General features: G+C 39.8%; 99 protein-coding genes. 50 read left to right on the top strand and 49 right to left on the bottom strand.

Features of this window, described 5'->3' with window-relative positions; genetic code table 11:
* Positions 1-106: 106 nt before the first annotated feature.
* Positions 107-1375, bottom strand: a complete 1269-nt coding sequence (locus J8M01_RS15325; RefSeq protein WP_210994921.1) for a sugar MFS transporter — start codon at positions 1373-1375, stop codon at positions 107-109.
* A gap of 134 nt (positions 1376-1509) precedes the next feature.
* Between J8M01_RS15325 and J8M01_RS15320 the strand changes: the two genes are divergently transcribed.
* The 6 genes from J8M01_RS15320 (at position 1510) to J8M01_RS24000 (ending at position 10455) form a co-directional block, all read left to right on the top strand.
* Positions 1510-2700, top strand: a complete 1191-nt coding sequence (locus J8M01_RS15320; RefSeq protein ID WP_211058579.1) for an AGE family epimerase/isomerase — start codon at positions 1510-1512, stop codon at positions 2698-2700.
* The gene (locus J8M01_RS15315) at positions 2700-3644 is read left to right on the top strand and encodes a carbohydrate kinase (RefSeq protein WP_211058578.1); all 945 of its coding nucleotides are present in this window, start codon (positions 2700-2702) and stop codon (positions 3642-3644) included. Before J8M01_RS15320 ends, J8M01_RS15315 begins: the two co-directional genes overlap by 1 nt.
* A gap of 136 nt (positions 3645-3780) precedes the next feature.
* Positions 3781-5949 (top strand): tetratricopeptide repeat-containing sensor histidine kinase, encoded by a 2169-nt coding sequence (locus tag J8M01_RS15310; RefSeq protein ID WP_211058577.1) that lies wholly within the window; start codon positions 3781-3783, stop codon positions 5947-5949.
* 190 nt (positions 5950-6139) lie between these two features.
* Positions 6140-6472, top strand: a complete 333-nt coding sequence (locus J8M01_RS15305; protein ID WP_211058576.1) for a hypothetical protein — start codon at positions 6140-6142, stop codon at positions 6470-6472.
* 86 nt (positions 6473-6558) lie between these two features.
* Complete coding sequence (locus tag J8M01_RS15300; RefSeq protein WP_211058575.1) at positions 6559-9441, top strand: VCBS repeat-containing protein; 2883 nt, start codon at positions 6559-6561, stop codon at positions 9439-9441.
* An 870-nt stretch (positions 9442-10311) separates the two neighbouring features.
* Complete coding sequence (locus J8M01_RS24000; protein WP_247671158.1) at positions 10312-10455, top strand: YdeI/OmpD-associated family protein; 144 nt, start codon at positions 10312-10314, stop codon at positions 10453-10455.
* Between the two features lie 159 nt (positions 10456-10614).
* On the opposite strand, the gene J8M01_RS15290 is transcribed toward J8M01_RS24000, so the two are convergent.
* From J8M01_RS15290 to J8M01_RS15275, 4 genes are all read right to left on the bottom strand, one after another.
* Positions 10615-11931: a leucine-rich repeat-containing protein kinase family protein gene (locus J8M01_RS15290; protein WP_211058574.1), complete on the bottom strand. Its 1317-nt coding sequence runs from the start codon at positions 11929-11931 to the stop codon at positions 10615-10617.
* Positions 11932-11992: 61 nt separating this feature from the next.
* Entirely contained in the window at positions 11993-12493 is a 501-nt protein-coding gene (locus J8M01_RS15285; RefSeq protein WP_211058573.1) for a YcgN family cysteine cluster protein, read from the bottom strand.
* 113 nt (positions 12494-12606) lie between these two features.
* A complete protein-coding gene (locus J8M01_RS15280; RefSeq protein ID WP_247671157.1) occupies positions 12607-14415 on the bottom strand; it encodes a DUF885 domain-containing protein in 1809 nt (602 codons plus the stop codon).
* Positions 14416-14699: 284 nt separating this feature from the next.
* On the bottom strand, positions 14700-16649 hold the full coding sequence (locus tag J8M01_RS15275; protein WP_247671156.1) for a sensor histidine kinase: 1950 nt from the start codon (positions 16647-16649) through the stop codon (positions 14700-14702).
* A 374-nt stretch (positions 16650-17023) separates the two neighbouring features.
* On the opposite strand from J8M01_RS15275, the gene J8M01_RS15270 reads away from it, so the two are divergent.
* The 5 genes from J8M01_RS15270 to cydB all read left to right on the top strand — a co-directional run bounded on the left by J8M01_RS15270 (position 17024) and on the right by cydB (position 23357).
* Positions 17024-18163: a Na/Pi symporter gene (locus J8M01_RS15270; protein WP_192509275.1), complete on the top strand. Its 1140-nt coding sequence runs from the start codon at positions 17024-17026 to the stop codon at positions 18161-18163.
* Positions 18164-18352: 189 nt separating this feature from the next.
* Complete coding sequence (locus J8M01_RS15265; protein ID WP_211058570.1) at positions 18353-20020, top strand: asparagine synthase-related protein; 1668 nt, start codon at positions 18353-18355, stop codon at positions 20018-20020.
* 440 nt (positions 20021-20460) lie between these two features.
* The gene (locus tag J8M01_RS15260) at positions 20461-21006 is read left to right on the top strand and encodes a MarR family transcriptional regulator (RefSeq protein WP_192509273.1); all 546 of its coding nucleotides are present in this window, start codon (positions 20461-20463) and stop codon (positions 21004-21006) included.
* Between the two features lie 16 nt (positions 21007-21022).
* Positions 21023-22366 (top strand): cytochrome ubiquinol oxidase subunit I, encoded by a 1344-nt coding sequence (locus J8M01_RS15255; RefSeq protein WP_211058569.1) that lies wholly within the window; start codon positions 21023-21025, stop codon positions 22364-22366.
* Positions 22359-23357, top strand: coding sequence for a cytochrome d ubiquinol oxidase subunit II (gene cydB / locus J8M01_RS15250; protein WP_211058568.1), 999 nt, complete (start codon positions 22359-22361; stop codon positions 23355-23357). The genes J8M01_RS15255 and cydB overlap by 8 nt, the downstream gene beginning before the upstream one ends.
* Positions 23358-23434: 77 nt before the next feature.
* Here the strand turns inward: cydB and J8M01_RS15245 are convergent, their stop codons facing one another.
* Both J8M01_RS15245 and J8M01_RS15240 read right to left on the bottom strand, forming a co-directional pair.
* Positions 23435-24451, bottom strand: coding sequence for a lytic murein transglycosylase (locus J8M01_RS15245; RefSeq protein WP_211058567.1), 1017 nt, complete (start codon positions 24449-24451; stop codon positions 23435-23437).
* Positions 24444-24725, bottom strand: a complete 282-nt coding sequence (locus J8M01_RS15240) for a YcgL domain-containing protein (RefSeq protein ID WP_192509269.1) — start codon at positions 24723-24725, stop codon at positions 24444-24446. The genes J8M01_RS15245 and J8M01_RS15240 overlap by 8 nt, the downstream gene beginning before the upstream one ends.
* 214 nt (positions 24726-24939) lie before the next feature.
* Between J8M01_RS15240 and minC the strand changes: the two genes are divergently transcribed.
* The 3 genes from minC to minE are packed head-to-tail and all read left to right on the top strand — an operon-like array spanning position 24940 to position 26727.
* A complete protein-coding gene (minC, locus tag J8M01_RS15235) occupies positions 24940-25641 on the top strand; it encodes a septum site-determining protein MinC (protein WP_192509268.1) in 702 nt (233 codons plus the stop codon).
* A gap of 5 nt (positions 25642-25646) precedes the next feature.
* Positions 25647-26456 carry a septum site-determining protein MinD gene (gene minD, locus J8M01_RS15230; RefSeq protein WP_192509267.1) on the top strand — a complete coding sequence of 270 codons (810 nt, stop codon included), beginning with the start codon at positions 25647-25649 and terminating at the stop codon, positions 26454-26456.
* A gap of 1 nt (position 26457) precedes the next feature.
* A complete protein-coding gene (gene minE, locus J8M01_RS15225) occupies positions 26458-26727 on the top strand; it encodes a cell division topological specificity factor MinE (protein WP_192509266.1) in 270 nt (89 codons plus the stop codon).
* A gap of 67 nt (positions 26728-26794) precedes the next feature.
* On the opposite strand, the gene rnd is transcribed toward minE, so the two are convergent.
* The 3 genes from rnd to J8M01_RS15210 form a co-directional block, all read right to left on the bottom strand.
* Positions 26795-27925, bottom strand: coding sequence for a ribonuclease D (gene rnd, locus J8M01_RS15220; protein ID WP_211058566.1), 1131 nt, complete (start codon positions 27923-27925; stop codon positions 26795-26797).
* Between the two features lie 55 nt (positions 27926-27980).
* Positions 27981-29633 (bottom strand): AMP-binding protein, encoded by a 1653-nt coding sequence (locus tag J8M01_RS15215; protein ID WP_211058565.1) that lies wholly within the window; start codon positions 29631-29633, stop codon positions 27981-27983.
* A gap of 120 nt (positions 29634-29753) precedes the next feature.
* Positions 29754-30617: an alpha/beta hydrolase gene (locus tag J8M01_RS15210; RefSeq protein WP_211058564.1), complete on the bottom strand. Its 864-nt coding sequence runs from the start codon at positions 30615-30617 to the stop codon at positions 29754-29756.
* Positions 30618-30750: 133 nt separating this feature from the next.
* Here J8M01_RS15210 and J8M01_RS15205 point away from each other — a divergent pair, with 133 nt between their 5' ends.
* Positions 30751-32040 carry an alkaline phosphatase gene (locus J8M01_RS15205; protein ID WP_211058563.1) on the top strand — a complete coding sequence of 430 codons (1290 nt, stop codon included), beginning with the start codon at positions 30751-30753 and terminating at the stop codon, positions 32038-32040.
* Between the two features lie 19 nt (positions 32041-32059).
* Here J8M01_RS15205 and J8M01_RS15200 read toward each other — a convergent pair whose 3' ends face one another.
* From J8M01_RS15200 to J8M01_RS15175, 6 genes are all read right to left on the bottom strand, one after another.
* Complete coding sequence (locus J8M01_RS15200; protein WP_247671155.1) at positions 32060-34075, bottom strand: EAL domain-containing protein; 2016 nt, start codon at positions 34073-34075, stop codon at positions 32060-32062.
* A gap of 91 nt (positions 34076-34166) precedes the next feature.
* On the bottom strand, positions 34167-34463 hold the full coding sequence (locus J8M01_RS15195) for a hypothetical protein (RefSeq protein WP_210994902.1): 297 nt from the start codon (positions 34461-34463) through the stop codon (positions 34167-34169).
* 44 nt (positions 34464-34507) lie between these two features.
* Positions 34508-35194, bottom strand: coding sequence for a tRNA (adenosine(37)-N6)-threonylcarbamoyltransferase complex dimerization subunit type 1 TsaB (gene tsaB, locus J8M01_RS15190; RefSeq protein ID WP_211058562.1), 687 nt, complete (start codon positions 35192-35194; stop codon positions 34508-34510).
* A gap of 1 nt (position 35195) precedes the next feature.
* A complete protein-coding gene (locus J8M01_RS15185) occupies positions 35196-37022 on the bottom strand; it encodes an ATP-dependent DNA helicase (protein ID WP_247671161.1) in 1827 nt (608 codons plus the stop codon).
* Between the two features lie 170 nt (positions 37023-37192).
* Entirely contained in the window at positions 37193-38797 is a 1605-nt protein-coding gene (locus J8M01_RS15180) for a methyl-accepting chemotaxis protein (protein WP_211058560.1), read from the bottom strand.
* A gap of 145 nt (positions 38798-38942) precedes the next feature.
* Entirely contained in the window at positions 38943-39170 is a 228-nt protein-coding gene (locus tag J8M01_RS15175) for a hypothetical protein (protein ID WP_210994898.1), read from the bottom strand.
* A gap of 316 nt (positions 39171-39486) precedes the next feature.
* On the opposite strand from J8M01_RS15175, the gene hisG reads away from it, so the two are divergent.
* From hisG to J8M01_RS15130, 9 genes are all read left to right on the top strand, one after another.
* A complete protein-coding gene (gene hisG / locus J8M01_RS15170) occupies positions 39487-40386 on the top strand; it encodes an ATP phosphoribosyltransferase (RefSeq protein WP_192509256.1) in 900 nt (299 codons plus the stop codon).
* Between the two features lie 4 nt (positions 40387-40390).
* Positions 40391-41692: a histidinol dehydrogenase gene (hisD, locus tag J8M01_RS15165; RefSeq protein ID WP_211058559.1), complete on the top strand. Its 1302-nt coding sequence runs from the start codon at positions 40391-40393 to the stop codon at positions 41690-41692.
* On the top strand, positions 41682-42755 hold the full coding sequence (hisC, locus tag J8M01_RS15160; protein ID WP_211058558.1) for a histidinol-phosphate transaminase: 1074 nt from the start codon (positions 41682-41684) through the stop codon (positions 42753-42755). The genes hisD and hisC overlap by 11 nt, the downstream gene beginning before the upstream one ends.
* 10 nt (positions 42756-42765) lie before the next feature.
* A complete protein-coding gene (hisB, locus tag J8M01_RS15155; RefSeq protein WP_211058557.1) occupies positions 42766-43827 on the top strand; it encodes a bifunctional histidinol-phosphatase/imidazoleglycerol-phosphate dehydratase HisB in 1062 nt (353 codons plus the stop codon).
* A complete protein-coding gene (hisH, locus tag J8M01_RS15150; RefSeq protein ID WP_192509252.1) occupies positions 43824-44414 on the top strand; it encodes an imidazole glycerol phosphate synthase subunit HisH in 591 nt (196 codons plus the stop codon). Before hisB ends, hisH begins: the two co-directional genes overlap by 4 nt.
* A gap of 11 nt (positions 44415-44425) precedes the next feature.
* Positions 44426-45160, top strand: coding sequence for a 1-(5-phosphoribosyl)-5-[(5-phosphoribosylamino)methylideneamino]imidazole-4-carboxamide isomerase (hisA, locus tag J8M01_RS15145; protein ID WP_192510141.1), 735 nt, complete (start codon positions 44426-44428; stop codon positions 45158-45160).
* Positions 45142-45921 (top strand): imidazole glycerol phosphate synthase subunit HisF, encoded by a 780-nt coding sequence (hisF, locus tag J8M01_RS15140; RefSeq protein WP_192509251.1) that lies wholly within the window; start codon positions 45142-45144, stop codon positions 45919-45921. Before hisA ends, hisF begins: the two co-directional genes overlap by 19 nt.
* On the top strand, positions 45912-46523 hold the full coding sequence (hisIE, locus tag J8M01_RS15135; RefSeq protein ID WP_211058556.1) for a bifunctional phosphoribosyl-AMP cyclohydrolase/phosphoribosyl-ATP diphosphatase HisIE: 612 nt from the start codon (positions 45912-45914) through the stop codon (positions 46521-46523). The genes hisF and hisIE overlap by 10 nt, the downstream gene beginning before the upstream one ends.
* A 192-nt stretch (positions 46524-46715) precedes the next feature.
* Positions 46716-47483 (top strand): glycosyltransferase family 25 protein, encoded by a 768-nt coding sequence (locus J8M01_RS15130; protein ID WP_211048867.1) that lies wholly within the window; start codon positions 46716-46718, stop codon positions 47481-47483.
* A gap of 199 nt (positions 47484-47682) precedes the next feature.
* Here J8M01_RS15130 and J8M01_RS15125 read toward each other — a convergent pair whose 3' ends face one another.
* On the bottom strand, positions 47683-48207 hold the full coding sequence (locus tag J8M01_RS15125) for an RICIN domain-containing protein (protein WP_210994890.1): 525 nt from the start codon (positions 48205-48207) through the stop codon (positions 47683-47685).
* A gap of 662 nt (positions 48208-48869) precedes the next feature.
* Positions 48870-50648, bottom strand: coding sequence for a PDZ domain-containing protein (locus J8M01_RS15120; RefSeq protein ID WP_211058555.1), 1779 nt, complete (start codon positions 50646-50648; stop codon positions 48870-48872).
* A gap of 185 nt (positions 50649-50833) precedes the next feature.
* Between J8M01_RS15120 and J8M01_RS15115 the strand changes: the two genes are divergently transcribed.
* The 8 genes from J8M01_RS15115 to ilvN all read left to right on the top strand — a co-directional run bounded on the left by J8M01_RS15115 (position 50834) and on the right by ilvN (position 60641).
* Positions 50834-52378 carry a GGDEF domain-containing protein gene (locus tag J8M01_RS15115; RefSeq protein ID WP_192509245.1) on the top strand — a complete coding sequence of 515 codons (1545 nt, stop codon included), beginning with the start codon at positions 50834-50836 and terminating at the stop codon, positions 52376-52378.
* A gap of 14 nt (positions 52379-52392) precedes the next feature.
* A complete protein-coding gene (gene ppnN, locus J8M01_RS15110; RefSeq protein ID WP_211058554.1) occupies positions 52393-53736 on the top strand; it encodes a nucleotide 5'-monophosphate nucleosidase PpnN in 1344 nt (447 codons plus the stop codon).
* Positions 53733-54515, top strand: coding sequence for a flap endonuclease Xni (gene xni / locus J8M01_RS15105; protein ID WP_211058553.1), 783 nt, complete (start codon positions 53733-53735; stop codon positions 54513-54515). The genes ppnN and xni overlap by 4 nt, the downstream gene beginning before the upstream one ends.
* A 66-nt stretch (positions 54516-54581) precedes the next feature.
* Positions 54582-54968: a DUF3192 domain-containing protein gene (locus tag J8M01_RS15100; RefSeq protein WP_192509242.1), complete on the top strand. Its 387-nt coding sequence runs from the start codon at positions 54582-54584 to the stop codon at positions 54966-54968.
* Positions 54968-56659, top strand: coding sequence for a hypothetical protein (locus tag J8M01_RS15095; RefSeq protein ID WP_211058552.1), 1692 nt, complete (start codon positions 54968-54970; stop codon positions 56657-56659). Before J8M01_RS15100 ends, J8M01_RS15095 begins: the two co-directional genes overlap by 1 nt.
* Before the next feature lie 257 nt (positions 56660-56916).
* The gene (locus J8M01_RS15090) at positions 56917-57924 is read left to right on the top strand and encodes an isocitrate dehydrogenase (protein WP_192509240.1); all 1008 of its coding nucleotides are present in this window, start codon (positions 56917-56919) and stop codon (positions 57922-57924) included.
* Positions 57925-58419: 495 nt separating this feature from the next.
* Positions 58420-60144: an acetolactate synthase 3 large subunit gene (locus J8M01_RS15085; RefSeq protein ID WP_210994884.1), complete on the top strand. Its 1725-nt coding sequence runs from the start codon at positions 58420-58422 to the stop codon at positions 60142-60144.
* The gene (gene ilvN, locus J8M01_RS15080; RefSeq protein ID WP_211058551.1) at positions 60144-60641 is read left to right on the top strand and encodes an acetolactate synthase small subunit; all 498 of its coding nucleotides are present in this window, start codon (positions 60144-60146) and stop codon (positions 60639-60641) included. The genes J8M01_RS15085 and ilvN overlap by 1 nt, the downstream gene beginning before the upstream one ends.
* Positions 60642-60705: 64 nt before the next feature.
* Here the strand turns inward: ilvN and J8M01_RS15075 are convergent, their stop codons facing one another.
* From J8M01_RS15075 to J8M01_RS15010, 14 genes are all read right to left on the bottom strand, one after another.
* Positions 60706-60981 carry an HU family DNA-binding protein gene (locus J8M01_RS15075; RefSeq protein ID WP_192509237.1) on the bottom strand — a complete coding sequence of 92 codons (276 nt, stop codon included), beginning with the start codon at positions 60979-60981 and terminating at the stop codon, positions 60706-60708.
* A 211-nt stretch (positions 60982-61192) separates the two neighbouring features.
* Complete coding sequence (locus J8M01_RS15070) at positions 61193-61702, bottom strand: DUF2878 domain-containing protein (protein ID WP_211058550.1); 510 nt, start codon at positions 61700-61702, stop codon at positions 61193-61195.
* Positions 61665-62927 (bottom strand): cyclopropane-fatty-acyl-phospholipid synthase family protein, encoded by a 1263-nt coding sequence (locus tag J8M01_RS15065; RefSeq protein ID WP_211058549.1) that lies wholly within the window; start codon positions 62925-62927, stop codon positions 61665-61667. The genes J8M01_RS15070 and J8M01_RS15065 overlap by 38 nt, the downstream gene beginning before the upstream one ends.
* Position 62928: 1 nt before the next feature.
* Positions 62929-63657 (bottom strand): DUF1365 domain-containing protein, encoded by a 729-nt coding sequence (locus J8M01_RS15060; protein WP_211058548.1) that lies wholly within the window; start codon positions 63655-63657, stop codon positions 62929-62931.
* Positions 63658-64917, bottom strand: a complete 1260-nt coding sequence (locus tag J8M01_RS15055) for an FAD-dependent oxidoreductase (RefSeq protein ID WP_211058547.1) — start codon at positions 64915-64917, stop codon at positions 63658-63660.
* A complete protein-coding gene (locus J8M01_RS15050; protein WP_211058546.1) occupies positions 64914-65624 on the bottom strand; it encodes an SDR family NAD(P)-dependent oxidoreductase in 711 nt (236 codons plus the stop codon). The genes J8M01_RS15055 and J8M01_RS15050 overlap by 4 nt, the downstream gene beginning before the upstream one ends.
* The gene (locus tag J8M01_RS15045; protein ID WP_211058545.1) at positions 65621-66049 is read right to left on the bottom strand and encodes a nuclear transport factor 2 family protein; all 429 of its coding nucleotides are present in this window, start codon (positions 66047-66049) and stop codon (positions 65621-65623) included. The genes J8M01_RS15050 and J8M01_RS15045 overlap by 4 nt, the downstream gene beginning before the upstream one ends.
* 1 nt (position 66050) lies before the next feature.
* Complete coding sequence (gene phrB, locus J8M01_RS15040; protein ID WP_211058544.1) at positions 66051-67439, bottom strand: deoxyribodipyrimidine photo-lyase; 1389 nt, start codon at positions 67437-67439, stop codon at positions 66051-66053.
* A complete protein-coding gene (locus J8M01_RS15035; RefSeq protein WP_211058543.1) occupies positions 67439-68398 on the bottom strand; it encodes a DUF523 and DUF1722 domain-containing protein in 960 nt (319 codons plus the stop codon). The genes phrB and J8M01_RS15035 overlap by 1 nt, the downstream gene beginning before the upstream one ends.
* A 9-nt stretch (positions 68399-68407) precedes the next feature.
* Positions 68408-69073 (bottom strand): ChrR family anti-sigma-E factor, encoded by a 666-nt coding sequence (locus J8M01_RS15030; protein WP_211058542.1) that lies wholly within the window; start codon positions 69071-69073, stop codon positions 68408-68410.
* Positions 69066-69689, bottom strand: a complete 624-nt coding sequence (locus tag J8M01_RS15025; RefSeq protein WP_210994875.1) for a sigma-70 family RNA polymerase sigma factor — start codon at positions 69687-69689, stop codon at positions 69066-69068. The genes J8M01_RS15030 and J8M01_RS15025 overlap by 8 nt, the downstream gene beginning before the upstream one ends.
* Positions 69690-69746: 57 nt before the next feature.
* A complete protein-coding gene (locus tag J8M01_RS15020; RefSeq protein ID WP_211058541.1) occupies positions 69747-70322 on the bottom strand; it encodes an LON peptidase substrate-binding domain-containing protein in 576 nt (191 codons plus the stop codon).
* An 86-nt stretch (positions 70323-70408) separates the two neighbouring features.
* A complete protein-coding gene (locus J8M01_RS15015) occupies positions 70409-70714 on the bottom strand; it encodes an MGMT family protein (RefSeq protein WP_211058540.1) in 306 nt (101 codons plus the stop codon).
* Entirely contained in the window at positions 70704-71594 is an 891-nt protein-coding gene (locus tag J8M01_RS15010) for a LysR family transcriptional regulator (protein ID WP_210994873.1), read from the bottom strand. Before J8M01_RS15010 ends, J8M01_RS15015 begins: the two co-directional genes overlap by 11 nt.
* Before the next feature lie 108 nt (positions 71595-71702).
* Between J8M01_RS15010 and J8M01_RS15005 the strand changes: the two genes are divergently transcribed.
* Entirely contained in the window at positions 71703-72782 is a 1080-nt protein-coding gene (locus tag J8M01_RS15005) for an efflux RND transporter periplasmic adaptor subunit (RefSeq protein WP_211058539.1), read from the top strand.
* Positions 72783-72784: 2 nt separating this feature from the next.
* Positions 72785-75856, top strand: coding sequence for an efflux RND transporter permease subunit (locus J8M01_RS15000; protein ID WP_211058538.1), 3072 nt, complete (start codon positions 72785-72787; stop codon positions 75854-75856).
* A 41-nt stretch (positions 75857-75897) separates the two neighbouring features.
* Here the strand turns inward: J8M01_RS15000 and rluF are convergent, their stop codons facing one another.
* From rluF to J8M01_RS14945, 11 genes are all read right to left on the bottom strand, one after another.
* Positions 75898-76863, bottom strand: coding sequence for a 23S rRNA pseudouridine(2604) synthase RluF (gene rluF, locus J8M01_RS14995; RefSeq protein ID WP_211058537.1), 966 nt, complete (start codon positions 76861-76863; stop codon positions 75898-75900).
* A 56-nt stretch (positions 76864-76919) separates the two neighbouring features.
* Positions 76920-78002 carry an ABC transporter substrate-binding protein gene (locus tag J8M01_RS14990; protein WP_247671154.1) on the bottom strand — a complete coding sequence of 361 codons (1083 nt, stop codon included), beginning with the start codon at positions 78000-78002 and terminating at the stop codon, positions 76920-76922.
* A complete protein-coding gene (locus tag J8M01_RS14985) occupies positions 77995-79098 on the bottom strand; it encodes a DUF418 domain-containing protein (RefSeq protein ID WP_211058536.1) in 1104 nt (367 codons plus the stop codon). Before J8M01_RS14985 ends, J8M01_RS14990 begins: the two co-directional genes overlap by 8 nt.
* Before the next feature lie 2 nt (positions 79099-79100).
* Entirely contained in the window at positions 79101-80315 is a 1215-nt protein-coding gene (locus J8M01_RS14980) for an HDOD domain-containing protein (protein ID WP_210994867.1), read from the bottom strand.
* Between the two features lie 191 nt (positions 80316-80506).
* On the bottom strand, positions 80507-82048 hold the full coding sequence (locus J8M01_RS14975; RefSeq protein ID WP_211058535.1) for a glycogen/starch synthase: 1542 nt from the start codon (positions 82046-82048) through the stop codon (positions 80507-80509).
* A gap of 11 nt (positions 82049-82059) precedes the next feature.
* Positions 82060-83358 carry a glucose-1-phosphate adenylyltransferase gene (gene glgC, locus J8M01_RS14970; protein WP_211058534.1) on the bottom strand — a complete coding sequence of 433 codons (1299 nt, stop codon included), beginning with the start codon at positions 83356-83358 and terminating at the stop codon, positions 82060-82062.
* A gap of 27 nt (positions 83359-83385) precedes the next feature.
* Positions 83386-85869 carry a glycogen/starch/alpha-glucan phosphorylase gene (locus J8M01_RS14965; protein WP_211058533.1) on the bottom strand — a complete coding sequence of 828 codons (2484 nt, stop codon included), beginning with the start codon at positions 85867-85869 and terminating at the stop codon, positions 83386-83388.
* Positions 85862-87913, bottom strand: coding sequence for a glycogen debranching protein GlgX (gene glgX / locus J8M01_RS14960; RefSeq protein ID WP_211058532.1), 2052 nt, complete (start codon positions 87911-87913; stop codon positions 85862-85864). The genes J8M01_RS14965 and glgX overlap by 8 nt, the downstream gene beginning before the upstream one ends.
* Before the next feature lie 3 nt (positions 87914-87916).
* Positions 87917-90145, bottom strand: coding sequence for a 1,4-alpha-glucan branching protein GlgB (gene glgB / locus J8M01_RS14955; protein ID WP_211058531.1), 2229 nt, complete (start codon positions 90143-90145; stop codon positions 87917-87919).
* The gene (gene malQ, locus J8M01_RS14950) at positions 90138-92126 is read right to left on the bottom strand and encodes a 4-alpha-glucanotransferase (protein ID WP_211058530.1); all 1989 of its coding nucleotides are present in this window, start codon (positions 92124-92126) and stop codon (positions 90138-90140) included. The genes glgB and malQ overlap by 8 nt, the downstream gene beginning before the upstream one ends.
* Positions 92127-92132: 6 nt before the next feature.
* Positions 92133-92438: an isoamylase early set domain-containing protein gene (locus tag J8M01_RS14945; RefSeq protein ID WP_192510128.1), complete on the bottom strand. Its 306-nt coding sequence runs from the start codon at positions 92436-92438 to the stop codon at positions 92133-92135.
* 466 nt (positions 92439-92904) lie between these two features.
* Between J8M01_RS14945 and J8M01_RS14940 the strand changes: the two genes are divergently transcribed.
* Positions 92905-94821 carry a bifunctional diguanylate cyclase/phosphodiesterase gene (locus J8M01_RS14940; protein WP_192510127.1) on the top strand — a complete coding sequence of 639 codons (1917 nt, stop codon included), beginning with the start codon at positions 92905-92907 and terminating at the stop codon, positions 94819-94821.
* Positions 94822-94828: 7 nt separating this feature from the next.
* Here the strand turns inward: J8M01_RS14940 and J8M01_RS14935 are convergent, their stop codons facing one another.
* Complete coding sequence (locus J8M01_RS14935; RefSeq protein ID WP_192510126.1) at positions 94829-95257, bottom strand: Lrp/AsnC family transcriptional regulator; 429 nt, start codon at positions 95255-95257, stop codon at positions 94829-94831.
* 232 nt (positions 95258-95489) lie between these two features.
* Here J8M01_RS14935 and J8M01_RS14930 point away from each other — a divergent pair, with 232 nt between their 5' ends.
* The 7 genes from J8M01_RS14930 (at position 95490) to J8M01_RS23995 (ending at position 102860) form a co-directional block, all read left to right on the top strand.
* A complete protein-coding gene (locus J8M01_RS14930; RefSeq protein WP_211058529.1) occupies positions 95490-96695 on the top strand; it encodes an aspartate aminotransferase family protein in 1206 nt (401 codons plus the stop codon).
* Positions 96696-96736: 41 nt separating this feature from the next.
* Complete coding sequence (astA, locus tag J8M01_RS14925) at positions 96737-97756, top strand: arginine N-succinyltransferase (RefSeq protein ID WP_211058528.1); 1020 nt, start codon at positions 96737-96739, stop codon at positions 97754-97756.
* 69 nt (positions 97757-97825) lie between these two features.
* The gene (locus J8M01_RS14920; RefSeq protein WP_211058527.1) at positions 97826-98629 is read left to right on the top strand and encodes a DUF1338 domain-containing protein; all 804 of its coding nucleotides are present in this window, start codon (positions 97826-97828) and stop codon (positions 98627-98629) included.
* 409 nt (positions 98630-99038) lie between these two features.
* Complete coding sequence (locus J8M01_RS14915; RefSeq protein WP_210994857.1) at positions 99039-99395, top strand: adenosine deaminase; 357 nt, start codon at positions 99039-99041, stop codon at positions 99393-99395.
* Between the two features lie 4 nt (positions 99396-99399).
* Positions 99400-101193 carry a DUF4105 domain-containing protein gene (locus J8M01_RS14910; RefSeq protein WP_211058526.1) on the top strand — a complete coding sequence of 598 codons (1794 nt, stop codon included), beginning with the start codon at positions 99400-99402 and terminating at the stop codon, positions 101191-101193.
* A gap of 334 nt (positions 101194-101527) precedes the next feature.
* Positions 101528-102514 carry a DUF2252 family protein gene (locus J8M01_RS14905; RefSeq protein WP_247671153.1) on the top strand — a complete coding sequence of 329 codons (987 nt, stop codon included), beginning with the start codon at positions 101528-101530 and terminating at the stop codon, positions 102512-102514.
* Between the two features lies 1 nt (position 102515).
* Positions 102516-102860: a DUF2252 family protein gene (locus J8M01_RS23995; protein WP_247671152.1), complete on the top strand. Its 345-nt coding sequence runs from the start codon at positions 102516-102518 to the stop codon at positions 102858-102860.
* On the opposite strand, the gene J8M01_RS14900 is transcribed toward J8M01_RS23995, so the two are convergent.
* Positions 102825-103766, bottom strand: a complete 942-nt coding sequence (locus J8M01_RS14900) for a ribonuclease Z (RefSeq protein ID WP_211058525.1) — start codon at positions 103764-103766, stop codon at positions 102825-102827. The genes J8M01_RS23995 and J8M01_RS14900 overlap by 36 nt on opposite strands.
* Positions 103767-103841: 75 nt before the next feature.
* On the opposite strand from J8M01_RS14900, the gene J8M01_RS14895 reads away from it, so the two are divergent.
* From J8M01_RS14895 to J8M01_RS14885, 4 genes are all read left to right on the top strand, one after another.
* On the top strand, positions 103842-104105 hold the full coding sequence (locus tag J8M01_RS14895) for a DUF3081 family protein (protein WP_211058524.1): 264 nt from the start codon (positions 103842-103844) through the stop codon (positions 104103-104105).
* A gap of 14 nt (positions 104106-104119) precedes the next feature.
* Positions 104120-104443 carry a hypothetical protein gene (locus J8M01_RS23990; protein ID WP_247671151.1) on the top strand — a complete coding sequence of 108 codons (324 nt, stop codon included), beginning with the start codon at positions 104120-104122 and terminating at the stop codon, positions 104441-104443.
* 217 nt (positions 104444-104660) lie between these two features.
* On the top strand, positions 104661-106265 hold the full coding sequence (locus J8M01_RS14890) for an AbgT family transporter (RefSeq protein ID WP_192510117.1): 1605 nt from the start codon (positions 104661-104663) through the stop codon (positions 106263-106265).
* Positions 106266-106651: 386 nt separating this feature from the next.
* On the top strand, positions 106652-107287 hold the full coding sequence (locus J8M01_RS14885; protein WP_211058523.1) for a glutathione S-transferase family protein: 636 nt from the start codon (positions 106652-106654) through the stop codon (positions 107285-107287).
* On the opposite strand, the gene J8M01_RS14880 is transcribed toward J8M01_RS14885, so the two are convergent.
* The 4 genes from J8M01_RS14880 to J8M01_RS14865 all read right to left on the bottom strand — a co-directional run bounded on the left by J8M01_RS14880 (position 107278) and on the right by J8M01_RS14865 (position 109726).
* Entirely contained in the window at positions 107278-107961 is a 684-nt protein-coding gene (locus J8M01_RS14880) for a GNAT family N-acetyltransferase (RefSeq protein ID WP_211058522.1), read from the bottom strand. The two genes, J8M01_RS14885 and J8M01_RS14880, sit on opposite strands and share 10 nt — an antisense overlap.
* Positions 107954-108406, bottom strand: coding sequence for a DMT family transporter (locus tag J8M01_RS14875; protein WP_211058521.1), 453 nt, complete (start codon positions 108404-108406; stop codon positions 107954-107956). The genes J8M01_RS14880 and J8M01_RS14875 overlap by 8 nt, the downstream gene beginning before the upstream one ends.
* On the bottom strand, positions 108403-109047 hold the full coding sequence (locus tag J8M01_RS14870; protein ID WP_211058520.1) for an NAD(P)H-dependent oxidoreductase: 645 nt from the start codon (positions 109045-109047) through the stop codon (positions 108403-108405). Before J8M01_RS14870 ends, J8M01_RS14875 begins: the two co-directional genes overlap by 4 nt.
* Positions 109048-109129: 82 nt before the next feature.
* The gene (locus tag J8M01_RS14865; RefSeq protein WP_211058519.1) at positions 109130-109726 is read right to left on the bottom strand and encodes a Crp/Fnr family transcriptional regulator; all 597 of its coding nucleotides are present in this window, start codon (positions 109724-109726) and stop codon (positions 109130-109132) included.
* A gap of 93 nt (positions 109727-109819) precedes the next feature.
* Here J8M01_RS14865 and zapE point away from each other — a divergent pair, with 93 nt between their 5' ends.
* The 4 genes from zapE (at position 109820) to J8M01_RS14845 (ending at position 114620) form a co-directional block, all read left to right on the top strand.
* Positions 109820-110917 carry a cell division protein ZapE gene (gene zapE, locus J8M01_RS14860; RefSeq protein ID WP_211058518.1) on the top strand — a complete coding sequence of 366 codons (1098 nt, stop codon included), beginning with the start codon at positions 109820-109822 and terminating at the stop codon, positions 110915-110917.
* Positions 110918-111220: 303 nt separating this feature from the next.
* Positions 111221-111637, top strand: coding sequence for a hypothetical protein (locus J8M01_RS14855; RefSeq protein ID WP_211058517.1), 417 nt, complete (start codon positions 111221-111223; stop codon positions 111635-111637).
* Between the two features lie 561 nt (positions 111638-112198).
* Positions 112199-113833: a methyl-accepting chemotaxis protein gene (locus tag J8M01_RS14850; protein ID WP_211058516.1), complete on the top strand. Its 1635-nt coding sequence runs from the start codon at positions 112199-112201 to the stop codon at positions 113831-113833.
* 307 nt (positions 113834-114140) lie between these two features.
* A complete protein-coding gene (locus J8M01_RS14845) occupies positions 114141-114620 on the top strand; it encodes an NYN domain-containing protein (RefSeq protein ID WP_192510108.1) in 480 nt (159 codons plus the stop codon).
* Positions 114621-115343: the final 723 nt, after the last annotated feature.

Below are 115343 nucleotides of genomic sequence, written 5' to 3'. Positions count from 1 at the left end.
ACTACACCGATTATGAATACGTATTCAATACAATTGCGATAGAATTTTGTTAACAGATATAAAAAAGGCAAGCGAATGCTTGCCTGATCACGATAAGTCAGTGATCTTAGCTTACCTTACGCGTCCAGCGTTCTGATAATTTAACCACGTTAATGGCATACCAAGCAATATAAACATAACATATCGCAGGGATAATAAAGCTAAGCTGGATGTTAACAAAGTCCGCAAATAAACCTTGCAGTAACGGTACGATTGCACCACCAACTATCGCTAAACATAACCAACCTGAGCCTTTACTTGTTAACGATCCTAGCCCTTCAATCGCAATTGAAAATATCGTCGGAAACATAATAGAGTTGAATAAGCCGATGGCAAGTACAGACCACATAGCAACAGTACCATCCGTTAATATCGTCACAGCGAGCAAAATGACAATACATATAGTATTAAATAACAATGCTTTAGAAGGAGCAACCTTTTGTAAGGCAGCAGAACCGATAAAGCGACCAATCATTGCCCCGCCCCAATAATAACTGATGTATTTAGCTGCCTCATGCTCAGCAAGACCTGCAATGTGCCCTTCAGAAAAATAATTCACTAAAAAGCTACCAATTGCGACTTCAGCACCCACATAACAAAAGATCGCAACGACACCCATCACTAAGTGGGGGGCTTCTAACAAGTTATGCTCTTTCACTTTACAGTCTTGTTCTTCAGTATGAGCGGTGATCTCTGGTAATTTCAAAAAGGCAAACACAACTGCGATAGTCAATAGCGCAGCTGCTAACATTAAATACGGCACTTTAACTGCGTCCGCACCAGCTTCAGCGGCCAATGCTCCGGCCCCACCAAATAACAAAAACCCACCAACTGCTGGCCCTATTGTTGTACCTAATGAATTAAGTGCCTGTGCGAGATTGAGCCTACTCGAAGCCGTTTTTTCTGGTCCAAGTGCCGCGACATATGGGTTCGCAGACACTTGCAAAACAGTGATCCCAGCAGCTAACACAAATAACGCACTTAAAAAGAGCCAATATTCGTGCACCACAACAGCGGGGTAAAACAATAAACACCCTATTGATGCGACAATAAGGCCGCTCAACACGCCATTTTTATAACCAAACCGCTTTACTAACATACCAGCAGGCAATGAAACGATGAAATATGCACTGAAGAAACAAAATTGAATCATCATCGCTTCTGTGTAACTAAGGTCAAATACATCTTTTAGACGCGGTATAAGCACATCATTTAAAACCGTAATAAAACCCCATAGAAAAAATAAGGTCGTCATAGCGGTTAAAGGCAACGCATAGTTTTGGTTTTGTGCGCTTCCACCAGCGATAAAGCTTTGGTTAGTATTAATTTCACTCACAAGAGATACTCCATTAAAAGGGATAGCCAGATTCTACACACTGTTACAAGAAAATCACAAATGTTTTATTGGATCGTTCCATATTTTTTTAAATAATGATAAAGTAAATTATCATTATATTTTTGGAGCGCCGGATGCCACAAGACTTTAGAAGTGCCGATTTTTTGCGTGAGCACATCAATACTACCATGAAATTCTATCACCCAAATTGTATTGACCAGCAAGGTGGGTTTTATCAATTCTTTAATGACGATGGTCATGTGTATGACAAACACACGCGTCACTTGGTATCGAGCACACGTTTCGTATTTAATTATGCAATGGCTCACATAGACCAGCCAAATGAGTGTTACTTCGAACAAATAGTTAGAGGGATAGCGTATTTAGAGGACATTCACAAGCAAAGTAATGGAGGTTATGCCTGGTTGATTGAGCACGGCGTAGCCAAAGATACGACCAACCATTGTTATGGATTAGCATTTGTTTTATTGGCTAATGCGGTCGCACTTAAAGCGGGTTTAAATAGTGCACTCACAACAATCGAGCGCGTATGGCAGCTGCTTGAAGAAAAATACTTTTTGCCAGAACACAAATTGTACCTCGACGAATACGATGGTGCTTTTCACAATGCTCACCCTTATCGTGGACAAAATGCTAATATGCATATGTGCGAAGCGTTACTTATGTGCTTTGAAGCCACAAATAATAACAAGTTTTTAACTCGCGCCTATGACCTTGCATACACAATGACGGTCGAAAAAGCCGCACTAGCCAATGGCCTCGTCTGGGAACATTACAATGCAAACTGGCAAATCGACTGGAACTACAACAAAGACGATCCAAAACATCTATTTAGACCTTGGGGGTTTCAGCCAGGTCACCAAACTGAATGGACCAAGCTATTACTGATCTTGCACCGCCATAAAAGTGAGCCTTGGATGGTTTCGACAGCAAAATCATTGTTTGATTCAGCTTTAGAGCATGCCTGGGATAAAGAGCATGGCGGAATCTGTTACGGTTTTGCCCCTGATAATAGCGTTTGTGATGGAGACAAGTATTTCTGGGTACAAGCAGAGAGCTTTGCAGCCGCTGCCCTGTTAGCTTTAGAAACAGGTGAGAATAAGTATTGGCAATGGTACGACAAAATTTGGCAATACAGCTGGGAACATATGATCGACCATACTCATGGTGCATGGTATCGTATCTTAACGCAAGACAACCGCGCATATAGCGATGAAAAAAGTCCTGCTGGAAAAACGGACTATCATACTATGGGGGCCTGTTATGAGGTCTTACGCGCCTATACATTAAAAGAGCAAGTATAATGAGTGTTGTATGTTTTGGGGAAGCCCTTATCGATTTTTTGTCTAACGGTCAAACCCCTGAGTCATTTACCAAGTTCGCAGGTGGTGCTCCGGCAAACGTAGCAGTAGCCGTTGCAAAACAAGGCATTAGTACAAGCTTTTGTGGCATGTTAGGTAATGACATGTTTGGGGAATTCCTTAACCAAGAATTACAATCCCATCAAGTAAATACTAAATATTGTTTATTTACTGATAAAGCCAAGACCGCCCTCGCCTTTGTCTCTTTGGATCAAGATGGTGAGCGTAGCTTTAATTTCTATCGTCCGCCCGCAGCAGATTTATTATTTAGAATCGATGATTTTAATCCTGAGATGTTTCATGAGCATAAGTTAATACATGTTTGCAGTAATAGTTTAACAGAGTCAAATATATATAAATCAACAATCTATGCCCTTACTCAAGCCAAAAAGCATGGCTTAACGACCAGTTTCGATATGAACTTGCGAGTCAACCTGTGGTCGTCTTTAAATCATACTATCGAGCGTCTATGGCATGTTATTTCATTAAGTGATGTTGTGAAACTAGCAAGAGAGGAGCTTGAGTTTTTAAATCAGCATAGCCATGCAGGCCATCCAAAAACCACCACAATTGATGCTATCATGAAAGCAAATGTAAAGTGCCTAATTATCACAGATGGTGGCAACGACATTCAGTATTTCACTAAAAATGGACATGGCCGAGTGACACCACCCGCCGTGCAAGCAATTGATACAACAGCAGCCGGTGATGCTTTTATGGGTGGGCTTATTGCGCAACTTATGGCTAAACACGAGCATAAAACGGCTATTACCGACCCTAAGTTATTAGCGCAATTTATCAAGCATGCAAGTCGTTGCGGCGCATTTGCAGTGACTCGAAAAGGCGCATTTTCAGCCTTGCCGTCACGGGACGATATTAAAACATAAACACGCACAGCGTAATTAAGCTAACTCAACTAAGAGTTAGCTTCGACCTATTTCTAACTGAGCTCCTTGTTTTCTAGCCACACAGCTGAATTTAATATATTCTAACTTGTCTATCGACGATTAATGAGTTTCAAATTTGGCAAGGGTTATATTCTGTTTATTATTTTGGGTAAATGCAAGCTTAGCCATAGAACAGAGTACGCTTAGTACGCAGTTACTCCACGCCCACACCTTGCATAATCACCTTGATCGCATTGAATTTCTAAATTCGATAAATACACATATTAGCGAGTCCAAGAACTTAGAGCTGAAAGTTGACTTTACTATATTGTTGGCTAAATCGCTGGACAACACCGGGCAAGGGAATCAAGCACTACACATTCTTGAGCAAATGCTGTTACAGTCGCAAGAAAATACCTTACAGCATGCAAAGACAAGGCTTGCATTGGGTAAGATACTCTATAACAACCACGATTATGCAGCCAGCGAAACCCACTTTAACAATGCACTCATCACGGTCAAAAAATCAGCCGATTTTACTCTACATACCAAAGCAATTAACGATATAGCGAATTTGTACCACAACACTGGTCGCTATTACGAGGGAATAAATTTAATAAACCGCCATCTAAGTAATTTTGAAGCACAACTCACCCCTGATTTACTCCCAGAGCTATATCACAGTATTGCAAGATTACTTGAGCAAGTCGATCAGATAAAGTTGGCGCTCATGTATAAGCTAAAGAAATTCGAAATTGAAACGTCACTTGAGCTAAATGACAATGAAAAGGCCGGTACCCTGTATGCTATAGCTGTATCGTATTCTGACATCGGCCAATATGAAAAAGCGGTAAATTACTTTAAACAAACGTATGAAATAGACAAAAAATCAGGGGATTTATCTCACATGGGGCATAGCCTGACCCAACTCAGTTTCAACATCCACAAATTAGGTGATCAAGACACAGCGAAACGCTATGCTTTAAAAGCAATTGATGCATTTAAAGCAAGTAAAAGTGAGCGCAATGTCGCGTGGGCACAGCATAATTTATCACTCATACTCACCGCACAAAATAAGTTAAAAGATGCACTCAAACTTCAAACTGATGTTGTCAACGTTGCAAATAAAGCCGAAGGTGACTACCACCTTAAAAATAGAAGTTTACTTCAACTAAGTCGCATACATTATTTACTTGATAATACACAACAGGCAAAACACCTTGCCAAACAGGTATTAATACAAGCACAAAAGCATGATTTTAACCTGACCCAAATTGCTGTGGTTAAAATGTTAAGTGAATTATCAGCGAAAGAGCATAACTACATAACTGCGTATCAATGGCAAAAACAGCTCTCGGAGCTCGAAAAGCGATACGCAAGTACAAACCTTGATAAAGAATTGGCTTATGTACAAAACTCGTTAGAGTCTCTAAATAAAGACATCTTAATCAAAAATAGTCAATTAGCCCACTCTAGCACACAAGCTAAGCTAACGAACTCTCAGAATCATGCGCTGATGATATTGCTGGCACTGGTTCTAATCAGTATGATTTTTGTCATTTTCTTTTTGCGAAGTCACAGTAACAAAACATTACTCAGCCAAAAAAACGCCTATTTAGACCAAATTCTTTTACAAAGAAACAAATTATTTTCTCAAATCGCTCATGACTTAAGCACCCCTATCACCGCTGCGAAACTGCAACTAGAAGCCATGCAATATAATATCTCTCCAAGAGATGATGAAAACTTAGAGCGGCTTGATAATAAATTGGGTGACATCAACTGTTTAGTGAATGACTTAGCTGGTATTGCATTACTTGAAGAAGCGACCTTTAAAGTAGCATTAGAAAAACAGTGTTTGTCAGAATTTTCAGCGCAACTTGAAACAGAGTTGCCTATGCTAATCACACAACATACATTCGAATATCGTTTCACTAATTTAGTTAATATTGACGCAGTATACATTGACCCTGTACGGATCCGTCAGGTTATTTCTAACTTACTCAATAACGCCATTAAATATACCCATCAACCCGGCACTATTGCGGTAAAGCTAAATGTAACTAAAAAATCATTCGAGCTAATTGTTGAAGACTCTGCACCTACAATCAGTAAACAACATTTGCCTCATATTTTTGACCACCTCTATAGAGCACCGAACTTAGCGACGACCAACACTTCAGGTCACGGGATCGGATTGGCGATAGTCAAACAAATTGTCGCTCTTCACAAAGGTGACATTAGCGCAGAACAAAGCTCGATGGGAGGGGTCAAAATAACAATCTGTCTACCCCACACGCCATAAACTAGCACTAGATCTCTTTTATCCAGTTATAGACTAATAGGACGAATACTTAGTGTGTTTACATAGATTGCGGTTGTGTTTCCGGAATGTATTTTATTCCAAGTATGCTATTATTGCGGGCTGTTCAGTAAAGACTTAAGGGACTCTTACTTTTTAAGCTAACGAGCCCAAAAACATAAAAATGTTTACAATGAAACTATTTATACTTGCCTCTATTACCTTATTGCTTAGTGTTCAGGCGTTTGCCTCAGTAAAGTCATCAAGTTCTAGTACGGTAAAAACGGTGATTACATATTCACAACATGGTGGTAGAGATGTCGTTTTTAAAATTAGTAACTCGGAAATCAGTTGTGCTGATGGCTATTGGCTTAAAAAACCAGCCCCTGGCTTTGAGGCTAATTTAAGTGTACTTTTATCTGCTTACCATTCAAAATCACCCGTGATCGCTCGTGGCCATGATGATCAGATCTGGAAGGGTTCTACGGGTAAATACTGTTTACTTTATTCAATTGAGCTCATATAACTGGACTTACCAAACCATTGACTTAACACATGAAAAAAGGTACTTTCTCACCAGTTTTTTTTTGGATAAATAAATGGAACTTAAAGATGTTTTCAATTAAAAATAAACTTCAGCTGGTGTTTTCCGGTAAAACAATAAAAGTTATATTGAATTTACCTATTAAGGTATCAAACTCTATATTTATTCTTTTTTTCTCTTTTTATTCTTTTGCGAGTCAAAGTTTGACTGGCGAACAACATAATCCAACAGCTGAACAAATTAATTTAAATTCGAATGTGCGAAACCTAGACTGTGACATCCAAACATTCGAAAAATTGCGCAATGTACCACACGGTCAAGACATGATCGTTCAAAACGATACGCTGCGTGAATGCCGAGCGTTATCTGCCCTAAAAAGAATGACAAAGCTCGACAATAAAACGCTGCCAGCTACAGAGGGAATGACATATTTATTGCAAGCCAATTCAGTCGATATCACCCCCCCTGAATTCAAAGGGATTGAATTTTCCACAAATAACGTGGATGTAACCACTGGCGAGCAAACAATTACAATTAAAGTCTATGTATATGAAGCTCAATCACAGCCAGGACGACTCAGTATTGAACTACAGGCGCCAACAGGAACCCCTAGCAGTCACCAAAAATTAATCAGATTCGATTCTTACTCAAATGCAGACTGGCAGCCAACTGATACCGCGGGTGTATACAGTCTAGAACGCACGGCAAGATTCGATAATTCATATGTTTCGGGTACATGGAATGTTAGTATCGGTACAATTTCAGATGCTCAAAACAACTACTCCTATGAAGGCATCTCAACGGCTCAACTCTCTAAGTTGGGTTACAACCCTTACATTCATATTACTAACCCTCATGCGGTCGACGTTACGCCCCCAGAGTTTAGAGGGATTGAATTTTCTAATCATGAGATAGACGTATCATCCGGCAAACAAACAGTGACTATTAAAGCTTATGTCTACGACGAACAGTCTAAACCAAGGCTGTTATGGGCATCCTTGTACCCGCCTGAAGGAGTTAACTATGTAAAGCAAAGAAGCTTAAACTTCCATGAATATTGGGGGACTGGTTGGATAGCCACTGAGTTGAAAGGGGTATATAGTCATGAACTCACAGTGACATTTGATGAGTCAGATGGCGCCGGAATATGGTATATGAATATTACATCAGCTTATGATGCTAACGGCAATATCAACGACCTTGCTTTATCCGAGTCAGATTTAGTCAAGTTGGGCCACAACCCCTATATTAAAATTATTAATTCCAACCAGATTGATAACACAGCACCAGAATTTAGAAGTATTGAGTTTTCAACAAATGAAATCGACTTATCTAGGGGCCAAAGTACCATTTCAGTCAAAATAGCTGTCTATGACGCACATTCCCAACCAGCTGATATGGGTGTTAATCTTATTCCCCCATCAGGTGTCCCTGATTCTCATAGAAAGGGAGTTAGATTCAGTCGGAACTCGTGGCAACCTACTGACACTGACGGGCTATTTACCAATGAAGGAACGGCCACATTCAGTCACCTAGACGCAAATGGGGCCTGGAGTACAGAAATCACATATATTATGGATATCAATGAGAACTTTATGCCCGGTGTTTCTACGTCACAACTCGCAAACCTTGGCTTCGACCCCCTTATAAAAGTAAACATCTCCGAAAAGGATGTTAACGACCTAATGTTATCAGTAGAAAACAATACTAACGATCCCATAACCCATTCAAATAGCGCTATTTTTAAAGTAGCAAACAAAAATTTCCTATCAGTTCCTACTAGAATTGTTTTTAATTTTAACTTATCTGAAGGTTTGAGAGATACTTCGTTATCTATATCTGGGGTGTCAGTTTCGACACAAGCATGCTCTATTCGTGATCAAATCGGTAAATGTGATATTGTGTTGCCAACTGACTGGGAAACTGCTTTTTTAACCCTAACTTATGCAAGCGAATCCAATCAAGAATTATCTATATCGGGTACTGTTGAATCTCGCTTTGCTGAATCCAATTTCGATAATAATAAAGCGGTATATCGAATTGCGGCGGGTATTAACAATGACATAAACGGCGATGGTACCGCCGATGTGTTATGGCGTAATTCTCAACAAAGTCGTAATCTATTGTGGGTTATGGACGGCACTTCAGTATTACAAAACAAAGAACTCAGCGCGGTAGACGATGCTTGGGATATTGCCGGCCAAGGGGATTTTAATGCCGATGGTACATCAGACATTTTATGGCGTAATAATAAAACCGGGCGTAATTACATTTGGCTAATGGAAGGTGGAGCTTTATCTAAACATCAAGCAGTGAATACTCTCGCCGACTTAAGTTGGCAAGTCAAAGCTGTCGCCGATTTTAATGGTGACAACCGAAGCGATATTCTTTGGCACCATCAGCAAACCGGGTTAACTGCCATTTATTTGATGGATGGCTGGCACATTCAAGCCCGTGAAACAGTTAAACTCGTTGATGATTTGAACTGGAGTGTTGGTGCCGCTGCTGATGTGAATGCGGATGGTAAAACGGATCTGATATGGCGAAACTCTGCCACTGGCGAAAACCATATCTGGCTAATGAACGGCACCAATATTGAAAATGAACATGTCTTAAATATCGTATCAACTGAATGGGAACTCGCTGGGACCGGTGATTTAAACTCAGACGGTACTGATGACATTATTTGGCGAAACTCCCTAAATGGTAGAAATTGGGCGTACTTAATGCTTGATAGCAAAATTGAAACTAGCGCTTTAATCAATACCGTCAATAGCCTTGACTGGAAAATTAAGTCCATTGCTGATTTTAACGGCGATAAAAAAGCGGACATATTTTGGCATAATCAACATACCAACCAAACCTATATTTACTTTATGGACGGTACTCAAGTTGCCACTAGCATAGAATTAGACCGAATGAACAGTGCTTGGCAAGCTGTTGGTAAGTAATTAGTCGTCATTAATAGCAATTAATGACTATTTCAGGGGGTTGTATAAAGTGTGGTTTATCATTTACTTTGTTCGCAATTGCATTGTTATATTTTGTAAGTAATATCAACATAAGTAACAACGCAACTGTTTCAGTAATCGAAACCACTCTCCCCCTGCAAAGCCTCGTGTCTGTATCACTGCACGCACCGGACGGTCATGCGATCGACGTCATAATATTGCCATCATAGATAAATAAAATGACCTCAAAAAAACAGCCAAAAGCAGCTGATGCGACCAGCAAGTATTCTGGTAGCACTAAGCAAAAGGTTGAACGACATACATGATAATAATGCTCAATCTTCCAAGATACTAACTTGACGCAAAACAGTAGCACCATTCTCTTAAAAAATGTCCTCTGATAATTTATGGCGTTTTTTAGAATTTTGCTGTATTTCCAGACCTAGTAGCCATCAACTATAATTTGTAAAAAAGCGGCTTATTTTTACTCCAGCTCCACTAAATACTCAGACATTCGTAACATTAAAAGAGCTTATGATATAGCTTGGAAAAAACCATGGTTCTAAGCATGAACTCTGGGGGAAAGTATACAAAAAACATAGACGTATCAATAGTGTTACATTGAATAATGTTGTCATGGAGATACTATGTTGGGGTTGGATCAACGGTGTAAAGAGATCACTTGGTAACCAAGCTCACCTTCAGCGCACAACATCCAGAATGCCAAAAAGCCGATGGTCGAAACGTCATGTAGAGCATACACAACGTTTGATAGCTGATGGCAAAATATAAGATTTAGGGCTTGAACACCTGCAGGGAGCTAAGACCGATGGTCGTTGGGATAACGCTTATACAATAAGCGACATACAAATGACCGCCGACTTTCTAGCTAAAGTAGAAAAGCGGCAGACTGTTAGACAAGTTTATAATACATTGAATAATTCTAGCCGCAATATCATCGCGCATGGGCTAATAAGCGCAAAAAAGGCAGAAACCAAGCTAAGATGGTTTTAGAAATTCATGAATATGCTAGTCAATAAACAGAAGCCTATACAAACTGCTCTTAATTTAACACACCAAAAACTTATTATTTTTAAGCTTTCGGTCAGTATAGCAAGCGACTATCAAAGTTTATTCTCTAAAAAATCATCGCTTTTTATCAAATACAAACTGTTATTCTGAACCCAAAATACCCACTAGATCTAAAAATTTTGGTCTGTCTTTCAACACATTTGAAGTACATGACGCAACGATTTTCGCCAACTTTAAATAAGTCTCTTTGTACTTTTCATCGTTATCGCTACAAACCTGTAGTAAATCCTCAACAAAATATCCAAATGCTCTTACCTCTATTGCTTGCACTGTATCTCGTTGGTACTCACTTAAATGGTGTAACTGGCTCGCAGCACCAAAATCACCAAACAATAAGTGATACTGACCGTTTATGAGAGAATTATGCGCATAAATATCTCCATGACTCACGTTATTCTCATGTAAATGCGCTAAGACCGACGCCATTTGTTGTGCTAATTTATATATGTTACTAATATGGTGTGCGGTTTCTGAAGTAAATGTATCTCTCGTACAAGAACTTAAACTCGGGGGTAGCCCAAGGTTCCGATATGAGGAAGGGATTAATTCCATAACCATACCAAGTGAAGGTACTGCGTTAATTTGCGCTAACGTTTTAACAAGATTCGAATGTACCCCGGCATTCAAGCAGCAATCTAATTCATCTTGAGGGTAACCATCACTGGTAATATCGCCTTTAAACAATTTTATTGCTACGGTGCTTTTACCTTCCACCTGAGGTTTAGCTAAAAAGATTTCGCCCGACGCACCTTCACCTAACTTTTCTTTAAGCTCGAATTCCGCCAGTTTGTTTTTAGGAAATAAAGTAAGTGCTTCACTTCGAGGCCCACAAACCGGGTTACCCGAAAATGCGAGCCAGGCAAGTTTAGGTAAGTTAAATAGCCAATTGGGCAAGGTATTTAACTTATTTGCTGATAAACGAACCAGTTCTAACTCGTTACAATTCGCCATTTTAGCAGGTAACTTCGTCAAGCGGTTTCCAGCCAAAGCCAGCTTCCTAAGCTGTGTCAGCTGCCCCATTGAATCGGGTAATTCAGTTATTTCGTTGTCTGTCAAAATTAACCAACGTACGCTAGGAGGTAAACTATATTCTGCTACTTTCGAAATTTTATTCCCTTTGAACGCGATCATCTCAAGGTTTTTACACTGCCCAAGTACCTCTGGTAGCTCTGTGAATTTATTATTTGACAAAAAAACGATTTTCAAATTATCTAACTGCTTAAATTCAGGTGGCAGTGATGATAATGCATTATTTGATAGATCAAGTATCTCTAAAGACGCTTTTAAGTCTAAAATCTCATGTGGAAATTCAGTTAAATCTTCCACTATTTTCAGTCGTTTCACGGGTCCAATTTCGTTGTTTTTTAGGGTATTTAAGCTGTATTGTGCTGAAAGCATGGGTCTGTATTCTTTTACTGTTTAATTATTTGTTAAATCAACTTCATTTCATGAAGCACGCCTAGTCACAATCAAATTGTGGCCAATCTGCTATGTAATCTTCGAAATCTGACTCTATGTTCACGATATTATCTTTCGTGACTCTGCCCTTGGCGCTGATCCCCGCTTGGTGCATTTTGGTTTTATCTCCTTCATTAAGCAGAGGATGCCAACTTGCAAGACCTCTACCTTCATACAAACGGCGATAGCTGCAGCTTTGTGGCATAAAAAATATGTCTTTGAGGTTTTCTTTTGTCAACTTTACACAAGATGGCACAAGCTGCTGTCTTTGTTCGTAGCGTGTGCAACCACAAGTATGCTCATCAATATACTGACACACTAAGCTCGTATAAATAAGCTCTTCACCTTCTCTTAGAAAGTCAGTACTTTCAAATTCTTCATCTTCATCACTATCAATGAAAGAGTGTAAACAACATTTCCCACACCCATCACAGATAGATTCCCATTGCTGCTGTGTCATATTTTCAAGGCTTGTTGAAAGCCAAAACGGTCTTTTAGTCACGTATACATACACTACTTCTGATTGCCCCAAGCCGCGATTTTACGCAACATCAGCCGTTTAAGCAAAAGTTCAAAATAATATTTTTGAACTTTTGCTTTTTAAGTAGCTAGTCGCTATTTTTGATTCGTAACCCATGCCTTGATTTTTTTCTCAAGTAACACCATAGGCAACGCGCCATCGATCAATAACTGACGATGAAATGCTTTAATATCAAACCGTTCACCTAATTCTTTCTGAGCGTGTGCTCGAAGCTCCTGAATTTTAAATTGCCCTATTTTATAGGATACAGCTTGGCCAGGCCACGCGATATAACGCTCCACTTCAGCAATAACATCACTTTTTGCCATCGATGAGTTATTAATCATAAATTCGATTGCTTGTTCACGGGTCCATTTTTTGGCATGTAAGCCGGTATCAACAACTAAGCGCATCGCTCTTAATTGTTCATCAACTAACCGGCCATACCACATTAAAGGATCAGTAAATAACCCGAGTTCTTTCCCTAAGCTTTCAGCATATAATGCCCACCCTTCAGAAAAAACAGTATATCCCCCAAACTTTCTAAATAACGGTAAGTCTTTGATCTCTTGTTGTAAGGCAATTTGAAAATGATGCCCTGGTGCGGCTTCATGAATTGACAATGTTTCAACTAAAAACTTAGGTTGAGCCTTTAAATTGTGTGTATTTATATAAAAGACACCGGGTCGGGAGCCATCAGGAGCAGGGCTTGCGTATGAAGCGCCAGCGGCTGATTGTGCTCTATATGCTTCAACAGCTTTTACGACATAATCTGCTTTAGGCTGTACATCAAATAACAAGGGAACTTTGGCGTCTATTCTACGTTTCGCATCTTCATAAGCTGCGATTAAGTCTTGCGAAGAATCAAAATAAAATTCGTCGCTCTCCCTTAAATGAATGAAAAATTCTTGCAAATCTCCCTGAAACTGTACTTGTTCTTTAACCCAGTTCATTTCATTACGAATTCGTTGAACTTCGTTTAGACCTGTTTGGTGTATTTCATCCGCACTTAATGAAAGTGTCGTATGTCGTTCTATTTGATATTCATACCATGCATTGCCATTTGGTATAGCGCTTATCCCAACAGAGCTGCGACTATTCGGTATATACTCTTCTTCTAAAAAGCGTGCCATTTTTGTGTACGCAGGTATAAGTGATCGCTCAATCATAATCCGATAGCTTGAACGTAAATTTGCAACTTCTGCTTCTTTAAAGGATTCTGGTAACTTTTTGATTGGTTTCCAAAAAATAGAGTCTTCTGCTTTATTTACGATATGTGCTTTGAATTGCGGCAACAGCTTTTCACTTAACACTTGCGGTAATACAACATCATTTTTAATACCTAACCGCATATTATCAACGATGCCATCAAGCCAAATAAAATACTGTTCAGCTCTAGAAAGAAAATTCATATAATCACTGACTGTATTAAAAGGCTGTGCACTCGCACCTGAACCCAAACTCGCAAACGTATTATGCGCACCCGTCATTTGGTTAATTGGCATCATATGAGAAGGAAATTCAGTTCCCCTTAGTGAAAAGGCCAAATCACGTGACAATACATCATAACTCAGCAGGCTTTGCCCAGATAACTGGCTCTTATCAATCATTGACAGTTGTGTTTGATATTTTTTTAAGAATTCGATATATGCTTGTCGAGTATCTTCCGTACTCGGCTTGTTAAACTGACCATTGTATTGGGTATAGCCAATAAATGTACCGCTTACAGGTCTTAGTGATATTGATTCATCAAAGTAACTTTTGGCAATCAATGCCATACTCTCATTTGCAGAGCGAAGCTTTTGAATTTTAGTTGTGCTTTCTACTGAGTTACTAGACTCAAGTAACTGGCAACCGCTTGCCATAAGTCCAATAGTTATTGCAATTGAAACGTTTTTTAACATTACTATCATTACCTTATCACTTTATTAGAAGTGTCCGATTCTGACAGAGAACATCTAACTAAACCATAACTTATCGGAATTCAGTCATGAAACACATTAAAGTCATCACATACAAACCAAATACCAAGTCATTCCCCCCATAAATAAAGCACCCGATGTAAGTGGTCAATAAAGTAGGGATCTCGCTAAGTAATGAATGCTGTATTTGATGTACGAGTACGTGGAGTTTTACCCTGTAAAAGAAACCGACTTATACATTATGATCGGTTAATATGACTTATAGGTTACGCTGCTGAAGCGACTCTACGTGGTAATATCAGTTCAATGCACAAGCCACCTAGTAAGCTATTGTGAGAACCGATTTTACCATGATGCGCTTCTATTATTTTTTTACACATTGCCAAGCCCATCCCCTTACCTCCAAGCATCGCACTGCGAGATGTTTCTTGGCGATAAAGCGGTTGGAAAAGCTGTTGGTGAGCTTCATAGGTCAACGGTGTTCCTGAGTCCTCTATTCTGATGATAATACCTTCAACCTGTTCAACAAAGCTCAATTCCACTTCGACATTTTTACCACCAAAACGTAATGCGTTTTTTACCACCTCAATAATGACTTTTTTTAATGCTGAGGAGTCAAAGTTCAAGCTGTCGATAGAATTAAGGTGATTATGCAACGTCAAACTTTGATGACGCATATCAACTAAATGCTGACACTCTTGATGGACTTCATTAATAAAAGGCCCTAAGGAAACCGACTCAACCTTCAATAACTTATGCATATCCCCCTTACTTGTGACAAGCATCAATGAATTTATAAATTGATTTAGCTCATCAATTTTATCCATCAGTTTAGTATATGAATCATGCACGTTATCAACAATATTGTGCTGCAATGACTCCACCTGAATTTTCATAACCGTAAGAGGTGTTCTTAATTCGTGAGATAGATCCGTAAACAGTTGCGCTTCATGTTTCTTGATGTCTTGTTTTTGCTGCTCAGATGTACGCTTTTCAAATGCAACAGTCTGATTGAGCGAATTAACTTGGTTTTGTAACTGAAATACAAGCTGCTTTTGAACTGACTTATGCTGAATTGCCATGGCAACCGTAAACAAACAAACCTCAACTAAATAGCCTATTTTAATGTAACTGGCAATTTCAAAGACATCGAATACGTTGCCATAGCTCGCACCCATTATCGTTAATACATTAAGAAACAATACATGATTGAATAGGCTCAATGAAAAAACGCGGATCCCTGGGGCTTGTTGCTTTAGCGCCCAAATACATGTGTACACAAACAATGGAATAATAAATGTACTTGTTAACAAGTTGTAGTACACCGTTTCAATATAGAGCGCTACGGGCACCAGCAGGCAATACACAGTAATAGCAATGATATATATACTGTTCAGTAATGAATGGTGATGCTGTAACTGTAAAAAGCCGCGTACGAATAACAAATGGAATATTGGCACAATGGCCATTAACGCAATTGAAAATTGACCTGCAAAGAGTCCATTTTGAGGCCAAAGATATTGATATGAAAACCCTGCCATATCGACTACGATGGCTAAAAACAATAGAGTCCAAATAGCATAAAATACATTTGTCATATTCAAATTAAATGACAAATTAACAACAACAATCAGTAAAATTGCTGCAATCACCCCAACTAATGCTGCGTTAGTCAACAAACTCGATTGTGATGTATTCAAGTAATGTTCAGCGCTATGAATACGGATATTGGCTGGTGCATTAGCAAATGTTTGGTAACTGACATATAGCGTTTTGGTTTCCCCTGAGGTCAGTTCTATGGGGATATAGGTTTGTGGGTCTAACACTGGCCGTTCATAAAAAGAACTACTTTCAGTCAGCTTATATAAAGGCGCATCATCCGGTGTATCTTCCCAATACACCATAAGTCTTGGTAAGCGTGCAAATCCAAATGAGAGATACCATAATGCCGTATCTGAATCATTGACTATTGTGACTTTAAGCCACCGATCGTACTGCTGGTTATGGGGCTTTTTTTGTTCTAAATTGAAAGGAGATAACAACTGCGGTTGATCAATAAATTGTTGTTTCGACGTAATGATCTCAGAAAAATCGTTATAATGAAGCGCACTGGGTTTTACAGAATAGACTACTTGTTTATTGGTGAGTGTTAATTTAACATCCTGAGCAAACAAATTTGTACACATTAGCAACAGGAGTAGATTTACTAGCTTCATTGTAGTCACAATTCTCTCTTTGATTAACAATAGCTTAATCTTAAAAAATGTAGAGAATATGGAGAAGCATTCTCATTTAACGCACTTGCAATTTCCGGCTCCCCTCCTTTGCAGCTTTGTAAAGTAATGTAAATAGGTGTAGTGTATCCTCTGTAACCAAACTGTATATTAAGGTATTTAATATCAATACCTTAAATTTAGAACTCGCACTTTCATTAGAGTTATCGTAATGAATTTATCAGTACTTTTTGCCATTCGCCGAATTTCTAATCACACTGAAATATTTCTGTAATATTTCAATGTTCTAATCACCTCGAAATAAAAACGTCATATTAGCCTAATTAATGAGCTAGACATACACTTGAGACTATACAATGAGTGAATCAAACCAAAATTCGTTATTTTCAAAAGCTACCAATTGGGCAGCAATCGCATTTCTAGTCTATTTAGTACTCGTTGCGGTAGGAACAGTCAGTGGTGGATTTAAACTTGCTTCAGGCGGTAGCGCTGGTGCAAAAGAAATATTTGAATTTGCAACTAACCCATTTGTTGCTTTGCTCCTTGGCGCATTAGCCACCGCACTTGTGCAATCATCCTCTACGGTAACATCCGTAATTGTTGGCTTGGTAGCCGGTGGTTTACCAATTAGTATCGCTATACCTATGGTAATGGGTGCAAACATTGGCACAACCATAACAAACACACTAGTTTCAATCGGCCATATTCGCTCAAAAGAAGAGTTTCAGCGCGCCTTTGCTGCCTCCACGGTACACGACTTTTTTAACTTACTGGCAGTCGCTATATTCCTACCTTTAGAAATTATGTTTGGCATGTTACAAAAACTTGCTGAAAGTCTATCTCATTTATTTGTCGGCGATGCTGATTTATCCCTTAAAAGTTATAACTTTATAAAACCTCTTGTTAAACCTGCGGTTAATGTAATTAAAGACGCCGTGAGCTTTCTCGATGGTAAAGCCATTGGTATTGCAATGGTCGTCATTGGTATTGCCCTGATCCTATTTGCCGTAACCACGTTAGGGAAGTTGCTTAAAAAAGCGTTAGTTGGCACTGCAAAAGAATTACTACACAGTGCGATTGGTCGCGGTCCTGTCGCGGGTATCACCTCAGGTGCAGCGGTGACTATTATGGTTCAATCATCTTCTACAACAACGAGTTTAATGATCCCATTAGCTGGCAGTGGCGTGTTTAATACACGACAAATCTATCCTTTCACATTAGGTGCCAATATAGGAACAACCATCACTGCATTGCTTGCTGCAACCTCTATTTCGGGAGCTGCTGCCGAGGTTGCCTTAACTATTGCCCTAGTACACGTGATGTTTAATATATTTGCGGTAGCGCTAATATATGGGATCCCAACCTTACGTGAGTTACCACTGATTATGGCAGAAAAGCTCGCTAAAATAGGCGCTAACAACAAACCAGCCGCGCTTGGATACGTTTTAGGTTCCTTCTTTATCGTACCTGGACTCATTATGATGGCAGTTCGCTAAAACAATCAATTGTTAATAAGCCAGCATTATGCTGGCTTTTTCATATTGGTTTGCACATTGCAAACTTAACCGCGTCTCCCTGTTATACATAAACCTAACCTTCTAATTAATATAAGCTTTATTTTGATCATTTGTTGGTATATTAACTGCTTTCAAAACATATCACTCTTGTTTCTGTAGGCCCCTGATATGTCACAATTAAGCGTTAAGTTTAACCTAGAACATGCAAAAGCGACTCTGTCAGAGTCATTTTATGATATTGACGTGACATGCAATGGCGACGCTCATGCTGTTGTTCAAATGAAAAATGAGTGTGGTCACTTATTGATTTGGGGCGATGTCGCACAGCAGGCGCGCGACCGAGAAATTTGGCATGGCGTTCAACATAATCAACAACCGACCGTCGCCGGCAGAAGTTGGCTATTTATAAATTTACTGAGTCGAACTATTTACGCTGGTGCTGATCTATACGGCCTATTTCCAGTGTTTCTTTATCAAGATACTGACAACATTATCGTTTCATCAAGCCGTCAAGCCTTAGTGGAAATGTTAGGTCGCCCCATTGCTTTAAATTCTAATGCGATGCGATGTATGCTGACCTTTGGTCAACTCTTTAATGAAATGAGCATTTTGGAAAATACTCACCACATCAGCGCAAGTTCAACATTTTCCTTATCGTTATCTTCTGAGCGACTGTTCAAGCTTAAAACAGCGACTTTAAGTGAAGCAGCTAGTCGCACGACAAACTTTAGTGACGCTGTAGAAGCCGTTGTAGAATCTGTCAGAGCAAGCATTAACAACTGTCAAAACCCAATGCTTTCCCTTTCTGGCGGTCTTGACTCTCGGCTAATTCTTGCTTGTTGCGAAGCTTTGAATATGAAACTACCTGCTTTATGCTACGGTAATAAGCACAGTGCAGATGCAAAAATTGCTGCTGAACTTGCAAGTGTTTGTAATATAGAACTTTTTACCAGCTCAGAACTGGCGGGAAATGTCACAATTGAAAATAGTAAACGGATTGCGCTGGCCGGGCAAGGAGAAGTGCCAATCCATCATGCACACGCATTAATTGATGCATCTCTTGTCGCCGCCACAAAAAACCACACGTTACTGACGGGTACAGGTGCAGAAACATATCGAGCTTTTTACTATGACCGAGGAATGCCTGGTTTTTCAGCTTTCGGTCTTAAATGCCTAAACCGTTTAACAATGCCGAGAGTTGAGCGCTATATCACCGAAGAATATGGGAAAACAGCCCGTACGGCTTTTGAATTATTTCCTGAATACGCTGAACAATTACAGGCGCAAGTACGTGAATTACTCCAAGCATTGAATGACAATAGCTATAGTGCAGCACAATTTGCCGATAATTTCTATTTGAAAGTTCGGGCTGCAAGAATGGTTGTTGCAGGTCAACAGTTACTAGATGAAGACTACAATCGAACCCACCCATTTTTGTCCCCAGAGGTCGTATCTGCGATAGGCTCGTTGCCAGCGAGCTTTAAAGTCAGTAGTGCATTTCATCGAAAAGCGATTTGTAAATTATCGCCAAAGCTCGGCGCCATAAATTGGGATAAAACGTCAAAACCACTAAACAAGGGACTCACGTTATTTCAACGCTACCCAGGCCTTGCGTCTCGGTTTGGCTTTGGTCATTTTTTTGGCAAAAGTTCAATACCTATGTTTGAGTATCAATATAATCAAGACACAGCTAACAACTTAGAGGCCGTGTTAAAATATATAGGTATCAACGAGGAGAAGAATATTCAATCTTGTTATTCAGAAATGGAAAAATCCGGCACTTTAGCGCATGCACTTGGGTTAACAGCTGTTTGGCAACACTTATTGATGAATTGATATTTTAAAGTAGCGCCCTGAATAACAAGGCGCTCACTTCTTAGAAGTAGTCACCTAAGTAACAACAGCACATTGGACTTACCTGTTAGACCCAACGGGACCTTAACGCCAATAACTGGTGGTTAAATAGAGTGCGATCCAAAATCATAGACCTTCAATTTAATCCAACTCCACCCGAACTAATTACTAGGATAGCTTTTGGCTATCGCCATTTCAAAGTCAAATCAGGACAAAAATATCGCACTCCTTTTAGACGCTTATTAAGCTTCATATCAAACTCACAAATATTTTTATTCAAATTAAAACCGAAGGTTACGTAATGCATAAAACAACTTATTAATCTTGCTATTTTTTGATTAAAATATCCTCATTAAAAGCTTGATCCAAATCAAATGTCCCTATATATTAAAGTTTCAATAATTACTGAAAGTTTAATAACTATGATTTTATCTCCTAAAATAGAAAATTTCGTGCTTCATTGCGGTGAAATGGGTAGTCGCTGGGGCTTCAATCGGACAATTGGGCAAATGGTTGGGCTACTCGTCATTCATGAGAAACCACTTACAGCTAATGAAATTGCTGAAGCACTAAAAATCAGCCGTGGCAACGTCAGTATGGGGATCAAAGAGTTGCAATCTTGGCAACTTGTCAAAGTTCATCATATTCCAGGGGACCGTAAAGAGTACTATTCACCTAACGGGTCTATTTGGGACCTTGCAAACAAAGTATTTGAAGAACGTCGAAAAAGAGAAATAGATCCAACACTTACTCTATTAAGAGGCCAAATTTTAGATAACGCCAACACACCCGAAGAGGAGTATGCCCAAGACCAAATGCAATCTATTCATGACCTTTTGGAAACCGTCACTAAATGGTCAGCTGAACTCCAACGCTTATCACCTGAACAACTTCAATCTTTAATGAAATTAGGTTCATCTGTCAGTAAAGTCATTGATTTAAAAGATAAGCTTCTTAGAAAGTCGTAAAAAGCAGAGGTGCGTCATGCTTGATACATTATTATTATCCCGGATCCAGTTCGCAACAAACATTAGTTTTCACATTCTATTTCCTACCATAACCATAGCGCTTGGGTGGTTTTTGGTATTTTTTAAAATACGATATGATTTGACCCAACACCCCGTCTGGCTAAGAGCCTACCGTTTTTGGGTCAAGATATTTGCCCTAACCTTTGCGCTTGGTGTAGTCAGTGGCATTACCATGTCATTTCAATTTGGTACAAACTGGCCCGGCTTTATGGAAAAAGTCGGTAACATTGCTGGTCCATTATTAGGCTATGAAGTTCTAACCGCATTTTTCATGGAAGCCACATTTTTGGGCATCATGCTCTTTGGAATGAAGCGTGTTTCCCCTAAAGTTCATACCCTATCCACAATTGTTGTCGCCGTCGGTACTACTATTTCAGCATTTTGGATACTGTCATTGAACTCCTGGATGCAGACTCCGGCAGGATTTGAATTACGTGATGGCATTGTGTATCCAACAGACTGGTTTGCGGTCATTTTTAATCCTTCATTTCCCTACCGATTTTTCCACATGCTGTTGGCGAGTGGCTTAACGGCTTCCTTCCTAATTGCTGGCGTAAGTAGTTATAGATTGCTCAAAAAGGATGACAAACATGCACCACAAGTCACGTTAAAAGTTGCGTTGACAGTTGCAGCCATACTTGCGCCATTACAAGTTTTTGTGGGTGACCTCCATGGATTGAATACACTTGAACACCAGCCACAAAAAGTAGCAGCAATGGAAGGTGCTTGGGAAACTGAAAAAGGCCTACCATTAGTGTTATTCGCGATTCCCAATGAACACACACGTAGTAATGATTTTGCAATCGAAATACCCAAAGCGGCTAGCTTAATTTTGACCCATGACTTAGACGGAGAAATCAAGGGCCTAAATGAGTTTCAAGGCGAACACCCGCCCGTTAAACCCGTATTTTTTGGCTTTAGAATAATGGTTGGCATTGGTATGCTAATGATCATTGTTGCGTATTTTAGTCGATTTACTTTATGGCGAAATAAAAAACTAAACAGTTGGCAATTAAAATTACTCGTGTACATGAGTTTCTCTGGCTGGATAGCAACACTTGCTGGATGGTATGTAACAGAAATAGGTCGTCAACCCTATCTAGTCTCTGGCATTCTCACCGTGGAAGAAGCGGTAACATTAGTGCCATCGAGCAACGTTGCTATTTCTCTTGCCGCGTATTTATTGACTTACCTTGTTTTGCTCGTCGTTTACATTAAAACCCTATTTTATACGGCCGACAAAGCCGTTCAAGTCGAAGAGTATGACTACTCAACAATGCCGGAGGTAACCAATGCTTAGTCCTGAAATGTTATCTTATATCTATGCTTCCTTAATGGCACTGTCTATTTTGGTTTATGCTATTTTAGACGGTTATGACTTAGGCGTAGGTATTCTATTACCAACAAAACATGATGACCATGCAAATACCATGATCGCCTCTATTGGGCCTTTTTGGGATGCCAACGAAACCTGGCTTGTGCTTGCTGTTGGCCTTGCGCTTATCGCTTTCCCGACAGCACATAGTATTATCCTCCAAGCTTTGTATCTGCCTGTCACAATCATGCTTATTGGCTTAATACTGCGTGGTGTCGCATTCGATTTTAGGGCGAAAGCGAAAACCAAAAGAAAACAGCTATGGGATACTATTTTCAAAGCTGGGTCGATCATTAGTGCGTTTATGCAAGGCTTTATGCTTGGTTTATATGTCATGTCATTTGAAACAACGGTCGTATCACTTACATTTGCCATGCTTAGTGGCGCAGGCGTTGTCGCCGCCTATACATTAATTGGATCCGCATGGTTAATATTAAAAACGGAAGGTGAGCTACAATTAAAGGCTATTCAGTGGTGTAAAACAGCAGGACGGATCACCTTTTTGGGTGTCATCGCGGTTTCTATCATTAACCCCCTAATAAACAATGATGTATATACTCGTTGGTTCGAGTCTAACCTATTTACCTTACTGCTTGGTGTACCACTGTTATGCTTGAGTTTGTTCTTTATTCAAGATAAAGCACTCAAACGGTTAGTACTAGCCCCAACTAAAAGACCTTGGCAACCATTTATCATTTCGGCTTGCATTTTTGGACTGTGCTTTTTTGGCTTAACATACAGCTTCTATCCCTTTGTTGTGCCGGGACAACTCACCATATTTGAAGCCGTTGCAGCACCTGAATCACTCAACTTTTTGTTGTATGGCGTCGCAATCGTCGTACCTACCATAATAACTTACACGATTTTTTCATATCGTGTTTTTTGGGGGAAAGTACAACCTCTTTCATACTATTAATTATTCACGTAGAGATATATTTAGCGCAAACAAAAAGGCAACCTGTTGGAGGGCTGCCTTTTTTATCTATTCCCCTACTAAATCTTAGGGTAAGCAATTCTATCTGATAAGTAACCTACACTTGTTGCGAAATAATAGGAACGATTCCAGTGCATCAGTGCTTTATAATTATCATATGCCAGATACATTCTGCCATTGATATCATCAGGCATGACAAGAGCTGCTGTAATATCTACTAAAGGTAGATTTGTACCATCTGCTTTTCGCAACCCCAGTGATTGCCACTTAGCAAGCGAACGTTCCGAATCCTTCCAATACTCTAGCCATTGTTTACGTGTCTTAGTTCCACGCTTTAGAACATACTCGCTATTCAACCCTTCTGGAAGTTTCACTTGACGCCCCCAAGTTAAATCGTCGTTCCAGCCAGCTTGTTTTAAATAATTCGCGATTGAGGCAAATGCATCGAGTTCTGTCGTCCAGATGTCTTTTCGTCCGTCTTTATCATAATCAACTGCATATGCATTAAAAGAGGTCGGCATAAACTGAGTTTGACCCATCGCACCAGCCCAAGAACCCTTAAACTTTTCTAATGAGATATGTCCGTTTTTTAATATATCTAATGCAGCCCATAACTGACGTTTATATAATGCTTCTCGGCGCCCATCAAATGCCAATGTGACAAGTGAGCTAATCACTGAATAGCCCCCTTGAATGCGGCCAAAGTTGCTTTCTAGTCCCCATAAAGCGACGATAAAACGAGCCTGAACACCGAATTCTTGTGCTATTTTCTCAAGTTCTACTTGATACTTTTTATACAGTTTTCTGGCCCGGTCTATTTTCCATTGCGGCACACGTTTAGGTAAATACGTTTCTAATGTTTCTACTACTTCAGGTTGATTTTTATCCGCCTTAATCACCTTCTTTTTAAACTTTGCCGTAGCGAAGGCTTCGTCAATCAAAGATTGCTCATACCCCTTTTGCTGCGCTTCTTGTTTTAGGGCATTGACATACAGATCAAACTTCTCTTGTGTGTTAGCATAACTGGTTGTTGATAAAACAACTGATGCCAATAATAGTGAAATTGTCTTAATCACTTTCTACTCCGTTGTGAGCCTTAAACTGATCCAGTAAGTTTTCTTCTGGTGGTGGTATTTGCAAGTAAAAACCATCTTCACTTAACTTTTCCTTAACCAATACTATATCAGCGATGCCTAATTTTTCACGTTTTGATAAGTCAAACATCATGACATACTTAGGTAGCCCAAACATATCCATCAATGCTTCAGGGATCTTGCTAAAATCGTCACGTTTCTCTATATAAAGATAGGTATCGGCTTTTTTTGAACTTTTATATACAGCAGTAAGCATTATACACCCATAATTTCTTGCTTATGTCTAATCAGCACTATACCATGACAGACAGTATATTTGGAAAGTTTTGCGACGCTTAGACGTATTAAATACGGGGCCAAACAATAATACTATTATAAAGTAACACATAGGTCCGTTTGTAAAAGATCTACAAAACTCTAACGTGTTCCCTTTTGAACTTTCTTGAATTTGTATAGTTATTAGAGCGCTTATGTCAGATCAAATATTTGAGTTAAAAGGAAACTTATTTACTCTTTCTGTTTTACACTTGTTCTCCGTTGACATTGCACGATTACGAAGTGAACTGGATGAAAAGATTTCCCAAGCACCAAAATTCTTTTTTGGTGCCCCCATAGTTGTCAATCTTGCTGAAATCCAAGAGGTAGAGGTTGACTTTGCATTACTGAAAACAACCTTGTCTGATCTACAGCTGAATCCTGTTGGTGTATGTAACGGTACTGAACAACAGCATAATCAAGCTAAATCAGCCAAACTGTCAGTATTGAACTATAGTAAAGATATAAAACCAACTACTCCAACTCAAACAGCGACTGAAGTCGTAGAAAAGCAAATTTATTTGCCCGCACAAATCGTTCAGGCAACTGTTCGCTCTGGACAACAAATTTATGCGAAAGACAGAGACTTAATTGTATTAGGCTCTGTGAGTCATGGTGCAGAAGTTATTGCCGACGGTAATATACATATTTATGGCACTCTGCGTGGCAGAGCCATTGCAGGAGCGCAAGGGTACGAGGAAGCAAGTATATATTGTCAACGCCTTGAGGCAGAACTCGTGTCAATAAATGGCAGTTACTGGATCAGTGATTCACTCCAAGGTGAACATTGGGGCAACCCTGCTCAAATAAAACAAATTAATGATTCATTAGAAATTACCGCTTTGGTCAAAGGATAATTCAGATGGCAAAAATTATTGTCGTAACATCAGGTAAAGGTGGCGTTGGTAAAACAACTTCAAGCGCTGCAATAGGTACTGGGCTTGCCTTAAAAGGCTACAAAACAGCCATAATCGACTTTGATATTGGTTTACGTAATTTAGATTTGATCATGGGCTGCGAGCGTCGTGTAGTATACGATTTCGTAAACGTAATAAACGGTGAAGCTAATCTAAATCAAGCACTAATTAAAGACAAACGTGTTGAAAAACTATTCATATTACCAGCCTCACAAACACGGGACAAAGATGCTCTGACCAGAGACGGTGTAGAAAAAGTCTTGAATGAGATGAAAGAAAGTTTTGATTACATTATTTGTGATTCACCTGCGGGGATCGAAGCTGGCGCAATGATGGCCCTTTATTTCGCAGATGAAGCCATTGTAACTACGAACCCGGAAGTTTCATCAGTAAGAGACTCCGACCGTATCTTAGGTATATTACAAAGCAAATCACAACGAGCTGAACAAGGCTTAGCGCCAGTTAAAGAGCACCTCCTTTTAACACGATATAATCCAACGAGAGTAGAAAATGGAGAAATGCTTTCAGTCGAGGATGTTCAAGATATCTTGGCTATTGACTTGTTAGGCGTTATCCCCGAATCAACAGCGGTGTTAAATGCATCTAACTCCGGACAACCTGTGGTTTTAGATAGTGAGTCTGATGCAGGACAAGCTTACAGTGATGCTATCAGCCGTCTACTAGGTGAGGTGATTGACTTTAGGTTTTTAGCCGTCGAAAAGAAAGGCTTACTTAAGCGTATATTTGGAGGTTAACGTGTCATTACTTGACTATTTTCGTTCAGAAAAGAAAAGCAGTGCTTCTTTAGCGAAAGAACGCCTACAAATTATTGTTGCACATGAACGCTCCAAACGTGGTACGCCAGATTATTTGCCTCAGCTTAAACAGGATATACTTGATGTGATCCGCAAGTATGTGAAAGTTGACTCAGACGCAGTTAATGTTCAATTTGAACAAAATGAAGATGACTTAGCTGTTTTAGAGCTTAATGTAACTTTACCTGATGACATTAAGGACGATAAATAGAAACACATTAAAAAGGCGCTTAATAGAGCGCCTTTTTTGATTTTATTTCATAGTGATAAGTAATCGATTACACATCCCATTGAGATAGTGCTTTTTTAACATAGCAATAACGCCAGTTTTGTAGTAAATCAGGTTTCAACAACACTGCCCGTTCTTCTGCTGTTTTCTTCCAGTTCCAGCTTAATAGTTGGTTTATTTGCTTTTTAGATGCGAATACATCAGCGGGAATACCGGCATCAACAGCAACCATTTTTATAATTGCAGAGATATCTTTCGCTGCTTTTTTGTAATTTGGATAATCTATCAGTCTTAATAGCTTTTCTGGGCAATTGGACTCAGTTACTGCTTTACCACGTTCAACACATTGCAAAATCTCTTTGCCTGAACGATTTACCTCACTCAGTTCAATACCCGGTATGTTTCTTAGACTGACTAAAGTTGTCGGCCTGCGCTTGGCAACTTCTACCATATTCAGCTCTTTCAACACAAAACTGAGCGCTAAATTCTTTTTTTGTGCTTTCGCTCTGCGCCAAGCTGCTAACTCTTTTAATACTGCCAAATCTCGAGGCTTTAATTGCCATGCATTTTTAATATCTAAATAGACGTGGTCGTCTGGTACTTCAAATGCACGTTTAGAAGCAATTAATTGTGACTCTTGAATTATGATGTCAAACAAGCTCTTCTCAATGATCTGTCCTGCTATTTTTTCAAAACAGGGTAATAGAAAATATACATCACTTGCTGCATAATCAAGCTGCTTTTCGGTTAGCGGCCTTTGTAACCAATTTGTTCTTGATTCACTTTTGTCGATTTCAACATCTAAAAGCTTTTTCACCATACTTGCAAAACCGACACAATTACCTTCACCTAATAACTGCAACGCAAACTGTGTATCAAACATTGGGTGAGGAACAAACCCTGCAAACTTTTGAAATACTTCTATATCTTCAGATGGCGAATGGAAAACCTTTAAAACTTTTTCATCTTTCAGTAAATGCCAAAACAGCGTAAAGTCTAATTCACATAAAGGGTCTATCAACGCTAAATGTGAGCCGTCGTACACTTGAATTAAGGCAACTTCCGGATATAACGTGCGGCGACGCATAAACTCTGTATCTATTGCAAGAATGGGAGCGTTAGACACCGATGAAACAAACTGATTTAATTGGTTTTGCGTAGTAATTAACTGATACTGCACGTTCACTCCTAGTGAAATTTGTACATAAAAAAACCGGCTAATGCCGGTTTCTTACCTACTCTTTTAAAGCCCGACGAAGTATCTTTCCAACGTTCGTTTTTGGCAGCTCCTCACGGAACTCAACCAATTTAGGGACCTTATAATTTGTAAGATTTTCTCGACAATGGCCAATTATATCCTTTTCTGTCAATGATTGGTCTTTTTTCACAACAAATACTTTGACTTGCTCACCACTGACTTCGTGTGGGATCCCGATTGCTGCAACTTCAAGAACACCATCGTGCATTGCAACAACCTCTTCAATTTCATTTGGATAAACATTAAAGCCTGAAACAATAATCATATCTTTCTTTCTATCTACGATATAAAAGAACCCATTATCGTCATAAGTGGCTATGTCGCCAGTGGCAAACCATCCATCTTGAAGGCATTCAGCAGTCGCATCAGGCCTGTTATAATATCCAGCCATTACTTGTGGACCTTTTACTAATAACTCTCCAGATTCACCTTTGGCTGCTTCTTCACCACTTTCTAATATAATTTTTAATTCTGTACTTGGTGCAGGCAAACCAATTGACCCGTTATACCCATCAAGGTCCCAAGGGCAGATAGTCACTAAAGGTGCACATTCTGTTAAACCATACCCTTCCATTAACTTACTGCTGGTTACCTTTTGCCATTTTTCGGCAACAGGACGCTGAACGGCCATTCCCCCACCAAGTGACATCTTTAAGCTGGAAAAGTCTAACTCAGCAAAACCTGGCGTATTTAATAAACCATTAAAAAGTGTATTTACACCGGTAATCGCAGTAAAGCGTTGTTTAGCCAATTCTTTAACAAAACCAGGCATATCGCGTGGGTTGGTGATCAGTATATTGTGTCCACCATACTTCATAAACGTCAAGCAATTCGCTGTAAGTGCAAATATATGATAAAGCGGTAATGCGGTAATAACGACTTCTTTACCATTATCTAGCACTTTGTCTAAACACCCTGAAACCTGCTCTAAATTGCCAACCATGTTGCCATGAGTCAACATGGCGCCTTTAGACACCCCAGTTGTACCACCGGTGTATTGTAAAAACGCCAAGTCTGTAAGTGATATGTCTGGTACTGTATATAAATTAGGATCAGCCGCCACCACATCTGCAAATGGTATCGTTGCTGGTAAGGTAAAATCAGGCACCATTTTTTTAACACGTTTGACTACGAAATTAACAAGGTGTTTTTTGACGCCACCCATCATATCGCCGATTTCGGTAAGCACAATATGTTTAACGGCTGTTTTTGGTAAAGCGTCTTGTAACGTTTTTGCGAAGTTCGCTAGAATAAATATTGCTTTTGTTTCTGAGTCATTTAATTGATGCTCAAGCTCACGTACTGTGTATAACGGATTAACATTCACAACTGTACATCCAGCACGCAAAACGCCCAGAATAGAAATAGGTGTTTGTAACAAATTAGGCATCATAACCGCAATTTTGTCACCTTTACCCAATTTCAATACGTTTTGAATATAACTGGCAACTGATTTAGTTGCATCATCGATTTGTTCGTAAGTTAACGTCTTCCCCATATTGGAATAAGCAGGTAAAGACCCGAATTCAGTGAAGCTCTTATCCAACATTTCAAGCAACGAGTTATAATGCTCTGGATCGATAGTTTCAGGCATCCCTTCTGGGTAGCGCTTTAGCCAGATTTTTTCCACTCTTAGCTCCTGTGTTCTATTTATTTTTTTAATACGTTACCTTAATAGAAATAAGGCACATAAACAATTGAGCAAATACTCTAATTGGGAGATATTCCCATATTTTGAATAAATATACAATCAAGTTCCATTAATTGTATTCAGGTGACGCTCTATTAACGCACAACAATCTTGGGGGTTTTCCATGTGGCAATGATGACCTCCTTCGACAATTTCAACCTGCAAAGTTTTGAAACAAGATTTAAAGGTGAGCAAGTTTTTCTTAACGAAGCCATACCCTCTGTCTCCTATAATTAAAAGGCTAGGAACCGATAATCCGTTTAATAAATGTTTGCTCTGCTCAAGGGTAAACCTAAATGCTGAATGTGTTTTTAATTTTGGATCCGTTGTTAAAAGTAACTGACCATCAGTACTTTTGGTGTTTCTGAGCATAAGCAACCGTGCAATCTCCGGGGTAAAATCAGACACATTCACGCGAAGGTTGACCAGTGTTTCAAAGTTTGGAAAAGCTTTCAACTCTGTTTTCTTGTCTATTCTTTTTCGTTCACGAAAAGACGCAATAAGTTGCTCTTTAGTGCCTTTTTCATCCCCATACATCATGCCAATGCCTTCAATCATGCATAAACTTTTAACGCGACTTGGATATAATGCACTGAACATTCCACATACTAGTGCCCCTAATGAGTGCCCTAGTAGGTGACAGCTTTCAATCTTTAAGGCATCTATAATGGTAAGCAAGTCATAAACATAGTCGACAAAGTAATAATGGGCATTGGGGCCTCGCCACTGCGACTTACCATGGCCTGCCATATCAATCATTAACCACCTATAACCTTCTTTTTTTTGATCCACTAAAGGAGAAAAGCTGTTCGAATTATCTAACCAGCCATGCAAACAAATCACCCACTCTTCACCAGAGCCATGTATTTGGGCCGAAAAACCATGTTTCCCAAGGAGGTCTATCGTATTTTTTTCATCAATCAACTTTATTTCCGTATTCTTTGCACAACTTATAATTTAATATCTTGCCTGACAACTAAGGCATATCACAAGTTAAATGTAACACGTTAATGATATGCTGCTTAATGTCAAACACGGGAATCTTAAGGAAGTAATCATGAAAAAGACATTACGCGCTGTTACAGCCAGCGTCGCATTTTTATGCAGTAACGCTGCAATAGCCGAACCGAAGAATATTATCTATATGATAGGCGATGGTATGGGACCTGCGTATACGAGTGCATATCGCTACTATATTGACGATCCAAAAACAAAGCATGTAGATAACACCATATTCGATGAAATTTTAGTAGGTATGGCACATACCTACCCAGATGATGACACAGTTGTCACTGACAGCGCAGCTGGCGCCACTGCGTTAAGTACTGCAACTAAAAGTTACAATGGCGCCATAGCGGTAGACACAAAAAAAGCGCCTCTCAAAACCATGCTTGAAATAGCCAAAGAGAAAGGCATGGTCACCGCGCTTATCGCAACATCTCAAATCAATCATGCTACCCCTGCAAGTTTCGCAGCTCACAATGAATCTAGACGTAATTATGATCAAATTGCAGATGACTACGTCGATAATAAAATAGCAGGCAAGTTGCCAGTCGACTTATTACTCGGTGGCGGGACTCAATATTTCAAAAGAGACGACCGTAATTTAGTTAAAGAGTTTACAGATGCTGGCTATCAATATGCTGATTCATTATCAGATTTGCATAAATTGACACAAATACCTGCGTTAGGCCTGTTTGCGCCAAAAGGTTTACCGTATGCGATAGACGAACACCCTAACCGCTTGGAGCAAATGACAAAAAAAGCACTGTCACTGCTCGATAGTAATAAAGACAATGGATTCTTCGTTATGATTGAAGGAAGCCAAATTGACTGGTGTGGTCATGCTAATGATATAGCCTGTGCCATGAGAGAAATGCATGACTTTGCCCAATCAATCAAACTGGCTAAAGCCTATGTCGATAAAAACCCAGATACATTGTTAGTTATTACTGCTGATCACTCTACAGGTGGCTTGACACTAGGCGCTAATGGCAAGTACTTATGGTTACGTGATGTGGTAAAAGGTGTCTCAGCTTCTGCTTCAATATTAACAAAGCAAATGATGGCAAGTGATGACCTAGAAAAGCTATGGATTCAATACACTCAATTACCTTACAACAAAGCAACGGCTATTTTACTGAAAGAGGCTAAATCTGGCGGTGAGAAAGCATTGAAAAAGGTTATCAAGCAGATCATTAACAAAGCCAGTTACACGGGGTGGACCACAGGTGGGCATACTGCCATAGATGTACAGGTTTTTGCTCATGGAAAAGGATATGAGAAATTTATTGGCTCACAAAATAATACAGACATAGCAGAAAAGTTAATTAGCTATATTAAATAGAATCAGTGTGACGCTATCGCTATGTTGACTTATAAATGCCAATAGCTTCTTCTATTGGCATTGCTTTATAATATAAAAACCCTTGAACACACGTAATATTAGCCGCAATCACCACCTGTGCATCTGCTTTAGATTCAATGCCTTCTGCAACGGTTTTAAACCCAAGCTCAGCACATAAATCGGCGAGGTTTTTATATAACAGCGCTGCCTTTTCGTTACTGCCATCGGGTAACAAACTTTTGTCGAACTTGATAGTATCAATGTTCAATTTAGACAAAATAGAGAGGCATGAGTAACCCGTTCCAAAGTCATCCATTGCACACTGGATATTGCTATCTTTTAAAGTCGTTACTATTGCCACCATCTTATTAAAGTCTTCTATATAACTTGACTCTAGCAACTCAACCTCTACTTGATCGGCAAAACGAGAGAAAGCTTTTATGACACGTTTATAGCCCCCAGATAACAAATTATCTGGGGAAATGTTAAAACTAATTTTGGGGTAAAGTCCTCTACTCGCAAATGCTTCTAAGTCAACCTCTAATTGATCTATCACAAAGTTATCAATCACATGCAGTAGGTTGTGTTCCTCCAAAGTTTCTAAAAACCAAGGTCCTGATACAGATTTATCTGGATTCACAAGCCGCAATAGCGCTTCAAATCCGACTATTTCCTGCGTAACTGGGTTTATTTTAGGTTGATAATATAGCGTAAGTGCACCGTGGTTTAATGCATCAGTCACTTCACTTAATGTATATCCCGAAATTTGTTGTTCCGCATGATGTGTCGCAAAGCGGCTTTCAGCTTGTTCTTCTATCATGCGACCAGCTGCATACCGTTTTACAAGCATATCAAGCGCTTTTCCTGACATATTATTTTTTTGGTGGGCAACTAAAAATGGATAGTAAATTGCTACATTCATGATAATTAGCAATGCTTGTAACAATACTATCCATACACTTTCAGTTAATATCCAAGCATTCACAAATACGGGGGTAAACCAAGGGATAGAATCTTGTGTAACAATAGGAATAAAATCGTGAATCAAAAGTTGATATGAAATAAAAGCGTTTATTGCTGGTGCTAATAAAAAGGGAATAAAAATATATGGGTTAAATACGATAGGTAGTGCATATAGCATCACTTCACTGATATTAAATACTGCCAGTGGCGCTGACAACTTCGCTATATGCTTTTCATGTTGAGCATTTTTGAGCAACAAACACGCAAGAATCAATCCCCATACACAGCCGGTGCCACCCAGAATTACGAAAGTAGAAAAGAAATGGTAGTTAATGAGCTCAGGTGTAACCATAAAACCAGATAACTCGCTAGACACTAAAATATGATATGTATTATCGCCATGTATTCCTAAGAACCATAAAAGGTGAGCGCCGATGAGCTGCAAACTTATCTTATCTTGTGGGTTTAATAGCAAACTATCTAGTGCTAAGTAATCCAGCACTATATCAGCGGCTTGCTCAACAAAAGGATAGATAAAAAGTGTAATCGTTGTAACCAACATATAGGGAAAAATCAAATTGACATGCTTTCTAAGAAACAAACTGATGGTGCTTACTTCCACTATTTTGAAAGCACGAAGACGCTCAAAATACGCCAATGAGTAACAGCAAAAAATAGGCATAAACAAGGTGTAAAGTACGCCTGCTCGATGGTCAATATGCAATGTTTGATCATCAACATAAATGTAACCCGTCGTGGCAGTAAAACAACTAATCACCAGTATTGGTGCCGCTATTGTATGTATTTTAATATTTTTCGCTAAGTGATAACTAAAGGAAAGTAATGTAAATAGTGGAAATAGCCCCCACACAAGTTGGTTAAATTGATTTAAATAATGATGGTCAAACCCTTTAGCTGCTATATCAAGCCACTGGTTAACGAGGGTAATTAAAGAGGCGACAATAAAAAAGGGGATTAAAGCAATATAGCCTTCTCGTAAAGATAGAATTAGCGTATTGGACGAGACTTTCACAGCTGTTTTATTAAAGTGATTAAACGACGCTCTCAGCAAAACGGCCCCTCAAATTTTCTTTTAACAATACCGAACTTAGAAAATAAAACAATCTCCAGTGAATAATTTAAAGTGAATAAATTTCAAATGCCTAGGCATAGATATTGACACCAATTAACGACTCTACATCTTCTCGACGTGATTGGTTATTAATCTCTTTATAAGCACTAATAGCCAAACTACTCTTGAAATCGGGTTGATCATAAATTGTTGAACGAGACTGTTCTTGAAATGCCTGCGCTAGTTTGATGCCTTCTGCTGAATCCCTAACTTGCGCAACGAGGTTTGGAGGGTTTGAAGACGGCGCAGTTACATTCTCCCGAGGCGCTTTAGGCACAGGCTTCAATTGATATGTATGTTGGTTGTTACTAACCGTTACCGTCTTCATTCTAATCGTACACTTTTCGTTGACTACTTTATAAACTTAACGAATTATTCCTTTCCTGGCAACTTTTTCCAGGTTACAGTATCTCGCACGTAGTTTGGTTGCGCATCCGCAGCATCCACAGTATTGCCTGTGCTAAATGCATGGTCGGCAATTTTTAGCATATAAAATGCATTAGGTAAGGTGACGTTTTCAAGCACAGATAAATTATGGCTTAATGCAGTGTTTGGATAAGTTACCCATGCAGTGCCTACAGCACAACTTGATGAAACAATATTTTCCAAATTATCCGGATTACATACTATTTCCTGATTGTTGGATACAGCGAGACCATTTTCGTCTTTGCTATAATCTCCAATATAAATCTCCCCCATCCGCGCATCAATTCCAGATATAACGCGACATTGGTTATGTTCATCAATCGCTTGCTGCGCCATCGTCTGTAAACTAGACACGCCCACTAATTTTAGACCCGATGAATACGCCAGCCCTTGTGCTATTGCTACGCCTATTCTGACCCCAGTAAAGCTTCCAGGCCCTTTGCCAAATGCAATACCATCAAGATCTTTCAGTGAACATTCAGCATCCAATAGCATTGCATCAATTTTCGGTAATATTTTTTGGCTATGTTGCTGCGGGCACTCCTCAAAGTAACGAAATGTTTTACCGTTATAATATATCGCTATACTAAGTGCTTCAGTCGAAGCATCGATCGCTAACAAGTTATACTTCATATTATTCTATATTCTCTAAGAATTGTGTTACAGCTTCCAAACTACGAGTTCGTCGCATATTTGGTAAACTTTTCAGAAATGTTTCACCGTATTTTCGCGTAACTAAACGATTATCGCAAATAACAAGTACACCTTTATCTGTTTTATCTCTAATGAGGCGTCCAACGCCTTGTTTTAAACTGATCACAGCTTGTGGTAACTGCACAGTCTCGAATGGCTCATTACCGAGTATTTCCGCATCTTTCATCCGAGCTTGCAGTAACGGGTCATCTGGAGAAGAAAAAGGCAATTTATCAATTAATACGCAACTTAATGTATCTCCTCGAACATCCACCCCCTCCCAAAATGAGGCTGTGCCCATGAGTACTGCATTACCATTACGAACAAATTGTTCAAGTATGATCCTTTTAGAAGACTGACCTTGCATGAAAATGGGGTACTCCGTTGCGGTGTTTAACCCCTCATAAACTAAGTGCATGACTCTATAGCTCGTAAATAGCAAAAATGTACGCCCTTTGGCCGCATTGATCAGTTGTTTCGCTATTTTCACAAGGGTATGAGGCATAGCATCATCTCGGCTCTCTGGCAGATATCGCGGCATACAAAGTAGCGCTTGTTTTTGATAATCAAAGGGACTGTCAACAATGCTCTCATGTGTCGGCTTAAGCCCTAAGCTCGCAGTAAAATGTTTTAACGATTGATCCACTGACAATGTGGCCGAAGTAAACACAAAACTGGCTTGTGTTTTATCAATAATACTTTTAAATTTACTCGATACGTCAAGTGGAGTTATGTGGATAGTTATGAATCGACGAGACGTTTCATACCAGTAACTAAAACCCGTTTGGCTTACTTCAAACGCACGCTCAAGTTGATTTTTAAACTTAATCACTCTTTCAAAAGGGTGTTCTATCTTATCCGTTCTATCTAGGCATAGCTTTAGTACCTGATACAAAAAATCAAGATCTCCAATTACCCTATGTAACGCATCACAAATTGTTTTATTAGCCAACGCTTCTCGCCAATCCCCTCTGCCACCTTCATTACCGAAGGCAATCCGTAAGTCAGCGACAGTTGTTTCCAATTTATTTAGGGTTTTTCCTAACTGCAGCATGTCAGGAATATCTGAGCGATAAATCAAACGAATATCATGAATTAACGCGAATAACTGCTTTGTATTTACCGATTCACCAAAGTAATCACTAGCAATTTCAGGCAGCTGATGTGCTTCATCAAAAATGTAACAATCAGCATTGGGCATTAACTCCGCAAAGCCTAAATCTTTGACAGCCATATCTGCAAAAAATAAGTGATGATTAATCACCACCAATTCTGCGTCAATTGCGGCTACACGCGCTTTACGAATGTAGCACTGTTGATAGTCAGGACATTCCTTACCCAAGCAATTATCCGCGGTTGAATTCACATACGGTAAAACTTTCGCATCCTCTTCAATGCCTATGCAATCCGCTAAGTCTCCGGTACTTGTTTCTGCTGCAAACTTAGCAACCATAGCAAGCTGATGCATAACATCTGGATCGTCTGTTGGCACATTTGTTACATGTTCGTTCAACCTGTAACTGCATAAATAATTAGCTCTACCCTTTAATAAAGCGACTTTTTTACCCACTTTCAATGCTTTTTGTAAAGCCGGTAAGTCACGATGGAACAGTTGCTCTTGCAGCGCTTTAGAACCTGTAGAGATGATGCTTTTTTGTTTACTTAGAAGTGCAGGCGCCAAATATGCGAATGTTTTGCCTGTGCCAGTTCCAGCTTCAACAATACATTGTCCCGACTGTTCCATTGTGTCAAAAACAGCCTGAGCCATATCAATTTGTGCTTGGCGTGGTTTATAACCTGAGAACTGTAAAGCAAGAGGTCCTTGCTCTGAAAATACCTGTTGTATAGACAAATTTTTAGTACTGCTAGAATATTTTCGATAATTGTACGAATAGTTGGCGTATAGAGCAAGTCACCTCTATACGCTTGGCTGCAGCATTAGACTTTAAATTTGCCTAATGCATCTTCAAGATGGGCAACGTTATCTGAGAGTACATTTGCGGCAGATTGAGCTGACACTGAGTTACCGACCGCAACAGTGGCTATATCATTAATATCGGCAATATCATGACTAATTTCCTTTGTAACCGCGGCTTGCTCTTCCGCTGAAGCCGCGACTGAATCAATCATTCTATTTACAGTCTGCGCTTGACTCACGATATCCTCTAACGCAGCCAACGCTTCTTCACTCAATGACACTCCTTTATCAACCACATCGGTACTTTGCGCCATTCTAGAGACCGCTATATCCGTTTCTTGTTGAATCGCGCTTATCGATTCCGCAACTTCCTGTGTCGCTGTCGCCGTTCGGCTTGCTAACCCTCTTACCTCATCAGCAACCACGGCAAACCCTCTCCCCTGTTCACCAGCACGCGCAGCTTCTATCGCAGCGTTCAGTGCCAACAAATTAGTTTGTTCCGCAATCTCATTTATCACTTTGATTATTTCGCCAATTTGTTTACCCCGTTGCCCTAGGTTACCAACTGAGTCTGACAAGTCTTGAATCGTGGTTGATACGTTGCGAATACTTAGGACCATTTCGTTTACAATTTTTCCTCCATGGCTTGCACTGCTACCCGCTTGGTTTGCAATGTCAGCTGCGTCAACACTTTGATGGGCTACTTCAGCAATAGAGCTACTCATTTGTGCCGCAGCAGTAGAGATTTGATCTGCTTTTTGCTGTTGCCCTTTGATCCCTTCAGCCACTTGCTGATTAATTGTTTCGAGCGTTGAGCTGCTGCTACCAACCTCACTGGTTACCGATTTGATTTGCCCTACCAATGTTGTCAAAGCTCGTTGCATATCGTTTATAGAGGATGATAAAGCACCTATTTCATCCGTATTACCTGTGGTAAGCGGCATAATATCTAAACGGCCTTGGGCAATGTTTTCCGCTTGTGCAGCTACCAACTTTAAACGTTTCGATATAGAGCTTCCCAACCGCCACGCAATCACAACACTAATGGCAATTGCAATAAGAGTAATCACCACCAGCACTTTATTGAGTAAATCTAGTTCGTTCTGAATTTTGTTCATTGCACGTGATGTATCATCCCTTTCTTCATTCGCGCCTAATTCCAGCATATCCTCTAGTTTAGATATATAGCGCTGTTCAACATCAATTAAAGTCCTGAGCTTATCTTCCATAGGTGCAGTTGAATTAATTATCTTTTGATTAGACATGTCTAATACGGCATCAATTAAACTTTTTATTTCTGCCATAACTCGTCTATCTGCGGGCTTTTTAGATTCTAATTTATACAATTTATCGTAGTAGTCTAATAACTCATTTTTATCTTTATTATAAGTAAGAATGGCGCCATCAACATTGTTTACTATTGCATACAATGCCGTATTTACATCGCCGAGCTCATCGATAAGCTGCATGTAAACAAATGCACCAGGCACGTCGTCACGTGCAACTTCTTTTGTTACGTCTGATATCTGAATTTCTTTAATAATTACAAAAGCAGAAGTGCCAGAAAGTAAAAACAATACTGCAAAAAATGCAGCATAGAGTTTTTGAACTATAGTAAGACTCATGTTTACAACCTTAAATAAACTGCATGTCCGTTGCATTTTTCTTTTCACTACTTAAGTAGGGAAAAGTGTAATAATATTGGTAAGTTAAAAATAATTATATCTTGAAGGGCTTAAAAATTACAACTTTTTTATTAGTACATAAGCACTATGCCCATGTATCAAGGTGTTTGTCGCTTTCAGGGTCTTGATTGTTGCTAATTTGTTTGTTTTTTGCATCTATGTGCTGTTTTTTCTTTTTCATTTCTTCTTTTTTTGCACGCTCTAATTTTACTCTATCAATTGCACTTTCTTGTACCCCAGCTATATAAAATAATGGTTTATGCTGAACCTCTAAACGAACAATGTTAAACAACAATGGTTTAAGTGCATCCATTTGATTCACCTCTTACCGTTTACCTTAACTTATTATCGGCAGTTATAAGATATACTAAAGCTTATAAAAAAAAAGCTTGCGTTACTTTCTGTAAATATGTTTATCTATATACGTAATCAAATACTAACGAAGAGTTAACCATGTTCAATACTATGACAGCTATACATCACCATCATCATTCATCGGGATAACCTGTCAGGTATTTCGCTGGTGGGTTATTCCTAAAAGGAACCTCCGGCGAGCAAAAAATCATAGCTTATTTTCGCCCCGAGGTTCCCTCGGGGTTTTTAGTTTTATAACTTAAGGAAAATAAATTATGAGCAACACAAATAGACTACGTATCGCAATTCAAAAATCAGGCCGTTTATCAAAAGACTGCCAAGACCTTTTAAAACAAATTGGCGTTAAACTTAACTTACGTGAACAGCGTTTAATTGCGCACTCAACCAACATGCCTATCGATGTATTACGTGTGCGTGATGACGATATTCCAGGTTTAGTGATGGACGGAGTATGCGACCTCGGCATTGTTGGTGAAAATGTCCTTGTAGAGTCTCAAGCCGAAAGACAAAATCAACAACAGTGCGCTGATGTAATTAAGCTATCCAAATTAGATTTTGGTTATTGCCGCTTAGCACTTGCGTGGCCACAAGAATTAGGTGAGCAATCAAAATCATGGTTTGAAGGTAAAAGAATAGCGACAACATACCCAGAAATATTAAAGCAATATCTTAAGCGTGAAAATATAAATGCAAGCGCTGTGATGCTTACCGGGTCGGTGGAAGTCGCACCAAGAGCTGGGTTGGCTGATGCGATCTGTGATTTAGTCTCTACAGGCGCGACGCTAGAAGCCAATGGTTTAATGCAAGGAGAAACAATTTTAGAGTCTAACGCTTGCCTTATTCAAAACCCATCACTTCAAGATCCTGAAAAATTAGCTTTAATTGAAAAGTTAATGCCGCGCTTGAAAGGCGTAAAACAAGCAAAAGAAAGCAAGTACATTATGCTCCATGCACCAAAAAACAAGCTCGACGAAGTTTGTGCTCTGCTACCAGGCACTGGTCAGCCAACTTTACTTGCCCTGGCTGGCAGCGATGAATACGTCGCATTGCATATGGTCAGCAGTGAAACTCTATTCTGGGAAACCATGGAAGAATTAAAAACATTGGGTGCAAATTCAATTCTCGTTATGCCAATTGAAAAAATGATGGAGTAGGCACGTGATCCGTTGGAACGACTTGACGTCACAACAGCAGCGAGGCGCTCTAATGCGCCCAGCTGTATCAGCCAGTGCAAGTATTGAAGCCACTGTTAATAACATAATTGAGCAAGTCAAACAGCTCGGTGATGCGGCACTTATTACATTTGCTGAGAAATTTGATAAACGCAGTAATGTGAGACTTATTGTCCCGCAAGATGAGATAGATAACAGCGCACACGCGTTATCGACGGAACTGAAGGCGGCAATTGATACCGCATATAACAATATTAAAATGTTTCACCAAGCACAACGACCAAAAAACATCGAACTGGAAACTACGGCAGGCGTACTATGTGAGCTTCGTTATCAGGCAATTGATGCTGTTGGTCTTTATGTGCCAGGTGGCAGTGCACCATTGCCTTCATCTGTGTTAATGCAAGGTGTTTGTGCGCAACTTAGTGGCGCAAATACAATTGTTCTCGCGACGCCTGTAAATGGTGATAAACGCATTGATCCAGCTATCTTATATGCCGCTAAATTATGTGGCATCACGACGGTTGTTGAAAGCGGTGGAGCGGGTGCGATTGCAGCAATGGCGTTTGGAACAAGTTCAGTGCCTAAAGTAAACAAGGTTTTTGGCCCCGGAAATAGTTATGTCACTATGGCAAAGCAATTGCTAAGTCAAAACCAACCTGGATTCGCAATTGATATGCCCGCAGGCCCTTCAGAAGTACTGGTCATTGCCGATCAGCGTGCTAATCCTCAGTTTATCGCTGCAGATCTTTTATCTCAAGCAGAACACGGCCAAGATTCACAGGTAATTTTACTCTGTAATGATCAGGAAACAATTAACCAAACTCAGCAAGCTATCAGTTCACAACTTTCATGCCTGCCTCGTGCAGACATCGCAAAAGCAGCAATGAAAAATAGCAGTTTGATATTAGTTGATTCAATCGAGCAAGCTTTCAAAGTTTCAGCAGAATATGGGCCTGAACACTTAATCTTACAACTCAAAGAGCCTCAGAAATACTTAGACTTGGTTACCAATGCCGGTTCTGTATTCGTGGGAGATTACACACCAGAATCTGCAGGGGATTACGCATCTGGCACCAATCATGTGTTACCGACTTATGGTTATAGCAAAGTTTATTCTAGCTTAAATCTATTAGATTTCTTTAGAACATATACGGTCCAAACAATATCGAAAAAAGGGCTTAAGTCATTAAGTACGGCGATACTCCCCCTTGCAAAGGCCGAGGGGTTAGACGCTCACGCCTATGCCGTAAAAGTAAGATTGGAGCAATTAGAAAATGACGAATAAACCAGCACAAGCAACCTTATTGCCTGACAACATAGCAGCATTGACAGCTTATAGTTCAGCTAAAAGCGAAAAAATATCGGGCAATACTTGGCTAAACGCGAATGAAAGTCCGTATACGAAAGAGGCGTGCATCGAGATTCGCGCCTTAAATAGATACCCAGATCCACAACCTCAGGTTGTTATCGATGCCTATTCAACTTATGCAAGTGTGGACTCTGATCAGGTCATTATGACCCGAGGTGCAGATGAAGGTATTGAACTCTTAGTACGTACATATTGTGAACCGGCAAAAGACCGTATATCCCTGTTCTTACCAACCTATGGGATGTATAAAGTAACTGCCGATACCCACAATGTTCAAATTAACAGCTTATCTCAAGACTTATTACTCAATGGTGAAGTAAAAGACATCATTAATGCTGTGTCAGGTAGTAAGCTGGTGTTTATATGTAATCCAAATAATCCAACAGGTGCCGTCACCTCTGTAGAAAAGATTGCTGAACTTACTAAAGCGCTAGCAAATAAAGCCATTGTTGTTGTTGATGAAGCGTACATTGAGTTTTCTGAGTCATATTCTTGTGCATTATTAATCAAAGACTTTGATAATCTAGTTGTATTGAGAACCTTGTCAAAAGCATTTGCATTAGCGGGTTTGCGTACTGGCTTCATGTTAGGCGCCAAAAATACACTCGCTCCGGTTCGTAAAGTAATCGCGCCCTACCCAGTTTCAACTGTTGTGGCGCAAATTGCCGCCAATGCGTTATGCAGCGACGCAATTACACAAATGCGACGCCAAGTAGTGATCTTGAATAAAGCAAAAGCAACGCTCATAGATTGGTTGGAGCAATCTCCCGCAGTGTCGAAAATACTCAGTGGTGAAGGCAACTTCGTTACTTTGCAATTAAAAGACAAAGCACTTTTAACGCTTGCTACCAACACAGGTTTAATAATGAGGCCATTTAAGTTATACAACCAAGATAACTGGTTACGCATATCAATTGGTAATGAACAAGAATTAAAATCTGTAAAAGATTGGCTGAACGCCATCTCTGCGCAGGTGTAAGGAATTAATCATGAGTAGTCCATATTTATTCATCGACCGAGATGGCACGTTAATAGATGAGCCAGCAATAGACAAGCAAGTAGATAGCCTTGAAAAGCTCGTGCTGTTACCAAATGTGATAACAGCCTTGTTACAACTTCAAAATGCAGGTTACAAGCTTGTCATGGTATCTAACCAAGACGGGCTTGGCACTGATAGTTTCCCAACTGCTGACTTTGATATTGCACAAGACAAAATGATGGAGATCTTTGAAGGTGAAGGCATACGTTTTGAAGACGTTCTCATATGTCCCCATTTTGACGAGCAAGCCTGTCAATGTCGTAAGCCTAAAACCGGGTTACTGACCGATATTATGCGCTCTGGCAAAGTGGATCTTGCTAAATCTTATGTGATTGGGGATCGTCAAACCGATATAGGTCTTGCCGAAAACTTATGCATTGAAGGCATTTTGTATGAAGGAAGCTGGTCCCACATTGTCACACAATTAACGACATTAAATAGGCAAGCGACTGTAAGCCGTAATACAAAAGAAACACAGATCAGCGTATCAGCCAACCTAGACCAAACAAAAAATGGCGAAATTTCGACTGGACTAGGATTTTTTGACCACATGCTAGACCAAATAAGAACGCACGCCAATATAGGCTTGAATATTATCGCTAAAGGTGACTTACATATTGATGAGCATCACTTAGTAGAAGATGTTGGCATTGCTTTGGGGCAAGTGATAAAACAAGCACTTGGTACAAAATCACAGATTGCCCGATATGGATTTTCACTCCCAATGGATGAATGTAAAGCCGAATGCCAGCTAGATTTGTCTGGGCGGGCGTCATTTGTACTCAATGCCAATTTCACACGACAGAGCACCGGCGATTTGGATGTGCAAATGGTAGAGCACTTTTTCAAATCTTTAGCAGACAATGCACAGTTTAGTCTAATTTTGTCGGTGTCTGATGGAAATTGCCACCACCAAGTTGAAGGGTTATTCAAAGCGTTTTCACGCGCTTTAAGAATGGCGATAGCCCAAGATATAACCCAACAAACGGCAAGCTCTAAGGGGTGCTTATGATTGCAATTATAAATACTGGGTGTGCCAATATAAACTCTGTGCGGTTTGCCTTTGAGCGGCTGGGTGTTACCCCTGAAGTTATTACTGATCCTCAGCAATTGGTACACTTTGACCGTGCAATATTACCAGGTGTTGGCCATGCTAAAGTGGCAATGGAGCGCCTTACTAGCTCTGGGTGGAATGCGGCAATTGATGAGTACCAAAAGCCTTTAATGGGCATTTGCCTAGGTATGCAGCTACTTTGTGATAAAACCGCAGAAGGCGATATAAACTGTCTCGGTAAAATACCTGGCGTGATCTCTCAACTAGATGTGAAAGACTTAACTGCACCTCACATGGGATGGAATAATTTAAGCGAGTGTATCAAGCACCCATTAACTGAAAATATCAATAGCGACGACCAGGTGTATTTTGTACACAGTTTCGCGCATGCAGTCAGTTCAGTAACCCTTGCTCAGAGTGAGTATGGTCAGCGTTTTTCTGCAATCGTAGCGAAAGATAATTATGCAGGAATGCAATTTCACCCTGAACGAAGCGCTAAAATTGGCGCAACTTTGTTACAAAACTTTTTAAATTGGCAGCTGTAAAGGAATTTATGATGATCATACCTGCGCTAGATGTATTACAAAACCAGATTGTGAGGCTATATCAAGGTAAATACGATACCGCACAATTTTATCCGTTTCAGTTAGATGAACGACTGATGTCTTACCAACAAAGTGGTGCAGAAAAGTTGCACTTAGTCGACCTTGAGGGCGCCAGAGACCCTAAAAATAAACAGTGGCTGCAAATTCAAGCCGCGACCAGCGCGTTATCTGTACCCTATCAAGTCGGCGGTGGTATTCGTAGCTATGAAGATGTAAAGCAATGGCTTGACGCAGGAGCCGCACAAGTTGTTATTGGTTCGATGGCGGTCGATAAACAAGCAGAAGTATCGAACTGGATAAAAGAATTCGGGCCTGAGTACTTTGTTATCGCCCTGGATGTTAATAAAACTGAAAGTGGGTGGGCACCCGCGACACATGGGTGGCTTTCTGATGCGAAAGTCGATTTGTTTGAATTAGTCGATTTTTATGCCAGCCTAGGCATTGCTGACTTTCTATGTACGGACATCAGCAAGGATGGCACGATGACAGGTCCATCATTTACTCTTTACGAACAACTGTGCAAGCACAATCCTGCTATAAAGGTTCAAGCTTCTGGTGGGGTAAGCTCATTAGAAGACATAGAAAAACTAGTCAAGATTGGCGTCAGCGGCATAATCCTTGGAAAATCGTTATTAGATAATGCGTTTACAGTTGAGGAGGCGCTAAAATGTTATCAAAGCGCATAATTCCCTGTTTAGACGTGAAGAATGGACAAGTTGTTAAAGGCGTCAAATTCAAAGGTCATGAGGTCGTCGGAGATATATTGGATCTTGCTAAACTATACAGTGAAGCTGGCGCTGATGAATTAGTATTCTATGAAATAAGCGCCAGTGTTGAAAAGCGCTTACTGGATGTAAATTGGGTAGAAAATATAGCGAGGCATATCGATATTCCCTTCTGTGTTGCTGGGGGCATTAAATCCGTTGCGGATGCTGCGAAAGTACTCGAGCAAGGCGCAGATAAAATAAGTATTAATAGCCCTGCCATTGCCCGACCAGAGCTTATTAAGGAATTACATGATGAGTTTGGTAAACAATGCGTCGTGGTAGGTATAGATAGTTTTTATGATGAACAATCAGATGAATACTTGGTCTATCAGTTGACTGGAGATCCAAATGCGTCTAGCCGTACACGCTATAAAACCCAAGATTGGGTTAGGAAAGTTCAAGAGCTTGGCGCAGGTGAAATCGTATTAAACTGCATGAATCAAGATGGCGTAAGAAAAGGCTATGATAACGACCAGTTAAGTCAAATTCGAGCAATATGTGACGTACCTCTTATCGCTTCTGGCGGCGCTGGTACCATGCAAGACTTTGCCGACGTGTTTACAAGCAGTCACGTAGATGGCGCTTTGGCCGCTAGTGTATTCCACAAAAACATAATAAATATAAAAGAGTTGAAGCAATTTTTAGCCACTCAAAATATAGCGAGCAGATTATGCAATTAACACCAACCAACATTTCAAAACTAGATTTTGAGAAAGCAGAATTATTACCTGCTATCGTTCAACACGCCACATCAGGTGTGATCCTCATGCAAGGATTTATGAACAGAGAAGCAATAAATGTAACGTTAGAGAAAAAATTAGTCACCTTTTATTCTCGCTCAAAACAGCGTTTATGGACTAAAGGAGAAGAGTCTAACAATGTGCTCAATTTAGTGAGTGCGCATACTGATTGCGATCAAGACTCTATCTTAGTGCTTGCTATTCCTGAAGGACCTACTTGCCACTTAGGGACTCAAAGCTGTTTTGGAGAAGCAAAACCTGCCCTTGGGTTTTTAGCCGAGTTAGAACAAGTGATTGTATCTCGTAAGCAAGATGACCCTAAGACAAGCTATACTGCTTCATTATTTGCCAAAGACATCAGTCGAAGCTGCCAAAAAGTAGGAGAAGAAGGCGTTGAAGTCGCATTAGCAGCTATGAAGGCAGACAAAAATGAACTAGAGAATGAATCTGCTGATTTACTTTATCACTTGCTGGTGTTGTTACAACGAAGTGAAACTGATTTGTCGAGTGTTATAAGTTGCCTACAAAGCAGGCAGAAATAACGCTATTCTGTTCTTTACGGTTTACCATGGTATGCTTGCTAAAAATAGTTAAGGACCTCACCATGGTAAAACCTCTTCATTGCGCTTTTGCTCTTGTTATTGGTTTAACTGGCTGCAATTTATTATCGTTTGTAGTAACAGCAAAAATAGATAAAAGTACTTTTGGCATTTTAAACTTGAGATCTCACTGAAATGAGTAATATTGTTCCCCCCATTTTTTTGATTAATTTAGATCAGAGCACACAACGTTTGAAAGCCTGCTCGGATAGACTAAACCAACAAAGCTTGAGCTTTGAGCGAATCTCGGGAGTATATGGTAAATCCCTCAGTTATGATGAATTACATCGCCATTATAGTACAAATTTAAATAGCAAAAAATACCACCGAGCACTTAGTCAAGGGGAAATTGGTTGCTATTTGAGTCATAGAAAGGCGTGGCAAACCATCGTTGACCGTAAACTTGATTATGCCATTGTAATCGAAGATGATTTCAAACTTGTAGGAAACCTACATGATGTTTTTAATACGATCAAAAACCTCAATTTCGATTGGCAACTCATTAAGCTTGCAGCCTATGAAAACCGAAAAAAGCCGATTGCATACTCACAAAAATTAAATGGTCTGTTTAGTCTTGTAATTCATAAAAAAGCCATGACAGGATGTTGCGCTCAAGCGATTAGTTTAGAAGGCGCAAAAAGACTTCTTGAAGCCTCTGAGCAATTTGCCAGACCTGTAGATACTGATATACAGCATATTTGGGAAACTGCAGTGCCAGTTTATTCGATAATGCCCTACTATATTGAACAAGCGGGTGAATTTGAAAGTGATATAGCTAAAGCGTCGAGTAGCACACCTGTTAAAAAGCATTTTTGGAAGCGAAAGTGGCATCAGTTTCAAGAAAAACGACTAAATATGATAGCCACTCGCGACGTAATTAAAGCGCTGAAAGAGCGGACCTAAAATTGGTGTATAACACCTATCCACTTTGTGTTAATAATAAAATTTACAGGGATAAATTGAATTTACAGTGTTTTTATACTCTTTCCCTGGATCATTATGTACAATCGTTTTATTTTGAAATTCTCATTGTATTTTTTCAATCAATAGTAAGTCAAAGAGCAACTTTAGTTTAAAGTGCCCTTTGACTATTTAAAATAATTTATTTTACAGTATACCAGTATTGGTCATCTGAAAACTTTTCCCAATCCCAAATAACCACATCAGCCCCATGGCTACCTGATTTACCCTTAGGGTCTAATACATAGCCCTTAGAGGTATTAATGAGTAAATTACCATCTATTCTCCAGTATTGGTCAGTGTTAAACTCACAGTTCCAGATACCTACATTTTCCCCTTTACTTCCATTTTCACCACGAACATCTAAACATAGGTCTGATGCCGCATTTTTTATTCTAAAGGAACCACCGAGTTTAATACTCTCCCACGTTCCCAAAGGTTCAATATACCATTTTTGATCTAGGGTATTATCACAGGTCCAAAGCTGTACATCACTTCGTTTAGCACCTGAAGTACCCTGTGGATCTAAACAGAGACCTTGAGCTGAATTCCTAATTTCAACTTGCGTGAATTGTTGAAATTCTAAACGCTCTGTTGCCGCATTTGAAAGCGAAGAAAAAACAGCTGAACATGAGAGTATTGAAAAAGCAATTTTTTTTAAATGCATATTATTATCCTTAAAAATATATAAACTCAAACTTGAGTGTCCCTATTTTATTCAATATGCACTTAGTGTCAATTCTTTTTATTTCCATAATTGACGCAACTTATTAACAATTTCATAAACAGCTATGTTATTTGTCGTCACCATCTAATTCATTGATTAAATTCGATTATATAAGATAAGGCAATATAACGTTTTAATCCGTATTTTTAGGTCAAGAAGAAAATTAGAAATAACTCACAGTACAATCGTGCTTTAGTTCAGCTCAGTAACATCAATATTTGATTAAGCGCTAACCTATTTAAACATGACAAAATAGGTTAGCGCAGTGGAAAGTTAATTCAGGGAAGTCCACACATCTACATTTACTTAGACGGCAATGTATCAGCTTAAAAAATTAATGGGTGATAAGCTTACAAGTCGTCATTTTAATAGTCAGTATACTGAAACGATGATTAAAGTGAAGGTAATAAACAGGCTAGATATGTCCAAATACCAACAACAGAGTTAAAATTAAGCAATTGATTAGTAGTCCTCTATTTGATCAACAAGGCTCTGAAAATATACATTAGATAGTAAATAATAAGCGAAGTTAACTCCGCTTATTATAAATTCAGAAATTTTATATGGCCATACTTAAATAAAAAGTAACATTCAATATAAACCTACATATTATATGGATGTGGTACTCCCATCCAAGATTGATACATTCTTCTCTGCAATTTTGATGGGTTTTTAATTGCCTTCACTTCTTTAGGCATATTATAGTCTTTTTCTAAAGTAATATAAGTGCTATGTATTTTATGTCTACGAATAAAATCTACACGGACCTTTTTTTCAGGTTTTAATAACTTTAGCGTCTGTGCCAACGAATTCCTTACATGATGGCCATCAATGGCGACGATTTTATCACCTGCTGTCAATCCCCCATTCCAAGCAGCTCCATTACGAGCTACATGTGTTAAAAGTAACAACTCACCTGAAATACTAGCCTGAGCATTAATACTCGCGGTTATTTCAGCTGATGTAGGCAGTACATGTTGTAGACCAACCAAACTGAGTAGTTCGTCAAAATCAATGTCTAATGGACTATCTACGTGCGTAGTCCACCAGTGAGAATAATCTTTACCGCTCACTTGCTTCAGTATATTCTTCACATCCTGACTGGTAAAAGATTTTGGCAGCTTAAATTGCTTGTAAAGTTCCCGATGAACATCTTTATAATTTACCGCACCATCAGAATCCTTTAATAACGTAATATCCAATGCCATAGATATTAACGCACCTTCAGAATAAATGTTTGTACTATAATTTCGGCCATGATCTCCTCCTTGATTAATCCACTTATCAAAGCTGGTTTCCGCCGCAGATTGAACTTCTCGACCAGGGGTCGCCAAATGCCGGTTAATTGAGCGAGTCAAACTTTTGAAGTACTCTTGATTGGTGGTTATTCCTGCACTTAGTAATAGATAATCTTCTAAATAACTCGTAGAACCCTCCGCCAACCATAAAAGATCACTATAGTTAATGTCGACATAATCGTAAGGAACTAGGCCAGAAGGGCGATAATTTTTAACATTCCATGTATGAATGAATTCGTGCGCCGCAGTAGAAATGAAACCTATATAATCTTTTCTTTTTGAAAACTTATCTCTATGCCTCTGGATTATAGTTGAATTTAAATGTTCGGTAGCACCTCGGGCACCACTTGTAGCGTGTACCATAAACACGTAACGCTCATACGGATAATCATCCCAGATCAGCGACCCAGTTTTGACCAGCTTTTTAAGGTCTCGCAACATAAGCGCAATATCATAATTCCCCTCTCCCCAAACAACTAACTCATATTGTCGGCCATCGACTTCAAACTTACTTAAATCATTTATACCAGTCTCAATTGGCGAATCTAATAACACATCATAGTTTTGAGCAACAAAACTGTGTTCATTGTCACCGAATTTCATACCAGAAACAGAACGCCACGCTTTGGGAACTTCCAACTCAACATTAATGGGTTCTTGCCTGAATGAATCACTAAACATGAAAAACCCTGAAGCATCAATGAATGCATGACTATCATCGATGTGCCTAGCACGCAGTCCAAGTTCATTCGCGTATACTTGGTAATTCACTTTCACTTCTGTTGGCTTATCAAAATGGACTCGCCAAGTATTTTTATCTACTTTATTCCAGTCTAATTCAACACCAAGGCTATTTGTCGCAGAGAACAAACGTACACCATTTGCCAAATTCAAAATCTCGTAACGACCAGTCCGCCAATCGGGCAACTGGATATCAATGTGAGATTGCGCTAATTTTGGAAATGAAATTGATACATTGCCTAAATGATGTTCTGGTTGATCTATTTTCAGCCTATATTCAACCTCAGCAAAAGACAAAAACGGCAATGCCGTCAAGGCTAGCCAAGCAGTATTTTTAATCATAATTATTTCTACATAACGTCGGTTCCACGGACCCTAACAAAGATACGACCGATTATTTAAAAAACGCGGTGAATCTACATTATTGGATGAATAATTAGCAGCTAATTACAAAATCATCTACATTAATCAAATATTTGTTGTAAACTTAAAAGCGTGTTTATCTACGATGGAAGTGGTCTATATTTGTGACTGATAATACTGAGCAATTAGAAAAAAAACTCGGACAAGCAATAAAAGTTCGCAAGGCCTTAGAAACAGCAAGAAAACATCAAGTAGATGTGCTTTCTCAATTTTCTGCGAAATTATCGCTAAGCTGCAAAGGACAAGACGTTGCCCTAGATAACCAACTTGCTAAATTTAGAAGTGCGCTTAACAAAGGCATGGATTTTGAGGAATTTGCCCCGTTAATCGACAATATGTCAGCAATGCTCAAGCAACAAGAAGCGGTGAATTCTGCTAATCATAGAAAATTATTGGAATCGATCACAACCTCAGGAAAACAACTTCAAAGAGTAAAAGGTTTACCTGAAGATGGCAGACGAATGTTACGCCATTTACTTGATCATGAATTGGACGTACAGTCCACGAACGAGTTTATACCAATCCTTGATAAACTCGTGACGATTTATCACAAGGCATTGCAAAGTAAAGCAACTATTTTAACTGATTCTGACGCAAACAGCCGTTCTGATAAAAATCCAGAGATTGCAGCTGAATTACTCGCACTGGCTAACGAGCTTATTTTTGATGAAGATGTTGCTAACGAAGTAAAAGCGATAAAGAATAATATTAGTCTCAATGACAACGTCGACGTATTGTTAGAGTCCGGTTTAGGGATAATAAGGATCATTGCAAAAAGTATTGCCAGAGAGCGTCAATCTGCGCAGGGTTTTTTGGTGTCGTTAAACCAAACACTAGAAGAACTTCATACATCTATCATTAGTACAACCAAAAACTCACGTTCAATGAGTAATGAGCTTAATGGTTTAAATAAGCAAATTGAATCAAAAATAAAAAACCTCAATGAGCAAACTCAAAAAGCGACATCGATAGCGGAGCTTAAATCATTAGTGGACGGAGAACTGAAAATTCTAAGTCACGATTTGGTTGAGCGAGAAAGATTAGAGCGAGCTGATAAAGAAGCCCTTTTTGCAAGCTTCGAGCAAATTAACGAGCGCATTAATGTACTTGAATCTAAAGTAACTAATTATAAAAAGCGCCTATCCGAACAACGTTTTAAGAGCTTGTTAGATGGGCTTACCAAGCTACCTAACAGAGCCGCATTTGATGATAGATTTAATCAAGAGTTTCATTTATTCGATGTGCAAAAATCAGATGTAACCCTCGTTGTAATTGATGTTGACCACTTCAAATCTATCAATGATCAGTATGGTCACAGCGCCGGTGACAAAACACTGCAAGTCATTGCTCGCGCATTGAAAAAGTCTATTAGAAAAACAGACTTTATTGCGCGTTATGGCGGCGAAGAGTTTGTTTTACTTATGCCTGGAATGCCACTAGGCCAAGCAAAACAACCGTTAGAGAAGGTCAGAACCACAATTAAGTCGATCCCTTTTAAATTTAAAGAAAAACAAGTACAAATCACTATTTCTTTAGGTGCAACACAATTTAGAGATGGTGATACACCGTTGTCGGCTTTTGATAGAGCAGATGATGCACTTTACGAAGCAAAAAATAGCGGGAGAGACCGAATTTGTCTTCGTGAATAACAAGGAGTATGCCTATGCAAATACAGTTAAACCCAACAGGTGTTTTGAACCTTCTATCTCAATTAGAAGTAGACTTACTGCAACAATCATCACATAGTAAGCGCTATCGATTGTTTAGAAACTGTGCACTTGCAGTACTAAATGTTGGTAGCCATACTGACTCAAGTTCAGAAATCTATAATAAATACCAAGATTTTGCTATTCGCCTTATTGCTAGAGAACGCGGAATTAAAATCGAGTTAGATAACCCACCTAGTACGGCTTTTGTTGACGGTGAGATCATCATAGGGATCCACGAACACATTTTTTCTGTCATTCGTGACATCCTTTTTATTTGCCAAAAGCATCAAGAACAAATCGAAGCCCCCCGTGAAATCACACATATGGTTTTCGATATGCTTCGTAATGCAGATGCATTGCAAGTAAACACAGACCCGAATTTGATCGTTTGTTGGGGTGGCCACTCAATTAACGAAACTGAATATAAATACACCAAGGAAGTTGGGTATCAGCTTGGTTTACGTGGTATGAATATATGTACTGGCTGTGGACCCGGAGCAATGAAGGGCCCAATGAAGGGTGCCACCATTGGTCATGCAAAACAACGTATCACCAGTAATCGCTATTTAGGGTTAACTGAACCCAGTATTATTGCTGCTGAACCGCCTAACCCGATTGTGAATGAGTTAGTGATACTGCCTGATATAGAAAAACGTTTAGAAGCGTTTGTCCGTATGTCACATGGTATTATTATTTTCCCAGGAGGTGCGGGAACTGCCGAAGAGTTACTTTATTTACTCGGTATACTACTTCACCCTGAGAACGCTAAGCAATGCTTACCTGTTATTTTAACAGGCCCAAAAGAGTCTGCAGCCTATTTCAATGAGATTTGCGCATTTGTTGAAAGTATTTTAGGTAAAGAAGCACTTAGTAAGTTTGAAGTCATTGTTGACGACCCCGAGCTTGTCGCCAAGAAGCTCAAAAGCAGTATGGCAGATGTTCGTTTATATAGAAAGGAGCAAGGTGACGCATACTATTTCAACTGGACATTAAAAATTGACAATGAGTTTCAAATGCCATTTGCGCCTACTCACGATAATATGTCTGGTCTTAATTTACATCTAGAACAACCTACACAACAATTAGCCGCCAATCTGCGACGAGCATTTTCTGGAATTGTTGCGGGTAATGTTAAAGATGAAGGAATAAAAGCAATACAAAGCCACGGCCCCTATATTTTAAGTGGTGATACCTCTTTGATGAAAGATATGGATAAACTTCTGCAAGCATTTGTTGATCAAGGTAGAATGAAGCTTCCAGGCAGTAAATATATACCGTGTTATAAAATAAAAGCATGAAAAAAAACTTAGTACTTATTGACGCGCTGAATTTAATTCGGCGCATTTTTGCTGTAGATGTACAACAAAGTCACCACAGTGACCAGCATATAATTTCATCTTGCAAGTCTCGCGTGAAACACGCAACGCAAAAAATAATCAAAGCAACTAACGCAACTCACATGATTGCTATATTTGATGGCGATAAAAGCTGGCGTTATCATTATTTTGAGCAATATAAGCATTCTCGTAAACCTATGCCCAGTTTACTTGCCGATAATTTAAATATTATGGCTGAGGCTTTTTCGGAGCTTGGCGTTACAGCATATCGACCATTGCAAGATGAAGCTGACGATATCATTGCAACGTTAGCGGCTAAAGCACAAGCGGGAAGAATTCACTCTACGATTATCTCTACAGATAAAGGTTTTTATCCGCTAACAAGTGAGTACATTAGTGTATTTGACTATTTTAAAAAGAACTGGTTAACGGAGCAAGAAATTACGGAACGTTTCGATGTCCCAAAACATTTACTTATTGATCTCTGGGCGCTCGCTGGAGACAAAACCAACGATATCCCCGGTGTGCCAGGTGTAGGCAATAAATCAGCCTCACAACTGCTAAACAAGTTCGGTGATATTGAGTCAGCACTGGCGAGTGATGATTGCAAACAAAGCTTAAAAAATAAGTTAAACAGGGGTATGGATGATTTTATTATTAGTAAAAATTTAGTCACGTTACGAACCGACATTCATTTAGGCTTCAATTTAAGTCAGATAAGATTGAATCATATACGTTAGTCGCAACTATATTTTTCAAACAATGTGCTTTGCTATACTTAAAGCTAATTATTTGGTGAGCCTTACATGATAAAAAAAGTATTACGTTATATTATTTTGGGGCTAGCGGTTTATGCAGTCATTGTTATGCTTGTCATCAACTTCTACAAGGATGATCCTCAAGCTATGATTTGGCAAGATAGAGAAGCGTTTAATAATCGCTTTATCTCAAAGCTTAAAATAGGGGAACATATTGCTATTGACGACGTACTCGAAACGCTTGGAAGCCCCGATTTGACATTTTTAAAGAAGAAAAACAATGACATTGTTCAAATTGTTTACTTTAGAACTCAACTGGTTAAACCTGATGGGATTACAACCAAAGATGAATGTACTGGTTTGTTATTTAAAAATGGAAAACTGACGCTTTGGGGCCCTAGCGCCTCGGTAGCCTATGAAAAGGCGTTCAATTAGTGCAAGCTTTTAAAGCAAATCCTAACCAACTAAAGCGCCTACTTGAGCATACCCATCAGGCGCTTCGGCTTTACTATAGTAAAGAAAAATGGCCTACAATTTACCCGGTATTAACCCAACTTGCTGAACGGTTTGTGCTATTGTACACACAAGTACCGAATGCCCTTCATGCTCATTTACAGTTTTATGCCAAAAACCATGGCTACACAACAAATTTAGTTGTCAATCAATCGATCCTTATCTGCGCATTATGCAAAGCAAATGGTTACTCACCTGAGTTTACAGAAGAGCTGGTACTTGCTTGTTTATCAGATCACATCTGCAGCACCAATGAAACCAACCGTAAGGCAAGTGGTAAACCTCTTTCATCACAAGAACAAAAATTACTCAACCTACGTCATCAAATTGCTATTAAAATGCTAAATAGTGCTAAAGTACCTAATGGTCAGTTACAAAGGATACTTGCTCGGCTAGATAAATACACCGCTTCAATAACTGGGGTTAAAAACATACCCTTGTATGACAATACAACGGTGCTTGTATGTTTGTCTAAACGTATAGCCAAAGCGATCACACCCAGACCTCAAGTAAGAACATTTAGTGTCATACAGGCGATAAAGTCACTTTACCTCAATACACATAACGTCTTTGCTCAATCGAGTTTAGTAACACTTGCTAAGCAATTTTCCGACTGCCCGTCAGGAGCAATGGTATCCTATAAAAAAAGTAATGCACTGCTTCTCGCTAAGGAAGGGAAAACTGTAACACTTGCGTTACTAGAAAATACACAAGTAAAAGGTATTGTCAAAACAACTAAGCAATTGAGCTTAATATATAAACCAATTATCACCGATGATAAAACCCTACTATATAGCATCTGGTTTAACGATCTAGTCAGAATGACCCCGTCTGAACTTCCTACCTCTGAGTCCATTTTAGATGCCATTGCTGAATTAGGAAGTGATGAATATGTTGAATTCAAAGCAATAGAAAAAAATATTGCGCCTTTCACACAGCTTGAACATGCGCTACGACAAGCCGCACGACAGTATAATCGACAAGGTCAAAAGGCTACGACCCTAAGACATTGTTTGACAATGGTAGGGTTGGATACTGCGGGTTTACTGTGTCAACGCGTATTACTTGAAACACTATTAGCCGATAAACCCCACCCTTTCTCCACCGACATATGGTGTAAATATGCCTTATTTAACAAAGTCATTTACGTTTTGACTCAGCATTCTAAGTCGGATCTATTTGAAACACTACTTGGCCCGTTCACCGCTGCAATATACTTTATGTTGTCTAAACATGACTCTCAAGTGATGCGATTGATAAAAACGCCATCTGACCAGTTTTCTCAAAAGCCCTTATCCATCGCACATATTTTTGGGTTTGAACAGCTTGATAACGCTGAGTTCGAACAATTTATTCAAAAGTATTTCAAATATTCAAGCATGCACAATGCTTTTGCTGAAACTGAATTTATGGATAAACATGCACTTTCAATACACGCCAAATATTTTTCTGCCATCAAGCTCATCGTGGTTATGATGCTGACTGGCAATGATGAGTTAACCACATGGCAAAACCAAATACTCGAATTCACATTAGATGAATTTAGCTGGAAGAGCCGTACACTATTCTTTAATACGCTACTAGAACAATCACCTTATTGCACAACGGAGTGATAAACATCACTCAAAGTTTATACAAATTGCTGTAAATTCCACCCTTTATCAAGAACATAAATACAAAACATAGTAAGTATAATTACAGGTTATACCAATTAGCCATTCCTAACTGGAATATATCATCATAAATTGATATAAATCGCCCTTAAAAATTCAAGCGAACAGACACCTTCTTACTTTGTTTACTACAATTAAACATTTAGATGCTCAACGTGAGCTGGTGTTATATATATTTTTGATAAAGGAAACCTACAATGGCTAAGCAAACCATTACTGTAATTAAAGGCGACGGCATCGGCCCGAGTATTATTGACTCAGCAATCGAGATCTTAAATGCAGCTGGCTGTGACTTTGATTACGAATTCGTAGATGCAGGTCTTGCAGCTCTTGAAAAAACAGGTGAACTATTACCTCAAGAAACATTAGAGGTGATTGAAAAAAATAAAATCACTTTAAAAGGTCCTTTAACGACTCCAGTTGGCGAAGGCTTCACGTCAATTAATGTAACTTTACGTAAGCAATTTGGCTTATATGCAAATGTACGCCCTGTGAAGTCATTTGAAGGCACAAAAGCACGCTATGACGACATCGATATCATTACTGTTCGTGAAAATACGCAAGGTATGTACTCAGGGCTTGGCCAAGTTGTATCTGATGATGGCAACGAAGCTGAAGCAATGTCAAAAATCACACGCGAAGGTGCTGAAAAAATAGTAACTTTTGCATACGAGCTGGCACAGCGAGAAGGTCGTAATAAAGTGACAGCCGTTCACAAAGCGAACATCTTAAAGTCAACATCAGGTTTATTCTTAAAAGTTGCACGTGAAATTGGTGAGCGTTACCCTGATATCGAATCAGCGGAGATGATTGTCGATGCAACATGCATGAAATTAGTAATGACGCCTGAAGAGTTTGATGTCATTGTAACCACAAACCTGTTTGGCGATATTTTATCTGACTTATGCGCTGGTTTAGTAGGTGGTTTGGGCATGGCACCGGGTGCAAATATCGGTGAAAATGCAGCAATATTCGAAGCGGTTCATGGAAGTGCACCTGACATTGCAGGTAAAAACCTTGCAAACCCCACTTCAGTCATTTTAGCGTCAATCCAAATGTTAGAATATTTACAAATGGGTGATACCGCTGAGCGTATTCGAAACGCAGTTGCCGACGTAATCAAAACCGGTGACAGAACAACACGAGATTTAGGTGGTAACCATGGTACCACTGACTTTACACAAGCCGTTATTGACCGCTTATAATTAGAAATAAAGTATCAAAGCCCGCCATAGTGCGGGCTTTTTTGATCTATCAATGTATGTATTTACCACATTTCATCTATCTTTTGAGCCTACTAGCTGCAAACTCAGAAAAGCTACAGCAATTTTACTATTTTGTACATTGGATTAGGAATAAAATACCATAACGGCACAATTGACTGCATAATAAATCCAAAGTAAATCAACAAAGAACAATAAAAAGCAAAAAAAACACTAAAAAAACGACTTTTAGAGTTATTTATGCAATAAAACTGTTTCCCTATTGACTTAATAGCCAAAAACACTTTTAATAACTTTTGTTAATTATTATTTGGATCGTCACCAAAATGAAACGTATTTCTAGCCTTAATGTCCTCGTCCTGGTCTTATATATAAGTCCAGCGGGGCCGTGTTGAGCAAGTTTACGCTTTAACCCCGCAAATGCGGGGTTTTTTTTTGGTCAAATTTATATATTCAGTCGATAACTGAGGAATGAGGATGAATAAAGGGCAATTTAATGGCTCAGAATTAGTCGTAAAAGCACTAAAAGAGCTAGACGTAGAATACATATTCGGTTACCCCGGAGGTTCAGTACTAGATCTATATGATGCACTATTTCAGCAAAATGACGTTAAACATATACTCGTTCGTCATGAACAGGCCGCAACACATATGGCCGATGGATATGCCCGTGCAACTGGTCAAGTCGGTGTAGTATTGGCAACCTCGGGACCTGGCGCAACAAACTGTATTACTGGCATCGCAACAGCTTATATGGATTCAATTCCGATGGTAGTACTGTCAGGTCAAGTTCCTTCTAGTTTAATCGGTGATGATGCTTTTCAAGAAACTGATATCGTTGGTTGCTCTCGACCTATTGTTAAGCACAGCTTCAACTGTCGAAACGCACAAGATATTCCCAGTATACTAGCAAAAGCCTTTTATTTAGCGGCTAGCGGACGCCCCGGTCCTGTTGTGGTTGAGTTACCTAAAGATATTCTCAATCCACAAACAAAATTCGAATATCAATTTCCTAACAACACTGAAATGCGTACCTACCATCCAAGTGTGAAGGGTCACCCTAAACAAATTAAAAAAGCCGTGAATGCAATATTGGATGCAAAAAAGCTGGTCGTTTATTCTGGCGGCGGCATAATACTGTCTGACACGTCTGAGCAACTTACGGAACTCGTTGAGTCTTTGAATGCACCTATAACTAACACCTTAATGGGACTTGGTGGTATTAGTGGTACTCACCCAAATTTCATTGGCATGCTTGGAATGCATGGGAGTTTAGAAGCGAATAAAGCAATGGCCAATGCCGATGTAATTTTAGCTTTAGGTGCTCGATTTGATGATCGTGTAACCAATAATGTTAAAAAGTTCTGTCCAAATGCGACTATTATTCATGTTGATGTAGACCCTACGTCTATTTCAAAAACAATTCCCGCTCATATTCCTGTTGTAGGTTGCTTAGCCACTGTACTGACGCAACTACAAACGGCACTCGACAATAATGACAAACGTATTGATCGGTCTGCACAAGAAGATTGGTGGCGACAAATAACACAATGGCGAGAAGTTAAGTGTTTAGATTACGCCAAAACGGATGACTGCATAAAACCACAGACAGTCATTGAAAAAGTATATCAAGTGACTAAAGGTGAGGCCTATGTGAGCTCAGATGTAGGTCAACATCAGATGTTCGCAGCGCAATATTACCCCTTTAAACATCCTCGTCAGTGGATTAATTCAGGCGGTCTTGGAACAATGGGGTTTGGTCTACCTGCAGCGATGGGCGTAAAACTCGCATTCCCTGATAAGCACGTTGTCTGTGTTACGGGTGATGGTTCAATCCAAATGAATATACAAGAGTTATCAACTTGTTTGCAATATGGCCTTGCTGTAAAAATCGTGTCTTTAAACAATCGTTCTTTAGGTATGGTCAGACAGTGGCAAGATATGATGTATGATGGCCGGCATTCAAGCTCCTATATGGAATCTTTACCAGACTTCGTTAAGCTTACTGAAAGCTACGGACACGTGGGTATTCGGGTAGATCACCCTGACCAATTAGACGCTGCGCTAGAAAAAGCATTTTCTATTACAGATAAGCTCGTGTTCCTTGATATTAGAGTAGATGAAAAAGAACATGTGTACCCTATGCAAATAAAACTGGGTGCAATAGACGATATGTGGCTTAAAAAAGGAGTTAAAGGATAATGCGTAGAATACTCAGTGTTTTATTGGAGAACGAGCCAGGTGCCCTATCACGTATTGTTGGGCTATTTTCTCAACGAGCTTACAACATCGACAGTTTAACGGTCGGTACAACTGATGATAAGACCTTATCTCGAATTACCATCACAACCCATGGTGACGATAGAATCGTTGAGCAAATAACCAAACAAGTAAATAAACTTGTTGATGTACTAAAAGTAATTGACTTGACCGATATGCCAAACATTGAACGTGAGTTGCTGCTTGTTAAAGTTTATGCAAAAGACGAGGTGACTCGTGCTTCCGTGACACGCATTGCAGATGTATATAACGGAGCAATTATTGATATGGGAAAACAAAGCTATACACTGCAACTAGTAAGTAGTGCAGAGAAGATAGAATCTTTTCTCGATATGTTGCGTCATGAAAGTGACATTATTGAACTGGTTAGGTCTGGTGCGGTGGGTATTGGCAGAGGAGATAAGGCACTTAAAGGCTGACATTTACCCTATACTAAATATATAAAAGGGGCCAAAAGCCCCTTTTTCATACCAAAATTAACGCTTATAGGTTAACTTGATCTTTAAGCCCTTTACCAGCTTTGAAGCTTGGGATATTTGCAGCAGCGATTTGGATCTCATCGCCAGTTTGCGGGTTACGACCTGTGCGCGCAGCACGCTCTTTTACTGAGAAAGTACCAAAACCAACCAGTGCAACTGAATCACCATCTTTTAGAGAGGTAGTTACAGCACCTGTGAACGCTTCAAGAGCACGAGCTGCTGCTGCTTTAGAAATTTCAGCATCTGCCGCCATTTTTTCAACTAGTTGAGCTTTATTCATTATAAGATTCCTATTCATTTATATTTTGCCTGAGCAAAAGCTATGTTTATGCATTTTGACTAGATGTGCAACCATTTCCTTAGCTTTTTCAAAAAAAATCGATGTAACTCAGTAGTGGCGCGCATTCATTGCACATTTTGCGTTAAATCTAATCAGCGAATACAAATTAGCAAGGCATTAATGATTAAGCAATAGCTTATGTCTAATGTTCCTAGAAATTTGTTGTTATTGCCCGATATAACGTCCGTACAGCGACACTATAAACAGCCCAAATTGCTGAAAATGCGAACCAAAAGTCCACTAACGAAAAATCAATCGTCAGTGCACCAAACTTTTCGCCTGCTTGGTAACTTAACGGTGCAAATACGGCAAACAAGCACATTGCTTGCCATACACCTAACGACATTACCTTTTTAAGTGATTCATTAAACGTCAGTATGAAAGCCACCCAAATCCCGACTAACCATGCCGGTATTATTGGACTACCATAATTTATTATACCGAGTGATATTGACAGTATTTCCAATAATAACGATACGGGCAACAAACATATCACCAAAAACCCGCTCTGCTTTTTGTTACTCACAAAAATAAACATGGCAGCTATGCAAACAAGTATAAAAAAAATAGCATCAGCCTGCATAAACAGCGCACTAAACCAACATAGTTGGAATAGGCTGAAATTAATAACTAAGCGTACTTTTACACTCGGTCGATACATACCTTGGCTTCCTCGCTATTAGATGGACCGTACTGGTCGCTCGCTGCTTAAATGCACCTTCACAGTAACTTAAGTAGAATAGCCAAAGTCGCTTAAAACGCTCGTCAAATTTACTATGATCTAGCTTTGGCCACGCCTCAATAAACCTTACACGCCAATCGTTTAGAGTACGGGCATAATGTAAACCAATATCCGAAACCTCATGAACCACCATATCAGTGCCGTTTTTAATCTGAATATGCATTTGTTCTAACGATGGTAAACACCCTCCAGGAAAAATATGCTGTTGAATAAAATCAGATTTTTTTAGGTAATGGTCATACCTTTGGCATGCAATTGTTATTGCTTGGATAAGCATGGCACCAGAGGGTTTCAATAATCTATTACATTTATCAAAAAAGCTCGGTAGATAATCATGACCTACTGCTTCAATCATCTCTATAGACACCAACTTATCAAACTGACCCGTTAGTTCTCGGTAGTCGCTTTTTAGCAAAGTAATTTTACTCTCAAGCTGGTTACGCTTAATCAAGTTTTCAACGTAGGTATACTGCTCTTCAGAAATTGTTGTCGTTGTTACATGGCATCCAATGTTTTGCGCAGCATATATTGCGAATGCCCCCCATCCAGTGCCTATTTCTACAACTTTATCTGTTGCTTGTATATCCAGTTTGCGGCATATAACCGCAAGTTTGTTATTTTGGGCTTGCTCTAAAGTCGTATTTGGATGCTGATATATCGCGCTAGAATAAAGCATTTCTTTACTCAAAAATGCAGAGTAAAGTTCGTTACCTAAATCGTAATGCGCAGCGATATTCTTTTTTGAACCCGCTTTTGAATTTTGATTTTTTAGATGTGCAAGCTTATTAGCCAAACCACTTAAGGCTGAAAATTTCCTCTCAAAATCATCCAGTTGACTCTGGTTTATAGCAAATATTTCTATCATTTTAGTTAAGTCATTGCATTTCCAATGACCATCTATGTAGGCCTCACCCGCACCAACACTTCCTCCAAGTGCAAACTGCTTATACATCTGATCACTGAGAACCGTTATTACACAAGACAACGTGCTATGCTCTGAGCCAAAGGTATAGGTCTGCGCGCCCTCAATCACAGTTATATAGCCCTCTTCAATCTTACCAAAAGCCGAAAGAACTAATTTTTTATATAAGCCAGTTAGCCAACTGGATGTTGCACGTATTTTTAAATCTGAGGTATTTTCCATTTTATGATCCTGGGTGCCCGATAAACGGCACTTTTTTCAAAAACAACCTTAACGCCTGCCAATAAATACCTTTAAAAATTGATACTGTCATTGCAGGGAATCGCTTTAAAATAAACGTGATATTTTCCCTTGATAGCGTATACCGTTTAAGTCTCAGGGTTGCATCAAAGAGTCGTGTTTGCTCACGTCTATTTTCAATATGAATCAAGGTGCTAGCAGCCGGCGCTCGAACAGACCAGTGATAATGCATATCCAAATTCATAAAAGGAGATACGTGAAAAACTTTTTTAAAGTTCACTTTTCTGTCTAAATAAACTAAATAACAATGGCACTCATTCCACGGTGTATTACTAACTTCAGCCACCATATGCGTAAACTTACCAGTGGGATCAGCGAAAAAATAAAAGTTGACTGGGCTGAAATATAAGCCAAAGCACCTTAATTGACACAACATCATGACGCTATCTGAACTGGGTTGTGCGCCTAATTGAGCGCTCACTGTTAGGGCTCTGTCTTTTAATTGCCCAGAGTACCCTTTTAAATAATCATTTTGCTTGAATCGCAACGGCTTAAAATAATTCGTTCCAAACCAAGGATGAACCGCATTTAAGTGATCTAACTCATCTAAATCAATCCACGCCATATACATAGGGTACTTGAACTTATGCTCAGTGGGTTCGAGACGTCTGTGACTTACATCGCCAAGGTATAACGCACTATTTAACCCCATTTAAAACTCAACCCCAAATTGCCTCGCCACATCTACTGCGCTTTTAACTCCATCTTCATGAAACCCATTAAACCAATATGCCCCGCAAAAGTAGCTATTATGTTTACCATCGATAAGTGCTTTTTTCTTTTGAGCATCAATACTTGTTTGATTAAACACAGGGTGATGATACGTAAATCTACGTAGCACCTTTGAATCATCAATACCCTTATCATAATTTAGGGTCACACACAGCGGCTGTTCACTTTCAATACCTTGTAGGATATTCATTTGATAGGTCACTACTGCGGCTGCATCTGCATTACCATCTAATAAATAATTCCAACTAGCCCAAGCTGCATGACGCTTCGGCAACATGCTTTTATCGGTATGTAATACAACAGAGTTTTCAGTGTAGGCCATACTCCCCAATATTTGTGCTTCATCCTCAGTTGGCGCCTCTAGCAAAGCCAGTGCTTGATCGGAATGACAGGCAAAAACAATTTCGTCAAATAACTGCACTCGCCCATCTTCCATCACAAGCTCTACACCTCCCTCATTTCTACGTACTGTTTTAATGTTGGCATTTAAATGAATTGCATTTTTAAACGACTCAATTAATGGCGTAATATATGAACGAGATCCTCCAGGTATGACATACCACTGAGGTCGATTAGCTATATCCAACAAACCGTGGTTGAAAAAAAACTTCACAAAAAACTGCGCTTCAAATTCACTCATTTTTGCAATGCTTGTTGACCAGATAGCAGCGCCCATTGGTAAAATATAGTGCGTTTTAAAAAATTCATTAAAGTTATGCTGGGTAAGCAACGCTCCTAGAGTGGAATAACGCGAATAATCATTACTATAAAACAGCTGCTTACATAGTTTATTAAATCTCACGATATCGTATAACAATCGCCAAAAGGTCGGCCGAAATATGTTTCGTCGCTGTGCGAACAAAGAAGTAAATGTATGACCATTATATTCAAACTCGCTTTGAGTATTCTGGACACTGAAGCTCATTTGCGTCGGTTGCCTCGAGATACCTATCTCACTCAGCAATTTCTCAAACTTTGGATACGTACGGCCATTGAATACAATAAACCCAGTATCTATGGCATGCATTTGACCATCAACTTCAACATCGACTGTCGCAGTGTGCCCACCAACATAATCATTTTTTTCAAACACAGTTACATTATGATTAGGTACTTTACTTAGTAGGTAAGCGGCTGTCATTCCAGAAATACCACTGCCTATTATTGCTATATTTTTCATCGAGACATTCCTTTTGCTATTGGTCTCCATAACCCAAAAGGTAGCATTTGGAGTAATTTCATTATAATTGTTAAACGTTTCGGAAAATGAATGTCCTTTCTCCGTTTAATAATACCAGCAGTGATACATGCAACGGCTTTGTCTACAGTTACGGCCATAGGCATCGGAAAATCATTTTTATCAGTCAGCGGAGTTTTTACAAACCCTGGGTGCACCAATGTCACGTCTATGTCTGTTAAATCAATCGACAGTGACTGCGCTAAATAAGACACTGCGGCTTTTGATGTACCGTACGCCTGCGCCCTAGGAAGGGCTAAAAATGCGGCACTAGAGCTGACAATAACAAGCTGTCCACCTGACTTTACTTTTGGCAATAGTTGCTCTAAGCAGTAACCAATTGACACCAAATTAACTTGGATAATTCGCGCAAACAAAGCACTATCGAACGCCTTAGCATCATCTATGTATTCACAATTTCCTGCATTTAAAATCAAAATATCCAATGCTGGTAGATTTCCTGTGGCATCTTGAATACTACTTAGATCTGTTACATCAAATTGCAACGTTGTAACTTTGGGTAACCGTTTGAGTTCAAGCAATGCATCTTTATTTCTACCACAGGCAAAAACTTCGTCGTTTAATGCGTAATATTCAGCTAAGCCCCTGCCAATACCTGAGGTTGCTCCTGTAATAAGTATTTTTTTCATTTTCCCGACGCCTTTCTGTCAACCATTTTAATGACAGAACCTAGTACCGGTAAATGGCGATACAATAATTCACCAACATCAAAATAATCCCTATGATGAATCACTTTTTCCTCTTTAAACATCAACTTGCTATGTCCATTCACTGCAATGTCACAGCCTGAATTTAGGCGTGGATGAATGTAGCGCATTTGCCAATAGACGAAGCCATAATTGTCTATTGCGACTTTGTCTTCTATTTCAAAATGAATTGCACTAACATTTGTATATAAATGCGCAAAATACTGAGTTAAATCAGCAAGCCCTTCGACCTGATGAAGCGGATCGACAAAAGTAATATCTCGGTGGTATACATCTGCTAGTACAGCTAAGTTATCAATACGTAAAACATCATACATGCCGATAAATCTATCTAAAATAGGTCCCATATCAAACCTTAAATGCGTCCAATGCGCGCTGCCGTGCCGCTTTATGCTCAACAATCGCTGATGAATAATTACAGGTTGGTGACTCCGCCAAATACTCATGTGGAAAATGAATATATTTATTGGGAACATCAACCAGCTCAGGTACATAGGTACGAATGAAAGCGCCTTCAGGATCAAATTTTTTGCTTTGTGTGATCGGGTTAAATATCCTAAAGTACGGTTGGGCATCACATCCCGTACTCGCAGCCCATTGCCACCCCCCATTATTACTTGCTAAATCTCCATCAATTAACTTGCTCATAAAATAACGTTCTCCCTTACGCCAATCTATCAGTAAGTGTTTAGTCAAAAAACTGGCAACGATCATTCTTAATCGATTGTGCATCCATCCAGTTTGATTGAGCTGACGCATAGCAGCATCAACAATTGGGTAGCCCGTATTACCCGTGCACCAAGCTTTAAACTGCGCGTCACTATCTTGCCAAATTACGGTGTCATATTTACGATTAAAATTCTTGTACTGGCACAAAGACGGAAAAGCACTGATTAAATGCCGATAAAACTCGCGCCATATCAACTCGTTAATCCAAGTAAATTCACGCTTACTAGGCGTTTGAAGAATATCAGGATAATAGTATTGTACTTCAGCCAGTAATTGCTTAACTGAAATCGCCCCAATGGCGATATAAGGACTTAACCCGGATGTCCCTTTTATGCTTGGTATATCGCGATGTATTGAATAATGAGTACACTTCTCTTGTACAAAACGACTGGCTATGCCAAATAGACTCTCATCGTCAACAGGCCACTTTTGAGACGTGTTGTCGGTATTCAAACATTCTGGTGTTTGCCACTCAATTGAAGGGGTTGTTTGGGGAACCAACCTCCAAGGTTTGACTATGAACATCTGTTGCTCATAAATTTTTAGCCACGCCTTTTTAAACGGCGTGAAAACTTTAAACATCTCACTGTTTTTAGTCACCACCGTAGTGGGTTTAGCAATCACGTCACCATCAAATAACCTTAAGTTAATGCCTAATGATCTACATTGCTCGTCTCTTAAAACCTCATTAATTTCATACTCTTTATTGGCAAAAATTTGTTCGATATCGTTCGCTACACAAAAATGCTTTAACAGAGCAGGTATTTCTGCATAAGTATCAGCTACTTCCACATGCAAGTTGATACCGTATTGCGCCAATTTCCTTCCCAAATAGTCCACTCTTCTCTTGATGAGATCAAACTGAATCGGTGCAGCACCGTGCTTACCAATCCATTGCCTCTCACAGACAAAAAAAAGCGCCGATTTGGCGCCGCTTTCAATTGCCTCAATTAATGCTTCATTGGCGAAGTACCTAAGATCCCGTCGAAACCAAAACAAGGCGCCCATTAAATGCCAAACCTCAGTTTTAACGCATTAGGGTATGGATTGAAGTACACCTGCTCAGTCAAGTAATCATTACTATGGACGGTTAAATGGTGTTTCAGTAAGGTGAGAGGAACATATAAAGGCACGATCCCTCCTCGGTACTGCTCAATCGCTTCACATAATTCCTGCTTCTCGATTTTAGATAACACATTCTTAAAATACCCTTGCAAATGACTGAGTGTATTAGCTTGGTTTTTACGTGAAGCTGGCCTAGATAACCCTTTCATTAAATGACTTATATACTGCGCTTTTATCTCTTCAATATCATGCCCTACCGCATTACCTAACAGTCTGCCCAGTGCTTTATACGCTTCGTAATTATGGCTCATTAACAAATATTTATGTTTGGCATGAAAACGAGTCAGCTCATGCACCCCAACACAATCTAAATTCAACGTTTGCCAATGTTTATAGACATAGACACGCATAACAAAATTTTCTCTCAGGTGTGGGTCGCTCAATCGCCCATTCTCTTCACACGGCAAATTCGGATTATGTTTCATTATTTGCGCTGCAAAAAAACCGATGCCTTCAGAAGAGTTCCCGGTACCAGCTTCATTGTATACTTTGACCCGCTCCATGCCGCAACTTGGACTTTTTGCACAAAACACAAACCCAGACAACTCTTTTGCCTGTTCAGTCGCAACTCGCTCTCCATATGCCGTCAAACTCTGCCCTACATCTCCGCTGCCATCTGGCCTACACACCTTTATTGTGTCGCCTACACGGACCTGCCTTATTGTTGCTCTAGGGATTGACATTCCCACGGCAACTTCTGGGCAAAACTTCTTGTACTCAACATAGTTCCCTAATTCATCCATACAAAAGTTAGAGCGTTTGTGACCCGTGTCAAAGCGAACTTTTTCACCGGCAAGGCAAGCACTGATCCCTATTTGAATAGTTGACTCAAAAGCTTCCATAACCACCCCCTAATAAATAAGATTGCCAATTGGGTTCAACAACTTACTGAGCCCTTTATTAAAATGTAACGCACTATTAACCAGAGTAAAGCACAGGCAACCGTTTTCAGTGCGCGGCGTATGTGAATGTCGCCCGTCTAACCAAATAAAATCACCTGCAACGTAAGTTCCAGACTCGTCTTCGAAGCTTCCATCTAATAATAGCGTTAACTCAAAGCCTGTATGAGTATGGTTCGGTATTTCCCCTCCAGGAGCTATTTGTAATAAGCTCGCCCTTAATTCCCCATCTTCTAAAACTAGACGCGACCGAGACAGTTTTCCTACCTGAGAGAAGTCTGACCGCTCGATACTCGCAATCGCTCTGGGTACAATCACTTCTTTTGCTTGATATTGTAACGTTTGAGGGATGTATCTGTGTACCTGAGTGATCGAATCATCAGACGTTATGTCATTCAGCATCTCAGCAAAATCTACGTCAGTGGTTAAATCACCGTCAAAATCATTATCAGTTTCAACAAAATACCTTTCACTACTATCGTTTTCCAAGGCTTTTACTTGTTTGGCACAACAGGGACATAGCTCCAAATGCGCTGAAATCGCAATACTCAAAGACGCCGGTAATGTACCCTCAGCAAACTGTGTTAACATTTCTTGTGTAGGGTGATGCTTAATCATGACTATCTCCCATTTCCGCTCTTAATTTTTGTAAAGCGAGGCGTAACCTCGATTTGACAGTCCCCACAGGGATGTTTAACTGCTCAGCCAGTTGTTCCTGCGACATTTCCTGAAAGTAAACCCCCTTTACAACTTCTTGTTGCGCCTTGGGTAAACAACTAATGTACTTCTGAATCTGCTTATCCTGTAGATGGTCATTAAAACCATCATTGCTACATTCGCCTTCTTGCAAAGTCGGCCAAATGTCTTCGCTTATCTGATCTTCTTTTTTGCTTTTTATTTTTCGCAGTGCGTCAAACGATGCATTTCTCATAACCGTGTAGACCCACGTTGTCGCCGCCCCTTTGTCTTGACTATACAAATGTGCTTTTCGCCAAACTGACGTCATTGTGTCTTGAACTAGCTCCATTGCCATTGCTTCAGAACCATATTGCTTTATTCCAAATCGCTTTATTTTAGGTGCAAAGTATTTAAACAAGACCGCAAACGCGGTTTTGTCTCGTTGCTCTGCAACCTTAACTAATGCACTAGAAAGTGCTTTTGTAGGAGTATCTTCCATACTTTTAGTGTGTCCAGAATTTTGCGGTACAGCTGTACTCGATAACTGGCTAACCATAAACTATGCCTCGTTTGTGCTTACTAAAAGACAATACGTATATTATTACCAGAGCGATCACTTAGATTCGATTAAAACAGTATGAAGGAAATCAACAACTTGTTCAAAGTCTGTCACAGTCTTTATTTTTTCTTTTTGTCCATTCTCAAGTGGCAATAATTCCAGCCATCGAGAAGCGACCCAAACCGGTGTATCAAAAGCTTGTTTTTTATAAAGTGAGCTAATATGTGGATGATTTTTGAATGTTTCTTCTAACATTGTGGCCAATTCAATATGATGACAGCGCTTAGGATCTAAATTGCTTCTCCAAAGCGGCCTTTTTTCAAAGATCATATCTCCATAGCGAAGCTGAGTGCTATCCTCGACAACATTGGTAATGTTCACACTGGATAAAGCGTAAACATCGACAAGAAGATAGCCGCTTTCATCTTGCGAAAAATCCACAATTTCAACATAAACACCTTCATATATTGCCCCTTTATTGGCTGTATTGTCGGTATTACACAGCACAAATCCTGTTTCGCTTTTTAACGACTCTTTTACCATGCGAAGATATCTCTCTTCAAAAATTCGTAAGCGAGTATACCCTTGTGGCAGTAAAAAGATCGGGAGCGGGAAAATAGCACATTTCATTGGCAACGATTACATTAGATAACTTTGTAAATAATACGCTGCACAGGGACTATCAGATCAACTACATCATTTATAGCCCCGATTACTCAACACCATTGAAACTCCGTCATATTAATTTTATCATTTTTAAATACAATTCCTTCTTCTTGTAAGCGTCCTTTTTGTTCATTAAATTTTTCTGAGCCAGCAGGAAATGAGATCTTACCCTGACTATTTACCACTCGGTGCCAGGGCAATGTTGTACCTTCAGGAAGGTTTTTCAATAGCCGACCTACGGCCCTCGCTTGACGGGGTAACCCAGCTAAGGTAGCCAATTGGCCATAAGCCACAACTTTACCACTGGGAACACTGCCTATTAATGTAAACAGTAATTGCTTATGCTCATCTTCCATACACTTTCCCTAATTCTTGAAAATCAGACCATACTTTACGAGCTACGGGTCCATGGTGTTTATTATGTTGGCGAAATACATGGATCCCCGCAGTAAAAGAGTCTTGTCGGTCGGTAATCGTAATGCGTTCTAGTAATCCTGCATCTAATTCATTTTGGCAGTGGCTCAGGCTTATCATTGCGAAGCCTAACCCCGATAATAAAAATGACTTAATTGATGCGATATCATCGAGTTTCATTACATTTGTGCCGCGAACATAAGCAAGCCGCTCACTATCAAAATCAAAACCACTTTCGAACATAGCTAAGCATGGGTAATTGGCAAGCGCCTCATAAGGTAAGGCACTGGGCAATAAACCTGTTTTTGCGACTAGTCCAAGCTTAAACTCCCCTACTGCAATCGAGTCTAAATCTCCTGTGGAATGAAACAAGTCAAACCACGGCCCAATGCCTAAATCTGCATCGCCGCTGTTAACTTGTTCTAACGCGACAAACCGCTTGCCACTGGTAATGGCTATTTCTGTTTGAGTGTACTGCTTAAACACCGACGCAATAACTTGATTGTAAGCACTTTGATGGCATAGTGGTTCATAGCATATCGTTAACTTTGCTTCGTTTCCTGCTGAGAATTCATTGGCCATGATTTGTAAATCATCTCTTATTCCAATTAACTTCGTAGACTCTTTATAAAATCGCTGGCCATGCTCCGTTAGGACCACGCGATAATTTTGCCTGTCGAACAACTTAAACCCCAATTGACTTTCAAGTCGTTTCATAGCCTGCGTGATCGCAGGCTGCGTTTTATATAGCTTTTGTGCCGCCTCGTTTAAGCTTCGGGAATGGGCCACAACGTGTAACATTTCAATATCACTGATCTTCATAATAAATATTTATATAAATTCAAATATTATATAATTTTTATTTTATCGTGCTTTTCTATATCGTGCACCACAATTATTAATACACTGAATTTAAGATGGAGTTTTACCATGCTAAGGTCCACCGCTATTACGATCGCCTTATTTTTATTGCTCGGCTGCCAAGATGCCACAGAACAGAACTCACAAGCCGAGGTTATTAGACCGGTAAAATTAGTGACCGTGACTGATTCCCAGCAAGGGTTAGTTCGCAGCTTTCCTGCTGAGGTGGTTGCAAACCAAGGCTCTTATCTTGCATTTAGAGTCAATGGTGAATTGCTTGCATTTCCTGTTCTTGCTGGGCAGCATGTTGATAAAGGCCAGTTGCTAGCAAAACTTGACCCTGAGGATCTACAGTTACAATACGAGCAACGTAGTGCACAATTTGAATTGGCGCGTTCACAACTAGCACGGATAAAATCGCTCTTCGATAAATCAATCGCCACCAAGTCTGAATTTGACCAAGCGCTTGCCAACAAACAAGTCGCTGAGTCTGCGTTTAAAATTGCCAAAACCAATCTTGAAAACTCAGAATTGAGAGCACCATTTAGTGGCACAATTGCTAAAGTGTTTGTTAAAAACTATGAAAGTGTGGTCGCCAAGCAAAACATCCTTCGTCTAGAAACCAGAGACATGATGGATGTGATCATACAAGTACCAGAAAAGTTGGTGGCTCGTGTTAATAAAGATCTAGATTATCACCCCAGTGTAGTTTTTGACGGCTATCCGTCTAAATCATATCAGCTGACCATTAAAGAGTGGGATACACAGGCAGATCCAGCGACGTTAAGTTACAAAGTCGTATTTACCCTACCAATACCTAAGGACTTTAATTTGCTTGCTGGCATGAGTGGTCATGTATATATAGATCACAGTAAAGTAACAAAGCTGCCTGCCAAAAAGCTGTTTGTTCCAGTTGAAGCCGTTTTTTCAAAGCAAACAGATCAACTCGCCAACAATGCCTATGTATGGTTGTACAACGAACAAACTCAGACGATTTCTATGCATCCGGTCACTGTGGGTGATATGTATGACCAAGGTATAGAAATATTGTCAGGCCTTTCAAACACAGATATTGTCGTCGGTGCGGGTGTACACCATTTAAAACAAGGTTTAAGAGTACGACCTTGGGCTAAAGAACGAGGGCTATAACAATGAGCTTAGCTAAATGGTCAATTGAAAACAAAGTAATAAGTTGGATGTTTGCATTGCTGCTACTTTTGGCTGGCGCGATTTCCTATTTTGGTTTGGGCCAACTTGAAGACCCAGAATTTACCTTAAAAAAAGCCATGATAGTGACAATGTACCCAGGCGCTTCTCCACAACAAGTTGAAGAAGAGGTCACTTTTCCAATTGAGAATGCCATACAACAGCTCCCCTATGTTGATTACGTTACGTCGATTTCATCCGCAGGAAAATCACAAATATCCGTTGAGATGAAGAGCACCTACCGTAAGAATGACCTTAAACAAATTTGGGATGAACTGCGCCGTAAAGTTAATGATCTAACCCCTAGCCTACCACCAGGTGTTTACACACCTAAAGTTATTGATGATTTTGCAGATGTATATGGGGTTATGTATGCGGTTACAGGAGATGGGTACTCCTACGATGAACTCAAAGACTATGTTGATTATCTAAAGCGTGAACTTGTATTGGTTAAAGGGGTGAGTAAAATCACTGTAGCAGGAGAACAACAAGCTCAAGTAGTTGTAGAAATTGCGACACATAAGTTGTCTCAACTCGGTATTGCCCCTTCTCGTATATTCTCACTTTTAGAAGCGCAAAACAGCGTTTCAAATGCTGGAAAAATAAGAGTTGGCGCCGAGTCTATTCGCCTCCATCCAACGGGTGAGTTCCAAGATGTCACAGAACTAGAACATTTGTTGATATCCAAACCTGGCGCAAAAGAGCTTATATATTTAGGTGACGTTGCCAGCGTGAGTCGTGAATATGCAGAAATTCCGCAGCACATTACACGGTTTAATGAACAGCGAGCTCTACTCGTAGGTGTCTCTTTTAGCTCTGGTGTAAATGTTGTCGATATTGGTCAAGCAATGGAGGCACACCTTGCTTCACTAGAATATCAGCGACCGCATGGCATCGAAATTAATGCGGTATACCACCAACCTAATGAAGTACAAAAATCAGTTGATGGATTTATAATCAGCCTTATCGAAGCCGTGGCAATCGTTATTGTGGTCTTATTGCTGTTTATGGGTGTAAAAAGTGGCTTATTAATCGGTGCGGTATTGCTTCTGACAGTCCTTGGTACTTTCATTTTTATGAAGTTATTTGCAATTGATCTACAGCGTATTTCTCTGGGTGCACTCATTATCGCTTTGGGTATGCTGGTCGATAACGCCATTGTTGTGACTGAAGGGATTTTGATCAATTTAAAACGTGGTCAAACTAAGCTACGAGCAGCCATCAATATTGTGGAGCAAACAAAGTGGCCTTTATTAGGCGCAACGGTTATTGGCATTACCGCTTTCGCTCCTATTGGTCTAAGTAGTGATGCCAGTGGCGAATTTGCAGGCTCTTTATTTTGGGTGCTACTTATTTCATTATTGTTAAGCTGGGTTACTGCAATTACATTGACACCATTTTTTGCTGATTTACTTTTTAAGGAGACGATTGCAAGTAAAGAAGTACAACAGCAACAGCAAGACCCATATCAAGGCATGATATTCACACTTTATAAAGCTCTACTGAGCACCGCTTTAAAATACAGGCTATCTACAGTTATGATCATGATTGCGTTACTCGGCCTGTCTTTGTTTGGATTTAAGTCAGTTAAACAATCATTTTTTCCGTCATCGAACACCCCTATGTTTTACGTAGACTATTGGCATTATCAAGGCGCTGACATTCGTAGTACAGCTGATAATCTTGCGAAAATAGAACGATTTTTGCAAAATGACGATTTAGTGCTAGAAGTTACCTCAACAATTGGGCAAGGCGCCCCACGTTTCATGTTAACGTATTCTCCTGAGCAACAATATGACGCATACGGACAACTCATTGTCCGTGTTAAAAACCGTGAAGCGGTCACCAATATGATTGCGAAGTTAAGAGAGTTTGAAAAACAACATGTCTTAACTGGCACGTTAAACATCAAACGTATGGAGATAGGTCCTTCTACCAAAGCGAAAATTGAAGCTCGCTTCTCAGGCCCTGATCCCGTTATCCTTCGTCGGTTATCTGCACAAGCTCAAATAATGCTCGCTAAAGATCCTAAGGCGTTTAACATTCGAGACGATTGGCGTCAAAGAACCAAAGTAATCCGTCCTGAATTTAATGAGCAGAAAGCACGTCGATTAGGCATAAGTAAATCAGACCTTGATCAATTACTGCTTACCAGTGTGTCTGGTAATAAAGTTGGCCTGTATAGAGATGGTACACAATTGTTGCCCATCGTCGCGCGCTCTCCAGAAGAAGAGCGTAAGAATATAGAAAACCTCAGTGATTTACAGATATTTAGCCCGTTACTCAATGTATACATTCCGATAACCCAAATCGTCGACGATTTTAATGTGCTCTGGGAAGACCCACTGATCATGCGGCGGGATAGAAAACGCACGATTACCGTTATGGCAGATCATAATGTTATTGGTGATGAAACACCTGCAAAACTATTTAACCGCGTGCGCAATGACATTGAAGCAATTGAACTCCCTAATGGCTATGAAATGAGCTGGGGCGGCGAATTTGAATCATCGTCAAAAGCAAAAACAGCTATTTTTGGTTCATTACCTATCGGATACTTGGCGATGTTCATGATCACCGTATTGCTGTTTAACTCGGTTAAAAAGCCATTAGTAATATGGTCAACTGTGCCACTTGCGGTTATCGGTGTAACAGCTGGGCTAGTCTCACTCAACGCGCCATTCAGTTTTATGGCACTGCTTGGGCTATTAAGTTTATCTGGTATGTTAATTAAAAATGGTATCGTACTTGTTGATCAAATCAACCTAGAATTGCAAGAAGGCAAGCCACCTTACATGGCCGTATTTGACTCTGGTGTCAGTCGAGTTCGACCAGTGTCCATGGCGGCAATTACAACCATTTTAGGGATGATCCCACTATTATTTGATGTGTTTTTCAAGTCTATGGCAGTCACAATTATGTTTGGACTTGGCTTTGCAACAATATTAACTCTCGTATTTGTGCCTGTTATGTATTGTCTATTATTTGGCATTAAACACGAAGCGAGTACATCTTAGTTCTTCCCATAAACCAATAAAAGGCCCTTCTGGGCCTTTTATTATTTCTTCAGTGATAGTGTGCCACCTTTGCGTTTAACTGGCTTGTTTGTCGTTGACACCTTATTATTCATTCTTTTAGGTTTAGGCGCGCTTTTCTCAACTTTATGCTGCGCTTTTACGTCATTTCGCTGCGATGCTCGCTGTGACTTTGAATGTTCTTCACGATTAACTCCTTTTCTATCAGCTTGCTCTTTATCGTGAACGTTTGGCTTTCTTTCCGGCCTTTTATTTGGGTCAATTGAGCCCTCTTCCGTTTTAGCTGACGATTCGATAGAGCTATTTATTTCATTCATTTCTTTTTGCGTTAAATGGCGCCACTGACCCGGTTTGAGACCCTCCATTCTTACGTTCATAATACGCACACGCTTTAACGTTTCAACTTCATAGCCTAAATATTCGCACATACGTCGGATCTGACGATTCAACCCTTGAGTTAGCACAATCACAAACTCTTTATTCGACGTTTGTTTCACCTGACACTTTTTGGTGACTGTGTCTAAAATTGGAATTCCACCAGCCATTCGTTCAATAAACCGTTTATTAATTGGTCTATCAACAGTAACCACGTATTCTTTTTCGTGATTATTCCCCGCTCGCAATATTTTGTTGACGATATCACCTTCGTTCGTCAGAAAAATGAGCCCCTCAGAAGGCCTGTCTAATCGACCGATTGGAAAAATGCGCTCAGGATAGTCGATCGCGCTAACAATATTACTTCTAATTTTGCGTTCTGTCGTGCACGTGACCCCAACTGGCTTATTATACGCAATATATACACATTTAGGCTTCGCTTTTAGAGGCTTACCGTCTACAGTAATTGTATCGGAATCACTCACCTTTACGCCCATTTCAGGTAGAGCATTATTGACCCTAACTCGGCCTGACTCTATAAGTTTGTCAGCTTCTCGACGAGAACAGAATCCCGTTTCGCTTATATATTTATTTAGGCGGGTTAATTGCGTCACTTGTTACTCTTACCTGAAGAAAAAACCGTATTCTAAACTAACCGTTGTTAAATTTCTTATTTTTCTGCACTTCGCTGTAACTGAGTTAAATTAAAGTCATACGTCAACTTTTTCGTCCCAATCAAGCTCATCGCTTTGTAATCAATCAATGACCAGTCTGGGCTATGTACTATCCATCTGAAGTCGTCTAAGTTTTTGCGGCTAATTACACCCAGTTTAAAACTTAACATGGTGTTTTTTTGCCAAAATGGGTGGCTATGATAATGGTCACGTAGACTAACGAGTGCCCATCCTCCCATCATAAAATGGCCACCAATTGTTGCGCTCATATCGCCATTATCTACAAGCTCAATGGCATCACCTAGCCAATCAAAACCTCCGATGGCAACTTTGTGAGGTATTTTCGAAGACTTAACCCTAGTAAGAGCTCCCATTGCCATTAGGTCTGAGGCAGTCCAAATTAAATTCGTATCTGGATAGCGTGATAATAGTCGCTTGGTTTTATCATACGCTTGCTCTTTGGACCAACTTGCATGAACCTGTTGGTGTAACTTAACGCCTTGTTCATTAAAGTAATCGATTGCGCCTTGACTTCGCACATCAGATTCAGAACCATAATGGCCATTAATTACGATAGCTTTAATTTCTTTTATGTGTATATCACTATCTAGCACGAGCGCTTCTGCAAGCCTGCTTCCCGCATCATAATTATCATGAAACACCTCTCCGAGCCATGTTGGGTAACGTTCATGAGGGTTTCCTATTGCATGCCTTTCAGGACCAGTAATTGTCTGCTCTAATGTAATAAAATTAATTCCATATTTATCTAACAGCTCTAATGTCGCCTCAGCACCTCCAGGATAATTCATGAGAATGACATAGTCTGGTGCCGCACGATAATTTAAATATTTTTTCAATTCCGCCAGTTGAATATGGCGATTCCCTTCTCCGTAAATCGTATCAATTTTGACATTAAGTTGGGCGGCAGCCTGCTCAGTAATCGTTTGAACTTTATGCCAAAATGGCTCTCCAGCAACCGATGGGTTAACGAACAATACTGAAAACTCACTTTTAGCAGCCCCTTCTTGAGGTAGCATCAACACACCAATTAACCACAGTGATAATCTAACTCTAAACATAATCTGCCTCCTTACTGCGCAAACACAGCCTCTTCAATAGATACTCTAGTGGTCCTTGTTTGAAAAAGCGAAAGTAAAGCGGCGCAATAAGCAATTGAAAAAGAGACAAAAGTAGAGCGATAGCCATGTATTCCATACGATTGTATTGTTCATATCCGTTAGGCATAACCCAATAGAAGAATGACACCATCAGTACTGATTGAAATACATAAAGTGTCAAAGCCATGCGTCCCACCGCTTGAAGCCAAGAAAATTGAAAACCCTTACGGCTCATTTTCACCACACAGTGAATAATTAATAAAGCCCCCGCAAACGCGTTGACCCAAATAAGACTATCTACTAACACCGACAAAGAGTTAATGTCCAGAACCTTAAGATAAATCGTACCTACGGACAGCAAAGCTGTTGCGGTAATAACTAATGGCTTTGCGTTATTTGATAAGCCATGTTTAAAAATCCCCTGTTTATAACAGTAAATTCCCGCAATCATCAAGCCCGCACTATACCAAAGTGTGATCAGCGGCATGATAAGCAACATAATTGAATAATACACACCATTATGTCCAAAATGTGACATGACATCTCTTGGCAAATTATCTACTATTTCATAAAACTCGCTACTCCCTCTAATAATGGGATCTGCCACATCTATAGATCCCAATACAAGCATCATTGAAACACCAAACAAGCCAAAACCACAGCCATGTCTAATTAGCCGAGATGGCCCTGCATCTATATACTTTAATGCGATAAACCCGGCCAAACCATAACTGACCAAAATGTCACCAGGCCAAAGAATATAACCGTGGAGTAGGCCTATTGTCACGATCCAAAAAAGCCGGTCTTTAATTTGCTTATCACTGCCATTTTTATCCATTTGCAAACACAAGGCAGCGCCAAATAATAAGCAAAACAAACTTCGAAATCGGCCGTCAAGTAGCAGTGCATTGATCCAATCAATAACAGAATCTGATAAAGGCACTACAGGTAGATTAACATAGCCCACTTCAAACATTGAGAAGTAGTAAATATTCAAAAATAATAACCCAAGTACTGCAATACCTCGGTTTATATCTAGTGTTGCAATACGCGCCATGCTCACACTCTATCTTTATACATATCAGCCCAACTAATCGCTGAAGCGTGAAAATCTGGTAAGCAAGTATCTTCCAAGTTAAGTAAGGTACACGCCTCTTGCAAATGCCACCAACTTCCCGATTCATACGCTTTAACTACATTCAGTATGTAATAAAGAATATTGGGCTCACCGATTAGCGCATCCCTAAGCGCCTCGGGAAACGGTAAGCGATTAATAACTTGTGTCATTGGCTTATCCAATATCGCATCGAGTAACGAAAATAAGCCAGTTAAAAAACTCATACCCGCCATATTAGGACTGAGTTTTCTTGCGATTAACTCACAAAACCGCGATCTAACAATACTCAGCCGAGTTAGCTCTGTTGGCTTACCTTCTGCGATATGTGCAGTCATAATCAGTCCCACAAACTTCTTCGTTCGTTCATTACCTAAATACACTAATGCTTGTTTAAGAGACTCTATTTTGTTTTTTATAGGAAACACCCCTGAGTTTAATAAACGAAGTAATTTGTATGCTAACGCTGTATCTTGTGCAAATAATTCAGCCACCCGTACCATATTCATATGAGGTTTAAGCACCTCTGCATAAATCAGCATTGCAACAGCATAGTTAATTTCAATGTCATTCTGTTCTATGACTTTCGGTTTTGCGAAAAAGTATCCTTGAAAAAAATGAAAACCCATAGCATATGCTTGCTTAAACTCCTCTTCCGTTTCAACCTTTTCCGCCAGTAACTTCATATTCTTTCGACGTTTAAAGTTATTAACCAAAGGTTCAATGCTTGATAAAGGGCTTTGCATAATATCAAACTTAACGAGTCTTACCAGTTTAAGAAAAGGTTCCCAATCTTTGGTGTACTCGAAGTCATCAAGCGCCAAACGATAGTCACTGTGGAAAAGCGTTCTTACTAATTCGTAATTTTCAGCTGTTGGTTCTATCGTTTCTAGCAGCTCCAAGATAACGTCGTGCGCAGGTAAAAATTGCGCCAACTCCTGCGTTAAAGAATCTGGACCTATATTAATGAGCGCTTTTTTACCTGATGTAAGATAACGCGTTCCAAGATTGAGTTGGTTATCCATGATCAATTTTGCGGTTGCAGCATCATCACTCACATTAGGAAAGCTATTACTCGTCCCATCTCTAAATAACAGCTCGTATGCAACAACCTGTTTTTTTCGATTAAAAATAGCTTGCCTAGCTACAAATACCTTCAAATGGTGGCTCCTTGCTGATCACTACCCAGGAGATAGTACTTTGGTTTGCAATGATACACTTATTTTAACCATAAATGATTAAAAATCATATAGAACAAAGAGATTACTAAAATCACCCTCGCATAAATATAGCAGCCAAATGACAAAAAGCAGGCCATAGGCCTGCTTTTTAAAGATATACTTTCTGAATTTTACATAGTGGAATAAAGTAAATTAATATAATCTTTCGCTACATTATGCCATTCAAAACGCTGTGTTCGTGCACACTCGCGTATTTGGTTGTATTTTTCATTATCCTCATCATACATTGCCAGTGTTGAAGTAAACGTACTAATTAATGCACTTTGTTGTTTATCCAAGTCTTCCCCTTCAAATACAAAACCACTTTCACAATGAACGACTGTATCGCTGAGACCACCCACTTTGTGCACCAAACAGGGTTGTCCTGCCCGCATTGCCAGCATTTGGCTAATGCCACATGGTTCAAACGAGCTTGGCATCAAAAACAAATCTCCGAGCTCATAAAGCATATCTCCTAAATGCTGCCCATATCCATTTAGAAACAGTACATTCTCGTTTCGAGCCATCACTTGAGTAAAAGTAAACTCTAAATTAGTATCGCCAGAGCCCAAAACTATGATTCGTCCCCCTATTTTAGCAGCGATACTTGAGAGTTCATCCAATAAAACCCCAGTGTTTACCTCCTGCCTCAAAAGTAATGCTTTTTGATCTGTCAGTCGCCCGACACTCGTGACAACAGGCCCTTGCTCTTGAGCTTCTCGCCACTGCTTGATGCGCTGATGCGCAAGATAGTGGCTAGAAGACAGTTGCGGCGAGCTTGCCATCCACTCAAACAAAAGTGCTTCACTCGCATTAAGAAACATCGTTTGATCGCCTTTTGACTCTTGCTTATGAGGGTATTCACATCCATTTAAGATCCCGACTAACTTCCCATAGCGGTTGGCAATCTGCATATCATGCTCTAGTCCCTCCCCACCAAAGAAACCTCTGTCAGGTTCACTACTACGCAATACTTCATTGCTATAATTCGGTGAAACAACATGCACTTTATCGCACAATGTGATTGCACTGCGCATTGGATTAAAGCAATGAGGGTACTGATGATCGCACAGCATTTGTCCATCATAACTTAATGTAGGAAACCAAGCCTCTAGGCTCGATTCATCATGCTTAAACGGCCTGATCCCCTGTAATGCCAAATTATGCACCGTATAAATAGTTCTTAATGTCTTCAATCGAACAAAACGAGGGCTAAACTCTTTCAAGACTGCAACACATGCTGCATGCCAATCATGTAGATGTAATACATCGAGTTTCTGGAATAGACCATGCTCTATCGCTTCACTTACGGCAGCACTAAAAAAAGCAAACTTGCTCGCATCAGTTGCAAATGGACGTTGCTCATCATCGTTACAATAAATTGACCCACCGTGCGCACTAAAGAGGGAGTGGGAAATAACATATTGTATTACCCCCTCGCCTCGCTCGACTTCCCATAAAGTCGCAGTTTCCAAGTGTTGCCTAAATGGTACTGCGATATCACCTACAAAAGTTCTATTTAGATCATTTTGACCATAATCAGGCACAACTACTAGTGCTTCAACTTCGTGCTTTGCTAATGCGTAAGGGATATCTCGAATAACATCGGCTACCCCTCCCACTTTACATTTTGGTAAGCGGTCATTCTCCGCTGCAACCATTAATACCCGCATATTTCGCCTTACTACGCTGTTTTAAGCTCGGACGCTTCTTGTTCTTTACGTTGACTATACGCCACTAGCATTTCTCGTGTTACCAATACTATACCTTTATTAGACACACGGAAGCCACTTTTGCGATCTTCGTCCGCATCAAAACCTAATACTAACCCTTCAGGTAGATGACACCCTCTGTCTACAATAGCATTACGAATTTTACAATGTCTCTCAACTATCGCGCCAGGTAATAGCACTGCACCTTCAATTTCGCAAAACGAATGCACGTGAACATTAGAGAACAACAACGATTTCCTAACCACTGACCCTGAAATAATACAACCACCAGACACCGTCGAGTCTACAGCCATACCTCTTCGTTCTTCATCATCGAATATAAATTTCGCCGGTGGCAATTGCTCTTGGTAAGTCCAAATTGGCCATGTCGGATCATACAAGTCTAATTGAGGCTCTGGTGACACCAACTCCATATTGGCTTCCCAAAATGAATCTATAGTACCCACATCACGCCAATAGGGTTGTCCTTCATGACTAGGATCTCTAAACGGAAATGCAAAAACATTATGTTCTTCGATAATAGCGGGAATAATATCATGTCCAAAGTCGCGACCAGAACCTTCTCTTTCAGCATCTTGCTTTAATTGCTCAAATAAAAATTCCGTATTGAATACATAGTTCCCCATTGAAGCTAAACATATACCCTCTTTGCCCGGTATCGATGATGGCTCAGCAGGTTTTTCATCGAACCTTCTAACACGCTTATCTTTGTCTACTGTCATAACACCGAATGTGTTGGCAGCTTCTTCACATTCAACTTCAATACAACACACCGTCATATCTGCACCGGTTTCAACATGCTTCGCTAACAGCGCACCATAATCCATTCTATAAACATGGTCGCCTGATAAGATCATCACATACTTCGGTAGCTCATGACGAATAATATCCATATTTTGAAATACGGCGTCCGCTGTGCCGCAGTACCACTCATCTCCATATCGCTGTGATGCAGGCAATATCTCAACAGACTCTCCCAATTCTTTTTTGAAGTGGCCCCAGGCTCTATTTACATGGCGTATCAAAGAGTGCGACTTGTATTGAGTTGCAATACCCACTCTACGTATTCCTGAGTTGATACAATTTGACAGAGGGAAGTCAATAATTCTGTGCTTACCACCAAAATAAACCGCTGGTTTAGCGCGCCAATTTGTCAGCTCATGCAAACGTGAACCTCGGCCACCAGCCAAAATAAGGGCGTATGTCTCTCTTGTTAAACTACTTATGTAGCGGTTTGCGTAACTAGGCATTCATCTTCTCCATATATCCTTGCAGGGCTATTGCATTGGCTCAAGTCGCCAAATTTCATTACTATATTGTGAAATTGTTCGGTCACTAGAAAAGTTTCCACTGGCCGCCGTATTTAAAATACTAATTCGTGTCCACGTTTTACTATCTTGATACGTTTTAGATGCGAGGTTTTGTGCATCTACGTAACTTGCAAAGTCATGTGCGACAAGCCAAGGATCGGTAGAACATTTAATGGCATTTATCACATCGTCAAATATATGTGGTTCAAACAAGTTAAAATGACCACTTTCAAGTAATGCAATGACTCGTTTTAAGTTTTCATCTTCGGCAATAATTGAAATGGGGTCATAATTACTGCGGATCTGGTCAGTTTGTGCTGCGTGTGCTCCAAATAAGAAAAAGTTATCTGCACCAACTTGCTCTCTAATTTCAATATTTGCACCATCTAAGGTGCCTATTGTTATCGCGCCATTCATCATGAACTTCATGTTACCTGTGCCTGAAGCTTCTTTGCCCGCAGTTGATATTTGCTCTGATAAATCCGTTGCCGCACAAATTGTTTCCATTGCGGTAACGTTATAGTTGGGGATAAATGCCACTCGTAACAGTCCAGCTGCACGCTTATCCTGATTAACAACATCAGCTACATTGTTAATGAGCTTAATAACTTTCTTCGCCATGTAATACCCAGGCGCAGCTTTCCCACCAATTAATACACAGCGTGGCGTAAAGCCTTCTACATCGCCTCTACAAATTCGGTCATATAAGTGGATCACATGTAATACATTGAGAAGTTGCCGCTTATATTCATGTATGCGCTTAACTTGAACATCAAACATCATCGTTGGATCAAACACAACACCACAGCGTGCTTGTACTAAAGCACTTAGTCTTTCCTTATTTTGATACTTAACTTGTTGCCATTGCTTATGAAAGTTTTTGTCATCGTAGTAACGTCTCACTTTCTCAATTTGACTAAAATCAGCAACCCATTCATCACCTATTTTACTCGTGATTAACTCACTTAAAGCTGGGTTACAATGAGCCAACCAACGCCTCGGCGTGACACCATTTGTTTTATTATTAAATTTGCCAGGCCATAATTCATAAAATGTTTTAAATAAGCCAGCCTTGAGCAATTGCGTATGAAGTGCAGCGACCCCATTTACCGAGTAACTTCCAACAATTGCTAAATACGCCATACGAACCTGTGGCACATCCCCTTCTTCTATTAAAGATAGCTCTCTTTGCTTATCTATATCGCCAGGCCACTGCAATGCGACCTCAGCTAAAAACCTAGCATTAATTTCGTAAATAATTTCAAGTAATCTAGGTAATAATTTGCTAAATAAAGGCACTGACCAACGTTCTAACGCTTCTGGTAATAGCGTATGGTTAGTATATGCCATGGTACTTGTAGTAATGGACCAAGCTTTATCCCAGTCAATATCATATTCATCAACCAATAAACGCATCAACTCGGCAACAGCAATACTCGGATGCGTATCGTTTAATTGAAACACATGGTATTTCGCGAAATCTGAAAACTCCGCACCATACTGGCCTACCCATTTATTAAGTATGTCTTGTAAACTCGCACTTGATAAAAAGTACTGCTGACGTAAACGTAATTCTTTGCCGTTCTCACTGCTGTCATTAGGATACAAAACCATGGTGATCTGTTCAGCCATATTTTTACGGGCCACAGCTTCAGAATAACTACCCGCATTAAACTCATTTAAGTCAAATTCATCTGTCGCTTCCGATTTCCATAACCGTAATGTGTTAACAACCCCATTTTTATAACCAGGGATAGGAACATCGTACGGCACTGCGAGTACATCTTGAGTGTCTACCCAGCAACGAACATTTCGCCCTTGCTTACTCTTATAACTGTCAACTCGACCAAAAAACTTAACTCTACAAGCTTGATCAGGCGCACTCAACTCCCAAGGATGCCCCTCTCTTAACCAATTATCAGGTTGTTCAATCTGATGCCCCTTTTCAATACTTTGGTTAAACATGCCATACTCATATCGAATCCCATATCCTATTACGGGTAACGCAAGACTCGCGCAACTATCTAAAAAACAGGCTGCTAAGCGACCTAACCCGCCATTACCAAGCCCGGCATCATGCTCAGCCTCAGCAACAATTTCTAGCTCGCTGCAATATTGCTTAAGTGCAAGCGCCGTGGACTCTTGTAGATCTAAATTAAGTACCGCATTACCCAACGCTCTCCCCATTAAGAACTCAAGAGATAAGTACGCTGCTTTACGTGTTTTTTTTGACGTTAGATGCAAATTAGTTGCCCTACATCGAGCAACCATGCGATCTTTAATTGTCAATGCCAAAGCATGGTAGAGATACAATTGTGACTCACCCACTCGGTCGCGGCCTAAGGTATAATAAAAATGACGTGTTAAATCATCGTTCAATGTACTTTCATCTAGCTTAGGTGCATCTTGCCAGTGTTTTACGACGCATACATTTGTGCCTTTATTAGCCATGTATGTTTCCCTCTTTTAGCGATGTAAATACCCAACTGGATTGGGCTGAGATTGTGCACATGCTTTGTGCATTATCATATTTGGCTGAATCACAACTACTTAATGCAAGTTGCCAATGTTTTGAAAACGGTGCGCTGGGTAATCTTGCGTCTAAACAAGCATCATGCGCATTAAATACAATAAACAATGCCTCCTCTAATTGGCGATCTTGAATTGAATATAAAAGCCACTTTCGCCCTTCGCTATGCCAATCCGACTCTTTCATTTGTGCGCCATTTTCATCAAGCCAACTTACCGAGAATCGACTATCATCAGAGTGAACATAGAAAGGATGTTGAAAAACACTAAACTGTTTTCTAATCGCCAATAAATCTTGAATAAAGAACGTCAATTCATGATCCTGCTGAGATGATTTCCACGCTAACCAGTTCGTTCGATTATCTTGACAATAAGCATTGTTATTACCGCCTTGAGAATGAGAAAATTCAGTACCAGCTGCAAGCATTGGCACCCCTTTAGATAAAAGTAGCGTGGCCAATGCATTTTTTTGCATTTTTAGCCTTAAGCTACTTATTTTCATATCGGTAGAAAATCCCTCAGCACCGCAATTGAACGAATAATTCTCACTATGTCCGTCTCGATTCACTTCGCCATTAGCGAGGTTATGCTTATTTTCGTAACTCACCCAATCCGCTAACGTGTATCCATCATGACTCGTTACAAAGTTTATTGAGTTTAAAGGACCCCGCCGATTGTGTTCAAATATGTCATTTGAGCCATGTACACGCTTAGCTAATTCAGGCAACACACCTTCGTCTTGGCGCCAAAAACGCCTAACAGTATCCCTATATTTATCATTCCATTCTCGCCATGGTGGCAAAAAAGCCCCTAACTGATACCCTCCAGGACCAATATCCCAAGGCTCAGCAATGAGCTTTGCACTACTCAAAACAGGATCTTGTAACACCGCATGCATAAATGCATGTCGTGCATTAAAACCATGTTCTGTGCGTGCTAAAATGGTGGCTAAGTCAAATCTAAACCCATCGACGCCCATTACTTCGACCCAATATCGCAAACTATCTAAAACCAATCGTAATGTTTGTGGATCGTCAATGTTGAGAGTATTTCCGCACCCGGTGTCATTAATATATACACTGGGCTCCCCTAATACATGTCGATAGTACCCAAGATTATTTAACCCCTTTAATGACAAAGTCGGACCATCAATTCCAGCTTCTGCAGTATGGTTGAAAACCACATCTAAAATGACTTCAATTCCAACCTCATGTAAGGTCGCCATCATACGTTGGAACTCAGTTATATCATTGTCTACCAAGTAAGACTTATGAGGTGTGAAATAACTTAGCGTGTTATAGCCCCAGTAGTTCCGCAGCCCTTTTGTGATAAGAAATTGCTCACTCACAAATGCATGCACAGGCAATAACTCTAGCGTTGTTATCCCTAGACGTTTGATATGACGTATAAATGCTGGGTCTGAGAGTCCTAAAAATTTACCTCGAAATGCAGGGTTAACGTCAGGGTGCTTAAAGGTTGCGCCTTTAACATGACACTCATAAATAACCGTTTTTGACCATGCATGATTTGGTCGCTCTTCCACATACTTAGATATATTGCTCACTTTAGATTTAGGCATATCAATGGCGTTATCCAAAGTACTCAATGTCCCTACTGGCATATGACAGAAATGCCGTTCACTCCACATAAATTCCCCAAAGAAGTCTTTACTATATGGGTCCATCAGTAATTTATGTACGTTAAATAATCTCCCTGTATTCGGGTCATAATCACCATCCACTCGATATCCATAGAGGGTATTTTCTCTCAATGGCTCAACAAATACGCTCCAACCGCCTCCCTCATGCAAATACATCTCGATCATTGCAATTTGCGAGTGACCACTTGTATCAAAAAGACACAAATAAACTTGGGTAGCATACGGCGCAAACACCGCAAAATTTACGCCAGATTCTTTTACTACACTACCAAAACGCACACAGTTGCCACGACATGAATTTAACATTGGTTAACCCGTAATTCGCTTTAAGTACACAGTGGCTAAAGGAGGAATTGTAAGCACAATACTATTGTCGAAGCCATGCGCAGGGGTTGACGTTGATTCAATTAATTGCTGTTTCGCTGCAACAGCCTTCACGCCAGAGCCATGCAGGTTTTCATCATCTGTATTTAAGATAACTTCATACACACCTCGCTGCGGTACGCCAACTCTGTACAGGTGAAACACTTGAGGGGTAAAGTGACTAATGACCACAATAAGATCATCTTTAGAATGACCATATCTGGCAAAGCTAAAGATACTTTGCTCCGCATTATCACCATCAATCCACTGAAAGCCCGCTGGTGAGTTATCGCATTCATGCAATGCGCTTTGTTTTTTATAGACGTGATTTAATAATTTGACCGTTGCTTGTATTCCCGAATGAGCTGCTGAATCAAGTAATTGCCAATCTAAGCCTTGATTGTGATCCCATTCTGACCGAGGTGCCAATTCACTCCCCATAAACAACAGCTTTTTACCCGGATGTGCATACATAAAACCGTAATACGCTCTCAATGTTGCAAACTGTTGCCAATCATCTCCGGGCATTTTACTCAACAATGCCCCTTTGCCATGAACGACTTCATCATGACTAAGTGGCAAGATATAGTTTTCAGAATAAGCGTACGCCATAGAGAATGTCATTTCATGATGATGATAACGGCGATGAATGGGATCGCGACTGACATAATTTAAACTGTCATTCATCCACCCCATATTCCACTTGAACCCGAAGCCTAACCCGTTATTATTAACACTATTAGTGACGCCTGGCCATGCTGTTGACTCTTCTGCAACCATCATAATATTTGGGTTGTGTCCATAACATCGACTATTTACGTCTTGAATACATGCAATTGCGCCTAGATTTTCACGTCCGCCATGTTTATTTGCAATCCATTCACCATCATTACGACTGTAGTCTAAGTAAAGCATTGATGCGACAGCATCCACCCGTAACCCATCGAGGTTAAACTCGCTAAGCCAATACATCGCATTAGCAAGCAGGAAGCTCTTTACTTCTGGTCGATCGTAATTATAAATATAGGTATTCCAGTCTGGGTGGAAACCTTGCCTAACGTCGGCATGCTCGTATAAATGTGTGCCATCAAATTTATGTAAACCGTGTGGATCTGAAGGAAAGTGCCCTGGCACCCAGTCGATTAAAAGCCCTAGGTTTTCATCTTCACACCGTTCAACAAAGTAAACGAAATCATCGTAACTCCCAAAACGGCTTGTCGGCGAGAATAAACCAACTGGTTGATAGCCCCATGACCCATCGAAAGGGTATTCACTCACAGGCATTAACTGCAGATGTGTAAAGCCTAAGTCCTTTACATAAGGAAGCAAATCATCCGCTAATTCGCGATAGGTTAAAAAGCGGTTACCCTCTTCAGCGCGGCGTTTCCATGAACCAAGCTGCACTTCATAAATGCTAATAGGGGCGTCAATTTTATTCCGTTTAGCTCTGCTGTTTAACTGCTTAGATGAAGGTTTTTTTCTTACGGTCAAAGGCTGTATCACAGAGGCGGTACCTGGCGCTTGTTGCATCTTAAAAGCAAAAGGGTCCGCTCTATCATTCACATTCCCGTAACTGTCAACAACGGAATACTTGTATATTTGCCCTGCGTTCAGTGCTGGTATAAACAATTCCCAAATACCACTGGCTGGATGCTTACGCATGAAATGCTCTGTTCGCTGCCAACAATTAAACTCGCCAATGACCGAAATACTTTGTGCATTCGGAGCCCACACAGCAAATCGTACACCACTTACATTTTCATGAGAGACAAAATGGGCGCCAAGATGGCGATATGCATGCTCCAGTGTCCCCTCATTAAATAAGTACAATACACTGTCACTTAAGTTACTACCGAAACGATAGACATCGTCTTTTAAAACTGTTTGGTCTGCATATGCCACATCTAGCTTGTACGGAATTGGCAGATCATCTTTATTCACTCTTACTAAAAATAAATCACTGTTCACATAACGTTTAAATACGGATTTATGGTTTTTTCCTACTAACGAAACGTGCTTCGCACTCGGCAAATAAACGCGTACTTCGTACTCTGTATCACTGAGTTTATGCGCTCCTAAAAACGAGAATGGGTCACCAAATACCCCTGCTTGGAGTGCTGCCAGCTGCGCTGAATAGTCATGTATCTTATTGGTTGGTTTTAATATGCTATTCATGACCTGTCCTAATATCCGTTAAATTTTTAATGAAATGGGCGTGTTCCGCAAAAATATCGTCAATTGAATGCGTCAAACGTCTTCGCCAATTAGGGTACTCTTTATCTGTTCCTGGTATATTTACTGGTAATGATTGAAAATCTAAATCATCGAGTTGAAGGCAAAGGAGTTTAGATGGTGAACTTGCCAATACAATCAGTAACGCCTGATAAATCGCACCCGACTCACTACTTTGCGTCAGACCATTTTTGCCATGTTCTGATAGCCAGGTTAACAATCGTTGCCGCTCAACACTTCGCTTCTGTTGCTCGGTACAGAGTTCACGCTCTGTGATCAAATTGTAAGTGTACTTAAGTTGCAAATCATCACCGTACCACCAGCCCTTAAATGGAGGAACATCATGATTAGCAACCATCAAAATCGTATCTTCACGCAAACAATCACGTGGTACAAAGTTTCCATGATGGTCTTTTTCAAAATAGAAAAGAATATTTCCAAATAATGACGCTTCTTTCATTGAAGTAACCACCTCTGGCGGCACAACCCCGAGGTCTTCTCCAATGATCATGCTCTGAGCAATATTTGACTCGATTTTCAATATCGCCATTAAATGTTCAAAGGGGTAATAAACATAACAACCACTTTGTTCCTGCTCTACTTGTAAACACCACCAAAGCCGGCGCAATGCCATTACGTGATCGATGCGCAGTCCACCTACATAATTTAAATTACTGCGCACTAATGTTTTAAAAAAACTAAACTGGTTATGTTTAATCTTCACCGGATCTAAAGCGGGCAATCCCCAATTTTGTCCCCCTTCAGCCCAAGGGTCCGGTGGCGCGCCAACATTTGCATTTCCAGCATATAATTGACTATTTTCTGTATATTCAATGCCATCTTCTGCACAACCTACCGCTAAGTCATTTATTAACCCAACCGACATCCCACTTCGCTTTGCAACTTCTTGACACCTCTGCAGTTGTCTTGAGGCAAGCCATTGGCAAAAAACAGCGAAGCCCGCTCCCTTTAAGCCTGTCAGCAAAGAGCTTTGCTCAGATTGATAGCAAATGAATTGTGTTTTTAAATCCTCGGGTGCATGAGACTTAAACCCTTTATATAGTCCCTGTAGAACTGAATGTTTAACGTCACTAATCAAGCTATAATTAATGTATTGTTCTTGCTTTTGAGTTTCTAAAAGCTTGGACGCAGCTTCTAACTGTGCGTTATATTCATCACTGTCATGTGCCCAACGGCAGTTATCTAATGAAATATAAAGTGGATTAATTAATCCCCTATGGTTCGGGCTATATGGGCTGGCTCTATCTGGCTCATCTGGAAACAATAAGTGCAGAGGGTTAAGTAAGACAAAGTCGCAGCCTGATTTAGCACAGGCAATAATTAACGCTTCGAGGTCTAAAAAGTCCCCTATCCCCAAATTTCTCTCGCTTTTTAGCGTATACAGTTGGACTGATATCCCTAATTGCTTTTTTTCTATGGGATTGAAACATTGGTTTGGAGTAGACCAGATTTGGGTATTATATTGACCCCAAGGTAACGAAATAACAGCATCATGATAGCCAATAGGCATCGGTGGCAATGGTACCTCTAGTTCCAAATACGTTATATTGTCATAATAATATTCACCGGTAACTTTTAAATGCGCAGTATCAAAATTATGCTCGTAGTTGATAGTTCGAACTGATATGACGCCATGTGTAACTCTGTTATGCGCAGGTACTTTGATGCTCAGTGTACTACACTGAGCATCAACTAAGCTGACTTCAGGTACTACCGATTGCCACTGAACCACGTCTAGCTGATAATTTAACTCAGCGATAATTTGCTCATCGTTGGTATCAATGCCGCAAGCCTGTAACGCTTGGCTACGGGTATTTTGATCAAAAATGACATGCTCACCGGTGTACTTAACATAATCGTAGCCAACACCATGCAAGTAAAATAATTGCTGTAATCCACTCATTTGTATCTACAGCGCTGTTTTTTGGGTATTTACCACACTATTTTGTGTACCAAAACTATTGGTAACATAAGCATCTGCTTTGTGGTCGTTATCCCATAGCTCTCCATCAATCAAATATCTAAAATGGAACTGTTTATCTGTTGGTAAGCGATATTTACTCTTAAACGTCCGTTCCTTTTTATTAAACTTCATCGTCACGGGTTCCCAATCTGTAAACTCAGCAACTAGTTGCACTTTTTTTGCTTCAGGGTGAGAAAATGCGAATGTGACTTCAGCTTCGTCTTTTGTCTTAAAAAAACGTTTTGTTAACATAGCAGGCTCCAAATAAATCGTTTTGGGTAATTACGTCCTTGCCCCTGCGCCGTGCTTTTAACTACTCAACAATCGGAAACGGTGGGCATCATTGCACATTACAACAAAACAATATTTATGCTTTATGACAGTGCAACAGTTCAGTATTTGCACCAACTAGGTGCTATTTAATACCATTTAAGTCTAAATTTTCATTCTTGCTAGTATAATTAGCAAAACATAGACCAAATTGTGAGAGTTATTAAAAATTAGGTGAGAACTCTTCTCATGTAAAGTGAATTTATCTAAAGATTGACTACAATCATTGTATTGTTTATTCCTTTTGCAATAATCGCGGTAAGCAGTAAACTTAATTGAAATAAAGGAAAAAAGGGTGTAAAAGATTATAATTCTAATGGCTTAGATATGTATAATAGGGTGTCACGTCAAAGCGCGAGTTAATTTAAGGTTCTGGATTTAGCCAATTATGAGTAAAACATTAAAAGTATTGAGCTTTTTAGCAGTGAGCACGTTTTTATTTGGCTATGTTTTTAACATACTTTTTTCGAAGACCTGCGTCGATGCTCGCTTGGGATTTAATAATATATCACTAGTTGAAATTGCTGATCATTCAAGCTCAGAAATGCCAACACCTTGGTATCAGCTATTCATATTTGGTCAACAGTTTTTCACCTACCAAGACGACACGTTCGTACTTTTAGATAAGCATAACGATAATTTAATACTCGCTAAAAACTCAGAATTACTAACAACCACATTGTTATCGCCAACTGCTTTGGTGAGTTTTTGTATGTTAATATTCACACTAATCTATCTGTTTAGGGCTGAACGGAAAAAATATAGGCATAACATCGCGCTAAACTTGGTCCGCACCGACGTAACTAAATTACTTGAATCTCTTGATATCAAAACTCAAATTTTGCAGCATGGTGGACTACTAGCGCAAATAAGCCATGCAGTCCATGTCATAGCAGATAACGTTGATCGTATTAAACTACAAACAGATAGCAACCTATATCAAGATAAATTAACTCAGCTCATCGATCGCCATGCCTATCTAGAACATCTAGATATTCAATTAACAGAAGCCGAAAAAAAGCACCAACATTGTGGCTTACTATTTATTGACTTAGATGGGTTTAAACAAGTTAATGATTCATTTGGTCATAGCTTTGGTGATGAAATTCTCATTCAAGTTGCAAACCGCTTATCCAGCATCGTCAAGCAGTATGATATTCAAGATATCCACCCAATCCATGGCCTCGAACAAAATTTATCTCGCTTAGGGGGGGATGAATTTTCAATTTTTATTCCCAAAATTGAAGACGCTAGTTTTTGTACCCGCGTGTCACAAACTATTTTAAATGAAATCGAAAGAGATTTTGTGCTCGGCAATAAAATAGTTAAAATTGGCGCGAGTATTGGTATTGCTATCTACCCAGAGAGTGCTTCTCATCCGCACGCATTATTGCAAATGGCTGATGTTGCGATGTATCGAGCAAAAACCGACGGTCGAGGTATTTTCAAAGTTTATTCTCCAGAAATGGGCAGTAAAATCCGTCGCTATCACTACCTATTAGAAGAGTTACGACTTGCAATTGCATCGCAAAACTTTCATTTATCTTTTCAACCAATAGTACATGTTGAAGACTGTGCAATTGATTACTTTGAAGCGTTAATACGTTGGCATCATCCCATAGAAGGATTGATACCCCCTGCTGAATTTATTCCGATTGCAGAAGAGTCAAACCTCATCTTGGAGTTAGGGGATTGGATATTATTAGAGTCATGTCGTCAAATGTCGGCATGGCACAATGCAGGAATGAAAAAGGTCAAAATCTCAGTCAATGTATCTGGAATTCAGTTAAAACACCGACCAATCGCCAAATGGGTTGAACAAACGTTAGAAAAAACAGGACTGCCAGCCAGTTCACTGATGCTTGAAATTACTGAATCAACGCTTATCACAGCCAGTGAAGAAATCATCGAACAACTTGAGGCCTGTCGCCGAGCGGGTGTAACGATTGCGATTGATGATTTTGGTACTGGATTTAGTTCGCTTAGCACACTTGCAGACCTGCCAATTGATGTTATTAAAATTGATAAACTATTTATTACACAGGCCAGTCAAAATCAGAAATATCATAAAATACTGAACTCAATCAGCGAGCTAGGTAACCAACTTGGACTTAAAATTGTTGCTGAAGGTGTTGAGCAAGCTGAACAGTTCGAGCTGGTCAAAAGTATGGGGATCCGATGTGTTCAAGGCTATCTTGTAAGTCGCCCCGAAACGTCACACAACGTCGGCACTAAAGTGCTCAAAGGCAATGTCAATCATATCGCCTCAACGGGAACAAGTATTTGGTTGCCTGACAGTAAATAGCCAAAGTTTAACGGGTAAACTTGGTTTCTAAAACGACCGATGAATTTGTTCGTTCGACCCCATCTAAATTGCCAATATCATCTAATATATGGTTAAGCTGCTCAAGGCTTTGTGCTTCAACTAGAGCAATCATATCGTATTCCCCACTAATGGCATACAACGCACTGACTTGATTGATATGCTTCAAAGCTATTGTGGTTTGAGTAGTGAGCTTTTGCCGCACTTTGATTGATACATGCGCAGACACTAAACCCGCAATATAGGCTGCGCCAAATTCAACACTGTAGCCTTTAATAACCCCTGACAGCTCAAGTTTTAGTAACCGACTTTGCACTGTAGAACGAGAGACATCTAAGTTTCTCGCTAAATCTGAAATACTGGCACGTGCATTACCTCGTAACAAACCAATGAGCTTTTCATCTTGTGAATTTATCATATTGACTATTAATTTCGTTATTTTGACTTTTATTTTAATCAATTTGTACATTTTTGCACTGCATATTTACTTCATTACCAGTAATAATGGTCCTAATAAATAGAACATATTCAGTATTGAACACTAAAATCGCTTTTGCGTTACCAAACAATTTTACCAAAAGACGTTGTCTTCACATGAATTCGTTTGCTTAGTGGTCAATAGTAGTTGAAGTAAAATAGAGGAAGTTGTCATGCAAGCTAACCGTGAATTATTCGATCAAGTTATGGTACCTAACTATAACCCGTCAGAAATTATCCCAGTAAAAGGTAAAGGCTCTCGAGTTTGGGATCAAAAAGGCGATGAATATATCGATTTTGCAGGTGGTATCGCTGTTAACTGCTTGGGTCACTGCCACCCAGCTTTAGTTAATGCACTAAAAGAGCAAGGGGAAAAAATTTGGCACCTATCTAATGTCATGACAAATGAACCTGCACTTCGCCTCGCAAAAAAAATTACCGACGCGACATTTGCTGACAAAGTATATTTTGCCAATTCAGGTGCCGAAGCTAATGAAGCCGCACTCAAGCTTGCTCGCAGGTTTGCACTTGATAAACACGGTGAGCATAAAACACAAATTATTGCTTTTAATAAAGGTTTTCATGGTAGAACATTCTTTACCGTGACTGTGGGTGGACAAGCTGCTTATTCTGACGGTTTTGGCCCTAAACCTGCTGATATCGTACATTGTGATTACAATGATTTAGCCGCATTTGAAGCCCTAATTAGTGACACTACCTGTGCCGTAATGATGGAGCCATTGCAAGGCGAAGGCGGTATCATTTCACCTAACAAAGACTTTATCGAAGGGGTGAGAGCTCTTTGTACCAAACACAACGCTTTGCTTATTTTTGACGAAGTGCAAACAGGCGTAGGTCGTACAGGCGACTTATACGCATATCAAGGGCTAAATGTTACACCTGATATTTTAACCACAGCAAAAGCACTAGGTGGTGGCTTTCCAATCGGCGCTATGATCACCACAACAGACATTGCTGTACATTTAAAAATAGGTACTCATGGTTCAACCTATGGCGGTAATCCACTCGCTTGCGCTGTTGCTGAAGCTGCTTTTGACACGGTAAATACATCATCGGTTTTGGACGATGTTAAACGTAAAGAACAACTTTTCCGTGAAGGCCTATCTGCCATCAATGACAAGTTTAAAGTATTTAGTGAAGTCAGAGGAAAAGGGCTGCTGCTCGGTGCCGTTTTAAATGACGATTACACAGGGCGTGCGCGTGACTTTTTAGTTGCAAGCACCAAGAATGGATTAATGGCACTGGTCGCCGGCACGAACGTTGTTCGCTTCACGCCATCATTAGTAATTTCTGATGATGACTTAAAAGCTGGTTTAGCACGCTTTGAGCTTGCTGTTGCTGATGTCGTTAACGGTTAATTCAGTTAGGGGCTCTTGATCAGAGCCCCTAAGGTTGCACTATGCATATATTAAGACCAATTAAAAGCACTGATTTTGATGTACTACGTCAAATAGCTGAAGAGTCTGGCCATGGCTTCACATCATTACCTGTGAATGATGACATGCTCAGAGAAAAAATAAATCGCTCAGAGCAAAGTTTTATAAAGCAGATATCTACACCGCAGGACGAGGGGTATTTATTTGTTCTTGAAGACAGCGAAACAGGCGATGTAATGGGTACAACCGCCATCGAAGCCGCCGTTGGTATGACGGTTCCACTGTATCATTATCATCAAGGTAAAACAGTACACCACTCCCCAACACTTGGCGTATATAACACGGTTGATATTTTATCTATGTGTAATGACTACACTGGCGCGAGTGAAATATGTACTCTGTTTTTACGAGAGCCATATCGTAAAGGCCTAGCTGGTCGGTTTTTAAGCCGTTCGCGTTTTACTTTTATGGCGGATCACAGTGATCGGTTTAGTAATACGGTAATTGCTGAAATGCGAGGGGTCAGTGATGAAAATGGGCATTCTCCATTTTGGCAATGGCTACAAGAACATTTTTTCAGCATTGAATTCCCTCAAGCAGACCACTTAGTAGGACTTGGCGAAAAGGTATTCATCAGCGAATTAATGCCAAAGTACCCTATTTACGCCAACTTACTGAGTGAAAAAGCACAAGCGGTTATTGGTAATGTGCATGAAAAAACTAAACCAGCATTACGCCTGTTAGAAAAAGAAGGTTTTGAACATCGAGGCTATGTTGACCTATTTGATGCAGGCCCCACCGTTGAAGCGAGACTCCACAATATTCAAACGGTACAAGACTCATCTGTGGCAAAAGTGAATATCTGCGAGCCAACCGGAACCGGCAGTCTGGCAATTTCCAATCAGAAGCTCAATGACTTTAGAGCAACTTTCACTGAAGAAGCGCTTTACCATCCGCAAAATAACACTCTAGACTTACATCCAAACGTAGCGAACGCACTGAATGTAACCTCAGGTGATAGCGTGAGAATATTTAAATTATAACCTTGATGCGTCGAGCTTAATTCGCACCAAGTTTAACGCGATATCAATCGCAATATATAGGACCCCATTATGCACAACAATGTCGACAAATTATTTCAATCCCTGTGGAATAACTATTTAGAAGTGACGCCTTCAGCAGTCAAAGTTCACGAATTACTTGGCTCAACTCAAAAAGATGATGTAATCAATGATCATATCGCTTTGCGTACCTTTAATCTGGAAAAAGTAGGATTAGAAAAACTCGCAGCACACTTTATCGCAGTTGGTTATAAAGAGTGTGGAGAATACCATTTTGAAGCTAAGAAGCTGTATGCCAAACACTATGAACATTCAGATCCGACTAAACCGAAGGTATTTATTTCAGAACTGCTAGTAGAAAAGTGCTCTGACACAGTACAAGCAGCTGTAAAAGACATGGTAGCAAAAATAGATGAACATGCTGTCACAGCAGATAATTTCTTATATTCAGGTACCCATTGGCAAGTAAGCCATGACACATACCAAGCATTGCTTGCTGAAAGTGAATATGCTGCATGGATGGCCGCTTGGGGGTATCGTGCTAACCACTTTACCGTAAGCATTAATTATTTGAATAACTTCACGACAATTGATGCCGTAAATCAGAATCTAAAGAATGCAGGGTTTGAATTAAATACTGCAGGTGGTGAAGTCAAAGGCTCTCCAGAAGTACTTCTTGAGCAATCATCTACTTTGGCTGACCATCACCCAGTGCAGTTTTCTGATGGAGAATTCAAAATTCCAAGTTGCTTTTACGAGTTTGCGCTACGGTATGCAAAACCAGACGGTGAATTATACACCGGCTTCGTAGCTGCATCTGCCGATAAAATCTTTGAAAGTACGAATGCTAGATAACAGATAAATACAATGCACGTACTATATTGAAAATATTCATATAGTACGTGAAAATTGATACGTTTATAGGAAAAAAGACGATCCTGCATAATGCACTTCGTTCTCTATTACTTTTTAATCACTTTACACCTTAACGATAGAGTTAACACATGAAAATTAAATAAATAACAACAACAATAAATTCCTCTCACTTCCCACATGACCGAAATATAAAAAACCTCACAACAATCACAAAAATTAGCTTTGAAACAACCAACTAGAGTTGTAGCATGTATGTGTATATTGATATTTCATTTACTTATATTTACGATTAAGCCACACAGTTATTGAATAAAACCGAACTATAAGGTACATTCCCTGCGCTCTAAAATATGAGTGTTAGAAATCACAAGAAATTAAGGGAAAATTCATGAAAACGCTATTGTCTGCTACAGTAATCCTTACACTCTCTGGCTGTGCCAGTGTAATGACTTCAGACCAACAAACGATCAATGTAACTTCTTCAAATAATAAAGCGGTTGAAGTACGTGTAGACGACAAAATTATCACGACACCAGGCACTGTCATCGTTCTTCGTGATGGTAAAAATAAAGTTGCGCATAGCACCAGTGGAAATTGCGACAAATCTACTGTTATTGACAAAAAAGTAACGCCTGTATTTTTTGGAAACCTTCTTATTGGTGGTGTATTAGGTTCAACAACAGATGCATCGACAGGCAAAATGTGGGATTACTCTGACGTTGAAGTACAATGTAACCCTGAATAAGTACATGTTAAGTAATACACTAAAAAGCTGCATTCATGCAGCTTTTTTAATCTCTTCCATTTTCATTTCTCAGGCCAGAGCTGAGGCAAACGAAATTACGCGCATAGCAAACACCCCAATTTGGTTAACCCTTATTCACTCGTGGCACAGTAACGCACAAATAACCGACGCAAGCTTCCTTTTAAGCCTTCCTAATTATTCAGCAGCAAACGAATTGACCGAAACATTAGCGCTCATAAAATCGGATTCACAAGCTGCGCTGTGTCGATTTCCAGCTCGTGTGACTTATCTTGCAAATGCTCTAAATATTCGATTAACTGGTGCTCAAATAGAACTCTGCCCTGAACTGCAAAAATTTATTAACCATGTGCCATTCGATGCCTTAGACGTTGTTTATGCATCTGAAGTACTTTCATCTGCATCTAGCATGATGGGGCATATTTTTTTAAAAGCGAGCGGTGTTAACTTTAAAGGTAACTTAGTCGAACATTCTTTAGCCTATTTTACTGAAATTGATACTCTCAACCCAGCAAAATTGATTGTCGACAGCACAATAAAAGGCATGCCTGGTTTTTTTTCAGTACGCCCATTTCATAAAGACAAAGCCCAATACCGAGATACAGAGTCTAGAAACCTATGGCAATTTAAATTAGACCTCTCCAGTGCACAAAAAACCTTGATTCAATATCACTTGTGGGAATTAAATCAAATAAATATGACATACTATTTTCAGTCATTTAATTGCGCAACATTAACACTAGAGTTACTTGCTCTTGCCAAGCCAAACATAATGTCAGAACGTAGCATCTTTGTTAGCCCTGCCGATATTGTTAAAGCGGTGTTAAAGCATAAAATGGTTCTTGAAACAAACGTCTCTACAAGCCCAATATGGTTATTTAGTGCACTTAACGATACGATTGATCCAACCAATAAGAAACTCATTGATCAAGCTCTACAATCAGAGCCTGAACATATTGTTGACAAAGCACTACTTAAACGCCCTCTCGTTTATGATTATGCCCGCACTGTTATCGAAAATTCGAAACCGTACAAAAGTACCCATAAACACAATCCTAAAATAACCAATTTACCGAATGAAAAGACTGACCGGCTCGATTTTTCAAACTATAAGCACCCCGCTTTAACTCCACAAGATTCTGGTATTGGTTTGTCATATAGCAATGAGGAGAACGCGGATAAAATTAAGCTTCATTGGTTACCTACAGGGCATTTCATTCATGGTGACAATCGGCAATATCTTAGTGAGTCTGAACTGACGATGGGCAACACAACTTTAGAGGTTGATTTGGACACTGGCGCTGTGAATATAGAAGAGTTATCTATTTACTCGGTTAAAAGCTACGGAAAAGATAACCCGTATTTTCCTATGTTATCGGGCGAATTCTATATCGGTTATCGACCGTCTTATAATAAATTATTAGACAACGATTCATTACTAGAAATATCTGGGGCCATCGGTAAAACTATGAATATCTCAAAAGACATTTATGGATTCTTACTTGTTGGCACTGGGCTGACTTCTGACATTAAACACTCGCAGTGGTTTGTGAACTCAAAATCGGGTGTGATCATCGACCTTATTGGTGATTTGAAGCTCATCGCTAGTTATGAAGTCAACTCAGGTAAAGCTAAGCAAACAAATGGGTACCACTCACTGGATACGCATATCAGTTGGTTTCCATCTCAAAATAGTTCAATTACGCTCAGCTTATCCCGTGTAAACACAAGTCAACTGCAACATCAGAAACTTGGCTTGCAGTATATAAAGTACTTTTAGTTACCTACTCATTTATCAAAAGCAACGCTGTTTATTGTATGGCTCACGCTAAACAGATAACAGTAGCGCTTTTGACAGTCAATACTCCTTAAATCAAACATGATCTCACTCATGTATTGAACGTCGTATAATTGTCATAATACTGAGGTAGCGTGACTAAAGTGTCTATCTATGTTACCGATGATTCAAGGTAACTTTATATAAATCAAAGTGCTATATAGTTAAACATAGATACCACAATACAATAATGAACGCAGATACACAGTGGTTCCGTATTTTTTACGGTATAGAACAGCTAATTTCTTAGTTAAGAACATCGGTTAAAGGACATATTATGATAAGAAAAAACACCATCCGTGAACAACTGCAGCTGGTCGATGAGGTAACCCCTGAACACTCGATCAACAAACATATAAAAATGGCGAGCAGCCCATTTTTCTTTTTCCGTGGTAGTGCCGCTCTTATGTACCAAGACATCGCGTGTGGATTAATCGATATACCACAGGCGCTGTACACATTGCCTTTAACGAATATTGTCGGTGATTGCCATACTGGAAATTTTGGATTCATTAGCGAGGAAGGCTCTCATGGCGACACCTTAATATTTGCGCCTAATGACTTTGATGATGCCTGTATCGGCAATATGATTTGGGATTTGTTCCGGTTCACAGTCAGCCTCTATTTAAGCCAAAAGCATTGTCAGAACTTGCAAGAAAATAGCGATGATTTAAAGCTCCGACAAAAACCACTCGTTACAGAACAGCAAGTTGACTCTGCTGCATTGGCTTTTTTCGACCAATATTTACATGCATGTGCTCGCTCTATCGAGGGCACTCTGAATAATCAATCTGCACTGACTGAATTTGATAAAGAACACATATTGCACAAACGCTGGCAGAAGGGTTTACAGCGCATGGCTGGAGGTGCAGCTTTTTTAACGAGCAGTACACTCGCAAAAGAACTTGACCTCACTAAAGCACCTCTTCGATTCAAAACAAATCCACAGCGCTTTGAGCCAATACCAGAACAACACAAGAGTGATTTAATGAAACATTTCTCACCGTATGTTGACAATACAATATTGGATTGCGTAGAACGGTTAAATGCAGGGACTGGCTCAAATAATATGCGTCGCTACTATTTACTTGTGGGTCCAAAGCAAGTAAACAGCGATGCAAGCCAATTAAATCTATGCCACATTGTTGAGGTAAAACAACAGCGTCGTGCAGCACCTTTACATAACTTCCCTTCACTTAGCCCCATAAATGAACTCAATGCCGCGCATCTTACCGTAAATTGTCAACGTAAATTGTCAACGTAAAATGCAACGTCGACCTGACCTCGTACTTGACGATACACTATGGCAACAACAAAACTGGTTAGTACGGTCTCGTCATCATGCCCGAGTAGGTCTAGACCCTGAAGATTTTTGCTTAGGAAAGCGTGCAGCTCAAAAGCAGGGACTTCAGCAATTTGCGCAAAGCTGTGGTTACACATTAGCACTGGCACATATGCGAGGCGATCGGCGCTCGCTCAAGTTCCAGCAACAGTGTATCGATACGTTGCCCGAATATGTACCACATTTAATTCGAGCAGCACACGTTTACGCAAAACAAATAGAGGTTGATTGTTCATTGCTGGCTGAAATGCTTAGCAACGGAGACTGACTCAAAATCTTCAGCCAATAGCAATTGCCCATCATAATAAGTTGCCGCCTCTTGGCGCAACTTATCTAACTGACCGACCCCATGATAACGCACACTAAAGTGAAATAGCACAAGCAGTGGAATTTGGCATTGCTGTGCAAATTCTGCGACTCTTTTTGCATCCGAGTGACCCGTATGTATGCCTACCTTATGTAAGTCGGACTGCGTAAATGTCGCTTCATGCACCACCACATCAACACCTGCTATGTATGGTTTCAATAGTGCCGGTTTTTCATTGTCTCCACATACAATTATTACGCGAGGCCGCCAGCTTGGGTACGTATATTCTTTAGCGCTCAGCAACTTTCCTGAAAAATTAACATCGAAGCCTCGCTGTAATTGATTAAAATGGGGCCCCGATGGAATACCTTGCTGAGTTAGCTTATTGAACCTTAATTTATTGGGAATACATTTTTCAGTGATTTTAAAGCCATAACTCGGGACCCTATGTTGTAACTTAATAATTTCAATAGCGAAATCATCAAAATCAAGCTTATTGTTTAGCGCCTCAATGATATGGGTATGCAAATCAAATCCGAGTGATAAATCCGTTAACTGTATTGCGTTATGTACAAACTCGATTACTTGTTTTGGCGCAACAAGATTTACGGCTGCTTTTCGACCGCTCATAGACATAGATGCCAATAAACCCGGTAAACCATAGCAATGGTCGCCATGTGTATGTGTGATACAAATTGTGCCCAAGTGATACGCGGTATATTGACTTTTGAGGACCTGATGCTGCGAGCCTTCACCACAATCAACTAATAGCCACTCTTTTGATTTATCAAAGCCAATGGCTGTCGCCGACACATTTCTAAATACACTCGGACTTCCTGAAGAAGTACCTAAAAATTGGATTTTCATATAAAAAGAACGAAAACTAAGATTACATTAATCGTACCTGAGTTCTAACACGTATGAACAGTAAAAGAGGTGAATATGAAAAATGACATCGACAGCAAAACGATATTACGTGTCTACGAGTTTATTCAAAAGCATGGCGTACAAAATAATGACCAGAAGCACGCGCATGGTCTTGTCGCGTTTTCTGATTTTGATGGATATACCATTTACTTAGAAGGCTGTGGTGTCTTGATGCGCTATGGTTTTCACAATACATATCACCTAGAGTATCAACATGAACGCCAAAAGCACGCCTTCTTAGAAAAAGTTAAGTACCTAGATACGCTCGCGTTATCTTAATCAAGGCTAAACCTATGTATCAAAAACGACCCGCACGAGGACGCTTATCACGCCTTAGAATAAATACTCCTCCTTGTGACTACCTAAACAGTGTGCTCAACGAATTAAGGGTAAAACCGGAAAAATTGCGCATTATCAAAGCAAACTGTGAATACTATAAAACTCAGGTTTATTTAAAACGTGGCTTTTTACTTGCTATAGAACGCATTGAGTGGGTCCTCGCATTAGACAATGACATACAAAGAATATGTAATCAAATTAGCGCTAACGATTATATTGGCAACCGGATTCGCCTCTATCCATTGCTGTTTAAGGGGGTGGTTACGACCCATGAGTAAAGCTGCCTCACTCTCACTCGCAAACGTTGAACACATTGTGACTTAACACAAAGCAGACCTCTACAGACTTAACATAGCAATGTGTTGGAACTTAATGCTGGCGTATTTAATTACTTAACTTTTTAACGCATTAATGACATAAATCACCGTATCTAAATGACCCACGCAATAAAAAGTGATACCTTATCGCCAATTTTTACACTTGAGAAATTCAGCTATGTCAAATGCAGTAGAGACAACAGCTCAAAAGGATGATAACCCTCAACAACCAAAAGGTTGGTTTAACCGTTTTTTAGCCACCGTTGAGTTTTTGGGTAATATGCTTCCCCATCCAATCACTTTATTCGCAATGTTCTGTGTGGCCATTGTGGTATTCAGTGGCATTGCCGACTGGTTTGGGCTCAGCGCCATAGACCCTCGCCCAGAAGGAGCCAAAGGTCGTGATCCAGATGGTATTATCGAAGTCGTCAGCTTACTCAGTGCCGAAGGTCTTCAAAAAATTGTCACCGGCCTTGTAACCAACTTTACGGGTTTCGCGCCTCTTGGAACCGTGCTGGTTGCTCTACTTGGCGTCAGTGTTGCTGAGCACTCAGGGATGTTATCTGCTGCCATGCGTGGCATGGTCATGGGCGCTTCAAAACGACTTGTGACTTTCATGGTCGTATTCGCAGCAATCTTATCAAATACAGCGTCAGAGTTAGGGTATGTTGTCCTTATTCCTTTGGCTGCGATGATCTTCCATAGCTTAGGTCGCCACCCATTAGCTGGTTTGGCTGCTGCATTTGCAGGGGTGTCCGGCGGTTATAGCGCAAACTTGCTGCTCGGTACAATTGATCCACTGCTAGCTGGGATCACAACGCCTGCAGCACAAATGATTGATCCGACCTACCAAGTTGGCCCTGAAGCCAACTGGTACTTCATGATGATATCGGTATTTTTAATCGCTATTGTTGGTACCTTAGTCACAGAAAAAATCGTCGAACCTCGATTAGGGAAGTACAACCCTGAAGAGGCTAGTATCGATTTAAATGAAAATAATATCGATCATTTGTCAGATAAGGAACGTTCAGGATTAAAGTGGGCAGGTGTCTCTTTACTCGTTGTTTCTGCACTATTGGCACTGACAATCGTACCTGAGAACGGCATTTTGCGTCATCCTGAAACAGGAGCAGTCGCAGGCTCTCCTTTCTTAAAAGGCATTGTTGTATTCATTTTTGTTACGTTTGCCATTCCAGGTTTTGTGTATGGTCGCGTTGTTGGCACTATGAAGAACGACCGTGATGTCATTGATGCAATGAGTAAATCAATGAGCTCAATGGGGATGTACATTGTACTTGTGTTCTTTGCAGCACAATTCGTTGCCTTTTTTAAGTGGACAAACTTAGGCACTATTTTAGCAATCAATGGCGCAGCCTTACTACAGGCGCTGCATCTAACCGGTCCTGAAGTATTTGTATTGTTCATACTCATGTGTGCCTTAGTTAACTTAACTTTAGGTTCTTCGTCGGCACAATGGGCCGTCACAGCCCCCATTTTTGTGCCTATGCTCATGCTCATCGGTTATGCTCCTGAAACAATTCAAGCAGCTTATCGAATTGGTGATTCAGTAACTAACCTAATCACACCGATGATGAGTTATTTTGGCTTAATATTGGCAGTCGCCACCAAATATAAGAAAGACATGGGTATTGGCACATTAGTAGCAACTATGTTGCCTTACAGCATGTTTTTCTTAATTGGTTGGGTCGCGTTGTTTTATATTTGGGTGTTTGGATTTGGTTTCCCAGTTGGACCCAACTCCCCTATTTATTACACACCGTAATACACTATAAAAAAATGCCAGCTTTGCTGGCATTTTTTATTTAAGTAACCTCAGGTTTGGATAAGGGTTTTGGAATAGAAAATGTTTTGAAAACCAACTTACGTACAATCCAATGATGATATTTGTTCAATATCAAGGCGCTTTTATGCAGTAATAGCGGGCTATTACAAATGAAAGCAACGCTGAGAGTGAGAAAAATAGCTTTATTGGGCAAATTCGCTTATCCAGAGCTGGGGTTAAGTACATAGTTGTTGATACAAAAAACGTAAAGGAGAACGTAATTATTTGTTAAATGGTAATTGCTAGCCTAAAGTTGAAAGTTAGAAATTGCCAAAAAGGAGCTTAGGTTTCATATGAAACGCTTAAACAAATCACAAAGGTAATTTATGTATACACTTTTTTATTATCCTCGTAATGCCAGTCTTGCCCCTCACTTTGTTTTAAAAGCTTTAGATGTACCATTTCAGCTTGAACTCGTTGACAGAAAAAAAGTTGCACAAAAATCGGCACAATACTTACGCTTGAATCCAACAGGGCGAATACCCACCTTAGTAGATGATGACTTTGTATTATGTGAAAGTGCAGCAATATGCCTGTACTTATGCGAAAAGCACCCAGAAAAGCACTTGATCCCTGAAGGCCCTAAAGCCAAAGCGGAGTTTTATCAGTGGCTCATGTATTTAACCGGTACACTGCAGAATGAGTTAATGGTGTACTTCTACCCCGAACGCCATACACAAAATGCCATTATGTATGACGATATAATAAAAACACAACAAACCCGGATCAGTGATGCTTTAGCTATTTTAGACCATAAAGTTGGCGAAAGTGATTATCTCATTAATGACCAATTCACTGTATGTGACTGTTACATGTTTATGTTATGCATATGGGCAGACGAGATAACGAAGCCTCCTTTAAGTTTTGCAAACTTAAACCGTTACTTAAAACGCCTAGCAAAACACCCTGCTATAACGAGTGTCTGTGAGTTTGAAGAGACCGACCTCACTATCTACAAATAACTTGATAGAAACCCTAGGGGCACAAAACCAAGACTTTCATAAATTTTTAGCCCCTTTTTTGATGCCTGTAATGACATAGACTTAGCGCTACTCCCCCTTGCTTGCTTTTCCAGCTGTAATAGCGCCTTACCTGCCAACCCCCGACCTCGGCCGGCTTGTGTAATCGTCATTTGATGTATGCCTACATCATGTCCTTGAGCCCAAGTTAATACAGTCCCCACCAGCTCGCCTTCGTTTAGAATAAAATAAAACTTAGAACGGCTATCAATAAACGCCCTTGCAATTGGTGCTTTATCAATTTTATAGCCAAACCCAGCACAGCCTAGAGACAACCATAGATCTAGCTCACTCTCACTTGATAGGATCTTTATCGTGTTATCATCGCCAATATCAACATCGTCTAAAAGTAATTTATGCATTACCACCAACACAGATGCCTCATTTGAGTCCGGCTTTCTTTTAGTATCAAAACCAACCCCCTTTTTTTCTCGCGGTTTATCACGCTTATATCCCCTGATCACATTAGCCGGTTCATCAAAGAGCAGTGGCTCATGCCATACTTTATGAGGCCACTGACCGTGAATACGCAAGTTTTGGTGTTTTGATACATCACCATAGCAATGCCACAATGACAGTAAATTTTGAATGTTTTCTTTAAGATAAAAATTACGCATACCCTTTCCCTTTATTAACTAAATAAATACCCACTAGCAAAGCTAGGATCCCCAATACTTTTGTGGTTGTTATTGGTAGGGGTTCTGTATGGAACCACCCAAAATGATTAATCATCATGGCCATTAATAGTTGCCCAGTTAAAACCAAAGACATGAGATTTCCAATACCCATTTTTGGTATTAAATAGTAACTTAAGCCAACACCAATCACACTAAACAGCCCGCCCACCGTCCATAAATACCAAGGCACTTTTGTTGCAGTTTGCAGGTCGATTACAGGTCGTTCAGTTGAGAGATAAACCACCATTGCATAGCATCCACTGACAAAAAAAGCCATGGTGGTTGCCAATATTGGGCTTTTGAGCAAAACACCAAGTTGCGCGTTCATACTGGCCTGAAAAGCAATCGCCGCACCAGCAATGCACGCAAGTAAAACATACATCATGATGTAATATTGAGCACCAGCTCACTCAATGGCTTTCTTACCTTTACTGCATCAGCACTTTGATCGTTTCTATGGCGGTAACCTATCGGGCACGCAAGTACTGTTTTAAGGTGCTGCTCACCTAGTTTTAAAACATCGTCATACGCTTTTGTGTCAATGCCCCCAACTGGACAGCTATCGACCCCCAAACTTGCAGCCGATACAAGGAATGTCCCTAACGCAATATTTACCTGCTGACTTGCCCAATGAAATTGTTGTTCAGCCGTCATTACGGTCAGTGCATCACGCATATTTTCTTCCATTACCTTCATTTTCGGCGCTGGTATTGTACTGACGTGTGAAAACACCGAGAAATAGTGTTGTATCATAGTGCGTATATCAGACATATCCGCAGCAAATATCAATAAGTGACTATTAGTAGAAACTTTTTCTTGCCCACAGCTATGAGCAACCAATTCTTTCTTTAATGCGGGGTCTTCAATCACGATAATTTTATAAGGCTGTAGTCCATAAGAAGACGCACTTAAACCCGTCATCGTAAGCAACTGAGCCAGACACTGTCGAGACACTTTTTTATCTGAAAACTGACGCACAGCATACCGCCAGTTTAAATAAGTAGAAATATCAGGGTAGCAAGTCATTACAATTATCCTCAATCATTTAATGTGGATTCATTGTATGGATAGGCCACGCTTACTTCATTTACCTATGTAAATACCTCGACTAATTTTCAACAAAATTTAATGACTTTCGAATACGGCTTAATTGTGTTGCAGAAATGCCAAGGTGTGAGGCAACATGGTACTGGGCAATACGATTGGTAAGTGTGGGCCATTGCTGTAAAAATAACAGGTAACGCGCAGTGGCATCTTGTTGTACAAGTAAAATTTCCCTCTGGTCTTTATCTAATAGCCAATTGGCTTCTAGATATTTAATTTGAAATGCCATCAGTTCATTGCTAGTAAATAAGTAGGTGCGATAACGGTGAAAGTCAACTTCCACGAGTTCACAGTCTGTTAAGCACTCAATCCCCTGATCAGTTGCTTTGCCCAAATGTAGCGCACTCATAACTCCTGGAAACTGCCCTTCAATAAAAAAACGCTTGTTATACTCTTGGCCTAACTCATCACATGCGTACAGTCTTGCAACGCCTTTGTGCAGAAAACAATAACTCGTTGGCATTTGAGAAAACGGGTATAAATGTTCGCCTTTGCTTTTGGTGATCACCCGGCAAAAAGATAAAAATCGTTGCCAAGTTTCATCACTTAACGAAGAAAAAGCGTCCATTTCATTGCGCATATGGCTGTAGATAGCTGACATATAACCTCCTTATCAAAACTTCAAACCTTAAGCATCTAGGTTAATACCTATGAATATGCTCTAATACTGACAAATAATTTTACAGACTACTCAATGCTGCAACAATACCAGGCACAAATTCAATCAGGCAAACTCATTAACGACGTTGCACAACAGCACGCCCTAAATTATTTAACTCGCTTACAAGAAAAACTTGTTAATCAAAAGCCTTGTAGTGGCGCTTATTTATATGGTCCGGTTGGCCGTGGAAAAAGCATGCTAATGGACCTGTTTTTTAGTACGTTAGATAACATTCCAAAACAGCGTTTACACTTTCATCATTTTATGGCTTTAGTCCATAAAGAGCTAAATCAACTACAAGGGGCTGCCAACCCATTGCAATTAATTGCAGATACTTGGGCCAACAAAACCAAGGTACTCTGCTTTGACGAGTTTTTTGTCTCTGATATTGGAGACGCCATGATCATGGCCAGACTATTTGAACATTTGTTTAAAAATGGCCTAGTATTAGTCACTACATCAAATTGCCAGCCAGACCACCTATACCGAAATGGCTTACAACGAGACCGCTTCCTGCCGACCATTGAATTACTAAAACAACACTGTGAATTAATGAGTGTACATGGTCATATCGACCACAGGTTTAACCATGGGTTTGATCCGAGTTATATCTTTATCGAAGATCCTAGACCATTCGATGACGCGCTTAAAAATGCACGCCAGCACTGCACCTCATTCAAACAGGTGTTCAATATTGATATTTGCAATCGACAAGTAGCAACGCTATGTTGCGCCAGTAACCTAATTGCCTTTGATTTTATGCAGCTTTGTTCTGCGCCAAGGGCTACAGCTGACTACATGTACCTCGCACAAAATTATCCAGTTATATTTGTTAAGAACGTACCACAAATGGGTGTATTCGCTGACGATAAACATACCGTACAAGGTATTGAAGATGGCTATAAACGAGCACAACAGTCGGTGCAAAGCCACCAACTTGACGATGAAGCTCGAAGATTCATTGCCTTAGTGGATGAATATTATGACCAACACTGCTTAGTTGTCATGCATTGTGCCGTAGAGCTTCAGTTGTTGTACGTCGGTAAACAGTTAGCATTTGAATTTGAACGAACTAAAAGCCGTTTGGTCGAAATGCAAAATTGGTCTATCACCGAGCGTTTAATGCAATAATTTATCCTAAGCACGAAAAACTAGGGGTTTTCGCGACCTCAATTTATATGCTGTGGTTGTCTACTCACTTATGTACCTTATTCGTATTTCTCAATGACGGTGTGCCATGTTAATTCTCTGTGCGGCACTTGAGCACCTTATCAGCGTATAAATTATGCCGCGCTTCATAAGAACCGCCCTGGCCAACCAGCTCCCTTTGCATCCATTAGCTCAAACCTTTGCACCAAAGGTGAATATGTTATACCATAACACTATAAGAAATAACTTTACTTTTAACTTTTAAATATAATCATTAGGGAACGCATGGGATTACTTGATTTAAATACGTATACGAACAATCGAAAAATAGTTGCTGTTATAGCGATATTAATTAGTATAACTGCATGGTTGGTAGAGTTAATGGGCGCGGTGTATGTTTGCCCATATTGTAGGGTGCAAAGAACAGTGATTGGGATACTCGGGATCATACTTATACTCCCATTTGTATACCACTGGATGGTCAAATATATTGCTATTGTCATTGGATTGTTCGGCGCTGTCGTTGCAGCCAATCAACACTTCATGGGCTGGAAGAAAATCTCAGCAGGAACATTTGAATTTAACAACAATGTACTCATTGATCCCTTTCTCTTATCTGGTTGTGCGATGTTTTTAATTACCGGGCTGGTTTTACTCATTATCAATCTCGAAATAAATACTAACCCCCCCTTAAACCACTAGGGTAGAAATCCGATACACTGCTATCAATAAATTCAGTGACGAGCTTACTCCCTATCATTTGTACAGTTCAAATGTTGAATTTAAAACAATGTTGTATCACTATGCAGCATTGTTCTATACCTTTTTACAACATAAAGAACCAACCATAAAGTATTGTATTGAGTAGAGGATATTTATATATCTCCAATTATGAGTACACAACATGCTAATACCTAACATTAAGATATAAAATATAAAAAACTAACTTTCCCCACTAAAATCGGCTCAAGGTAAACATACCTTCACTTAATTACAGGTTGTTAATCAAACATAAAACCATCCTTTATCACTATTAAACTTAACTCTTATTGTAAAGCATGCTCCCCATTTACATACTTTCACAATTTGAATAATGTAAATAATGAGATTTATTATCAATAACATAGTTACCTTTAACCGTGTGGACACTTAACAACGGCTCAGTTCCCTCTTTCATTATTACCGCTAAAGGGTACACTTGCGCCCCAAAATGACAATGCTGTTTCAATTAGCTATCAAATCTCAATCAGTTGAAGGTAAATCATGTTAAAAGTAAATCACCTTTTGGGCCAATTAAGTGTGGCAAATAAGCTAAGACTCAGCATCATACTCGCAAGTATTATCATCATTGGAATTCAACTTACCTCAGCGAATAAACTTGAGGCAACCATGATCGCTGAAAGAAAAATACAAGCTCAAAATTTAGTTGGGACTTTGAATTCTCAAATTAACGCGATAAAGCTCAACCATGAACTCAATGAGGAACAGCAAAAACGCCAAGCCAAACACCTAATTAACTCAACCAGATACGGCCAGTCAGGTTACTTTTTCATGTTTGATTTAGAGGGGAATATGATCACACACCCTATTAAACCAAAACTAAACGCCCAATCTATGACTTTGCACCCACAGGTATTCATTTCATCTGCATTTACAGATTTTGTGGCAAAAGCAAAATTCCAACACCAAGGGTTCGTTCAATACCTGTGGCCAAAACCTGGATCGACAGAGCAAGAAAGTAAAACATCGTATATTTACCGCTTAAGTCACTGGAATTGGGCCATTGGCACCGGTATATATTTGGCTGATGTTCACCAAGCTTATCAAGACATCCTAGTCCAAATAGTCATTGAAACAGTGTTTTATATCGGCTTACTCGTATTGCTTTCACATGTTATTGCCAGAAACATCACCAAACCACTGACAAAACTCACCCGCACTATGGGGCAAATCACCCAAAATAAAGATCTCACCATTCAATTAAAAAGCCAAGGTAATGATGAACTAACGATTATGGCTCGCACCTTCAACAGCATGAATCAACACTTTCGTGATGTACTCAACAATATTAACGGTAATACCCATTCACTCGCCTCTCAGGCTGAAGAACTTGCGTGTGTGACAAATCAAATTCAAACCGGTATTAAACAACAAAATACCGATACTGAATCTGTACAAAATAAAATATCGGCGCTAAGCGCATCATCAGAGTCGGTATTTTCACAAACACAGCATGCTTTAAAAACCGCTCAACAATCGTCGCAACTTACCGAACAAGGCATTGAACATTTGCAATCAAATATGGCTGCCATCGAAAAAGTGGCAGAAAGCGTATCTCAAGCAGAAAAAGTGGTTATCGATTTACAGCAATCATCGACTGAAATCGGCGCCGTGCTCGATGTGATAAATAAAGTGGCAGAACAAACCAACTTGCTCGCCTTAAACGCCGCAATAGAAGCCGCCAGAGCCGGTGAACAAGGCCGTGGGTTCGCTGTCGTTGCTGACGAGGTTAGAACACTCGCCATGCGCACCCAACAATCAACGGATGATATTCAAAATATAATTGCTAAGCTCCATCAAGGCGTCGCGGCCACCGTAACCGAAATGTTAACTTGCAAACGTGCAACTGAACAAGGGTTAGAAACAGGCTCTAGATGTAACGACACACTAAAAAGAATTGACTCAGCAGTAAAATCATTGAGTGAAATAAATATTAAAATTGCTACCTCTGCCCAAGTTCAAACACAAAATACCAGTGATATTGCCAATAGGATGAGTGGTATCGCCCTTGTTGCGAGTCAAACAGAAACTGGGGCGGAGCATACAAAGGCCTCAAGCCACAACTTAAGCGAAATGTCGCATCAGTTAAATCATCTGGTCAGTGAATTTAAAGTGTAGTGCGTGATCAGCCTTATTTTGGCGGCATTGGTCGCCAAATATATGCGCTTTTTCAAAGCCTTTGCAATATGCTTACAGCGGCCAATTTAACATTTACACTAAACGGGTCCGTTTTCGTGTCGTTATTCCACATTAATGCGGTCGTAACATTGTAAAAATGCCACCGCATACCAGCCCAAAAGAATTGCCTTGTCTACCAACACCGTGGCTTATAATATTATTCGGCACAAGTTTATCGTATTAATGACAAGTAACTTCTAATACTATAAGGTACCGATTCTAAAAGAATAACCACTTAGGCTTAGCCATGAAAAAGATCGCAATTTTTGTCGATGTTCAAAATATCTATTACACCTGTAGACAATCTTTAGGTGGCAACTTTGATTACAATGCGTTTTGGGCCCAAGCGAAAGAGTTTGGTCAAATTGAATACGCCTATGCCTATGCAACCTACAAAGGCGACGATAAACAAACTCAATTTCAAAATATTTTACGAGCAATTGGTTTTGAGGTGAAGCTTAAGCCCTATATTCAACGACAAGATGGTTCAAAAAAAGGAGATTGGGATGTGGGTATTACCATTGATATGATGGAGGCGGCTAAAAAAGTTGATGAAATCATACTGTTATCTGGTGATGGCGACTTTGCCATTTTACTCGCACATTTACGTAATCAATATCAAATCAAAAGTACCGTTTATGGCGCGACCAAGTTAACCGCAAATTTACTCATTGAATCGTGTGACGACTTCATCCCGATAAATTCTTCGTTGTTATTGAGCCGTTAGCCTTTGGTCAATAAGCAGCCGTGCTTTCACTAAACTAAAAGCTCCTTGCTCAAAGCTTGCTTCGGAGCCTATTCATGACTTTCTATTTACACATTAATAGACCCGGACCTGCGTCAGGGAGACGAATACACTGTGATATCAGGTTTAATCGAGGTTGATATAGTAATATATGCTTCATGAGACTTAAAAGGAGTAGGCCAAATTTAACTGCATCTCGCCCAAGTACGTAGATTAAAGCCCAAATTACTTCAGTGCAAAACTTTGTCGCTCTGAACTTGCTTCAAAGTCTATTTATAACTTGCTATTTACACATTAATAGACCCTGACCTGCGTCAGGGAGACGAATACACTATGATATCAGGTTTAATTTGGTCAGTTATCAAAATAGGTTAATTAAATCGACAAGGAATAGCCCAAATTTAACTGCATCTCGCCCAAGTACGTAGATTAAAATCCAAATTGCTTCAGTGCAAAACTTTGTCGCTCTGAACTTGCTTCAAAGTCTATATGTGACTTGCTATTTAACCTCAGGTTTGGATAAGGGTTTTGGAATAGAAAATGTTTTGAAAATAAACTTACGTACAATCCAATGATGGTATTTTGTTCAATATCAAGGCGCTTTTATGCAGTAATAGCGGGCTATTACTGCATAAAAGCAACGCCGAGAGTGAGAAAAATAGCTTTATTGGGCAAATTCGCTTATCCAGAGCTGAGGTTATTTAC

This window comes from Pseudoalteromonas sp. MMG005, assembly GCF_018101015.1.
Lineage (GTDB): Bacteria > Pseudomonadota > Gammaproteobacteria > Enterobacterales > Alteromonadaceae > Pseudoalteromonas > Pseudoalteromonas aurantia.
This window is presented reverse-complemented; position numbering and strand designations above follow the sequence as displayed.

Bases quoted from the DNA above. Each gene is read 5' to 3' on its own strand.
- J8M01_RS15045 (WP_211058545.1), bottom strand. From the start codon at position 66,049: ATGGGACCTATTTTAGATAGATTTATCGGCATGTATGATGTTTTACGT.
- J8M01_RS15120 (WP_211058555.1), bottom strand. From the start codon at position 50,648: ATGATTAAAAATACTGCTTGGCTAGCCTTGACGGCATTGCCGTTTTTG.
- J8M01_RS15050 (WP_211058546.1), bottom strand. From the start codon at position 65,624: ATGAAAAAAATACTTATTACAGGAGCAACCTCAGGTATTGGCAGGGGC.
- J8M01_RS15280 (WP_247671157.1), bottom strand. From the start codon at position 14,415: ATGTTAAAAAACGTTTCAATTGCAATAACTATTGGACTTATGGCAAGC.
- J8M01_RS15320 (WP_211058579.1), top strand. From the start codon at position 1,510: ATGCCACAAGACTTTAGAAGTGCCGATTTTTTGCGTGAGCACATCAAT.
- J8M01_RS14940 (WP_192510127.1), top strand. From the start codon at position 92,905: ATGAGTAAAACATTAAAAGTATTGAGCTTTTTAGCAGTGAGCACGTTT.
- cydB (WP_211058568.1), top strand. From the start codon at position 22,359: ATGCTTAGTCCTGAAATGTTATCTTATATCTATGCTTCCTTAATGGCA.
- J8M01_RS14935 (WP_192510126.1), bottom strand. From the start codon at position 95,257: ATGATAAATTCACAAGATGAAAAGCTCATTGGTTTGTTACGAGGTAAT.
- J8M01_RS15195 (WP_210994902.1), bottom strand. From the start codon at position 34,463: ATGAAGACGGTAACGGTTAGTAACAACCAACATACATATCAATTGAAG.
- J8M01_RS15175 (WP_210994898.1), bottom strand. From the start codon at position 39,170: ATGGATGCACTTAAACCATTGTTGTTTAACATTGTTCGTTTAGAGGTT.
- J8M01_RS14845 (WP_192510108.1), top strand. From the start codon at position 114,141: ATGAAAAAGATCGCAATTTTTGTCGATGTTCAAAATATCTATTACACC.
- J8M01_RS14915 (WP_210994857.1), top strand. From the start codon at position 99,039: ATGAAAACGCTATTGTCTGCTACAGTAATCCTTACACTCTCTGGCTGT.
- ilvN (WP_211058551.1), top strand. From the start codon at position 60,144: ATGCGTAGAATACTCAGTGTTTTATTGGAGAACGAGCCAGGTGCCCTA.
- J8M01_RS15275 (WP_247671156.1), bottom strand. From the start codon at position 16,649: ATGAAGCTAGTAAATCTACTCCTGTTGCTAATGTGTACAAATTTGTTT.
- J8M01_RS14975 (WP_211058535.1), bottom strand. From the start codon at position 82,048: ATGCGGGTATTAATGGTTGCAGCGGAGAATGACCGCTTACCAAAATGT.
- J8M01_RS15065 (WP_211058549.1), bottom strand. From the start codon at position 62,927: ATGGAAAATACCTCAGATTTAAAAATACGTGCAACATCCAGTTGGCTA.
- J8M01_RS15000 (WP_211058538.1), top strand. From the start codon at position 72,785: ATGAGCTTAGCTAAATGGTCAATTGAAAACAAAGTAATAAGTTGGATG.
- J8M01_RS14965 (WP_211058533.1), bottom strand. From the start codon at position 85,869: ATGGCTAATAAAGGCACAAATGTATGCGTCGTAAAACACTGGCAAGAT.
- J8M01_RS15260 (WP_192509273.1), top strand. From the start codon at position 20,461: ATGATTTTATCTCCTAAAATAGAAAATTTCGTGCTTCATTGCGGTGAA.
- J8M01_RS14900 (WP_211058525.1), bottom strand. From the start codon at position 103,766: ATGAAAATCCAATTTTTAGGTACTTCTTCAGGAAGTCCGAGTGTATTT.
- hisC (WP_211058558.1), top strand. From the start codon at position 41,682: ATGACGAATAAACCAGCACAAGCAACCTTATTGCCTGACAACATAGCA.
- J8M01_RS15205 (WP_211058563.1), top strand. From the start codon at position 30,751: ATGAAAAAGACATTACGCGCTGTTACAGCCAGCGTCGCATTTTTATGC.
- J8M01_RS14875 (WP_211058521.1), bottom strand. From the start codon at position 108,406: ATGATGTATGTTTTACTTGCGTGCATTGCTGGTGCGGCGATTGCTTTT.
- J8M01_RS14920 (WP_211058527.1), top strand. From the start codon at position 97,826: ATGCACAACAATGTCGACAAATTATTTCAATCCCTGTGGAATAACTAT.
- minD (WP_192509267.1), top strand. From the start codon at position 25,647: ATGGCAAAAATTATTGTCGTAACATCAGGTAAAGGTGGCGTTGGTAAA.
- J8M01_RS15075 (WP_192509237.1), bottom strand. From the start codon at position 60,981: ATGAATAAAGCTCAACTAGTTGAAAAAATGGCGGCAGATGCTGAAATT.
- J8M01_RS14865 (WP_211058519.1), bottom strand. From the start codon at position 109,726: ATGTCAGCTATCTACAGCCATATGCGCAATGAAATGGACGCTTTTTCT.
- J8M01_RS14945 (WP_192510128.1), bottom strand. From the start codon at position 92,438: ATGTTAACAAAACGTTTTTTTAAGACAAAAGACGAAGCTGAAGTCACA.
- hisB (WP_211058557.1), top strand. From the start codon at position 42,766: ATGAGTAGTCCATATTTATTCATCGACCGAGATGGCACGTTAATAGAT.
- zapE (WP_211058518.1), top strand. From the start codon at position 109,820: ATGCTGCAACAATACCAGGCACAAATTCAATCAGGCAAACTCATTAAC.
- hisIE (WP_211058556.1), top strand. From the start codon at position 45,912: ATGCAATTAACACCAACCAACATTTCAAAACTAGATTTTGAGAAAGCA.
- hisF (WP_192509251.1), top strand. From the start codon at position 45,142: ATGTTATCAAAGCGCATAATTCCCTGTTTAGACGTGAAGAATGGACAA.
- J8M01_RS15315 (WP_211058578.1), top strand. From the start codon at position 2,700: ATGAGTGTTGTATGTTTTGGGGAAGCCCTTATCGATTTTTTGTCTAAC.
- J8M01_RS14895 (WP_211058524.1), top strand. From the start codon at position 103,842: ATGAAAAATGACATCGACAGCAAAACGATATTACGTGTCTACGAGTTT.
- J8M01_RS15180 (WP_211058560.1), bottom strand. From the start codon at position 38,797: ATGAGTCTTACTATAGTTCAAAAACTCTATGCTGCATTTTTTGCAGTA.
- J8M01_RS15020 (WP_211058541.1), bottom strand. From the start codon at position 70,322: ATGAAATGTGCTATTTTCCCGCTCCCGATCTTTTTACTGCCACAAGGG.
- J8M01_RS15060 (WP_211058548.1), bottom strand. From the start codon at position 63,657: ATGGGGTTAAATAGTGCGTTATACCTTGGCGATGTAAGTCACAGACGT.
- malQ (WP_211058530.1), bottom strand. From the start codon at position 92,126: ATGAGTGGATTACAGCAATTATTTTACTTGCATGGTGTTGGCTACGAT.
- minC (WP_192509268.1), top strand. From the start codon at position 24,940: ATGTCAGATCAAATATTTGAGTTAAAAGGAAACTTATTTACTCTTTCT.
- tsaB (WP_211058562.1), bottom strand. From the start codon at position 35,194: ATGAAGTATAACTTGTTAGCGATCGATGCTTCGACTGAAGCACTTAGT.
- J8M01_RS24000 (WP_247671158.1), top strand. From the start codon at position 10,312: ATGACCGCCGACTTTCTAGCTAAAGTAGAAAAGCGGCAGACTGTTAGA.
- J8M01_RS23990 (WP_247671151.1), top strand. From the start codon at position 104,120: ATGTATCAAAAACGACCCGCACGAGGACGCTTATCACGCCTTAGAATA.
- J8M01_RS15125 (WP_210994890.1), bottom strand. From the start codon at position 48,207: ATGCATTTAAAAAAAATTGCTTTTTCAATACTCTCATGTTCAGCTGTT.
- hisA (WP_192510141.1), top strand. From the start codon at position 44,426: ATGATCATACCTGCGCTAGATGTATTACAAAACCAGATTGTGAGGCTA.
- glgX (WP_211058532.1), bottom strand. From the start codon at position 87,913: ATGTTAAATTCATGTCGTGGCAACTGTGTGCGTTTTGGTAGTGTAGTA.
- J8M01_RS15270 (WP_192509275.1), top strand. From the start codon at position 17,024: ATGAGTGAATCAAACCAAAATTCGTTATTTTCAAAAGCTACCAATTGG.
- J8M01_RS14855 (WP_211058517.1), top strand. From the start codon at position 111,221: ATGGGATTACTTGATTTAAATACGTATACGAACAATCGAAAAATAGTT.
- J8M01_RS15290 (WP_211058574.1), bottom strand. From the start codon at position 11,931: ATGCTTTCAGCACAATACAGCTTAAATACCCTAAAAAACAACGAAATT.
- J8M01_RS14850 (WP_211058516.1), top strand. From the start codon at position 112,199: ATGTTAAAAGTAAATCACCTTTTGGGCCAATTAAGTGTGGCAAATAAG.
- J8M01_RS15185 (WP_247671161.1), bottom strand. From the start codon at position 37,022: ATGGCTCAGGCTGTTTTTGACACAATGGAACAGTCGGGACAATGTATT.
- xni (WP_211058553.1), top strand. From the start codon at position 53,733: ATGAAAAAAAACTTAGTACTTATTGACGCGCTGAATTTAATTCGGCGC.
- J8M01_RS15025 (WP_210994875.1), bottom strand. From the start codon at position 69,689: ATGGTTAGCCAGTTATCGAGTACAGCTGTACCGCAAAATTCTGGACAC.
- J8M01_RS14990 (WP_247671154.1), bottom strand. From the start codon at position 78,002: ATGTTTAGAGTTAGATTATCACTGTGGTTAATTGGTGTGTTGATGCTA.
- J8M01_RS23995 (WP_247671152.1), top strand. From the start codon at position 102,516: ATGCAACGTCGACCTGACCTCGTACTTGACGATACACTATGGCAACAA.
- ppnN (WP_211058554.1), top strand. From the start codon at position 52,393: ATGCAAATACAGTTAAACCCAACAGGTGTTTTGAACCTTCTATCTCAA.
- J8M01_RS15070 (WP_211058550.1), bottom strand. From the start codon at position 61,702: ATGTATCGACCGAGTGTAAAAGTACGCTTAGTTATTAATTTCAGCCTA.
- J8M01_RS15015 (WP_211058540.1), bottom strand. From the start codon at position 70,714: ATGGAAGATGAGCATAAGCAATTACTGTTTACATTAATAGGCAGTGTT.
- astA (WP_211058528.1), top strand. From the start codon at position 96,737: ATGCATATATTAAGACCAATTAAAAGCACTGATTTTGATGTACTACGT.
- J8M01_RS15130 (WP_211048867.1), top strand. From the start codon at position 46,716: ATGAGTAATATTGTTCCCCCCATTTTTTTGATTAATTTAGATCAGAGC.
- J8M01_RS14885 (WP_211058523.1), top strand. From the start codon at position 106,652: ATGTATACACTTTTTTATTATCCTCGTAATGCCAGTCTTGCCCCTCAC.
- J8M01_RS15030 (WP_211058542.1), bottom strand. From the start codon at position 69,073: ATGATTAAGCATCACCCTACACAAGAAATGTTAACACAGTTTGCTGAG.
- J8M01_RS14905 (WP_247671153.1), top strand. From the start codon at position 101,528: ATGATAAGAAAAAACACCATCCGTGAACAACTGCAGCTGGTCGATGAG.
- J8M01_RS15005 (WP_211058539.1), top strand. From the start codon at position 71,703: ATGCTAAGGTCCACCGCTATTACGATCGCCTTATTTTTATTGCTCGGC.
- J8M01_RS14890 (WP_192510117.1), top strand. From the start codon at position 104,661: ATGTCAAATGCAGTAGAGACAACAGCTCAAAAGGATGATAACCCTCAA.
- J8M01_RS15055 (WP_211058547.1), bottom strand. From the start codon at position 64,917: ATGAAAAATATAGCAATAATAGGCAGTGGTATTTCTGGAATGACAGCC.
- hisH (WP_192509252.1), top strand. From the start codon at position 43,824: ATGATTGCAATTATAAATACTGGGTGTGCCAATATAAACTCTGTGCGG.
- J8M01_RS15300 (WP_211058575.1), top strand. From the start codon at position 6,559: ATGTTTTCAATTAAAAATAAACTTCAGCTGGTGTTTTCCGGTAAAACA.
- glgC (WP_211058534.1), bottom strand. From the start codon at position 83,358: ATGCCTAGTTACGCAAACCGCTACATAAGTAGTTTAACAAGAGAGACA.
- hisG (WP_192509256.1), top strand. From the start codon at position 39,487: ATGAGCAACACAAATAGACTACGTATCGCAATTCAAAAATCAGGCCGT.
- phrB (WP_211058544.1), bottom strand. From the start codon at position 67,439: ATGGGCGCCTTGTTTTGGTTTCGACGGGATCTTAGGTACTTCGCCAAT.
- J8M01_RS14910 (WP_211058526.1), top strand. From the start codon at position 99,400: ATGTTAAGTAATACACTAAAAAGCTGCATTCATGCAGCTTTTTTAATC.
- J8M01_RS14870 (WP_211058520.1), bottom strand. From the start codon at position 109,047: ATGACTTGCTACCCTGATATTTCTACTTATTTAAACTGGCGGTATGCT.
- J8M01_RS15305 (WP_211058576.1), top strand. From the start codon at position 6,140: ATGAAACTATTTATACTTGCCTCTATTACCTTATTGCTTAGTGTTCAG.
- J8M01_RS15255 (WP_211058569.1), top strand. From the start codon at position 21,023: ATGCTTGATACATTATTATTATCCCGGATCCAGTTCGCAACAAACATT.
- J8M01_RS14985 (WP_211058536.1), bottom strand. From the start codon at position 79,098: ATGGCGCGTATTGCAACACTAGATATAAACCGAGGTATTGCAGTACTT.
- J8M01_RS15010 (WP_210994873.1), bottom strand. From the start codon at position 71,594: ATGAAGATCAGTGATATTGAAATGTTACACGTTGTGGCCCATTCCCGA.
- J8M01_RS15100 (WP_192509242.1), top strand. From the start codon at position 54,582: ATGATAAAAAAAGTATTACGTTATATTATTTTGGGGCTAGCGGTTTAT.
- J8M01_RS15265 (WP_211058570.1), top strand. From the start codon at position 18,353: ATGTCACAATTAAGCGTTAAGTTTAACCTAGAACATGCAAAAGCGACT.
- J8M01_RS14880 (WP_211058522.1), bottom strand. From the start codon at position 107,961: ATGCGTAATTTTTATCTTAAAGAAAACATTCAAAATTTACTGTCATTG.
- J8M01_RS15085 (WP_210994884.1), top strand. From the start codon at position 58,420: ATGAATAAAGGGCAATTTAATGGCTCAGAATTAGTCGTAAAAGCACTA.
- glgB (WP_211058531.1), bottom strand. From the start codon at position 90,145: ATGAATAGCATATTAAAACCAACCAATAAGATACATGACTATTCAGCG.
- J8M01_RS15240 (WP_192509269.1), bottom strand. From the start codon at position 24,725: ATGCTTACTGCTGTATATAAAAGTTCAAAAAAAGCCGATACCTATCTT.
- J8M01_RS14930 (WP_211058529.1), top strand. From the start codon at position 95,490: ATGCAAGCTAACCGTGAATTATTCGATCAAGTTATGGTACCTAACTAT.
- J8M01_RS15090 (WP_192509240.1), top strand. From the start codon at position 56,917: ATGGCTAAGCAAACCATTACTGTAATTAAAGGCGACGGCATCGGCCCG.
- J8M01_RS15035 (WP_211058543.1), bottom strand. From the start codon at position 68,398: ATGGAAGCTTTTGAGTCAACTATTCAAATAGGGATCAGTGCTTGCCTT.